The organism is Nocardia sp. NPDC058114 (genome assembly GCF_042884695.1).
GTDB lineage: Bacteria > Actinomycetota > Actinomycetes > Mycobacteriales > Mycobacteriaceae > Nocardia.
On the sequence record NZ_JBHVTK010000002.1, the window covers coordinates 455,620 to 567,236 of the forward strand.

Consider the following 111,617-nt stretch of genomic DNA (forward strand, 5'->3'; position numbering starts at 1 on the left):
CCGGATTGATGGCCGTGCACAAACCCGCCGTGCACACCGTGACCAGCGACCACCCGATCATCAGCCCCATCCCGAACCCTTTGGGCGCGGGCCGTTTGCGCCGGATCAACAGCCAGCCACCCCCGAATGCCGCTGCCGCGCTGACCACCGCGGTCAGCCCGAACAGCGCTTTGGTCGCGGCGTCGTCATCGAGGGAGGCGACGACCATGAACACGAAGAATCCCGCCATCGCGTTCGCCACGATGAACGCCATCGCCCCCGCCAACGCCATCGCCGCGACCTGACCGCCCTGGCCAGGCGGTTTCCCGCCTTGCTGCGGCGGTGGGGGCGGCATGTTCGGTGGTGGGCCAGGAGGAAAGTTCATGCCACGACCTTTCGTCGAAGTACACCGTCGTAGTTCCCGCGCCGGTAGCCGATGCTCCAGCGCACCGCGACCAGGACCAGCCCTGGCACCAGGAACCATTGCGGGCGCGTCAGATCCAGCCATACCGTGTCGTTGGCGCGGGTGAACTCGACCAGGAACCGGAAGATCGCATACGCCCCGACGTAGAGGGTGAACAGCTCACCCGGCGTGCTGATCCGGTCTCGCAACCACCACAGTGCGCCGAAAACGGCCAACTGGAACACGATTTCGTAGAGAAAGCTCGGATGCATCGCGACACCGGCCACGCATCCCGGGCACTGCGGCACCGTCGCGGGTGCGTGGATCGCCCATGGCAGGTTCGTCGGCCGTCCCGGTGCCTCGGTGAGCAAGCAGCCGACGCGCCCCACCGCCATGCCCAGCGCCACCGCGGGTGCGAACAGGTCACCGGTCCGTTCCCGATATCCGATGATCTTTTTCGCGATCAACACGCCCACATACGCGCCGAACAATCCGCCGAGCACGCTGCGCGCACCGAACATCCAGCTCTCGTACGGATCGAGGGTCTCGAACAGACTCGACAACCGCATCCCGATCGCCCCACCGACCAGTGCCCCGGTGACCGCGACCAGGGACTCTTCGCGCAGCGCGTCGCGGCGCCTGCACTCGGCCACGAACACCACCGCGGCCACGGCGACACCGAGCGCGACGAAGAACCCGTGCGTCGGGATCCCCCACATCAGCTGCGCCACCATGGCGAAAGGTTAGCGGGCCCACGGGCGGGCACGCGTGAGTGAAACTACTCCCGAATTCGGGTACTACCCTGTTCGTTGGTGAACGCCGGTGCAGGAGTGAGTGTTTCGTTTAGAATGATGCACGGTGAGATCCTCACCCCGGTGCCGATCCTCGGGTACCAGCGTCAATCATCGCGATAGTTCCACCATCTCGGAATTCCATCGGATACGCAGCCATACAGGGGGTCAATCATGTCTACAGCTGTCGATTTCGCGGCCAGGCTCATCGAACCGCGGGCGATCGTCGCGGCGGGCCATTCGGCGGTTCTCGCCTACATCTCACCGAGCAGGCCGGGTGCGAACTTCGGTGCCAAACCGATCACCGCCGACTACGCTCGCGCGCTCACCGCCGCCGGGCTCGACATCGTCTCCATCTGGCAGTACGGCAAACCCGGCGACGCGACCCCCTCGGACTGGACTACCGGTTTCGAGGGCGGTCGCCGGATGGCCGAACAGGCGTCGGCCACCCACCTGAGCGTGGGCGCGCCTGAACACGCACCGATCTTCTTCGCCGTCGACGAGGACATCTCGCTGTCGCAGTGGAACAGCACGGCCGTGGAGTTCTTCCGGGGCGTGAACTCGGTACTGGGGACCGCCTGGACCGGGATCTACGGGCATTCGCGAGTGTGTGCGTGGGCGATCGAGGACGGGGTGGTCGGCGCACGCGGGGAATTCAGCTGGGCATGGCAGACGCGGGCCTGGTCGGGTACCGAACGGGAACCACGCGCGGTGCTCTACCAGCGGGTGATCGACACCCCGAGCAACCCCGGACCGATCATCGACGGCACCCGCGTCGACGTCAACGACATCCTCGCCCCCGACTTCGGGCAGTGGGCGCTCGACCGTTCGGTATCGGTACCTAAGTTCACCGAGATCGACCGGCTCGGACCCTCGCACTCCCCGCGCGAGGGCGCCCGCATCACCAATTTCCTGCTGCACACCCAAGAGGGCAACGGCACCGCCGAATCCCTTGCCGCCTACCTCAACAACCCCGCCAACGGGGTGTCCTACCACTACACACTGCGCGACGCGGTGGTGGTGCGCGTGGTGCCCGAGGAGCTCGCGTCCTGGTCGGTGCTCTCGGCGAACCCGTTCACGGTGAATCTGTGCTTCGCGGGCAGCCGGATCGCGTGGTCGCGGCAACAGTGGCTGGCCATCGACGGCGACCTGCGGATCGCGGCGTTCCTCGCTGTCCGCAGCGCGCACCGGCACGGGTACTCGACCGAGGTGATCGAGCCGGATTACCACGTCGGCGACGGGATCTCCGACCATCAGTACGTCACGAGGGCACTGGGCATCGGCTCGCATACCGATGTGGGCCCGAACTTCCCGTGGGATGTGTTCGCCGCCCACGTCGCCTCGTTCGCCGACGGGACCGGACCGAACGCGATCGATGTCCGTGCCGCCGCGTCCCCGTGGTTGGGCGCGCGGCGCACCGACGGCGAACTCAGCACACCGGACGGGGTGGGACGTTTCGCCGAATTCGAGCACGGCTACGTGTACTGGCATCCGAGCACCGATGCCCACGCCGTCCCCACCGCGGTCATGGACAAGTACGCGGAGTTGGAGTGGGAGACAGGCCCCTTGGGCTATCCGACGGCCGAGCACACCGAACTGCCCGATCCGCGCGGGTCCGGCCCCGGGCTGGCGCAAGCGTTTCAGGGCGGCATGGTCTACCGGCGCGCCGGCCAACCCGCGTACTGGGTGCACGGTGCGATCGGTGCGCGGTGGGCGGCGGCCGGGTACGAGAACGGCGAGCTCGGCTGGCCGGCCTCCGACGAGACCGCCCACGACGACGGGGTCTACCAGGCGTTCGAGTTCGGCCGGATCTACTGGGTGCCCGAACAGATCGTCGCGCTGCGAAATTCCGGCGAACCCGACACTCCGCTGCCCCGGCCCGCGTGAGAGGTCAGGCCAGCAGGATCGCGAGGGTGGTGGCACCGGCGCCCAGTAGCAGTGCCACCACCACCAGGATCGCGATCAGTCGCGTCCGTGAGGTCGGTCCGGTGTAGGTTTCGTCGGCGTTCAGCATGTCGTCGATGTCGATGGCGGCGAACTCACGCGTCGATTCGAGAGGGCCGGGCTGCTCGGTCATGTGCGTGACGCTAGTCCAGGTCACTGCTCGCCGCCCCCGATACCCCCGCTCATGTTTGCGGTTGCGGGGTGCGGGTGGTGGCGAGGAGTTCGTCGAGCTGCGCTTCGGCGCGTTCGGCACGGGCCAGCGTTTGTTTGCGGGCGTCGTCGAGCGCGGCCCACCGTTCGGCGGCTTCGGTGCGCACCTGCTCGAGTGCGGCTGCCGCCTCGTCGCGGCGTTGCTGGGTTTCGGCGGTGGTGGTACGGCGCAGCTCGGCGAGTTCGGTACGGGTGCGGTCGAGTTCACCGCGCGCGGTGTCGAGTTCGGTGCGGGCCCGGCGCCACTCCTCGCGCGCTTCGGCGGCGGCCTCCACGCGTTCGGCGGTGGCTTGTTCGGCGCGTTCGGTGGCACGGTCGGCGTCGGCGGCCCGCTGGATCGCCAGGTCCCGTTCGGCGTTCGCGGCGGCGATCCGGGCCTCGGCGTCGCGGCGCTGGTGCGCGATCTCGGTGTCGGCGCGCTGTTGGGCACGAGCCACGGTGTCGTCGGCTTCTTGTCGCGCCACGTCGATGTCGTCGGCTGCTTGCTGGTGTGCCGCACGCACTTGCGCCTCGGCGTCGCTGCGCGCGGCGAACACATCTTCGGAGGCTTGTCGGGTGAGCGCGTCGACCGAGGCCACGACTTCGTCCCTGGCCGCGAGCGCTTCCCCCACCGCCTGTTCGGCGTGTTCCGCGGCCGCCACCGCCTCTTCGGCCACCGATTCCGCCAGTGCGCGTGCCTCTTCGGCCTCGCGCCGCGCTTGTTCGGCCGCCACAGTCGCCATCTCCGCCTCGGCGATCCGGCGAGCCGCGTCGGCTTGGACCGCCTGGACCTGCGCCTCGGCCACCGACGGATCCCCGATTGTCTGCAGCTCGGCGACCGCTGCGTTCAGCGTGGTCCCCAGCTGCTCGGCCAGTCCCCGAAACTGCCCGAGCAGCTCGTCGGCCCGCAGACGCGCCACCGTCACCGGCCCCTGAGCCGTCACAGTGACGGTAGGGGCCGCACTCTCGGACTCCTGTTGCTGCCGTTGCCTTTCCCGCCACGCCCGCCACCGCGTGTGGTCGGGGTGATCGCAGTACTCGGAGGGACGACCCGGCCCACCGGCGCGGGTAATGGGACGGGCACAGCCCGGATAGTTGCATACGCTCGACACGGGTGAATCGTAGCGTTGGTTTCGTCGATACGTTACGTATTACACGAAACGAAATCCGTGTCGCCCCTTCGCGAGTCAGATCCGGCCATGCCCAGTCTGACCTCCGATAAGTGAACATTATCGGTGGTCAGGATCTGAGATCGTTTCGAATGACCTTGAATGATTTACGTTTCCGTTTGGTCGCAGACAACGAAACGTAATAGCTACGGAACTCATGAAAAACTGTGCTCGCCTGTACGGGCGTACCAATGACCGATTCACTGTGAGCTCACGGCCGATTCAGCGGCTGCACGAAACCCACGCCCGGAAAATCAGATGCTCACCCTTGCCAATCGACATAGCGTCACCCGATGGTCCGCCGCTCAAGGCAGCACACGGTTTCGAAGCTCAGGACGCCCCTGGGCGGGAGACGACCGCGCCTGTTGCCGGTGGTGGGTTCGCTCGGGATCGCCACCTCGGCGTGCTCATCGCACTGGCAGCGGTCTCCCCCGTGACTGCCACCTTCTTTTCGATGTGCGCTGGCCGTGTCCGCACTGTGGCGGCTCGCGCAGGGAACGTCGTCGGGACGGTCCACTGTCTCGGCGGCCGGTCATGGTCGCGGCGATGGCCGGGGTCCTGTTCGCCGCTGACGGGCTGAGCAGCACAGTGAATGCCGCCGTCCTCATGCTGGTCCCGGTCGGCGCGCTGGACTCGGCGGCGCTCTTCCTCGATGAGAACCCCACGCAGCTTCGACTATTCGGATGCGTCGTGATGCTTGCCGCCGCCTACACCGCGGCGACTCGGGGCGACCACCGTCGATCGCTTGGTTGATCGGAGCCGGTGTCCGGCAGCGGGCTGCTCACCTCCGATCTCGCGTTGCCGGAACGGAGCACTCAGGCCGTCGCCCGCGCTGTACTCACCGTGCCGATCTCACGGACGAACGCGGGTGGCGCCTTGCCTCGTGTCGATGGCCGAGGAGGTGTGGAGGTGCTGCAGATCCGAGCGGCTGATCGTCACGGCCGCGATGACGACGCCGACCGTGACGCCGATCAGGGTGTCCACGATCCGGCTGACGCCGATCTCGGGCGAGAGGTGCACCCCGAGGCCGACCATCAGCAACGCCATCGGCGTGACCGCCAGTGAGGTGAGCGCGTAGCTGCGGGCGGCCATCACTTCGGCGCTCACCTGGAACACCACAATCACCACGGCCGTCGCCCAATACCCCAGGCCCGCCGCGATCAGCAGCGCCCCGATGACCGCGCCGCCGACATTGCCGAGCAGTCGCTGGATTCCACGCTGCACGGTCATCGCGTACGAGACACCCTGCATCGCGGCCATCGCACCCATCGACGCCCACAGCGGATGGGTGAGCCCGGCGGCCGCCGCGAACCACCCCGCGCAGGCCGAGGCGAGCGCGATGCGCGCCGCGTTGCCGAGGACCGCGCGTGAGCGCAGTCCGGACAGGCCCGTCGCCAAAAACCCCTCGGGACGCGGCAGCGCGGACGCCCCGACTTCGGCGCCACGGTCGAAAATGATGCTGCGCCGCTTGATCTTGCGCAGTTCTGCCTCGTGCCCGACCACGTCGAGCAGTCGCGTTCGGTCCCCCGCTGTCCAGTCGTCGACCGCGGCCTCCGCCTCGTCGAGCAAGGTGATCAGGTCACGGTGGTGTCTGGCATCCCCGCCCCGAACACCGCTGAGCGCCACCTTCTCCCGCGCGTGCGCGATCGCGACGCGGGCCGGTTCGACGGACCCACCGCGATCGAGCGCGGCGACAGTCGAGAGCGCCCGGGCGACGGCCAGCCGGGCGGGCCCCAGGGGCAGCACCAGCAGTGGCGCCGTCTGCGCGAGCAGTCCCACCGCGGCGCCGATCGCCGCGGCCGAGCACACGCGGACGACATCGCCGGGGGCACTCACGTATCCGATCGCCGCGGTGGCCGCGAAGACGAGGATCACCGGGCCGGGACCGGTGATCCGGAATGCCGATACCGACATCGCCGCAACCGCGGCACCGACCGCCATCAACGCGACCTCGGCCCACATCGGCACGTGCGCGAGGGCGAGCAGCCCACCTCCTGCGACGAAAGCGACGACCAGGACACCGACGAGCGTCACCTTGGCAGCGACCCGAACCATCGGCTCGTGCCGCGCGAAAGCGGAGGCCAGTGCACCGAGTACCGCGAAGCCGACGTACTGCCGCAAATCGAACAGACCACAGCCGACGAAGACCAGCGCTGCGGCAACGCCGACGCGCAACGAGGCCGCCACGGTCGCGTCGGCAGGCCGCACTTCGAGCGCGCGCCGCCAGGTGGATGCGGAGACCGAGTGCGCCAACGCGCCACGGGAGTGCCGCAGCCGGGTGGCGGTGGGCGGGTTGTGTAGGTCGGAAGTCGCGGCAGGCACGCTGCCATCCTAAATGTATTTTACTAGTAAAGTATATCTGAAATAGTGTGAGACCGATCGCTAGGATGAGTACATGGCCGACACCTCCCCCGACTTCGTCGACGGCGTTCGAGCCGAATGGGCCGAGACCTATCCCGAGGTGGACACCTCCACGATCGAGGTGATCGGGCGGATCAACCGGATCAGTTCGCTGGCGCTGCACCAGCTCGACCGGGCACTCGCGCCGAGGGGCGTCAACCGCGGCGAATTCGACATCCTGTGCGCCCTGGCCCGCGCCGGCCGCCCACTGCGCGCCAGCGAGGTGACCGCGAGGACCGTGACCAGCGGCGCTTCGACCACCAAGCACGCCGACCGGCTGACCAAGATCGGACTGGTCGAACGGCTGCCGTTCGAGCGCGACGGCCGGGTGGTGCTGCTGCAGCTGACCGCGGCCGGGCGCGATCTCGTCGACACCGAACTGCCCAGCCGCGTAGCACGCGACCATCGGCTGCTGGAAGGACTCGATGAGCAGGAGCGGCAGACGCTCGCGACCCTGCTCCGCCGGGTATCGCGCAACACCGACGCGGCCGCCTGGCCGGCCCCCGGATCATGAGCCTTCCCGGCGGCCTTGGCCGTCACAGCTGCGCACCGCGTCGGAGGGTGATCACACCGGGACTGCTCGGACCTCAGCCGCTCAGCGCGGCACGCATGGCCTCGGCGGTGGTGGCGGGGTCGTAGTCCTCGGCGACCCCGCCGACCAGGATGATGTCGCCCTGGATGTGCCGCGAGCGCAACGGCGCGATCTCCTGGTACGCCGGTGAGTCCCACCAGGCGCGTGCCTGGTCGATCCCCGGGAAGCCGATCATCACGATGCCCCCGCTCCAGCTGCCTTCCTTCACTTCGTGTGGTGTCACGTGCACGAGAAAGCGGCCTCCGTACGGCTCGAAGGTGGCGGGAATGCGCTCGATGTAGTCGGCGATGTCCGCGTGCAGCGGGGCGTCCTGCAATCTGGCGATGGCGTAGGCGGTCATGATTCTCCTCGGCTCCGTTGCGGCTCGATGCTCGAAATCGCGTTGTCGTCACCAAGTTAGGTGGCCGACAGCGATCCGGAATCTGTCGTCTATAGGTACTGAGGAGACAGCCGCCACGGCTCTACTGCGGCGCCTGGAAGCCGCCGATCTTCTGTTCGAGCAGTTCGGCAAGCCGCAGTGGGGTGCGGTCCTCGAACTGCGGGCCGATCAGCTGCACCCCGACCGGTAGGCCCTCGGGTGAGCGTCCCGCCGGGATGGCGGTGGCGGGCAAGCCGGGCATCGTGGCAACACCGGCCCAGACAAGCTGGTCGAGATACGGGTAATCCACACCGTCGATATCGAGCCGGCGGCCCAGCAGGTCGGGGTCGTGATCGTGGGCGAACGCGGGCGTGGGCGTGATCGGGCACACGACGGCATCGAATTCGGTGAACAGTCGCCGCCAGCCGGCGCGGTGGAGTTCGCGACTGTTGTTCGCTTCGAGCCAGTCGCGGTGGCTGAACACCAGCGCGCGTTGGCGCACCGCGACGAGACTGCGATCGTCGACGCTCAGCTGTGCGACTCGGGTCCGTAGTTGCTCGTAGGCGTCGACGGGAAAATGTGCGCCCGCGCCGGCGAACAGCAACTGCATGTAGACCGTCGCGGCTTCGGCGAGATCCGGCAGCAGGGAACTGTGTCGTGCCACGCGGGCGCCACTGTCGACCAGCGCGTCGGCCACCCGGTTCACACCTGCGCGCACCGCGGATCCGGTCGGGATGAGCGGATGCTCGTCGAGGATCAGGACACGGAAGTCGGCGAGTCGCTCATGGCGCGAAGGCGGTAGTGCCAGGTCGTATGCCACACCGTTCGTCAGCGGGTCCGGTCCCGCCATGACGTCGAGGAGCAGGGTGAGGTCGCGAGCCGTACGCGCCATCGGACCGACGACCGCGAGGTCGAGATCGGTCGGCAATGCCGTCGCGGGCGGTGCGACCATGCCGCGGCTCGCGGCCAGCCCGAGTGTCGGCTTGTGTGCGTAGACGCCGCAGAAATGCGCGGGGGTGCGCAGAGAACCGCCGATGTCGGACCCGATGGACAGCGCACCGAATCCGGACGCCAATGCCGCCGCGGACCCGCCGGAGGATCCACCGGGGGTGCGAGCGTGATCCCACGGGTTGTTGGTGGTGCCGTAGATCTCGTTGAAGCTCTGCACGTCCTGCAGTCCCAGCGGCACATTGGTCTTGCCGAGCACCACCGCGCCCGCAGCGGCGAGCCGCGACACCTGCACCGCGTCCGCGGGCGGAGAGTAGTTCGCGAATTGCGGCATGCCCCAGGTCGTGGGAAGCCCGGCGATGTTGTAGGACTCTTTGACCGTCACCGGAATTCCGAGCAGTGCGCTGTCGGCACCGCGGGCGCGTGCCTGGTCGGCACGGTGTGCGGCCTGCCTCGCACGGTCGAAATCACGCACACAGATCGCATTGATCGCCGTGTCGTCACGCTCGATACGGCCGATTGCCTCCTCGGTCAATTCTACCGATGACACCGCACCCGCCCGCAGCGCGGAGACGAGTTGTTCGGCCGATTGAAAGCTCCACTCCATGAATCCGACCGTACCGAGCTGCCGTGGGCTCTCGCTCTCGCTGCGCGCGCCCCTGTCCGCCAGATATGGCCAACGGTTCACCCGCACTGAGGAATTCGCGTCCAGGTTGTGCCGTCGACAGAGAATCATCCCAGTTCACAGCGCCGACGCCACGGGGCACAGGCGCATGTCGGCCACGAAATACCGCTGCGCACAACGCGAGGGATGTCTCACTGCGCATCTCGACGATCGAGGTTTTCGACAGTGGGAGTCCTGGGTAGTTCGTTCAAGGCAGGCGCCCCGCCCTCAACGGATGGACCGCGCTGCCGCGGTGCCGACGGCCGTCCGCCGACTGATCGGCACCGGAATCTCGCCGAATCAACTGCCAGGAGAAAAATGCGTTCTGTCACAGCCGGTGCCGTCGCGGTAGCCGTCGCCGCCACCATCGCCTGCCTCGCCGGGCCGGCCAATGCCGTCGACAACCCCGCGGAGCCCAACGAGATCATCACCATCGACCTCAATCTGCTCGGGTGCTCCATCGGTGCCGGGCTCGGTGGCGAACTCGCCGCCGCGTTCACCGGAGCTACGACGGGCTCGGCCACCGGATCGAGCAGCAGCGTCGACACCGGCTTCGCCTCCCGCCTGCGTGCGGCCGGCTGCTTGCCGTCCTGGAAGTAGCCAGACGAACACCGACGCCGAGTCACCGGGACGCTGTCCTGCTGGTGACTCGGCGTCGGTCTCGTACAGGGTCCGCTGGCGGCCGACTCCCGCTTCGGGTACGACTGGAGGCGAGCAGAGGGGGAAGCTGTGCGGGAGTCGAAAAGCGCGACATCAGCGATCGGTCACGGGGCAGGTGGGCGAAGAGTGCGTTCCACCGAGGAATGGCTCGCCTACTTCCAGCAGAATGCGCTCCAGCAGCGTGAGATTCCGTGGCAATCGAACGGGGTCGGGGCATCTCCCGCCGAGATGGCACCCCTTCGCCGGTCGCTGCAGGCCTGGCAGCTCGGCGAAACATCGGATGGACAGCATCTGGCGGCGTCCGCTGACCGATTTGCCACTGCCACCGACGATCCCGCGTATCGCGAGGTCATCGACCTGTTCATCCGTGAGGAGCAACGCCACGGCGCGCTGCTGGGCCGGATCTTGGACGATGCGGGCATCCCACGGCGACACGCTGATTGGGGCGACACACTCTTTCGCAGACTTCGGTACAGCATCACCGACATCGAGGTCTGGACCACCCCCGTGGTCATGGTCGAAGTTCTGGCGATGGTCTATTACAACGCGATCCGTCGGGCTACCGGTTCACCGGTCCTGCGTGCGGTTTGCGCCCAGATCCTCGCCGACGAGGTGCCCCATGTGCGGTTGCAATGTGAGCGACTCGCGGTGCTGCTGCACAACCGCTCCCGCACCCGCTACCGCTGCACCATGCTCGTCCACCGTGTCCTGTTCCTCGCAGTGATGCTCCTGGTGTGGGTCGGTCACCATCGCGCGCTGCGCGCCGGCGGGTACACATGGACGCACTACCGCCGGGCCGCCTACACCACGATGAACCGAGCATGGCGACGCATGGATCCGCAACGCTACGTCTGGACCTGATTCAGCCCAGCAGCTTTTCGATGAGGTCGGTCGCGCGCATCGTCCCGCCTTCGGCGTGTGCGTCGGCGCGCAGCCGAGCGCAGCGGCGAGCGACGTCCGGATCTGTGACCATGTCGTGCAGAGCCTGGCGGAGGTTCGCGGCGGTGGCGTCCGTGGTGTCGATGCGGCGCGCAACCCCCAGTTCCACGAGCCGGTCCGCGTTCATGAACTGCTCGGCGCCCTGGGGCACGGCGATCATCGGGACACCCGCCAGCAGTCCCTCGCCGCAGCCGCCCATGCCGGCGTGGGTGACGAAGGCGTCCGCGCGTTCCAGGATCGCCCGCTGGGGAACCCAGGAGTGCACTTCGACATTGGCGGCGATGTCGCCGAGCTCGCTCGGGTCGGTGTGTTTGCCGATCTGCAGAACGACGTGCCAGCCGGGGAGCTCGCCGAAGGCTTGGAGGCACTGGCGGTAGAACTCGGGTCGGCGGGTGTATGCCGAGCCCAGGGAGATCAGCAGGACCTTCTCGGCGTGGGCGGGGCGGTCCCAGCCCGCTGACGGGCGTGTGTCGAAGCAGGGGCCGACGAAAGTCACTGTGCCGGAATCGACTCGGTCGGCGTGCGGTTGCATCGCTCGGGGAATCAGCGCCAGCGCCTGGTCGGGAACGCCGGAGAAGTCGTCGACATCGGTGGTCGCGGCACCGCAGTCGGCGAGCCAGCGTGCGAATATCGCCTGGTAGTCGTCGGCGCCCGGCAGCTGCCGCAACGGTGCCGCGACTTCGTGTTCGTAGCCCTTCCACGCCACGAAAGTGGGCGAGAGCTGGATCATGCGGCGGTGTTGGGTTTCGGCGAGGGCGCGGCCGGCGTAGGCGCCGATGTCGTAGAGATAGAGGTCCGCGGGGTCGTGGTCGTAGGCCGCGCGTAGCTGAGGCAGCGCGAGCTGGGCATTGTCGAGGAACAGGTTCATGACCGCGACAGGGTCTTCGGGCCAGGTGTTGTCGGCCACCGGCAGCATCGAGGTGCACGCGATCAGCTCGGCGCCGGCTTCGGTGATCAGGTCCGCGACGGCCGGGTCGTTGGCGTAGGTGACGCGGTGGCCACGAGCCACCAGCTCACGGATCACTTCCAGGCTCGGCAGGACATGGCTGACGATGGGGATGCCGATCATCGCGATATGGGCTGGACGAGAAGGCATTTCGCTCACTTCGAGGATTCGGCGGCGGCTTCGAGGTCGTCGATGCTGCCGGACATGATCGTCGGCACGTGTGCGGTGATGTGCTCGGCGGGCCAGTCCCACCACGCGACTGCCAGCAGGCGGGCGATGTCGCGGTCGCCGAAGCGGGTGCGGATGAGGCGGGCGGGATTTCCGCCGACGATGCCGTAGTCGGGGACGTCGCCGGTGACGACGGACCCGGTACTGATGATGGCGCCGTGGCCGATCCGCACGCCGGGCATCACCGTCGCGCCGTTGCCGAACCAGACGTCGTTGCCCACGACGGTGTCGCCTCTCCCCGGCAGGCCGGTGAGCAGGTCGAAGTGGTCCGACCAGGAACCGCCCATGGTGGGAAACGGGAAGGTCGACGGGCCGTCCATGCGGTGGTTGGCCCCGTTCATGATGAACCGCGTTCCGGTGCCCAGGGCGCAGAACTTCCCGATGATCAGTTTCTCCGGGCCGTAGTGGTAGAGGACGTTGCGGGTTTCGAAGGTGGTCGGGTCGTCGGGATCGTCGTAGTAGGAGTACTCGCCGACTTCGATGAGCGGTGAGGTGATCAGCGGCTTCAACAGCACAACTCGGGGCTGCTCGGGCATAGGGTGCAGCACGGTCGGGTCGGCGGGAACAGGCGAGTGATCGTGCTGCACAGCGGAACTCCTTCGGCGCGTGGGCTATCCGGTGGAGGCCGAACACCTACGGCTTCCTAATACGACAACTGTCGCACTAAGCTACGACGGTAGTACTGTCCCGTCAAGCGATCGGATTGCCGACAATGAGATCCGCATCGGATGCTTCCGAACCCCCTTCCCCGGCACGCTCGCGTCCCGGTGGCCGAACCGCCCGCATCCGAACCCAAGTGCTCGACGCCGTCATCGCCGAGCTGGCCGAACACGGCTACGACGCGCTCAGCATGGACGCGGTCGCGGCCCGCGCGAACGTCCACCGCGCCACGGTGTATCGCCGCTGGCACGACGTCGGCGGCCTGCTCGCCGACCTCTTCGACGCGGCGGGCGGCCGGCAATGGCACCCCCGCGACACCGGCTCCCTACGCGGTGACCTCGCCGCACTCAACCACGAGATCCAGGATTCGTTCACCGAGGAGCCCTCGCTCGCGATGGCGCTGATCGCCGCCTCGTTCCGATCCGAGGAAGCCGCCCGAGCACTGCGTCGCCTCTGGGATGACCGCTACACCCAGTCCGAGATCATCGTCGAGCGCGCGATCGGTCGCGGCGAGCTGCCCTCCGAGGTCGACGCACGAGCCCTCCTGATCGCCGCGACCGCACCGATCTACCACCACCTGGTCCTGTTACGCACCCCACCCGGTCCTCATCTGCCCGACCTCGCGGCGACCAGCGCCGCCCTCGCAGCAGACGCGGGCGCATTCACCCGATGACCCCTCCCACCGATCGGGGACGCGGTCACTGCGAGGACGGCGAGGTGGCGCGCGAACGGCTACGGGCGCACCAGCTTCGAGCCACCGGTCTATACGAGGGTTCCGTGGCCGACGGTGACGTTGCCGTACAGGTTGCGCGCGAAGACCTGGACGGCCTCTCCGTTCCCCGTCGACTGATCGACGGGTTCCATCCGGTTCTGCACACTGCCGTGCAGGGCGTTGACCTCCAGCCGCGCCGCGCTACCCGGCCGGATGCCGACCTCGAGATCGCCCATCGATGTCTCCAGTCGCAGCACCCCTCGCGCGGCCTCGTCGACGCGGATGTTGCCCTTGGCGGTCTTCGCGCTGACCGAACCGCTCGGGCGTTCGACCACGATGTCACCGGCGGACACTTCGAGATCGCACCGGTCGAATTCGCCGACGCTCACCAGTCGACCCATCGCGAGGGTCGCGTCGAGAGCGGAGCCGATCGGCACCTCGACGGTCACCGAGACCGACGGGTTGCCACCGAACGGGGTGAAGGACTTCCATTTCTTCGGAGCCTCGACCGTGAGCGTGCCGTCGGCGAACTCGACCCGAAGCTGTTCGGCGGCGCGGACATCAGCCTTGCTGGCGGTATCGACCGGGCGGACCTCGACCACGGTGTCGGCGCGATCGGAGGCAACCACGGTGACGTCACCACAGGGCACATCGACGGCGACGGCGACCGGCTGCGGCGTCTGGAAAGTAGGCATCTGCACTCCTAGGCTACGAAGGTTGTACGTAGATGTATACGTACATTGCGTGCTCTCACTATAAGTAGATGTATACGTATAGCGCAAGCGCGAGTTTTCGCCTGTGCACAGATGATCAGGGAGCGAGCCTCGCGACATAGGGCGCGTAGACCGTCATCCAGTGTGGACGCAGGCGGTAGTAGACCACCTCGTTGTCCCAGTCGAAGGCGTCGCCGCCGTAGAAGTCCTGGAAGTACGCCAGCAGCTCCGGCCAGCCCGCGCCGGGCTCGCCGCCCAGCGGGTTGAGGATCTCGACCGTGCCGTGGGTGAACACGCCCAAGTTCTCACCGCGCAAGTGCGCGACGCTGGCAGCGGGCCTGGCCGCGAGGTGGCGCGCCTTCGCGGCAGTGCGCGCCGTGCCGAAGTGCCACTGTCCGTGCAGGAAATGTCCGTCTACCGCGCTGATCCGAGGTTCACCCTTCGCCGTCACGGTGGACAGCGCGAGGGTGCACATGCCGGTGAGGGTCTGGGTGAGTTCCGCTGCGGTCAGCGTGTTCTCGGCGTCGATGATCGATCGCAAGTGTGATGTGGCGCTGGTGAGCGAGGCGTCGAGAAGCGCCTGAAGCGCTGCGAGATCTTCTGGAGTTTCACGCAAGGCGGTCCCTTATCTGTGGATGGTGCGGCAACGGACGATTCCCATCCTCGACCACAACCTTGACATCTTGTGTCAGGTTTCCGCCCGATCTTCGCCGCCCGACAGGCAGATCGAGGTTGCCCGGCGAGGGCGTGCATCAACGTCTTCGCGTCGGGGAGTCGGTCGAGGTCCAGCTCCTAGCAGCGGCGGCGAGACGGCCGTTGGACGACCATTGACAGTGAATTTACTATTTTGTAAATTACTCATACGTCAATAAGAGGAGTCGGCTTGCTGTCCGTGTTCTGGGACCACATCAACAACCCTTTGATCTACGCAGTTCCGTTCTTTCTCGTCTTCATCGCCATCGAAGCGCTGAGTCTGCGCCACGCGAACCCCGAGGACACACCGCGGGCCTACTCGCCCATCGACTCGCGCACCAGCATCACGATGGGTTTCGGTGCGATGGGCGCGATGGCACTGTTCAAGCTCGCGACGCTGTTCGTGTTCGTGATCCTCTACGCCGAGCTGGCGCCGTGGAAGTTGCCCACCGGCTCCTGGTGGTACTGGCCGCTGTTGCTGGTGGTCGTCGATATCGCCTGGTACTGCAATCACCGGTTCTCTCACCGTGTCCGCATCGGCTGGGCCGCACATCAGGCACATCACTCGAGTGAGTACTTCAACCTCGGCACCGCCCTGCGACAGAAGTGGAACCCCTGGTCGGAGGCGATCTTCTGGGCGCCGCTACCCCTGCTGGGCTTCGCACCGTGGACGATCTATGTGGCCTTCGCCTTCAACCTGATATACCAGTTCTTCACCCACACCGAGACGATCGACAAGATGTGGCGCCCGCTCGAATTCGTGTTCAACACCCCGTCCCACCATCGCGTCCATCACGGCAGCGACCCCGAATACCTGGACCGCAACTACGGCGGCATCCTGATCATCTGGGACCGCATGTTCGGCACCTTCCAGGCGGAACTGCACACTCCCACCTACGGTCTCACCACCCCGGTCGGCACCTACAACGTGCTGCGCCTGCAGTACCACGAGTACGCCAACATCGTCCGCGACGTTCGCCGTGCGAGCCGGTGGCGTGACCGGCTCGGCTACGTCTTCGCGCCGCCCGGGTGGCAGCCGGCTACGCGGAAACCCGTGGTGGGTGTCGCGAAGAAGCAGGCGGCATGAATTCCGTCGACGCCGCGGCCCTCGTTCTCCGGCTCACCCTCGGCACCGTCGTCCTCGCTCACGGCATCAATCACGCCTGGGGTGACGGCAAGCTGACCGGCACGGCGGGTCGGTTGATCATCTGGTCGGCATCGCGATGGACGGCACAGCGCCGCTGATGATCTCGGTCGTGCTCGGCGTCGTCTCTGCGACGCTGCTGCTCGGTGTGTTCTGGCGGCCCACACCGCGCGACAGCCGCTGAGCGAGGTCAGCCCTCCTTGATGCTGTTCAGGAAGAACTCTCGGATATCGGCGGCGAGCAGGTCGGGAACCTCCATCGCGGCGAAGTGACCGCCTCGGTCGAATTCCGACCAGTGCCTGATGTCGTAGAGCCGCTCGGCCAGCGGGCGCACCGACTGGGTGATGTCATGGGCGAAGACGGCGACGCCCAGAGGCACCGGGCACGGCGCGCTCCCCCTCGCCGATTCGCGGTGTAGCCGTGCCGAGGATGCCGCGGTGGCGGTGAGCCAGTACAGGGAGATGTCGGTGAGCATCCGGTCGTCGCTGATCGGTGAGCGTGGATCTGTCCATTGCGCGAAACGTTCGGCGATCCAGGCGAGTTGGCCGACGGGCGAGTCGGTGAGCGCGTAGCCGATGGTCTGCGGGGTGGCGGCCTGGAGCGCCTGGTAGGGCGGTCGATTCGCCATCAGCTGTTTGATCTTGCCAAGTCGCGCTTCGTCGGCGTCGGAGAGTTCGACATCCGGGTTCGGCCGCGTCGGCAGGTAGTTCACATGGACGCCGACAACGGTGTCCGGCGCCACCGCTGCGAGCGACTGGGAGATACCCGAGCCGAAGTCGCCACCCTGCGCGCCGTAACGCTCGTAGCCGAGCCGCCGCATCAACTCGGCCCACGCGCGCGCCACCCGGGCGATGTCCCAGCCGCGCTCGTGGGTCGGCCCGGAGAAGCCGTAGCCCGGAATGGACGGGATCACCAGGTGGAAGTCGCGCGACAGTGGTTCGATCACGTCGAGGAATTCCAGGAACGAGCCGGGCCAGCCGTGGGTAAGGATCAGGGCGAGCGCGTCCGGCTTCGGCGAGCGGACATGGACGAAATGGATGTTCTGGCCGTCGATTTCGGTGGTGAAGTGCGCGAGTTCGTTGAGTCTCGCCTCGTGCGCTCGCCAGTCGTAGCCGGTGCGCCAGTATTCGGCGAGTTCCTTCAGCCGCGCCAGCGGGAAGCCGTAGTCCCAGCCGGCATCGGCGAGCTCGTTGGGCCAGCGAGTGCGGGCGAGGCGGTCGTTGAGGTCGTCGATATCAGCCTGGGGGATGTCGACGCGGAACGGCTCGATCATGGTCTCAACTCCTTCGTCTACCCAACGTTCGGGTGACTAATGTTTGTGTGACCAACGATATCGCGATCGTTGGTCACACAAACGATTTGTTAGAGTTGTCACATGGAACACCCACCCGAGCCGACCCCAGCCAGGTGGAAAACCCTGCCCACCTGGCTACTCACCCAAACAGCGAACCACGCCCACCGCCTGGTCAGCGATGGTTTCGCGGCCGCCGACGCCCGCGGCTACCACTACCGGATCCTGGCCACCCTCGACGAATTCGGTCCAGCCAGCCAAGCCACCCTCGGTCGCCGCAGCGGCATCCACGTCAGCGACATGGTCGCCACCATCAACGAACTCGCCGAACTCGACCTCGTCGACCGCACCCCCGACCCCACCGACCGCCGTCGCAACGTCATCACGCTCACCACCCCGGGCAAACGCCAACTCCGCCGCCTGGAAAAACAACTCGCCCACAGCCAAGAAGAACTCCTCGACCCGCTCTCCCCCGGCGAGCGAGACCAACTGACCGAGCTGCTCTCGAAGCTGCTGGACCACCACGATCAACAAACCGGGAACTCGGACCAGCCGCCGCACTGAATGACCACGGCACACCAATGATGGACACACGCGCAGTGTCGGTCGAGCAACAGCACTGGTTGCGCCTCGTTCGGTGCGGACAGCCGAGCAGGCCGCGCTGAGCGATTACCTGGCTTGCAGGAACTGCCCGGCGTGCACCCTGGTGCCGAATCCTTCAGCGAAAACACCGTATTCGTAGAGCACGTGCCCGGCCACGATCGTGGCCGCGACGGCGCGGTCGTTGCGGTTGACCATGCGGTCGACCCCATCGAGGCCGGGCATGGGCGATTCGGCGTAGGCGGCACTGGAACCGTCGAAGCCGGCAGGGTCGATGATCGCGATATCGGCGCGCGACCCGAGGGCCAGGTGTCCGGCGTCGAGCCCGTACCAATCGGCCAACTCACCGGTGAGGCGATGCACCGCGGCCTCGAGGGGCATGAATTTGCGGGTGTGTACCCGCTCGAGCATCCGGACCCCGAAGTTGTAGAAGGCCATATTGCGCAGGTGGGCACCGGAATCAGCGAACCCGACCTGCACTTGGGCCGATTGCTGGAGTCGATCGAGCACATCGTCGCGGTCATTGGCGATGGTGGTGCGCCAGCGCAAGTCCGTACCGTAGGCCACCGCCAGATCCAGCAGCGCGTCGACCGGGGAGACGCCCCGCTCGACCGCGACCGAACCGAACGACTTTCCCACCACCGAGGCGTCCGGGCAGGCCACGATCTCGGCGTCGTGCAGGTCGCGATGCCATACCTTGAAGCCGCTCGCCGTCATCTCCTCACGGAAGCGCTCTCGGAAGGTTTCATCGTCCAGCAGTTCGCCGCGGGCGATGTCCTCACGAATGTTCAACGCCGCCGCACCGGAACCGAATTCCTCGAATACGACCACGTCGATACCGTCGGCATAGACCTCGAACGGGACCGGTAGGTGCTGCCAGCGGAACCCGTCACCGCCGAGTGTGTTGACGATCTTCGCCGCGGCGATCGCCATGCGTACCACGGTGCGGTCGGCCTTGACGTCGGCGGCACTGATGATGGTGGTCTTGAGCGGCTTGCGCTTTCGGCCCATGCTCTGGGCGAAGTAGCGCGCCATCTCCGAGCGTTTGGCGAGATTGGGTGTGCTCTGATGGATCCGGCCACGCGCGCGCAGCAGCGCGTTGAGCGCACCGAATTCGCGCCAACTGGCATAGGTCGAGGGCAGCAACCGTGCCGGCCAGCGGGTCCCCTCCAGCTTGGAGAACGAGCTGCGGATCGTGGAAAGACCGACGAATCCGGCATCGAGGGCGGCGGTCAGCATGGCTTTCATCCGCGCCAGCTCGGCGTCGGTGGGGACGACACCCGGCGAGGTCGCGCGATCCAATCCCATGACCGCGGCACGGATGTCGGAGTGCCCGAGAAATCCGGCGATATTGCAACCGAGCGGTAGTGCGTTGATGGCATCGACGTAGGACTGGGGATCGGTCCAGGTCTTGTGCTCCTTGACCGCGGAATGCACTGCGTCCCAGGGCAATGCCTCGACGCGGGCGAACAGGTCGGCGCAGTCGTCGGCGTCGGCGTAGACAGTCGAGAGCGAGCAATTGCCGAGCACGACCGAGGTGACTCCGTGCCGCACGCTCTCACCCAGGCCCGGCGATCCCAGGACCTCGGCGTCGTAGTGGGTGTGTACATCGAGCATGCCGGGGATCACCCATTTGCCGGTGGCGTCGATCTCGCGCTCGGCAGTCGCCGACTCGATGGTCCCGAGCGCGACGACCTTGCCTTCACGCACGCCGATATCAGTGCGAACGGGTGCCGACCCCGCACCGTCGAACACGGTGCCGTTGCGGATGACGAGCGAATAGTGCGACATCAGAACCCCTCGATACTGGCGAGTATTGAAATTTCGATACTGGCGAGTATCGTCAGCATGGTGACCACAGTCAACCCCCGAATCCGCACTCCTCGCGCCGAAGTACGGGAAAGAGTCCTGGCCGCGGCCCTGTCCGAGTTCGCAGGCAAAGGGTTCGTCGGCACCACGATCGACGCGATCGCCGACGTCGCCGGATTCACCAAGGGCGCCGTCTACTCCAACTTCGGTTCCAAAGACGACTTGTTCTTCGCGCTGCTCGATCAGCAGATCAGTCGACGGATCGAGGCGGTCACCGCGCTGGCCGACGCCGCAGCCACTCGCCCCACGATCACAGCGATCGGCGATCTGCTGATGCAGGGCATGCTCGACAACCGAGACTGGCAGCTGCTGTTCACCGAATACTGGCTGCGCGCGCTCCGAGACGAGTCCGTCCGCGAGAGATTCGTACAGCACCGTCGTATCGTCCGCGCCGCGATCGCGGCGGCGGTCGAGCGCTTGGATCTCGGAACCGAGATCGACCCCGCCACGACCGCGGTCCTGGTGCTGGCACTCAACAGCGGGCTCTCGATAGAGGAATTCACCGAACCCGGTGTCGTGCCCGCAGACCTGTTCGGCACCGTCCTGCAAGCCGTCACAGCACAGCGATGACACGAGCCCGCCGACTACCTCAACACCTGGCAGACCAGCATCTCGTTGGCGCCCGCCTGAAATTCGTAGTCGACCTTCGCGATTCGGCTGCTGATACCTGATTCGGCCAGATCGGCGAGCAACTTCTCGAGCTGCGGGTAGCGCTCCGACGAACCGATGGGAGTCAGGGGAAACAGCCGGATCTCGGTGGTGGCGACGCGTGCGAGTTCCATGATGGATTGGTGATGGAAGGTGTAGTCGAGGTCGTCGGCGTAGCTGAAGAGCAGATGGGAGCTCAGGGCCAGGTCGAAGGTGTTGTCGGTGAACGGGAGTGTGGGCAGGCGGCCTGGGATGTAGTGGTGGGGGGAGGTGCGGGTGTGGGTGGCGAAGTGTTGCGCCGACTCGCGGCGGGCGCGGTGGTGTTCGTCGGGGTCGGCGAAGAAGGTCCAGCGGTAGGCGTCGGCGTGCTCGCGGACGTATCTGTTGCCGCAGTCGGCTTCGGCGACCGCGGTGGCGGCCACTCGGTCGAGACCATCGTCGAAATAGGCTACGTCGCAGGCGGTGACATCACCGCCGCGTCGACTGACCTCGGCGGCGAAGCCGGCCGCCCCACCCGGGCAGTCCAGAATTCGGCGCCCGAGACCGTCGTCGGTGAGCGCGAACATCGCCCGGTACTCGTGCAGGGAGCGCGAGCTGACGAGGATCTCGCCGAACCCTCCGATCCCCGTAGACGCGTCGTTGTCGATCATGGTCGTCCTTCCGTTCCAGGGCCGCCTGTGGGGCCGGAACAGATGTCGTCACGACAGATCTGGCCACCCTCGGGGCGGCCGCGCACAACTCGGTCAGCCGCTAGGTCAGCGGCCACCACTGTTGCGCGAACATCATCACCCGGTGATTGAACCACGTGGAAGTTCGCTCGAGTAGGAGATTTTCACCGCTGTAGCGGATCATGTGGCGGTGAATCAAGATCGATTGAGGGTCAGGGCGACGGAATTCGCCGGCACGCTCGAGGTTCGGATGCTGGTGTGGCGTCCGGTCGTGATGATCTGCGGTCTGACATGAATCCGACCGAGCTCGCAGCGGATCTGGATGAGCGACAGTTCGCCCGGTACGAATGTCCCTGCTGCGAAGAGCCGATCGAGCGCACCTGGAACATGGTCACCCGCGACGGAATCGCCTACGCGGCGTACTTCGCCAACAGCTACCACCACACCGACCAGGCCCATGACACCTGGATCGACGTCATCCTCGGAACCTGGGATACCGAATCCGCAGACGATCATGTGACTTTCGGTTGTCGCGTCGGCCCGGTCCAGAGCAACCCGTACCCGGCGGCGACCCTGGTCCAGGCTTGCTTGGACGGATCCGCCGACGACGTCCACGGCGCGGTGCTCTCGCGCGCGGACGGCTTGGTCCACCCCCGCCTCCCGGAGTTCTGGGACGTCGTCGACTTCGTCTTGGCCAACGACCCGACCGTCACCGCACACCTGTACCAGTAGACAAGGGGTCATCCGGTGTGGATGACCCCTTGCGCTCAGTCGAGTGGACTGTGCCCCAGCAGAACTCGGCCGCTGAAGCGAGTCTGCTTCGCGCGAGGCAGTGGGTGGAATTGGCAGCCGTGGATGTCACGGTAGAGGCGTTCGAGGTCGCAGGCGCGGGAATAGCCTGCGCCGCCGGTGGTTTCGATCGCCAGGCGGACGGTGGTGATGAGCGCGTCGGCCGCGACGGTCTTGCGGCTGAGGGTGCGCGCGGCGTAGGCATCGGTGTTGGGGAAGCTCAGGTTCTCCGAGGCGGTGAACATGGCGGTGACGAGGTCCTCGGCGGTGGTGTAGGCGTTGAGCATCTCACCTGCCGACTGGACCGTGTGGGCGTCGGAACGGCCTTCCAGCAGACGCGCGGTGAGCTCGACAGCAGCGTCCGCGACACCGAGATAGGCGGCCAGCACCAGCGGAAGCGCCGCACCGATCACCACATTCAGCACCGGCGGCCACGGACCCGCCGGGCGAGTCATCGAGATCGCGGCATCGGGCACGAACACCTCGTCGAGCACGACCGTGTGCGACCCACTCGCCCGCAAACCGAACGAATCCCAGGTCTTGTCGATGCTCACGCCCGCGGCGGCCAACGGGATCGCGAAATGCAGCACCTCACCGTCGCAGCGGACACTGGTGACGAGCACATCGCCCACCTCACACCCACTCGCGGGCGCCTTACGCGCACTCACCCGATACCCACCCTCGACGCGCACCGCCTGCCCGTTGGAATCGACCCAATCCGAGGCGCCGGTACTGACCAGAATCGCACCGCCGGCCACCTTCGCGAACACCGCCGAAGCGTCCACCCCATGGTTGTGCCGCCACACCTGCGCGGCCACCAGGTGTGAGTGCATCGCGAACGCGACCGCCGTCGACGGATCGTGCCTGCCGAGTTCGCGCAGGATCTCCCCCATCTCCCGATGAGAGGCACCCCCACCGCCGAACTCGACCGGCACGAGCGCCGCGGAGAGTCCGCTCGCTCGCAATCGATCGAACGCGGCGACAGAGATTTCGCCGGTGCGGTCCCGCTCAGGGACCTCGAGACGCAAGGTTTCACCGATCTCGCGGGCCACCGATACCCGGTCGGTGCTGGACGTGGTGTCAGAAATTGTGGAAGTCATGTTTCGAAGTTAGAAAGCGCCGCGATAACCAGATAGTCCAGAAAGTGGACTCTCCCGGTCCAGAAAGTGGACCCCGTCGGTGCGACGGAGGAGCAATTGCCGACCGCTGAGGTGCCCATGACAATCACGACCGCAGGCTATGGCCAGTACTGTCCGATCTCGCGTGCTCTCGACGTGCTCGGCGAACGCTGGTCGTTGCTCATCCTGCGCGACCTGTTCCTCGGCACCACCCGCTTCAACGACCTCGCCCGCGGCCTGCCGGGTCTGTCGCGCAGCCTGCTCGCCAAACGCCTGCGCCAGTTCGAACGGGCCGGACTCATCGAGAAACTCGGCACCGAACACCTGCTCACCGAAGCAGGCAGCCAGCTCGAGCCCATTCTGTTCGGCCTCGGCGAATGGGGCGCACGCTGGACCTTCGGCGCGCCACAGGAGGAAGAACTCGACGCCGCCCTGCTCGTGTGGTGGATGCACACACGCGTCGACACCTCCATACTGCCGGGCCGACGGCAGGTGCTGCACGTCCGGTTCACCGACGACGTTCGTCGCTTCTGGATCGTGGTCGAAGGCGCGGTGCCCTCGGTGTGTGAGACCGATCCGGGCTATCCCGTCGACGTCACGATCAGCGCGGATGTCGCTGGGCTCTACGAAGTGTGGTTGGGGCGCATGCCGCTCACCCACGCGCAACGCATCGGGCGGATCACCTTCACCGGCCCGCCCGCGCTGACCCGCCGCATGCCCGCGGTGTTGCGGTTGAGTCCGGTGGCCGGATATGTCGCGGCAACTGCGCGCCCCGATCCGCAAGCACGCGCCTCATGAGCCGAAAGGTCTTGCCGTTCAGGTGGATCCGGCTCGCCCGGCGATGCTCATCGCCCAGTGGTACAGCTCTACCGGATCTCCCAGCGTCGCCTGCGATTCAGGCCGCACGAGGACGCCGTTCGCCGCTGACAGCAAGTCGTACAGGCCCAGATAGACCCACTCCCACAGCATGCTGTCGAAGTTGTAGGACATCATCGCCCGTTCGACGCGCCCACGGATCTCGGCGATCTCCTTCGACTCCAGTCCCACCCCGTGCAACCGTGCTTCGGTCGCCCGCTGGTCCTCGGCATCGAACCAGGTGTCGAGGAACGGCTCGAGCAGATCAGCCCAGATATCGAGACGTCGATGGATCGCGATCGCGTTGCGTCGGCAGAAATCGTCCAGCCCGCGACGATGCTCAGCGTGCACGAACAGCGTCTCACCGGTGATGGTGCGCAGATATGGGCGTATCGCGCCCGGATCGGCTTCGCCGATCGCGAATACCGCGATCACGCCGTCGGGATACACCGACGCGCCCGCGAAAGGGTAGTCGACGAACCGGATTTCCGTGTCGGCGATGACCACCTGCATCGGTCCATGATGTCGGCCGGCGCGGGCTCCGACCGGGTGTCATGAACTATATGGAACAAAACGTGGCGGTAATCACTACTTGCCACGTCATGTTGGCAGCCGCCGTAATCAAAACGTTAGGATTCGACCATGGTGCGTACCGGAGCAGTAACCTCAGAGCCGTACGAACCGAATGTACCTCTGCCCCAACAGCATCCGGCCCGTCTCGAACTGGTCAGCGAAGCTCCCGAGACTGCCTCGGCGCCTGACCGGGAGGTCGACGACCACTTCCCGCGCCTGGGCGATACCAGCTTCCTCACCGGCGCTGCCCGCCACCGCCTCGCGGCCTACATCCACACCCAGCTCGCCGAACTCGAAGAGATGCAGTGACCGCACGCCGATGACATAAGCTGCGACACCGGCAACCATCGGCGGCAGAGGCGATTCACGCGGAGGAGTGGCGAGCTTGAGCGACGCATCGGTGGTGCTTCCCGAGCAGGTCCGCACCGAACTGCGCCGAGGAGTGCGCAGCGTCCTCGTCGACACCGCAGCCCTGCGCCTGGTCCGCGAACGCTTCGACGACACCCAGGCAGGCGCACTGCGCCGCTACCTCGAAGCGTCCCAATCGGCGAACACTCTGCGCGCCTACCGGACCGACTGGATCGCCTGGGCAGGCTGGTGCGCGGCCGAACACCGACAGGCCCTGCCCGCCGACCCACTCGACGTAGCCGTCTACCTGGCCGCCTCCGCCGACGCCCGACGAGAAAACGGCACGTGGGCGTTCAGCCCGGCCACCCTGGATCGCAAGTCCGCCGCCATCGCCGCAGTCCACGCCGCCAACGGACTCCCCTCACCGACCCGCTCCGACGTCGTGCGACTCACCCTGCGCGGCATCCGCCGCACCCGTCGCACCCCGCCGACCCGGAAACGACCGGTCCTGCTGCACACCCTCGACCAACTTCTCGCCGAACTCCCCGCACCCGCCTGGCCCACTGAGCCCGCGCGCCGCCGAGACGGTCTGGCGTTGCTGGTCGGCTTCGCCGGCGCACTGCGGCGCAGCGAACTCGCGGGCCTGCGCATCAGCGACGTACACGTACGCACCGACCACACCACCGGCGAACCGCTGCTCGTCGTGCACCTGCCGACAACCAAGACCGACCCGACCGGCGTCGCCGAACAGCGCATCGCCCTACCCCGCGGCAAACACCCACGCACCTGCCCGATCTGCGCGTTCGCCGACTGGGTCCGCCTGCTGGAAGTCCACGCCGACACCGGCGACGAGGGCACACGATCCTGGACGGCGAACAACCTCGCCGCCGACCCCGCGATCCACCGCTGCCACGGCTTCACCGGAACCCGGCTCAGCACCGACACCGACCGCGCGCTGTTCCCCACCATCAACCGGCACGGCTCGATCGGTGCCACCGCGCTGTCCGGCCGGGCCGTGGCCGAACTGGTCAAGCGCTACGCGGCTCGCGCGGGCCTCGACCCCGACCTGTTCTCCGGGCATTCCCTGCGCGCGGGCTTCGCCACCCAGGCCGCCCTCGGCGGCGCCAGCGACCGCGAGATCATGCGCCAAGGCCGCTGGGCCAACCCCCGCACCGTCCACGGCTACATCCGCACCGCGAATCCGCTCGAAGACAACGCCGTCACCAAACTCGGCCTCTGAACCAGCCCGTGCGGCGACAATCGGCCGTCAGTGCCGCAAACGCGATCGAAGCTCGCGAGCCACCGACAATGCCCTCTGATCAGACGATCCGGTCGAGTCGGAAGATGCGGAACTCGCGACCTCCCGAGCGCTGGAACTCCATCTCGTAGCCCGGCCAGAATTCCACGGCCTGGTCCCACACCCGCTTACGCTCGACACCGGCGATCTCGGTGACCGACACCGGGAACGCGGAGCTGCCGTCGAAGCGCGCCGATGCCGTGCGGGCCGCGCGCAGGTTCGCCGACCAGGCCGGATGCTCCGGCTTGCCCCAGTTCGAGCCCACCAGATAGAAGCCGTCGCCGTCGGGCACACACAGCAGCGAGGTGGTGCGCGGCTGTCCCGACTTGCGCCCGACCACCGTGATCTCGATCGACGGGAGCCCGGCCAGATCGAGCACACCCCACCGACCGCCGCTGAGCCTGCGCAACAGCCGCTCGGTCGGCAGAACAACGCCGGCGCCACGCATCACCCAGGGCTGCGACGCGAACACGCGCGCAAAGCCCGGCAAGGGATTCCAAACCATCCCCGAATCCTGGCTCGAGCGAACCCGGTTCGCCCACTCACGACGGTGTGCTGAGAGCCAACTCACTCGGTGCGCTGGACGGCCGATCACCGCAGGCGGACCATAGGGGCATGGACGAGGCCCGAAACGAAGCCCGGCGCACCGCGGCGCAGGCCGAAATCGGCAAACACGGGCGGCTCGTTCGCGGCCCTCGCGACGGCAAGCTGCTCAGCGCGGGCATGCTGCCGTTCTTCCGCCTCCGCACACCGCGTGGGTACGGGATTCTGACCACCACGGGGCGCAAGTCCGGTCTTGCTCGCCCGAAGTGCGTCCGGATCCTGCGCGACGGCGATCGCGCGTACCTGGTCCAGTTGATGCCGCCGCACGTGACGGTTGAGCAGCCCGGCGCGGTCAATTCCTGGCTGCTCAACGTCCGCGCCGATCCGCACGTCACCGTGAAGCTGCCCGACGGCACCCACAGCGGAATTGCCAGGGAGATCACCGACCCGGCCGAACTCGCCACCGCGCGCGCTCTGCTGTGCGACACCGTCGTGCTGGTCGACTTCGGCGAATGCACGCTTCACCTGCGCGGTATGCCCTCACGGGCAAAGATCCGGCGGCTGCACGAGTACTGGTTCGACACCGGTCGTGCGGTAGCCGTAGACCTCGCGGTCTAACGGAAGCCCCTACCCTGTCTGTGCTGGTGAGTTCACCTCTTCTTTCGAACATGTCGTGAATTGAGCGATGTTTGGGGTCATGATGAGGTTACACATATGTAGATGCGCATATCTACGTAACCACATGTAATTATTGTGACAAGTTCCAGCCTCGCCGCTCCGCCTTAATTCCCCGCACCGTTCCCCTCGATGTCGCACACTGATCTCACTCCCCTCCCCTAGCCCGCCAGGAGTGCCATGCCCTCCCCCAGTGGTCGACGCATCCTCGCTACGTTCGCTGTGGCCGCTTCGGCCCTGCTCACAACCAGCCCCTCCCCCGCTCTCGCCCGACCACCCGCACCGGCCCACCTGGCGCCTCTCGGACCCGAATTCTTGTGGGGCGTGGCAGCTTCCGGCTTTCAGGCCGAAGGTGATGCGCCGGACAGCAATTGGCGCCGCTATGTCGAATCGGGGAGCACGGCCGACCCCTACCTGAACTCGGTGGACTTCCGCGCTCGATACCGCTCCGACATCGCCCTTGCCGCGAAACTCGGTGTGCGGGTGTACCGCATCGGCATCGAGTGGGCCCGGGTTCAACCGCAACCCGGAATCTGGGACGACGCGGCGCTCGCGTTCTACGACGATGTCATCGCGGCCATCACCGAGGCCGGAATGCGGCCGATGCTGACCCTCGACCACTGGGTGTACCCGGGCTGGGCAGCCGACCGCGGCGGCTGGCGCGATCCGGAGATCGTGGCGAACTGGCTGTCCAACGCCCGCCGCGTCGTCGACCGGTACGCCGGCACCGACCCGTTGTGGGTGACGTTCAACGAGCCCACGTTCTATCTGGTCAACGATCTGCGACACGGCGGCATCGGCGCGGCCGACGTACTGACGATGGGTGAACGAATCACCCAGGCCCACAACAGCATCTACGACTACATCCACGCCGTACACCCCGGCGCTCAGGTGACCGGCAACGTCGCCTACATCCCCAGCGTCGACGACGCGGTCAGCGGACCCCTGCTCGACCGGATCTCCGCCCGCCTGGACTACATCGGCATCGACTATTACTACGGCTTCTCCCCCGCACAGCTGCAAGTCCCCGATCCCGACCGCCTCTGGACGATTCCGCTGCAACCCGAAGGCATCTACTACGCGCTCGACCACTACGCGCGAAAGTTCCCCGGCCGCCCGCTCTACATCGTCGAAAACGGCATCCCCACCGAGAACGGCCGCCCGCGCGCCGACGGCTACACCCGCGCGGATTCGCTCCGCGACACCGTCTACTGGTTGCAGCGCGCCGTCGCCGACGGCATCCCGGTGATGGGCTACAACTACTGGAGCCTGACCGACAACTACGAATGGGGCTCCTACACACCACGTTTCGGCCTTTACACCGTCGACGTGCTCACCGACCCGACGCTGACCCGCACACCGACCGACGCGGTCGCGGCCTACCGGGCGATCACCACGACGGGTGGCGTCGGCCCCGACTACCGGCCGACCCGCCCCGTCGCTGCGTGCTCGCTCGTCGACGGACTCGCCAGTTGCACCGATCCGGTGTCGGTCCCCCGGTAGGGGTTTGAAGCGTCAACGTTTGCTCTACACTCGGGCGGGTGTCGAGCACAGCGTCACGCCCCTCCAGCGCCGTGAGCGGCAGGCAAGCCCGATGGCAGCCGCACAACGACAGCCGCCGGGAGCGGATCGTGCTGGCCGCGGTCGAGCTGATCGAACAGGCGCCCGCCGGCGTCGAGGTGCCGATCATCCAGATCGCCGAGCACGCGGGGCTCGCGAAATCGGTGGTCTACCGGCAGTTCGCCGGTCGCGACGAGCTGGATCGCCGGATCAGGAGCGAGATCGCCGACCGTTTCGTCGCCGACATCGAGGACGCGCTCGACATCGCCGAGGGCTCCATCCACGAAATCCTGGTGCGCACGATCGGCGGCGTCGTCACCTGGATCCAGGATCACCCCCGATTACACGAGTTCCTGCGGACCGGGCCGTCGGAGGCCGATCCCGATATCGACGCGATGAGCGCGCTGATCGCCACCATCGCGGGGTCGACCCGGGCTCTGGTCACCGGCCTGGCCGGGGTGGTCGGCGTGACCGACGAAGCCTCGGCCGACACGATGACCTTCGCCATCGTGTCGATGACCGAGGCCACCGTCACCCGCTGGGCCAACGACCCCGAGCCCGCGCTCACCAGGGATCAGCTCATCGAGGAAGTCGCCTCCTACGCCTGGCACGTGGTCGACGGCGTCGCCCGCCGCCACGGCCTGAACCTCGATCCCGATCAGCAACTCACCGAGATCATCACCCAACTTGTCGCCGGCAACTGAATCGCCGCCGCAATCCGCTCAGGCGACGCGCCGCGCGCTGCGTTCGGGCTCGCTGCGGTAGCGCGATGCGGGACCGTCGATACCGAACTTGCGCCACAGCCACTTGGCGGTCGGGTTCATCAAACCGAGGTCATTGGCCAGTTTGCGCATATCGCCGAAGTAGCCCGACAGGATCTGCTGGGAATTCTCCGACTTCCAGAACGCCTGCTCGATGACCTCGCGCGGAATGTCGAACTCGCGCTCGAACGACCGCGGCGGCGCCATGATCTCGTTGGCCAGCCAGCGCATCGCGATCGGGAAGGCCACCGAGCAGACGCCGCGATTGAACTTGCCCATCCGCCCGATGTGCGCGGTGAGGAAGTCACCGGCGAAGGAGATGTGACGCGCTTCCTCGGCGATATGGATCTCCATGGTGCGCAACACCATCGGCGGCATCGTCGCGCCCGCGCGGATGACGGCCTTCTGGTAGTGATCGATCGGTTCCTCGCCGCCGAGGATGCCGATGAACAGGATCGTGTGGGCGTAGCCGCCCGCCACACCGATCAGCGGCGACAACGCGCGAAACATCGGCCGCATGCCGGGCACGTCGACGTCGATGCGGTTGACCAGCTCCTGGAACATCTGGATGTGGTTGCACTCTTCGGTCATCTCGTGCAAGCAGTACCGGAACTCGGGCGACCCGTTCGGCAGCTTCATGATGTATTGCATCATGCCGCGGATCAGGATGCTCTCGAAGGCGGCGCCGACCTTGATCGAATTGGCTGTGCGCCATTTGCCGATCTCGATGCGCCGGTCCAGCGGTTGATCGCGGTACCACTGCGTAGCGCCGAGCGGGTCGATCTCCGGCGAGAGGACCCACCGCACGTCGTTCGGGTCAAGGGCGAGCTCGGGTGAATCCCAGTCGATATCGAGGTAGGGATCGAAATGACGGTCGACAGAACCCTGTGACAGGGTTGCCAGCGCCTCTCGGTACTCCTCGGTGATGGGTCCGCCACGGCTCGATTCGGTCAGCGTCATCGGTGCCTCCTCGGTTCGCGTCCGGCGCGCACGGCACTGTTATCGCCGTCACACCGTTCCCCGAGAATAACTGAGACCGTCAGTCCCACACAACCCTGGGGCGATAACGTTTTCTCCCCGCCTACTCGACGAGCAGCACCACCAATTGACGAGCCAGCTCGACATCACCGGGACCACCGAGCCAGATCAGTGGGCGACGTTGATCGAGATGGTCCAGCGCTTCGGGCAGGGATACGAAGACGCGATCGGCGCGCACGACGCAGACCTGGGGCACGGACTCCGAGACAGCGGGTCCACCATCGACATCGAGTGCCAGCGAACCGGTCGAGGCGTCGCCTGCCACCGCATCGCGAACCACCGCGTCACCGGACTCGACCGAATCCGAACCGCTGTGCACGACCTGATGACCCGGCGCGCCGGCCCAGTGATCCAGCCACGCCGGGCCCGGCTCGACCGCGGCGAGCACCGTCTGCACGCTCATGCCGTAGAGGACGTCGGCGACCGCGGCGGGCAGGCCCGCTACATCGACGGTGCGCACCAGCGATCCGTACTCGCGCAATCGGTCGACGAACCGCTCGAGCACCTCGGCCCGCTCGGTCGGATCCACGATCGCGTGCCTGCCCGCGGATCGACGCATGGGTACCCGGCGCTCGTCCTCGGGCAGGTCGAGCAGCCCGTCACGGACTCGGCGCAAGATCTCCTCGCGAGAATTCACTCGGGCACTCTCCTTCGTTGGCGACGCCGATGTCGCCGTTCACACATTCCCTCTCCCCACATACCGCGGGAACTCTTCAATTCGCTACCGTACCGACCGGTCCACACGATCCGGGCGCGGCACGACGAAGCCCAGCAGAAGCAGAAGCTGGTCGATGTTCAGGTCGAAGATCTCCGCCCGATCAGCGAAGGTGTCGCGCCCGTACATGTCGAACACGTCGAAGTTCACGGCACCGAAGAGCGTGGTCCACGCGGTGAGGGCGGACGCGATCACCCGATCGGGGGCGGCGAGGCCGAACTGCTCGCGGATCGTCGCGAAATCGGCAGCCGTCCGCGGAGAGATCGCGGGCTCGAGCACGGGGCCGTTGAGCTGACCCAGTCGGTAGGCACCGTCGACGATGCCCAGCAGAATCGCGATCACGCGCACGCCCGGCGCTTCCGTGTCGGCCGCCGGTGCGGCATAGCCGGGGACGGGGGTACCGAAGAGCAGGCCGTACCAGGCGGGTTCGGCCAACGCCCACTCCCGTACCGCTCGCGCGACGACCCGGAATCGGGTCGCGGGGTCGTCGGGTGCGTCGAGCAGGGCCGCGTCCACCGCGTCGCCGAGTGCGTTGTAGCCGTCGACCACCAGCATGGTCAGCAGTTCTTCGCGGCTGCGGACATACCGGTACACCGCCGACGACACCACGCCCAGATCGCGGGCAACCGCGCGCAACGACAACGCCGCCGCACCCTGCGTGGCCAGATGCTCGCGGCCGATGCGTTTGATGTCGGCGATCGTCTGCGCGCGGGCCAGTGCGCGCGGACCCGGCTGGTCGGAGCTCATCGTCCGATCATCGCCCACTCACGGCGCGGGCCGGATCCCGGCGTCCGGCCGTGTCGTCCTCGGCGGCGGCGCGTTCGATCTCGGCGGCCAAGGTCGCGCCGCCGACCGCCCAGGCCGTCGCCAGCAATCGGTCGCGGAAGCGGCTCAGGTCCACGCCCACCCCTTCACCGCCGTACCCGGTGCCCGAGGCGTCGCGCACCGTGCCGACCACCTCGTCGGCGAGATCGGCGATGCGCGACTGGATCAGCGTCCGCAAGACCCCGCTGAGCGTGACGTCGATACCCACGTCGTAGAGGACCAGTGCGGCCTTGAGCATCGTGCGGTCCGCGACGAACCATCGGTGGCCGCGTCGTTCCAGGTACCCCGCCGCGGCGAGTTCGGTGAGCACATCGGTGCCACGCTCCCCCAGCATCGCGGCGAGTTCGGCATCGTCGAGGTAGGACGAGCGTTCGATCGACTGTCCCGCGCGCGGATCGAACAGCGTGCGCCAGTCGCCTGCCTGCGGTTCGGTGTCGAATACCTCACGGATGGCGTCCAGCCGCAGCCCGCGTGCCTGCATGGCGACGATGTCGCGCAGCCGGTCCAAGTGCTCGTCGGTGTAGACGACTTCCTTGCCCGCTCGGCCGGGTTTCGGCAGCACGCCGAGCGAGTGGTAGTAGCGGATGGTGCGCGACGCCACGCCGCTGACGTCGGCGAGTTCCGCTCGGGTGTATCGGGCCACCCGACCAGCATAGGTGGGCTCGGAGCCAACGTTGACAGCTCTGGCTGTCGCCATTAGCGTTACCCGCGTCACTGTCGACACCGATCGAGGAGCTCCCCCATGCCCGAGCGCACCACCGATTTCGACGTTCTGATCGTCGGGTCCGGCTTCGGTGGCAGTGTCACCGCACTGCGGCTGGTGGAGAAGGGCTACAAGGTCGGCGTCATCGAAGCCGGTCGCCGCTTCGCCGATGACGAACTGCCCAAGACCAGCTGGGACCTGCGCAAATTCGTGTGGGCGCCCAAGCTCGGCTGTTACGGCATCCAGCGCATCCACCCGCTGCGCGACGTCCTGATCCTGGGCGGCGCCGGCGTCGGCGGTGGCTCGCTGAACTACGCCAACACCCTGTACGTGCCGCCGGAGCCGTTCTTCCAGGACCCGCAGTGGCGCGAGATCACCGACTGGCGCAGCGAGCTCACTCCTTATTACGAGCAAGCGAAGAAGATGCTCGGTGTGGTGACAAATCCCCACATGACTCCCGCCGACGAGATCTTCAAGGCCGTCGCCGAGGACATGGGTGTGGGCGAGACGTTCGTGCAGACACCCGTCGGGGTGTTCTTCGGTACGCCCGGCAAGACCGAGGCCGACCCCTACTTCGGTGGTGTCGGCCCCGAGCGCACCGGCTGCGTGGAATGCGGCGACTGCATGGTCGGCTGTAAGTTCGGCGCCAAGAACACCCTGGTGAAGAACTACCTCTATCTCGCGGAACAGGCCGGCGCACAGGTCATTCCGATGACCACGGTGTCGTCGCTGCGACCGCTGCCCGACGGCACCTGGGATGTGGCCACCGAGCGCACCGGCGCCTGGGTGCGCAAGGCGCCCAAGACCGTGACCGCCAAGCATGTCGTGCTCGCGGCGGGCACGCTCGGCACGCAGAAGTTGCTGCACGCGATGCGCGACGAAGGTGCGCTGCCGAACCTCTCGGACAAGCTCGGCCTGCTCACCCGCACGAACTCCGAGTCGATCGTCGGTGCCGCGACCAAGACGCTCGGGCCCGACCAGGACTTCACCAAGGGCGTCGCGATCACCTCGTCGATCCACCCCACCCCCGACACCCACGTCGAGCCGGTGCGCTACGGCAAGGGCTCGAACTCGATGGGCATGCTGCAAACGCTCATGGTCGACGGCGGCGGGCGGGTGCCGCGATGGCTGCGGTTCCTGGGCCTCGTGCTGTCCAACCCCCTGATCTTCCTGCGCTTCATGAGTGTGAAGAACTGGAGCGAGCGCACGATCATCTCCCTCGTCATGCAGCACCTGGACAACTCGATCACCACCTACACCAAGCGCGGACTGTTCGGTGGCCGCAAACTGACCTCCAAACAGGGCCACGGACAACCGAACCCGACCTGGATCCCGGCGGGCAACGATGTGACCCGCCGGGTCGCGGAGAAGATCGGCGGCGTCGCCGGTGGTACCTGGGGTGATGTGTTCAATGTGCCGATGACCGCGCACTTCCTCGGCGGCGCGGCGATCGGCGCCGACCGTGAGCACGGCGTGATCGACGCCTACCACCGCGTGTACGGCTACCCGACGCTCAGCGTCGTCGACGGAGCCGCCGTGTCGGCCAACCTCGGCGTGAACCCGTCGCTCACCATCACCGCGCAGGCCGAGCGCGCGGCCGCCTACTGGCCGAACAAGGGCGAACTCGACACCCGCCCCGAACAGGACGCCGGCTACACCAAGATCGCCCCGGTCCGCCCCAACCAGCCGGTCGTGCCCGCGGGCGCACCCGCCGCCCTGGTCCTGCCGATCGTCGAGATCCGCAGCTCGGAGAAGACCGCGGGCTGATTCGAACGAACCCGGCCCCGGCTTCGCGGTTACCCACCCCGCGAAGCCGGGGCCGTCTCGAATCGGCTTCGCAGACTTGTTCAGAGTGCGTTGATCCGGGCCAGTGCTTCGAAAGCCAGATCGGCGGCCTGCCACAACGCCGTGATCTCGGTGCGGATGGCGGGCGCGAGAGCGGGGTCTTGCAGGGCGAGGCCGTTGGTGAAGATCACCGTGTTCGCGCCGAGGTCCGCCGCGATGAGCATCTGTTCGGTGGCGACGCCCGCGCCGAACAGCTGGTCCAATCCCTCACCGACGAAATAGAACCGCCACAGCGGGCCGAGGTCGGCGCCGTAGGCCGCTTTGGTGCGGTCGATGATCACGTCGCCGACCGAGGCGATGCCGGCCACGATCTTGAAGTAGTCCGGCGCGTTCTCCGGCCTGCTGCCCACGGCTGCCACCGAGTAGGTCAGGTCGACGGTGAGGTGTGCGTTGTAGCCGGCCATGGCGGTGCGGGCGCGCGACGCCCCGCAGTCGCGGGCGAGTGCGAAATAGTGTGCCCAGTGTGGTTCCGCGATGCCACCGGTGAATTCGGCATGCAGATTGTCGAGAAATCGGCGCAGCAGTTCCGAGCTGATCGCGTGCGCGTACTCGCGGTTCGCGAACGCGGCCGGGTCGCGCTGCATCGGCATCACCGCGGCGTATTCGACGCCGTCGAGCCCGATCGCGAACAGCCCGCGGAGGTCGCGATGCTCGACGAGGATCTCGGTGATCCGATGATGGCGGGCCACCGCGTCCTCGAGCCGACCCAGGCTGTCGGCGCCGGAGATCGCCGACGTGTCCGACAACCGCGCGATCTCGTCGATGTCGTTTTGGGACAGGGTGGACCCACAGGCCGTGTCCCCGGCCGCGCCCGCGGCCGGGTTTGCGGGCAGAATCAGTGCCGCGACGGCGACACAGGCGGCTATTGCACTCGATACGCGCACGCCGCCGATTCCACCATCTCTCGGCGCGATTCGCGCATCGACGCGCGCGTCGTCGCACCCGATGGGCGTGTCGGCCCACCGTGCCGCGAGGGGCCCCTAGCCTGGACCGATGCCGGAGACGATTGCGATTTCAGGGGCCAGTGGACAAATCGGCGGCCGCGTTGCCCGTCTGCTCGCCCCCTCGGGCGCTCGCCTGCGACTGCTGGGACGCCACGTCGAGCACATCGCGCCGATCGACGGCGCCACCACGGCCACCATCGACTTCGGCGATCCGACCACCGTGGCGGCCGCGCTCGACGGCGTGCAGACCTTCTTCTTCGTCTCGGCTACCGAGAGCGCCGACCGCGCGGCTCAGCAGACGGCGGTGGTGAACGCCGCGAAAGACGTGGGCGTGCAACGGATCGTGTATCTGTCGTTCGTCGGGGCCGCGCCCGATGCCACGTTCACGTTCGGCCGTGACCACTGGTACACCGAACAGGCAATCCGCGCCTCCGGCCTCGCGTTCACCTTCCTGCGCGACAACCAGTACCAGGACATCATCCCGCATTTCGCCGACGGGGACGGGGTGATCGAAGGTCCGGCCGGAGACGGCGAAGTCGCTGCGGTCACCCGCGCCGATGTGGCGGATTGCGCTGTGGCGGTGCTCGGTTCGGACGCGCACGACGGCACGACCTTCGACCTCACCGGCCCGCGAGCTTTCAGCCTGACCACCGCCACCGCCGACATGACCGAAGTCCTCGGCCGACCGTTCCGCTACGTCGAGCAGACCGTCGACGAGGCTTACGCCTCCCGCGCGAAGTACAACGCGCCGCGATGGGAGGTCGACGGCTGGGTCAGCACCTACACCGCGATCGCCCAGGGCGACCTCGCGCAGGTCACCGACGCGGTCCCGCACCTGACGGGCCACCCGGCCATCGACTTCCGCGATTTCCTCGCGACAGTGCCGAAGTACTCCTGAACTCTGGTGAGTCGCGCCGACCGGCTTACCCCGTGGTCTCCTCAGCAGCGGGCTCTGTTGCCGGCAACAGCGAGTACGCCAGGCAGACGAGCGCGAAGAACACGTAACCGAGTGCCACGCCGGGCGCGGCGGCCCATTCGACCGCGTGTGCGTGAATCAATCCGATCCAGCTCAATCCGGCGCCGATGACCGCCGCCACTCCCGCCGCACGGAAACGTTTGTCGAGGATGAACGTGACGATTGCGCCGAGCACGAGACCGGCCAGTACCGCACCGGACCCGAACACCTTCAGCCCGTCATAGACCACGCCCGCTTGACCGAGCGCGTCCGAGCCGACCTTCGCCGCCGACGTCCCCGCCGCGGACAGCGCGTTGTCGATCTGGGTGACGGCCCACTCCGCGAGGTTGGGCAGCAGCGCGGCCACGACCGCCACCGCGTGGATCCGCGGCACCGCCTGGAATGCTTGCGCGCCGATCAGCAGACCGATGTAGAGCAGGATCGGGACGATCGCCGGGATGGGCAGCAGGGTCGCGAGGATGCCGAAAAGCCCCAGCAGGCACATGATGCCGATGGTCAGGCCGCTGGCGAGGGAATAGCCGGTGCGCCCGCCCGCGTCCTTCCATCCCGGGTGACCGATGTAGACGGCGGGCGGGAAGGGTGAGCCGAAGCCCGCGCCGATCACCGCGCCGAAACCGTCGGCCAGCAGCACGCTGCGCAGGTTGTAGTTGTCGCCCGCGGCGGCGGCGCTTTCCACGTTGCTCATGGCTTCGGTGAAGTTGTAGATGCCCAGCGGGATGGCGGTGGCCAGCAGCGGAGCGAGGTTGCCGAGTCCGTCGAAGAGCAGGCCCAAGCGCAGGTCGGGCAGCCCGAGGGCGATGTCGTGCGCGGCCTGGGCGACATCGGGTGCCGACATGTACCCGCCGATCCAGCCGATCGCCGTGCCGGCCAGCAGCGCGACCAGTCCGACCGGGATATTGCCCGGCAGCTTGATGTCGGTGAAGAAGCCGATCAGGATGATGGCCAGCACCGGCAGTCCGATCCAGGCCACCTCCCACATCTGCGCGGCGGGGCGCATGGCGATGAAGGTGATCGAGATGCCGGCCAGGGTGCCGAGCATCGCGGCACGCGGAGTGACCTTGCGGATGTAGGGGCCGACGAAGGCGCCGATCATCACGATCACGCCGATCATGAACGCCCAGGCCAGACCGGCCGCCCACGCCTGCAAGGGATCTCCGGTGGCCAGGTAGATCGGCAGCATCACCACGAACACGACGATGAACATGTGCGGAACACTCGGCCCGTACGGCAGTGCGGTGACGTCGGCGCGTCCTTCGCGGCGGGCCAGGCGCCGCGCCAGCACCATGTAGTACAGGTTGCCCAGCACGAGCGCGACGCCGAGGGCGGGCAGCACCGTCCCGAGGACATCGGTGCTGGGAATCTTCACCACCGCGATGGTGAGTGTGGTCAGGGTGAGGACGTTGACCAAAATGTTGAACGCCAGCCCGAAGAAGGCGTTCGTGTCTCCCCTGGTCCACCACGGAAGTGCCGGTGGCGCAGGTTGTTCCGGTGTGACTGTTGTTTTCGAGGTGTCGACGGACATGGTGGATCCTGTTCGCTAGGCCGTGACGGGGGCGGTGGTGCCGAGTGCGGCGATGACATCCGCGGAGCCGGCGACCCAGCCGAAGATCGCGCCCTGAGCCGCGATCATCGCCAGTCCGACGCGCTGGAATTCCGGGAAATAGGAGCCGACGCAGTCCGCGACCACGAGGCATTCGTAGCCGCGGTCGTTGGCCTCGCGGACGGTGGTGTGGACGCAGACCTCGGTGGTTACCCCGGCGACGAGCAGGGTGGTGATCGAATGCTGTTGCAGCACAGCGGCCAGTTCGGTCGCGTAGAACGCGCCCTTGCCCGGCTTGTCGATGACGGTCTCGCCGTCGAGCGGCGCCAGTTCGTCGATGATGTCGTGGCCGTACTCACCGCGGATCAGGATGCGCCCGAATCGCCCCGGATCACCGATGCGCTGCGAGGGGTTGCCGCGCCGAAGTTTCGACGGTGGGCAATCGGACAGGTCCGGCAGGTGGCCCTCGCGGGTGTGGATCACCGTGATCCCCGCGGCCCTGGCCGAGGCGAGCACACCGGAGAGGGGTTCGATGACGGTGCGCAACAGCGTCACGTCGTTGCCGAGGCTTTCGCCGAAGCCACCGGGGAGCAGGAAGTCTCGCTGCATGTCGATGATGACGAGCGCGGTCGTGGTGGGATCGAAGGTGAACGGGCTCGGGGTGGCGGGGATTTCGGTCATCGTCGCTCCTGGAGGGATACCGGGCCGAGGTGGTGGGGCAGTGCCGTGGTGCGCGGTTCGTCCAGCAGCCGTGCGGCGGCGGCGAGAACGAGGTCGTCGGCGAGTGCCGGGCCGAACACCATGAGCGAGACCGGTCTGCCGTCGCGGGTGGTGCCGGCCGGAACCGCGATCGCGGTCAGGTCGAGGAGATTGCCGAAATGGGTGTAGTGGCCGAGCACGGTGTTGGTCGCGATGGGGTCGGCCAGCACCTCGGGGACAGTGAAGGTGGTGCCGATGGTCGGCACCACCACCGCGTCGACCTCGTCCCATATCCGGGCGACCTCGGCGCGCAGTTCCTGCAACCGCTGCTGTGCGCGAAACACGTCCACGGCGCTGAATCGGCGTCCGCTGTCGAGGATTTCCCGGATCACGGGCAGGATCGAGTCGGGCCGATCGGTCAGGAACTCCTCGAATTCGACCAGACGTTCCGCGACCCACGGACCCTGGTAGAGCAGCGCGCCTGCGGCGAAGAACGGTGCGAGTGTCGTGTCGACGCAGCTGAACCCCATACCCGGCAACCTGTCTCGCGCACCGAGGTGTGCCGCGCGCATGGCGTCGTCGCCGAAGAACTCGAGCTCCTGCGGTGCCGGTAGACCGAGCCGGATCGGGCCACCGGGGAATCGCCCTCCCCTGGCGCGGGTCCACGGATCGTCGTGATCGACCGCCATGATCACCTCGGCGACCAGGTCCAGGTCCTCGACAGTGGTCGCCATGAGGGTGAGGCAGTCCAGCGACTTACACGCGGGCACCAGCCCGACGGTGCTGATCAGGCCGCGCGACGGCTTCCAGCCGACGATGCCGTTGAGTGCGGCGGGCACGCGGCCCGAACCCGCCGTATCGGTGGCCACACAGAACGGCACCTGGCCGAGGGCGACCGCGAGCGCCGATCCAGAACTCGAACCGCCGGAGATCAGATCGCCGCCGAAGACGCTGCGCGGCACCGGGTACGGGGTTCGGGTGCCGTTGAGGCCGGTGGCGAACTGGTCGAGATTGGTTTTGCCGACGAACAGCGCGCCCGCGTCGAGCAGGCGCTGCACGGCGGGTGCGGTGCGGGTGGCGAGGTAGGCGTAGTCGGGGCAGGCCAGCGTTGTCGGATAGCCGGCGACGTCGATACTGTCCTTCACCCCGAAGGGAACGCCGTACAGCGGCAGCGTGCGTGCGCCGGGTATGCGTTCGACAGCCGCTGCGGCAGCGAGCAATTCGTCACGGGGTACCGGGGTGATCCAGGTGCCGTCGTCGCCGCGCGCGGTGATCGCGTCGGCCACTCGCGCCGCGGTTCTGGTCGGGGAGCCGTTGCCGCCCTGGTGCTGGGCGAGGATTTCCGTGACCGTAGAGCCTGTCATGTTGTCGATTGTCGACAGAAAGTGTGACGACGGGAGACTCGGTCTGTATCGGATGTGTTAGCAGATACCGAGTTTCAGGTATGTTTGCTCGCCGTGCCTGCGGAGCGCGGTCTCGGCCCGCAGCGGGTCGTTGGTCTCCAGCGCGGCGAGCAGTTCCTCATGTCGGCGCACACCTTCGCGCCGGGCGCCCACCTCGGTTTCCTCACGGAGATTGCGTGCCATCGCGAGCTGTAGCTTCACCAGGATCTGCTCGTACACGAGGTCCAGTTGCCGATTGCCCGCCAGCGCGACGATTTCGGCGTGGAAGCGGCGGTGTGCGTCGTCGCGGGCGACCCAGTCCTTGCGCCGGTCCGCCGCGGTCAGTTCCGCGAGCGCCGCACGCACCCGCCCCAGCCGCAGGTCCGCACTCGGCAGGGCGACGGTCACCGCGTGCTGTTCCAGCGCCCGCCGCACCTCGAACAACTCGACGATGTCGCGCGCCGACCACACCACGACCCGATACCCACGCCGCGGCAGATGCTCGACGAGGCCCTGCTCCGCCAGGCGCCGCAGCGCCTCCCGCACCGGCGCCCGACTGATCCCGAGCCGCGCGCACAGGGCTTCCTCGCCTACCCGCTCCCCCGGCGCCAACGCGCCGCTGAGAACCTGCGCGCGCACGTGCTCAGCGGTCATCTCCACCAGACTCGCCGGGAGATCGGTCGAATTCGATGCGGCTGCCGTCATGAGTCGAGTCTACGAACAGCGACCGGGGTGGTGCCGACGCCGCTAGACCAGGCGCAGGCTGTCGATCATCTTCTTGGCCTGTTCGGCGGTGAGTTCGCCGGTGGTGCCGCGGTCGACGAGGATGGTCAGGACGAGAGTTGTATTCGCGGCGTTGCGAAAGCCGAAGGTGTAGACGGAGTAGGCATTCGCGGTGCAGCCCGGGATCTGCGGGGTCCACGGGCCCGAGGTCTCGACGAATTGGCCGCTGATTCCGCTCTGGGTCTTCAACGACGTCGGCGCGCTGATCTTTCCGCCGGTCGGGTCCGAATATCCCCCTGCCGCGGCTATCTTCGCGACACTCTTCGCCGCGGCCGCCACATCGGTCTCGGTGGTCGAGGTCACCGCGGCCATGGCGCGATACACCGAGCCGGGGCAATAGTTGGCGCCCTCGGTCGCCTGACCGCGACCGTCGATCGCGCCCGTCGCATTGGAGAACGACATGGTGTCGCTCTCGGAGTGGAGGGTCCAGGCCGACGGCACGTCGTAGGCGACGCGATAGGAGGCGATGAGCACACCCTTCGAGCCCGGCGCGAGCGGTGCGGTACTGGTGCCCGACAGTGGTCCTGATTTCGTCGTGGTGGTGGACGTGCTCGCCGAGGTGGTGGACTCGTCCGAGGAGCTGGCAGCGAACCCGACGGCGACGGCGACCCCGATCACCAGCACGACGACCACCGCGATCGCCGCGATGATCGCGCCCGAACCGCCATTGCGCCGCGGTGGAGGCGAATACTGCTGTGGCGCATAGCCGTACGGTTGCTGGCCGTACGGCGGCTGCTGGGCGAACTGACCCGGTCCGAACTGGGACCCGTACGGCTGCTGACCGATTCCGGGCTGAGACGCATAAGACTGTCCGCCACCGGACTGCGCCGCATACGGGTTGTGACCCGCCCCGGGTTGCTGCCCATACGCCTGCTGTCCGCTCCCCGGCTGGGCCGCATACGGATCGTGGCCCGCCCCGGGTTGCTGCCCGTAGGCCTGCTGCCCGGTCCACGGTTGTCCGACCACTGTCGGCGGCGCGAACGGGTGCTGCCCGCTCCCCGGCTGTCCCACTCCGGGCTGCTGCCACTGCTGCCCGGTCCCGTGTTGCTGCCCGTACGGCTGCTCGCCCGTCCCCGGTGGTGCGAATTGCTGTCCGAACACGGTGGGGGGCGCTATCGGATGCTGTCCGCTTCCAAGGTGATTCGCTCCCGGCTGCGGGGTGGCGGTGGGTTGCGGGCCGTCTTGCGGTCGGGGAGTCGACTGCTCGGCCGGGTTGCCGGGCGAGCGCAGGATGGTGGGGTCGGCGGGGGGTTGTGCGGCCGGGTCAGGGGTGGGGGCTGACATTCCGGGCGCCTCCCACCACCGATCACTGTCGTTTGCCACGGCCCGTCCTTCCTCGCCATCTGCCTCCACGACCATCGAGCGGGTCGCGTCCGGTCAGATCCCCACTCAGAGTAGTGGCGAACCACCGTCGCCGAGAACTCGAAATCGTGCGTTCACGGCCGTTCGGGGTTACTCGGGTGTCACTGGACACCGACCGCGGGATCAGTCCGTCAGCCCGCCGGAGGTGATTCGGTCGGCGGCGCTCACCGTTGCCGCGCCGAGCTCACTCAAGGCGAGGGCGGACAACCGACTGTCGGGGCAGCTCACGACCGCGGCGACGACCGCACCGGCGCGGTCGCGGATCGGGGCGGACAGCGTGACGACGGCGTTCTCGGGGCCGAGTTCGTCGGGCAGGTAATCGATGGTGATCAGTTCGGTGATGACGGAACCGAGCTGGGCGCGCAGTGCGGCCGTGATCGGTGAATCACGCAGGCCCGCCAGCACTTCCAGCATCGGTGTCGAATCGTCGACCAGCCGTTCGACCGAGTAGCCGCGGGTGCGGATCTCGGCGAGCACGCGCGCGAGGCGGTCGCGGTGGTCCGGGTCGGCAGTGGCCAGCCAGGCCTGCTGGACGGGTTCGGGCGCCCAGGCGATGAATTCGCGGCAGACGGGAGGCGCGAGCGGCAGGCGCCTGCCCGGACGGATCCAACCGGCCGAGGGATGCCCGACGACCTCGGTGACCACGATACTGTCTCCGGCGCGCTCGGCGAGGAACACCGGTACACCCACCTTCTCGGACAGGTCTCGCAGGTGCGGCACTGCGGTGCGACGCAGCGGAAACGCCGCTTCGGCACGCCGGGCGACGGTCAGCAGCCGCAGCCCGATGCCGTAGCAGCCGTCGTCGTCGCGCACGGTCCAGCCATCGGCGGTGAGCTGGGTGAGTACGGCGTGCGCGGTGGCGCGCGAGAGCCCCGCTTCGCGCACTATCCGAGCCAGCGACAAACGGTCGGTGGCATGTCGTGACAGCAGCTCGAGCACCTTCACCACGCGCTGCGTCGGCGGCGACGCGGCGCCAGGAATCTCGGCATCACCCATCGAATCCGGGGTCACCTCTTGACCGGCGCGCTCGGCCCGGCTTATCGTCGGTGTCACAATACCGAACAATAGCGTCGAATATTCGACATCGCAACCCGTCGGGGAAAGTTCCCCGGCGAACCGCGCGAACGAAGTGGGTGAACAGTGCAGGCGGGGTACGAGTTATCGCATCTGGCGGCCTTGGAGGCCGAGTCGGTGCACATCTTCCGGGAGGTCGCGGCCACACTCGCGCGACCGGCCCTGCTCTTTTCCGGCGGCAAGGATTCCGCCGTGCTGCTGCACCTGGCGCGACGCGCGTTCTGGCCCGCGCCGCTGCCGTTTCCGCTGCTGCACGTGGACACCGGCCACAACTTCGACGAGGTGATCGAGTTCCGCGATCGCACCGCCGAGCGCACCGGGGCACGCCTCGAGATCGCCCGGGTCCAGGACGACATCGACACGGGTCGCGCGGTGGAACGCCCCGGCGGCACCCGCAACCCGCTGCAGACCACCACGTTGCTGCGCGCGATCGGTGAGCACCGATTCGACGCGGCATTCGGCGGCGCACGCCGTGACGAGGAGAAGGCGCGCGCCAAGGAGCGAGTGTTCAGCTTCCGCAACAGCTTCGGCGAATGGGACCCGCGAGCACAGCGGCCCGAGGTGTGGAACCTCTACAACGGCCGCCATCAGCCCGGCGAGCACATCCGGGTGTTCCCGCTGTCGAACTGGACCGAGCTCGACATCTGGGAGTACATCGACCGCGAGGCCGTCGAGCTGCCGTCGCTGTACTACGCGCACCGGCGTCAGGTCATCGAACGCGACGGCATGCTGTTGTCGGCCGGCCGATTCATCACACCGAAGGCCGGTGAGCGCACGTTCGAGGCGACCGTCCGATTCCGCACGGTCGGCGACGCCACCTGTACCGGTTGCGTCGAGAGCAGCGCCGACACCGCGGCGAAGGTGATCGCCGAGACCGCCGCCACCCGACTCACCGAACGCGGCGCCACCCGTGCCGACGACCGGATCTCCGAGACCGGCATGGAAGACCGCAAGCGAGAGGGCTATTTCTGATGCGCCGCAACCTGTTACGACTGGCGACCGCGGGCAGCGTCGACGACGGCAAGTCCACCCTCATCGGCCGGCTGCTCTACGACTCCAAGTCCCTGTTCGACGATCAACTCGCCGCCATCGAACGAGTCAGCACCGAACGCGGCAGCGCGGCGGCCGATCTCGCGCTGGTCACCGATGGCCTGCGCGCCGAACGCGAGCAGGGCATCACCATCGACGTCGCCTATCGCTACGTGACGACACCACGCCGCAAGTTCGTCATCGCCGATACCCCCGGGCACGTGCAGTACACCCGCAACATGGTGACCGGCGCCTCCACCGCGGACCTCGCGCTGATCCTGGTCGACGCCCGCACCGGCGTTTCCGAACAGACCCGCAGACACGCGTTCCTCGCGACGCTGCTCGGCGTGCCACACCTGGTGGTGTGCGTGAACAAGATGGACCTGGTCGACTGGTCGCAGGAGCGTTTCGAGGAGATCCGCACCGAGTTCGCCGCGTTCGCCGCCAAGTTGACGGTGGGCGATCTGAGCTTCGTGCCGGTGTCGGCGCTGCTCGGCGACAACGTGGTCGACGGCTCGGAGCACATGGACTGGTATCCGGGACCGCCGTTGCTGCGCCACCTCGAGGACGTGCACATCGCCTCGGACCGCAACCTCATCGATGCCCGGCTGCCGATCCAGTACGTCATCCGGGCGCAGGAAGGACTCGACCACCGCAGTTACGCGGGCACCATCGCGGGCGGCATCTTCAAGCCCGGCGACGAAGTGGTGGTGCTGCCCGGCGGGCGGTCCTCCCACGTCAAGGAGATCTGGGGCCCGGGTGGCACGAAGGTCGACGAGGCGTTCACCGGCATGGCGGTCTCGCTGACGCTGGACGACGACATCGATGTCGGGCGCGGGGACCTGCTCGCCCGGCCGGGTAACCGTCCACACATCGGCACCGACCTGGACGCGATGGTGTGCTGGTTCTCCGAGAGTGCTCAGTTGCGCGAGGGTGCCCAGTACTTGGTGCGCACCGCGGCGCAGACCTCGTCCGCCGAAGTCACGGCTATCGACTACCGACTCGATGTGAACACGCTGCACCGGGTCGAGGACGTCACCACGTTGTCGCTCAACGACATCGCGCGCATCCGGTTGCGCAGCCGTCGTCCGCTGCTGTTGGACCCGTATCGGGAGAATCGGCGCACGGGCAGCTTCATCCTGATCGATCCGGTGACCGATCAAACGGTCGCCGCGGGAATGGTGACCGGCCGCGAATCCGGGGCCGATTCCGCGAACGTCGGCACCGAACGCTCGGCCCCGGCCGTGGTCTGGCATCGGTCGGCAGTCAGTCGCGCCGAGCGCGGCCATGCGGGCGCGACGGTGTGGTTGACCGGCCTGTCCGGGTCGGGGAAGTCCACCCTGGCGGTCGAGCTCGAGCGACTGTTGGTCGCGGCAGGCCGGCCCGCCTACCTGCTCGACGGTGACAATCTGCGGCACGGTCTCAACGCCGGCCTCGGCTTCTCCCCCGCCGACCGGGACGAGAACGTCCGCCGGGTCGCCGAAGTCGCCGCGCTGTTCGCCGATTCGGGTGCAGTGGCGATCGTGTCGGTGATCAGCCCGTTCGCCGCACAGCGCACCGCCGCACGGACCGTCCACTCCGACCGCGAACTGCCGTTCCACGAAGTCTTCGTCGACACCCCGCTCGCGGAATGCGAGCGCCGCGACTCCAAGGGCCTCTACGCGAAGGCCCGTGCGGGCGAACTGCCCGGCTTCACCGGAATCGGCTCCCCCTACGAACGACCCGACCATGCTGACCTGGTCATCACTCCCGAGCTCGGCTCACCTGCCGAGATCGCCGCCCACATCCTCCGAGAGCTAGGAATCACAGACCGTTGACCCACTCCAGTACCGCCACCGAATCCGGTAGCAGCGCGCCACCGGAACCACTCACCGCGCCGTTCCTCGCCGCGGTGGCCCAGGCCGAAACACTCATCGCCGGGGCGGAATTCGTCCGCAGCGATCAGGACCTCGCCGAGGGCTACGACTATCTCGCCGCCAGCGTCGCTGCCTGCCTGCGCCTTTCGGGCGCCCACGGCACTTCGCATCCCTATTTCGTGTCCTCGACCGGCCCGTACGCCAAGATGGGCCTGGACAACCCGGACACCCTCTACTACCACGCGACCATCGAACCGACCGCCGAGTACCTCGTGAGCGGGGTGCGCGGCAGCACCGTCGATCTGAGTTTCCAGGTACTCAAAGGCGACTACACCGCGACCGACGTCCCCGGTGGCGCCGACGCCTTCGACGACCGGCGCATTCCGATCGCCGCCGACGGCAGCTTCTCGCTGCGCTTCGGACCGCCGAAGGCCGACGCCGGGCCGGACTACTTCCCACTCGGGGAAGGCGCGTCCATGCTGGCCGTGCGCGAGGTCTACAGCGACTGGACCGAGCGCAAGGGCTCGATCCGGATCGAGCGGGTCGACACCATCGGCACCGCACCGGTCGAACCGGATCTGGCCCGTCTGCGCAAACGGTACGGCGCGGCGGCGAAGATGCTGCTCACCCGCGTGCACACCTGGTTCAACTTCCCGAAGTGGTTCTACCTCGATCTGCCGGTGAACACCCTCACCGCGCCCCGGCTGACGCCCGGTGGACTGAGCACCCAGTACTCCTCGGTGGGGCATTTCGATCTCGCCGACGATCAGGCGCTGGTGATCACCGTCCCGAAATCCGATGCGCCGTATCAGGGATTCCAGCTGGGCAGTCTCTGGTACATCTCCCTGGACTACGTCAACCACCAGACCAGCCTCAATCACACTCAGGCCCAGGTGGATTCGGACGGTCTGATCCGGATGGTGGTGAGCAAGCAGGATCCGGGCATCGCGAATTGGATCGAGACCACCGGCCGCACGCGCGGAATCCTGCAGTTCCGGTGGCAGCGCACCGATCGGCCGATGACCGAGGCCGACGGGCCGACGGTCGAGGTCGTACCGATCGACGCAGTCGCACAACACCTTCCGTATTTCGAACACAACCGGATCGATGCCGCCGGCTGGCGCGACCGGATCTCGGCCCGGCAGCGGGCTTTCGCCGAAAGGATGCTGGGATGAGCGGGGCACTGTTGGACGGCAAGGTCGTCGTCGTTTCCGGGGTGGGACCGGGTCTGGGCCGGTCGATCTGTCTGGAGGCGGCCGCGGCGGGGGCGACGGTCGTGCTCGCGGCGCGCACCGAATCCCGACTGCTCGAGGTAGCCGCCGAAATCGAGGCCGCGGGGGGCGCCACGCTGAGCGTGCCCACCGACATCACCGACGATGCGGCGGTCCAGAATCTCGTGGCGCGCACGGTCGACACCTTCGGCCGGGTCGACGCGCTCGTGAACAACGCGTTCTCGGTGCCGTCGATGAAGCCCCTCGACCGCACCGATTTCGACCACATCCGGTCGAGCCTGGATATGACGGTGCTCGGCGGCTTGCGGATGACGCAGGCGTTCGCGCCCGCGCTCGCCGAGGCCAAAGGCGCTGTGGTGATGATCAATTCGATGGTGGTGCGCCACTCGGAGCCGCGCTACGGCAGCTACAAACTCACCAAGGCCGCGCTGCTGGCCATGTCGCAGACCCTGGCCACCGAACTCGGCGACAAGGGCGTGCGGGTCAACAGCGTACTGCCCGGCTACATCTGGACCGATCAGCTGAAGTGGTATTTCGGTCAGGTCGCCGAGAAGTACGGCATCACCGTCGAGCAGGTCTACGAGCAGACCGCGTCGAAATCCGATCTGAAGCGGTTGCCCGAACCCGACGAGATCGCCCGTGCCGTGGTGTTTCTCGCCTCCGACTGGTCGTCGGCGATCACCGGTCAGACCCTCGACGTCAACTGCGGCGAATACCACAACTAGGAGCTTGTAGAAGATGACTGTGCGCACCGATGTCGGCACCGTGGCCGACCTGCACGCCTCAGCCACCAAACTCACCGGTCTCACCGATTTCGGGGCCGACGACTACACCGAGGCGTTGCAGGTTCTGCTCGACTCGTATCGCGACGAGGCCGGGCTCACCGAACTCGGCTCCAAGATGTCGCGCTTCTTCCTGCGCGGCACGCTGGTCGCCCGCGCGCTGAGCGAAGCGGCGTGGGCGGCGAATCCCGGCTATGTCGACACCCCGGTCACGCGGCCGATTTTCGTCACGGGTCTCCCTCGCACCGGCACCACCGCGCTGCACCGGCTGCTGGCCGCCGATCCGGCCAACCAGGGGCTGGAGATGTGGCTGACCGACTTCCCGCAGCCGCGACCACCGCGCGAGACCTGGGGCGACAATCCCGCCTACCAGCAGATCGACGCGGGCTTGCGACAGCATCAGGTGCAGAACCCCGAGTTCATGGGCCTGCACTACATGAGCGCCTCCGACGTGGAGGAATGCTGGCAGCTACTGCGCCAGTCGGGCATGTCGCATTCCTACGAATGCCTCGCCTACGTGCCGGGCTACTCGCAATGGCTGTCCGGCCAGGACTGGACGCCCGCCTACGCCCGCCACCGCCGCAACCTGCAGCTGATCGGCATGAACGACACCCGCCGCTGGGTCCTCAAGAATCCCAGCCATCTCTTCTGCCTCGATGCCCTCCTGGCGACCTACCCCGACGCCATCGTCATCCAGACCCACCGCGACCCCGCCACCATCATCCCCTCGGTCTGCAGCCTCAACGAACACGCCACCCGAGGCTGGTCAACCACCTTCACCGGCGAAACCATCGGCCGCACCCAGCTCGACCTGTGGTCGCGCGGCCTCCACGAATTCACCGCCGCCCGCACCCGACACCCCGAAGCCACCTTCATCGACATCGACTTCGACGATCTCCGCACCGACCCCCTTGGCGTCGTCGACCGTGTGTACGCCCGTACCGGTGCCGCCCTCACGCCCGAAGCTCGAACCGCCATCACCGCCCTCGACAACGAAAGCCGCACCGGCGCCCGCAAACCCACCCACCACTATTCCCTCGCCGACTACGGCCTCACCGAGAACATGGTCGCCGAAAGTTTCGGTAGCTGATCTCGAACGGTCAGGCTACCGACGCTCGCCGGGCATCCCCGACCGGATGCCGGCGAGCGCTGCGATGTCGTGCTTGTCAGTGAGGCCGGCATCGACCCCGACCGGCCGCCACCTCGTGCGGCTTCATTCGTCGACGTCGACTCCGTACCGCCTGGCCAGTTCGGCAAGATCGGTCTCGTAGCCCTGGCCGACCGCGCGCAGCCGCCAATCTTCACCGCGCAGATACAGCTCGGCGAGCAGCAGGGTGCGCTCCACCGTTGCGGCATCGAGCGTGGAACGTATCGCGGTGCTCGATTCCGTGCCTGCGGCGAACTCCAACTCGATGGCGCCGACGTCGCCGAAGGTGAGACCCGCACCGTCGAGCGAAGCCGCGAGGACGATGCGAGTGCAGTGCTCGGGCAGGTCATCGAGGACCAGGGTGATCGACTGCTCGTTCGGCCCGTCCTCGGAAAGCTTGGCGCCCTGCGATTCTGGCTGGTTGTAGAACAGGAAGTCGTCGGAGTCGTCGACTCGCTCATCGCTGCCGAGCAGGAACGCGACGAGATCCACGGTCGACGCACTGAGCTGGCTCCACGTTGCCCGCAGAGTCCACGTATTGCCGCCCTCGGCGATCGGCACGTCGATCACCTGACCTCGCGACAACACCGTCGGCTCCGCGGGCCGGATTTCGGCACGACCAGGTGCGGTCGATGCCGCAGGGATCGCCGCGGGCGCGATCGCACCCTGCTCGAGCAGGTCTGGTCCGTGGACCGCCAGTGCGAGTTCGTCGGCCTTTCGCGCGCGCCGGTCGGATTCCCCACCTGCGAGAAGGAGCAGATCTGTCACCGTCGCGGAGAGATTGACCGCGGCCGAACCACCGAGCTCGACGATCCGCGAGCGCGCCGCCGCAGCCTCGCCGTGGGCTCCGCCCAGCACCAATATCCGCCGACCGGCCAGCGGACCCGATATCGCCCGTGCAGGTGCCGTCGACCGACGTGGCGCCGCAACCGCAGGTACCGCCGCCCCTTTCCGGTGCCCCGGTTCTACCGACTCGAGCAGCGCGGCGAACCGAGCCTCATCGATCACCGGCGTTCCGAACTCGAACGCCCTGCGCGCCTTGCCCGTTTCCGCATGGGCATTGTTGGTGACCAGCACACTGGTTCGGTTGCTCACCGTGCTCGTGACGTCGAGCCCCGCAGCCTCGGCACGGGCGACGAGCTCTTCCCGTTCGATCCGGGTCTCGCCGGTCAGCGCTACCTTCATCCCCTGGCGCAGGGGGCCGGCCACCGCCAGCTTCCCGGGATAGGCGAAGTCGCACGGCTGCTTCGGGCCGCGACGTTCGACCGGCCACCTGGACTGCGTCGGCCTGGCCGAATCAGGTGCGCAGTCGAGCAGAGGGGGTGCGATGCCGAGATGGGCCGCGTCGGCGACCAACGCGCGAAGAACATTCGCGAGAACACGGGTGTCGTCGAGCGCATCGTGCGCCTTCTGCTGCGGCACACCGTAATACGTCGCCAGCGTGCCCAACCTGTAGTCGGGTGTCGGCAGCGCGATGCGGCGGGCCAGTGCCAACGTGCACAATCGGCGCTGCACCGGCAGAGCTCCGCCTGCCCGGGCGAACTCCTGCAGCAGGAACCCGTAGTCGAACAGCGCGTTGTGCGCCACCATCACCCGGCCGTCCAGCATGGCCGTCAGTTGGTCGCACACCTGACCGAACTCGGGCGAGCCCTGCAGCACCTCGGCAGTGAGCCCGTGGATGTGCACGGGACCCGGATCACAACCCGGATCGATCAGGCTGTGGAACTCTCGCGTCACCCGGCCGGTGCCGTCCAGCGTCACCGCCGCGACGGACAGCACCCGGTGCTGGTGCGGCCGTAGCCCGGAGGTCTCGACATCCACCACGGTGAACGCACCGAACCCGGCTGTTTGCTGCTGCTCATCGACCTGCGTCATCCCCTGCATGAGCATCGCATCGTTCGCCGAGCCCGGAACGTTGCACTCGAACGATCAGTGACGCGCGAGTTGCGGTGCGAGACTTCGGCACCGAGTCGGGGCACCCGATCCGGGCCGTTGGCGCCGACGAATCACTCGCCGCCCATCGCGATTCGGTAGAGGGTGGCGAGGGCGTCGTCGATGGGGTGTGGCTTCGGCTTTCCGTCGGGGCCGATCTCGTTCCACCGCACGAGGTTTGTCGCGACCGACATCTGGCGGGTGCCGTCGGCGCTGGTCAGAGACAGCGCTTGGGCACCGAAGACACTGCCGTCGTGGCCCCAGAATGTCTGTCCGCCGGGAGTTCGCACCCGGTGCAGGCCGAGACCGTACTCGATCCGCGTACCGTCGAGTGCGATGACGGGCACCGTACGCTGCATCTGCGCCAACGACTCGCGGCTGACGATGTGCCCACCGAGCAGCATGCGGTAGAACCGATTCAGGTCCGCCATGGTCGAGACGAGTCCGGCGCCGGGCATCGCCCACGACATGTTGTAGACGCTGTAGTCGCGCGGCGGATCGATCATTCCGAACAGCCGCTCGTACATTCGCGGGTGCGCAACCGTCAGGGTCGGCCCGTCCGGAAACGCGGTGTGCTCGAGCCCGGCGCGTCCGATCACCTTCTCGGCGACATAGGTCTCGAACGCAGTTCCGGTCACCTGCTCCAGCAGTTCGCCCAGCAGGAAGTAGTTGGTGTTGGAGTACACGCCGGGGGTCGCTCCGGGCGCCCGGGTGGCGGGCGGCGCGCTGACGCCCATTCCGATCAGCTCGACCGGGTCGAACTGGGTGAACTGATGCTTGTCCAAGCTCTCCGATGACAGCTGCGTCCCGCCGAAAAAGGCTGCGAGGGAAGGAAAGGAGTACGGCAGGTGCTCGGCCAGACCGCTGGTGTTGTTGAGCAGCATCCGCACCGTGATCTGCGCGCCACGCTCACCAGGGACCAAGTGCGGCAGGTAGTCACCGATCGGTGTGTCGAGCCCGATCCGCCCCTGCTCGACCTGCTGCATGATCGCGGCCGCGATGAACGTCTTGGTGATGCTGCCTACTCGGTGGACCATGTCGGGACCGATGGCTTCGCCGGAGGTGACGTCGGCGACCCCCGCCGTGCCACTCCACACCCGGTCGCCGTCACGTACCTCCATGTACACACCGGTCATTCCCGCGTCGCGGACCGCATCCAGCGCGGATTGCAGCGCAGCCGGATCGAGTCCGGAACCTGTTTGCGCAGTGTCTGTTTCGCCGGCCGCCGGCCGCATCGCGCATGCGCTGACGGTCAGGACGGCGACGCCTACCAGCATTGCCAGTGGGATCTTCACGATTTCTGTCCTCTCGTGGTCGGCCGCTGTCGTTCGAAGCGGCGCACCGATACCGTGGCAGGTGTGACCGATAGGGCGCTTTCGAAATCGTGTGGTCCGGCACGGTAGCCGGTGGTCTGGATCCGGCCGGGTCATGCCGGGTATCTCGGGCCCCGACCTCGGCGTCGACAGCAGGCGCCGCCCGCCTGATAGGCAAGGCGGCGCCGAGGTTCAATCGCCGGTCTGCGCCGAATCCAGGGCCGCGAGTAAGGCCACGCCCCGGGGTGAGATCCGATAGCCGGTGCCCAGGCTGATGGTCAGGCCGAGGTTCTTCAGCTTGCGTACGTTGAGTTTGAAGCGGTGCGGGTCACGCCCGAGTTCCTCGGCCAGGTCAGGGGCCCGGGTCGCGGGGCGGCGCTGGATGATTCGGAGCGTGTCGTGGGTCCACGGGCCCTCGGGATCGGTCCGGTCCATGCGGGCGAGGCGGGCGCCCAAGGCCGCGGCATCGTCGATCCGGTCGTCGGCGGCCAGCGCGTCGCGCGGGTCTTCGTCAGTGAGACAGCGGATCCGGAGCAGATAGATCGGGTCCTGCGGGCCGCCGCGGAGATCGGCGATCACCTCGGCGGGTGCGTCGTATCCGGCGGCGCGCGCGTCCTCGATGCTGATCTGATCGGCGGTGACCGTCGACAGCTGGTCGACGGCGATGCGCCCCGCGCCGGTGCGGTAGACCTTGCCCTCGGTGGCCTGCCTGTGACGCCATCGGCGAAACAGCACCGTCACCGCCCCGCTGCGGATCCCGGCCCAGCGCTGCTTCTCGATCAGCATGCGACGGCCCGCTGCCGCGCAGCCCGGTCGGGGTGGATCGTGGTCGGTTCGTCCTCGATCATTCCGTCAGGCTATCGTGCGCAGCGCTGACGGAGTCACCCCCGCGGATGCCGTCGGTATGCCATTCACCGTCCGGGTAGGTGATGTAGAGCGGGCCCAGATTGCACGGGTTGAGGCAGCCGGTCGGCGTGATCAGGGCGCCGGGGTGGTCGCGGCGCAGAGTCCGGTGCAGCTCGCCCGCGCCGTACACGGTGCAGCGGGGGCCTCGGCAGACCAGGATGTGCGAGGTGTGGTCGGGGATTTCGGACCAGGCCGGGCTGCGGAATGCCCGCGGGCTCGCCGTCACCGGTGCGCCGTCCTCGGACATCCTGGCACGCACTACATCGGCGAATCCGGCGGCGGTGTCGATGCCGTCGGTGATTCGCACGTCGAGTTCGCTCCCGCGCGTTTCCTTCCAGTTCGCCACCGCTCGCGCGATCCAGGTCTCGAGGTAGCGGTCGCGTGGCACGGCGAGCGGGATCAAGGTGACCGGCGATCGGTCGCGGGCGGCGGTATCCAGGGCAGTGTGGATGGTCGGCTCCTCCTGGTCGAGTAGCGCGTAACCGACACCGCAGGCCTCGGCCAGAGCTCGGACGGACGGCAGGTCGACGCCCGACGGAGTCGGCCGGGCGATGAGGACATACCGGCGCGTCATGCGGTGCGCACCGTTCGCGGGGCCGGAATCACCAGCGGTGTGCCCGTCATCGGGTCCTCGATCACCGTGCAGTCGATGCCGAAGACTTCCGACACCAGCTCGGGGCGCACGACCTCGGCGGGTGAACCCTGAGCGACCACCCGGCCGTCCTGCACGGCGACGAGATGGTCGGCGTAGCGGGCGGCGAGGTTGAGGTCGTGCAGGACGACGATGATCGTGCGCGGCAACAGATTTCGCAGGACGTCGAGCACGTCGAGTTGGTGCGCCAGGTCGAGAAAGGTCGTCGGTTCGTCGAGCAGCATGACCTCGGGGTCCTGCGCCAGCGCGAGCGCGATCCACACCCGTTGCTTCTGACCGCCCGAGAGTTGATCCACCGATCGGTCGATCAATGCGAGAGTGTCGGTGGCCACCAGTGCTTTGCGCACGGCCTCGTCGTCCTGCGCCGACCACTGACGAAACCAGCGTTGGTGCGGATGACGGCCACGGCCGACGAGTTCGCCCACGGTGATGCTGTCGGGGGCGACGGGCTGCTGCGGCAACATGCCGAGCCGCCGGGCGACCGTGCGCGCGGGCTGCGGTGCGATATCGGCGCCGTCGAGCAGAACCGCGCCCGCCGTGGGCGCGATCAGCCGGGCCAGTCCCCGCAGCAGGGTCGATTTGCCGCAGCCGTTGCGGCCGACGATGACAGTGATCGCACCGGTCGGGAAGTCGACGGTGGCGTCGGTGACGATCGCGGTGTCGCCGTAGCCGAGGGCGAGTCCCTCGGTGGTCAGGTGTGCGGTCATCCAGCATGTCCGATCCGGGTTGCACGGGCGAGGAGGTAGACGAGAACGGGAGCGCCGAGGATGGCGGTCACCACCCCGACAGGCAGTTCCGCCGGGAACAGCCGCCGGGCGGCCAGGTCGGCGGCGACCACCAGCAGTGCCCCGGTGGCAGCCGCGGGCGCCAGGCCCGCACCGCGTTCGGCCAGCAGCCGTCGCGCGATCTGCGGCGCCACCAGGGCGACAAAACTGATCGGCCCGGCCGCGGCCGTCGCCAGGGTCGCGGCGGCGGCTGCGACGACGATGAGCGTGATGCGGTGTGGGCCGCGCCGCCCGGCCAGCGAATTCGCCAGTTCGTCGCCCATTTCCAGCAGCGGCAACGAGCGAGCGAGAACGATCAGCGGCGGCACGACCACCACCAGCGCCGCCGCGGCGAACCCGACGTGGGTCCACTCGCGGTTGGCCAAGCTGCCGGTGAGCCACCTGGCGGCCGTGTGCGCCTGGTAGTTGTCGGCGATGGTCAAGATGAACGCGATAGCCGAGGACAGCATCGCTGTGACGCCGATACCGACGAGCACGAGTCGATAGCCGTCGAGTCCGTCCTTGGTGGCCACGGCCACGATCAGCGCCATGGCCACCCCGGCACCGATCATCGCGCCGCCGACCAGCCCCAGCCCGGCGCCACCGAGCAACACACTCACCACCAACGCGCCGAGCGAGGCGCCCGCGTTGATCCCGATGATCTCGGGACTCACCAGCGGGTTGGTCGCGATTCGTTGCAGGATCGCCCCCGAGATCGCGAAGGCCGCGCCGACACACAGCCCGGTGAGCACGCGCGGCAACCGATCGGCCACCACCACGTCGTACTCGATGAGCGTGCCACCGCCACCGAGGACCCGCACCACGTCAGCGACCGTGAGCGGGTAGTAGCCGATCGTGAGTGACCACGCCGCCACCGCCAGCGCGGCCACCGTCACCAGCACGGTGACGATCGTGGACCGTGTCCCGACGCGAAAGACGATGCGCCGGTCCGGTGTTCGCAGCAGCAGCGTCCCGCTGGGCAGTACGCCGCGCTCGGTGCCCGTCACAGTGTGGCCACCTTTCGATTGCGCACGAGATAGAGAAAGAACGGCGAGCCCGCGAAGGCGGTGATGATGCCGACCTGGATTTCCTGTGGCCGCGCCAGCATCCGTCCGAGGATGTCGGCCACCAACAGCAGCGTCGGGCCCAGCAGCGCGCACCACAGCAGGATCCACCGGTAGTCGTGTCCGGCGAAGAATCGGGCGATGTGCGGGATCACCAGACCGATGAAGGCGATCGGTCCGGCGATGGCCACCGCCGAGCCCGCGAGCAGCACCACGCTCAACGCGCCGGTCGCGCGCGTCGCGACCAGCCGCGTGCCGAGCGTGCGCGCCATGTCGTCACCGATGGCGACAGCGTTCAGCGGCCGGGCCACCACTACCGCCAGCAACAGCCCGACAGCGATGAACGGTGCTGTCTGCCACACGGATTCGATGTCGGCGCGAGCCAGCGAGCCGACCACCCAGAAACGGAAATTGTCGAACAGGGTGCGGTCCAGCAGGGTGATCGCCGTGGTGATCGACCCACACAACGCGGTGCAAGCAGCGCCCGCGAGCGCCAGTTTCACCGGTGTCGCGCCACCGAACCCCAACGATCCCAGCGTGTAGACGAACGCCGCGGCGACCGCCGCACCGAGGAAGCCGAACCAGATGAATCCGCCCGTCGCGGTGAGGCCGAACGCGCCCATCGCGATCACGATCGCCAGGGACGCACCGGCGTTGACGCCGAGCAGGCCGGGCCCGGCCAGCGGGTTGCGAGTGAGCCCCTGCATCACTGCGCCCGCCAGCGCCAACGCGACACCGGCGAGGAGTCCCGCGACAGTTCTGGGCAGCCTGATGTAGCGCACGACCCGGTCGGTGTCGGTCCCCTGGAAATCGGTGAACGCGACCACGGCCTGGTCGAGGGTGAGCGGGTGCGAGCCGATCAGGATGGACGCGACGCAGACAGCCACCAGCGCGGCGCCGGCCACGATCGGACCGGCGCCGCGAGCGGTGCGCGTCACCGCCGGAACAGCTCGGGATGGATCAGGGTGGCGACCAGTTCGGTCGAGTGTGCGATCCGCACCCCTGCCGCCCGGTCGGCGAACAGGAACGGGTGCACAGTCGCGTTCCGCACGGCCGCCAGATTCGCGAACGCCGGGTTTCCGACGATCTTGTCGACCTGGGGCTGACCGTCGGCGCGCGTGTAGGTCGCCTTGCAGCACAGGCTGGTCAAGATGATGTCGGGGTCACGGGCGATGAGCTCTTCCGCGCCGACGGGCACGTTGCGCTTCGCGGTGAGATCAGCGAAGGCATTCACACCACCGGCGGCCTCGATGATCTGGGTGATGAAATCGATGCCGCCTGCCACGGTGTAGGAGCCGTCGTCTTTGGGGGTGACGACCGCGACCCGCGGCTTCCCGGCGTTGCCGACCTTGGCGCGGACCGCGTCGATGCGTGAACTCAGCTGCGTGACAACTTCTTCGGCGCGCTCGGAGGTGCCCCAGAGGGCACCGAGGTCGCGCAGGTCGGCGTACACGTTGTCGAAGCGCACGGTATCGGGGTCGATCGCCTCATCGGCGAGCCCGTCGGCACTCGGGCACAGCGGACTCAGCACCCAGGTGCGCACACCCAACTCGTGCAGGCTCGCTCTGGTGCCGACGCTGTTCTGCGCCGAGGACGCGAACACCCCGTTGAAACCCGACATGACGAAGTCGGGTCGCTGGGCGAGCAACTCGTCGCGACTCGGCAGCTTCTCGACATACGGTGCGCGCGCCTGCGCACCGGCATATTCCGCGAGCACGGCGGAGTCCAGGAACGCTGTCCCCACCAGCCGATCGGTGACACCGAGCGCGTGCGCGATCTCGATCGACGGCTGATACGCCGCGTAGATCCGCTGCGGTGGGCCATCGACGGCGACGTCGATCCCACAGTTCACGCGGGTGACAGCAGCTGCGCCGTCCGCGTCGGAGAGGGGTTGCACACCGCATCCGGTGACAACGATCGTGCAGGCGAGCAACGCGCCGGAACGTAGGCGCGCGAAAACAGAGCGGGTCAAGAGACGGCCTTCCAGGTCCTCGTGGAATGGGGTACTGCGTAGCCGTGGCCGGTCTCCTGGCTGACGGGATAGTGCGCGGTGAATCCACCTTCCCAGGGCAGGGCCCCAGTGGCTCCGGATGACAGATGTCGTCCGGATCGATTCACAACTCCCGATCACAGTGGCGAGGGCCGCACCGGTTCTACACCGGTTTCCCGAACACCACGGCTGGTGAACTGTAGCAACGTTGACTGCATCGAGGGGGCGGCGCCGGGGCGGGGTGCTCGCGCGCGGTCGCCGGATCCGATACACAGCTGACTCCCAGCCGGGTCCCACCGGGCTCGACGGTTGCGCCGCGAAGATTCAGCTATCGGCCGAGCACTTCGGCCGGCCGACCGTCTCGGCGGTGAGATCGAAGATCAGGAGGAACGCTCATGAGAATGAAGTCGACAGTGGCCAAGACCGCGGTGGCGGGCACTCTCGCCCTCGGGGTGCTGGGTGCCACGGCGGGCGTGGCGAGCGCGGATCCGGGTGGGCACGACCAGCAGCGGCCCGGGCAGGGTCAGGAGCACCGGCCGCAGCAACAGCCGGAGCATCACAACGACGCGCCGCAGCACGGCTTCTGGTTCTTCGGCACCTGGGTCCCCCTGCCCTGAGCCTCACCGCGGACCCGGTGCTCCCCGGGTCCGCGGTGCTCGTCTGTGCGAGTTGCGCTGCAGGACTTCGCTGTCCAGCTCGCGAACCCCATCCGTGCCGACACCGGTGACGAATGGACTGCAGGCGGGTCGGCACCGTATTTCCGGTACCATTCACTCCCCTGAAGCCGACCCGCCTGCTTGTCACCGGCGCCCATCCGGCCTTCGAGCCCTCGAAGAATCAGCCGTCGCGGTTCCGGTCGGCGCACCGATACTCTGGCAAGGGTGACCGACGGTGCGCCTGTGAAATCGTGTGGTCCGACCCGCTCACCGATGGCCTGGATCAGGCCGGGTTATGCCGGGTACATCGGACCCGAACTCGGTGTCGACCTACATTCCACCTCTGTCGCGGTGCTCAGCGTCGGGCTCGACGGGCCGTTCGCCCTCGAGACCGCCACCCACGGCGAAATACTCACTCGCAGCGCGTACAGCCCTGCCCGGGCGGTGCACCGGGTGAATACGCTCGGTAAATGGATCCTGCTCCTGTGGTCGCCCGCTTCGGCCATCGCAGGCCAGATGACGACCACCGAGGGGCCGTACGGATTCGCCCACCTTCGCGAGCGCGAACTGGTCGAACAATGCCGGCTACCTGATGCGGACCCCGGCCGAATCCTGGCGATCGCAGTCGGCGGTCCCCCGGCCGACATCGATCCGCGCATCGAACGCGTGGCGGCCGCGATCCGTCAGCATCCGGATCACGCGTTTCGGGCCGAACCGATCGCCGCGACCCTCGGTCTGTCGACATCGCACTTTCTCCGGTTGTTCGTCCAGCAGTACGGGACCACGTTCCGCCGCTATCAACAGTGGGCCCGCGTCATCCACGCGATGAGAGCTGTCGCCGCCGGCCACGACCTGACCCGATCCGCGACGGACGCGGGATTCGCCACACCCTCGCATTTCAGCGAGACCTTTCATCGCATGTTCGGGATGTCCGCCACAGCAGCCCTGCGCTCGGGGCTCCGATTCGACCTCGAAACCACGTCAGCACCTTGATGGTTACCCCGGTCAGCAATCCAGATCACCGCGGGTAACCACGCTCAGGACCGGTCGGACAGGGCGGTGGCGGCTGGGTTGGTGGCATCGCGGATCACGCGCAAGCCGGTGATCAAGCCGTCGAGTTGAGTGGGGGTCAGCTGACCGGTGAGCCATTGCTCGAGGGCAGCGAGATAGTCCGGAAGGACCTCTTCGAGGCGGCGGATGCCCGCGTCGGTCAAGGCCGCGTAGGCGCTGCGCCGATCAGCCGGGTCGAGTTGGCGTTCGACCAGATTCGCGGTGGCCAGCCGGTCGACCAGACGGGTGACCCCACTGGTCGAGAGCTCGGTTTGCGTGGCCAGGTCCGACATCCGCAGGCGGCAGCCCGGGGAGCGACTCAGTCGCAGGAGGGCATTGAGGTCGAGACCCGACAGGCCGTGCGCTTTCCAGGTCGGCTCGAGTTTGGCGATGAGGCCGTTGTGCGCCTCGAAGAGCAGGCCGGAGATGGTGAAGCGGGGGTCGTCGAACAGCTCGCGCACGGTCATAACGCCAGCGTAGCCGATATTTGCCATGCGGATAGTTGACATGAGGAATACCTACGAGTAAACCTATGCGTAAGCATTATTCCGCACAGCAAATATCGGAGAGATCATGCAGAACAGCACGTGGGTAGCCGGCTTCCGGACCGGTGTCATCGACCCGAACGAGCAGATCAAGCTCGCCGAATCACGGGAGTTCAGCGACGAGACCGTGCGCCACGTCCTGCACATGGCAGGCGGCGGCGACGCGGTGCGCGTGCGATTGACCAACCGCTACGGCACCGCCCCGCTGCGGATCGGTGCCACCCGGCTCGCCCAGCGCAAGACCGGTTCGGCGATCGGCACGGATCGCGAGGTCACGTTCGATGGCGCGACGGACGTCACCATCGATGCGGGCGCCGACCTCGTGAGCGATCCGATCGATCTGGCGGTCGCCGCAGGCGAAGACCTGCTGCTCAGCCTGTATATCCCGGCGTCGACCGGCCTGGCCACCTTCTCCCACCAACCCGGTGAGATCGCCTACATCGTCACCGGCGACCACACTGCGGACGTGGAACTCACCGGTGCCCACGAGGTTCCGTTGCGCTTCTTCGTCACCGGGATCGACGTGCTCGTCACCGATCCGACGGCGGTCGCCGTCGCGTTCGGCGATTCCTGGTTCGAAGGCGTCGGCACCACGCTGAGCGCCAATCACCGCTCCGTCGACGTTCTCAACGCCCGCCTCACCACGGGATGGGTCGTCAACAACGGCATCGCGGGCAATCGTCTCACCGCCGAGGAGATCGGCGAATCCGGTGTACGCCGTTTCGACTCCGACGCGTTGCAGGTCCCCGGTGTCACCGACATCCTCATCAATTTCGGTATCAACGACCTCATCCTCGGCGCGATGGGCGGCCAGCCTTCCGCGACCACCGAGGAATTGATCGCCGGTTTCACCGACCTGGCCGCGCGCGCCCACGCCGCCGGACTGCGCATCCACGCCGCCACCATCGGCCCCTACGCAGGCTGCGTCTACCCCGGCATGCCGCTGCTGGAAACCCAGCCGACTCGCCACGCCGTCAACGAATGGCTGCGCTCCACCGACGTTTTCGATTCGATCTTCGACGTCGATCGCGCCGTGGCCGACCCGCACCGTCGCGACTACATCCGCCCCGAGTTCGACAGTGGCGACGGCATGCACCTCAACGACGCGGGCGCTGCGGCAATGGCAGCCACCGTCGATCTCACCGCCCTCTTCCGCTGACATATCGATCGAGATCAGCACGCTCGCACCGTGTCCGCTTCGGTGCGAGCGTGCTGTTCGGCAAGAGCGCTCAGTGCTCGCGGTCGGTCAACCGCAGGGTCACCTCGATGGGTGGGACCCAGGGCTCGGGTAGTTCGTCCAGATCAGCCAGGGTGGTGTGCACGAAGGCCGCGATCCGATGGCGGGCCGCCGAACTCAGCCGTTCGATCCGGTCCGAGGTCAGCGGACTGTCCGCGAACTCGACCACGGGAAGATCGCCGCGGTCCCCCGCGATCGTCTCCGACCTGTCCTCCGTGCGTCGCACCATCGCGTCCCCCACCCTTCCGAACGGTCTCGGCGGTCGCTCGGGCACAAGCAACCAGCGCCGCCGACATTCATCAGCAAACATCTGGATTACAACATGACCAAGCGTCCACAACAAGCGTTCTTCTCGGCGAATGTTGCGTAGATCGTGACGCCGCACGCCGATCGACACCATGGTCTCAGCGCGTGACGCCGGCAAGCTATGTTCGGGCGAATCGGGCGTACCAAGCGAGCAGTGCGGGGTCGTCGACGGCGCTGGGATCCACGACGGTCGTGGGATCGGCGCCCTGGAGAAGCTTCTTGATGGGGACTTCCAGCTTCTTGCCGGTGCGGGTTCGGGGGATGCCGGGGGCGATGATGATGTCGTCCGGGACGTGGCGCGGGGAAGTCCGGGTGCGGATGATCGCGCGGATCCCGGCAGTCAGGTCGTCGGTCAGGGTGATGCCGTCGGCGAGCACGACGAACAGGGGCATCCAGTAGCCGCCGTCGGGTTGCTCCGCGCCGATGACCAGGGAGTCGGCGATTTCCGGGAGCTGTTCCACCGCTTGGTAGATGTCGGCGCTGCCCATGCGGATCCCGTGGCGGTTGAGAGTGGAGTCGGACCGGCCGTGCACGATCACGCTGCCGTGTTCGGTACGGGTGATCCAGTCGCCGTGGCGCCATACACCGGGAAAGGTGTCGAAATAGGCTGCGCGATACCGAGTTCCGTCCGGATCCTTCCAGAATCCGACGGGCATGGAGGGCATGGGCTCGGTGATGACGAGTTCGCCGACTTCGCCGTGCACCGGGTTGCCCTGTTCGTCCCAGGCTTCCAGGGCCACCCCCAGGTAGGGGGCGGACAGCTCGCCGGGCCGGACCGGGACGGTTCGCGCCCCGCCCGCGAAGGCCGAGACCACGTCGGTGCCGCCGCTGATCGACGCGACCGGAATGTGCGCACCGACGTTGTCGCACAACCAGATCGACGACGACGGAGGCAGCGCCGACCCGGTGACACCGATCAGGCGCAAGGCCGTCAGGTCGTGTTCACGCCGCGGCACCACACCTGCCTTCGCGCAGGTCAGCACATAGCCGGGACTGGTGCCGAGAACTGTCGCGCGTACTCGAGCGGCGATGTCCCACAGCGCATCCGGGGCCGGATAGCCAGGGCTACCCGCGTAGCAGACGATGGTCGCGCCGACCAGCAGGCCGGCGACCTGGAAGTTCCACATCATCCAGCTCGGGCTGGTGTACCAGAGAAAGGTGTCGTCGGCACCGATGTCCGACTGCAGCGCCATCGCCTTCAGGTGCTCGAGGAGCACCCCGCCGTGACCGTGGACGATGCCCTTGGGCAGACCTGTCGTGCCCGAGGAGTAGAGCACCCAGAGCGGATGGTCGAAACCCACCTCTGCCGTCGAGAGCGTGGATCGATCGCCGCCGGCGGTGACATCCGCCCAGTTCAGCGTCCCGGACAGCCGCTCCTGCGACACCACGATCGTCGCCACCACCGTGGGCAGACCGGCACGCAGTTCGGTGATCTCGTCGGATCGCCGGTGCTGCTTGCCTGCGTAGCGGTAACCCGTACACGTCACCAGCACCACCGGCTCGAGCTGCCCGAGCCGGTCCAGCGCCGCCTTCGCCGAGTAGTCCTGCCCGCACGCACTCCACACAGCGCCGATGCTCGCGGTCGCCAGGAAGGCGATCACCGCCTCGGGGATGTTGGGCAGGTAACCGGCGACCCGGTCCCCTGCCCGAACACCCAAGCCGCGCAGCGTCTGCGCGAACGCCGCCACTTGGTCGAGCAGATCGTCCCACGACAACTCGCTGACCGACCCGTCCTCCGCCACCGACACGATCGCGCGACGATCGGGGCGGGCCTGCCGGATCACCTGGTCGACATAGTTCAGCCGAACCTCGGGAAACCATCGCGCCCCTGGCATTTCCGAAGAGGCCAGCACCGGACCGGGGCGGTCGCCGAGTTCGAAGTAGTCCCATACCGAACCCCAGAATCCGTCCAGATCGTCGACCGACCACTGCCACAACGCGTGGTAGTCGGGCACCGCGACGGTGTGCCGCTCGGCCACGAATCGCGCGAAGTCGGTGATCCGAGCTCGGGCGATGTCGTTGTCGTCCGGCACCCACTGCGGTGCCGCTGCCACTGCGGTCATCGGGCGCTCCACCCGCCGTCCATGACATAGGACGAGCCGGTGACCATGCCCGCGGTGTCGGAGGCGAGCCAACCGACCAGCGCCGCGACCTCGTGCGGCTCGATCAGCCGTTTGATCGCGCTCTCGGTGAGCAGCACCTTCTCGAGCACCTCCTGCGCCGGGATCCCGTGCGCGGCGGCCTGCTCGGCGATCTGCTTGTCCACCAGCGGGGTTCGCACATATCCGGGGCTCACACAGTTGCTGGTGACCCCGTGCGGGCCGCCTTCGAGCGCGGTCACTTTCGACAGCCCCTCCAGCCCGTGTTTGGCCGTCACATACGCGACCTTGAACTGGGAGGCGCGGATCCCGTGCACCGAGGAGATGTTCACGATCCGGCCGAAACCCCGCGCGTACATGTGCGGGAGGGCAGCGCGGATGAGCAGGAACGGCGCTTCGACCATCAGTGTCTGCATGGCGCGGAACCGGTGGGGCGCAAAATCCTCGATGGGGCTCACGCTTTGCACGCCCGCGTTGTTCACGAGAATGTCGGTCTCGAGCCGCAACTCGGCCAGCGCCTCGACCTCGAGCAAATCGACGTTCCACGCGTGCCCGCCGATTTCGTGCGCCACCGCCTTCGCGGCGACTCCGTCGATGTCGGCGACGGTGACCTCGGCGCCGCGCGCGGCCAGCTCCCGCGCGCACGCGGTGCCGATACCGCTCGCCCCACCGGTGACCAGAGCTCTGCGTCCGGTGAGATCGGTCATGCGGCAACACCTTTCGTGGCGGAAGCGTCGGCGAGGTCGACAGATTCGAGGTCGATGCCTCGCGTCTCCTTCGCGCACACCACCGCGATCACGGTGACCGCCGCCGCGAACGCCAGGTACCAGGCGATCGGGACCGACGAACCGAACTCGTCGAGCAGCTTGACCGCGATGATCGGCGCCAGCGAACCCGCCACGATCGAGGTGACCTGGTAGCCCAGCGACACACCGGAGTAGCGCATCCGGGTCGGGAACATCTCGGCCATGATCGCCGGCTGACCGGCGTACATGAATCCGTGGAACACCAGCCCGATGATGATGGCGGACAGGATGATCACGCTGTTGCCGCTGTCCATCATCGGGAAGGCGAAGAAGCCCCAGGTGGCCGCGGCGACCGCGCCGGCCAGGTAGACCGGGCGGCGCCCGACACGGTCACCGAGGCGACCAGCCACCGGAATCACCACCATGTGCACGGCGTGGGCGATGAGCAGCCACCACAGAATCGTCGTGGTGTCGGCGTGCACGTGAACCTTGAGATAGGTGATCGAGAACGTGACGACCAGGTAGTACATGATGTTCTCGCCGAAGCGCAGACCCATCGCGGTGAACACACCGCGCGGGTACTTGCGCAGCACCTCGAACGGGCTGAACGAGGCGGCCTTGGCCTGGTCCATCGACTGCTGCGCGGCCACGAAGATCGGGGCGTCGGTCACCTTGGTGCGCACGTAGTAGCCGACCAGCACGACCACCGCCGACAGCCAGAACGCCACGCGCCAGCCCCAGCTCAAAAACGCCGCGTCCGACAGGGTCGAGGTCAGCACCAGCAGCACGATCGTGGCGAGCAGATTGCCCGCGGGCACGCCGGCCTGCGGCCAGCTCGACCAGAAGCCGCGACTGCGACTCGGGCTGTGTTCGGCCACCAGCAGCACCGCGCCGCCCCATTCGCCGCCGATCGCGAAGCCCTGGACGAAGCGCAGGATCACCAGCATCGCCGGTGCCCAATAGCCGATCTGGGCGAAGGTCGGCAGACAGCCCATCAGGAAGGTCGCCGCACCGACGAGCACCAAACTCACCTGCAACAACTGCTTGCGGCCGTATCGGTCGCCGAAGTAGCCGAAGACGATGCCGCCGAGCGGGCGCGCCGCGAAACCGACGGCGTAGGTGACGAAGGCGGCCAGGATCGCGTCGAGGTCGCTGGTGTCCTTGGAGAAGAACACCTTGCTGAACACCAGGGTCGCGGCGGTGCCGTAGAGGAAGAATTCGTACCATTCGACGACGGTGCCCGCCATCGAGGCGGCCACGACCCGCCGCAGTCCGCTGGGGGCTTCGTCCGGGTCGTCGCCGGTCGGTCGTATCGCGTTCCGCACGCTCATCGCACTACTCCTTCGATGTTCCAGGCCACATCACGCCGTCGATGTGATGTGGCCCACAAGCCGTGAGGAGAGTATTCGTGCAGATCCATCTCGGTGACAATGGCCAGTTTCGCAGCAGCAATCTGCGAAACTGCACAGGTGAGTCATTCTTCGTCGACCTCGGGACGCAGGCCGAGCGCTGATGATTTGCTCGTGCTCCTCGCGGTCGGCCGGTCGGGGCGCTACATCACCGCTGCTGAAGAGCTCGGCATCAACCACACGACGATCTCGCGTCGCATCGCCGCCCTCGAACATGCCATGGGCGGACGGGTGCTGACTCGGGTCACCGGCGGCTGGGAGCTCACCGACCTGGGCCGGGAGGCACTGACAGCGGCCGAAGCCGTCGAGGCCGCCGTCCGATCCCTCGGCTCGAGCGCGGGCGAACGCACACTCGAAGGCGTGGTGCGGATTTCGGCCACCGACGGTTTCAGCGCCTACCTCGCGCCACCGTCCGCGGTGCGCGTGCAGCGCAGACATCCGGGCGTCACCGTCGACATCATCGCCGCGACCCGGCGAGCATCCACCCAGCGAACCGGCCTCGATATCGAAGTGGTGGTCGGTACACCGCAGGTCCACCGCGCCGAAGCGATCGAACTCGGCGACTACTGCCTTCGCCTCTACGCCTCCCGCGACTACCTCGCCGAACACGGCGTCCCGACCACCGTCGCCGAACTCACCCGCCACCCGCTGGTCTACTTCATCGAATCCATCCTCCAGGTCGACGACCTCGACCTGGCCCTCGCTTTCGCCCCCACCCTGCGCCGATCCGTCTCCTCGACCAATGTCTTCGTCCACGTGGAAGCCACCAGGGCCGCCGCGGGGATCGGGCTACTCCCCTGCTTCATGGCCGACCGCCACGCCGACCTCGTCCGGGTCCTGCCCGACGAGGTCCGCGTCCAGCTCACCTACTGGCTCGTCGCCCGGCGCGAAACCCTGCGGCGCCCCGAAGTCGCGGCGGTCGTCGAGGCACTGCGGGCTACGGTCCACGAACGCTGCGCGGAGCTACTCGGCGACCACGACGCCGAGTAGACCCGTTGCTTCCGCAGGGGATCTCAGGCGGCTGCTTCTGGTGCGGGCTCCGGTGAAGGCAACGCGAAGCAGAGCGCCGCACTCACCACCAGCGCCGCGATGATCGTCAGGGCGCACGCCGTCAGGGCGCTGCGGTAGCCGTCACTGGCGGCGACCCCGAAGAAGATCGCGCTCAGGGACGCGACACCCACTGCGCCACCGAACTGCTGGCCGGTGGTCCAGATCCCCGACGCCGACCCCGCGTATCGCGTCGGCACCGTCGACAGGAACAAGGTCGTCAACGGCGGCTGGACCAGGTTGATGCCGACACCGACGACGAACAGCCCCGGCGCGAGCAGCCATGGATTCACATCGGTGGTCGCGGTCAGTGCCGCGCCCAGCACCGCCAAGGTGCCGACGGCGCCGAAAAGGGTACCGGCGACGACGGCGTAGCGGCCGAACTGCATGGTGAGCCGTCCCACCAGCGGGGCGACCGCCAGTCCGCCGACGGAGAACGCGACGGTGACGACGCCTGCGCGCAGCGCGGTGTAGCCCTGACCCTCTTGGAGCCAGAGAACGAACACGAGCAGGAATCCACTGAAGGCGGCGAAGGCGACCAGCTGGACAACGAGGGCGACACTGCTGATGCGCGCGCGGAGCAGCTCCAGTGGCAAGAGCGCGCCGGCCCGGCCGACGGCATCGCGATTCTCGACGATGGCGACGAGCGCCACCGCGGCGATGCCCGCGGCCAGCAACAGCCAGATCCACGGCGCCCAGTCATAGGTGCGGCCTTCCAACAGCGGGAACACGATGGCGACCAATCCGACGGTCAGGCCGACCGCGGCGAGCCATCGTGGCCGCAGCGCACCTTCGGCACGGTTCTCCGGGACCAGCCAGGCGCCGAGGCCGAGCAGGATGACGGCCGCCGGGACGCTGACCCAGAAGATCGCGCGCCAACCGAGACCGGCGACGTCCGCGGTGACCAGGACGCCACCGAGCAGCAGCCCGCCGGCCTGCGCGAGTCCCGCGACCACACCGAATATGCCTAGGACAGTGGCGCGTTCGGGACCGCGGAACAGGACGAACAAGCTGGACAGAACTTGCGGCGCCAGGATCGCCGCGGCCGCGCCTTGGGCAGCGCGACTGGCGATCAGTTCGGTGGGGCTGTTCGCGAGTGCCGACCAAGCTCCGGAGAGAGCGAACAGCGCCAAACCGACGAGGAAGACCCGTTTGCGACCCCACAGGTCGCCCAGTCGGGCCGCGGTGATCAGCGCTGCCGCGAAAGCGAGCAGATAGGCCGTCGCGATCCAGCCGACCTGGGACGGAGTTCCCCCGAGGTCGGCCTGGATCGCCGGGAGGCCGACGTTGACGATGGTGACGTTGAGCAGGTCCAGGGTGAATCCCAGGACGAGCACGACCATCGCGGCCCAGCGCCGCGGGTACAGCGCTTCGGTCGCGTCGTCTCGGGTGGAAGTCGATGTGCTCATCAGGTGTAGCTCCCTGCGTGGCTAGGTGTCCGGTGTGTGGTCGTCGATGGCTCCGGCACAGACGCCGTCAATGCTGTGTTCGGCGCCACGTGGTCCGACCCGTCGCCGACCAAACCGTGCCGGCGCAGGATCGCGTGCACTGTCGACACGGCCGGGACACGGGCCGATCCGGCTCGCAGCAGGTGCGTCCGGATTCTGCGTGCGCCCCACTGCGGGCGGTCCAGCCGGACCCGCACCACGACGGCCTCGATGTCGGCAGACGTGCGGGCGGGGAAACTCTTCGGGCGGCGCGACCGCGGCGCCAACCCCGCCACGCCGTGTTCCCGGTAGCGCGCGAGATAGCTGTAGTAGCTCTTGCGCGAAATGTTGTATCGCCGGCACACCTCGGTCACCGTCAACCCGTTTCGGTCGGGTGCCTGCAGGATCTCCAGCCACGGCTCGGCCTCGAGACCGATCACCGCGCCGCGTTCGTTCGGCGGGCGGGTTCCGCCTCGGCGAACATGCTGGCGGGCAAGCGGATCGAGCCTGTCTCCGGGGGTTTGCATCATAGATATCTCCCGACGTGGAACAGAGCAATTGAACTTGCTGGTTCACTTTAATGTCCTCGCATACACCTCGCAACTCGGTATATAAGAATGAACCCGTCAGGCAACTCAGTCCGCAATTGCGCTATGGTTCATGGATGGCTGTAGCAACACCGCCGACCGGACAGTCGGCCTCGCGTGGACGGATCGACAAGCGGCAGGCGATCCTGGACGCGGCGTTCGTCGTCTTCGCTCGCCGCGGGTACGCGCAGGCGGGCGTGCAGGAGATCGCCGAGGTCGCCGGTGTCGCCAAACCGACCATCTACAACCACCTCAACGACAAGGAAACGCTGTTCCGGCACACGCTGGCCGCCGTGAGCGATGCGGTGCTGGCCGAGAATCTGGCGGTGGTCGAACGCTTGCGCAATCCTGGTGAGGATCTGCGCGCCACCCTGGAAGACGTGGCATACCGACTGATCCGGTCCTGCTGTACCGAGCAGTCCCGCTCGCTGCGCTGGCTCACCTACGGTCAGGTCGCGCAGTTTCCCGACCTGATGGACGTCGTGGTGAGCCGGACCTCTGATCAGCTCGGCGACGCGCTCGCGGATCGGCTGGCACGCTTGTCGCTGTCGGGCCACCTGCGCGCGAGCGATCCGGCGATCGCCGCCGAACAGTTCCTCGTGCTGATCACCGGCCCGATGGAGGGCCGCACCCGACTGGGCACCCGCAAGGTCTCCACCGCCGAGATGCACGCGGTCGCCACCGCTGCCGTCGACACCTTCCTGCGCGCCTATGGGACACCGGAGAACTCGTGAGCCACCAACCTTTTCGATTCGGCCTCGTCACCGTTTCCCCCGCCGACCCGAAGGCATGGACCTCGACCGCGCGATGGGCCGAGGACACCGGGATCTCGGCGTTGCTGCTGCCCGACCTGCCCGCACCGGTGCCCGCGCCACTGACCGCGCTCGCCTACGCCGCCGCGGCGACGACCACGCTCGGGGTCGGAACGTGGGTGCTGGCCAACGACTTCCGCAACCCGTTCGTTCTCGCCCGCGAAGCCGCCACCCTGGACCTGGTGTCGGGCGGCCGCTTCCAGCTCGGGCTCGGCGCCGGCCAAACCGCCATCGGCTACGGCGAACTCGGGATCGCGGCCGAGTCCGACCGGATTCGATTCGAGCGCCTCGCCGAGTCGGTGGGCATCGTCAACGCACTGTTTCGCGGTGAGCGGGTCGAGGCGACCGGCGCCCACTACGCGAACACCGGAACGACCCTGGTTCCCCCACCGCCGCGGAAGGTGCCGCTGCTGCTCGCCGCGGGCGGGCGCCGGGCGATCGAACTCGCCGCGGCCGAAGCCGACACCGTCGCGTTCAGCACCTTCTCCCGCGACCAGCTCACCCGTCAGGTCGAGTGGCTCGAGAGTGCGGCGGGCCCACGGCTTTCCGACATCGAACGGGCACTGCGCTTCAGCACCCCGACGAGCACCATCGGTCCGCCGATCCCCGATGATGCCCCGAACCTGCTCACCGGATCGGCCGCGCAGGCGGCCGACCAGCTGCGCCGTCTTCGCGACGAGTTCGGAATCTCCTACATCGTTCTCGACGACGACGCGGCGCGCGAGCTGGCGCCCGTGGTGAGCCTGCTGTCAGGTACCTGAGCTCCCGTCGACGAGGTCGGTGCCGGGGATGGCGGCCAGCAGCTGACGGGTGTATTCGTGGGCCGGATCGTCGAAAAGCTGCTCGGTGGTGCCGATCTCGACGATGCGGCCCTGTCGCATGACAGCGACCCGATGGGCGATCTGGCGCACCACCGCCAGGTCGTGCGAGATGAACAGGTAGGCCACGCCGGTGTCGGCTTGCAGCTCGGCGAACAGGTCGAGGATCTGCGCCTGCACCGAGACGTCCAGCGCCGAGACCGGTTCGTCGCAGACCACCAGCTCCGGCGACAGGGCCAGCGCCCTGGCGATCGCGACCCGCTGACGCTGTCCGCCGGACAGTTCCGCGGGCCTGCGTCCCAGCGTCGACGCGGGAAGCGCGACCCGGTCGAGCAGTTCGCGCGCCCGCGCCGCCCGCGAGGCGCGGTCACCGACGCCGAAGACCCGCAGCGGCTCGCTGATCACATCCTGGATCGAGAACCGCGGATCCAGCGACTCGTACGGATTCTGATAGATCACCTGGGCGCGACGCCGCAGCTCCCGCAATCGCGCGCCTTTGCTCGCCGTCACATCGTCGCCGTCGAACACGACGCGCCCCGACGTCGGTGGGGCAAGGCGCAGAATCATTCTGGCCGTGGTGGACTTGCCCGACCCCGACTCCCCCACCAGGGCCAGGGTCTCCCCGCGGTGCAGCGAGAAGCTCACACCGTCGACGGCACGGACGATCTTCGCGCGGATCTTCGCGCGTGGCAGCGGGAACTCCTTCACCAAGTTCTCGACCGCGAGCAACGGTTCGGCGCCCGGCCGACATGGCCGGGCCCGGACACCGGCACGTCCGGGCACGCTACGCAACAGCTGCTGGGTGTACGGGTCGCGCGGGTTGTCGAGTATCTCGCGGGTCGGCCCGCTCTCCACGATCCGGCCCCGCGACATCACCGCGATCCGCTGGGCCCGGTCGGCGGCGACTCCGAGGTCATGGGTCACCAGCAGCACTGCGGTGCCGAGGGTTTCGGTCAGGCTCGTGATGTGGTCGAGGATGCGTCGCTGCACGGTGACATCCAGCGCGCTGGTCGGCTCGTCGGCGATGATCAGCGCCGGGTTCGCGGCGATCGCGATCGCGATGAGCGCCCGCTGACGCATGCCACCGGAGAGTTCGTGCGGATACTGCTGGGCACGGGTCTTCGCGTCGGGCATCCCGGCCCGCTCGAGCAGGTCCACCACTGCCTCCGGCGCTGAACGCCGGGTCGCCAAGCCGTGGATGAGCAGGACCTCGGCGACCTGTGTGCCGATGCGCTGCACCGGATTCAGCGAGACACCCGGGTCCTGCGGGATCAAGCCGATCTGTGCCCCACGAATCGCGCGCAGCTCCCTGTCTCCCGCTCTGGCCAGGTCCCTGCTGCCGAACTGGATCCGTCCCGCGTCGATGTGCCCCGCGGCCGGTAGCAGGCCGGTGATGGCATGCGCGGTCGAACTCTTGCCCGAGCCGGATTCTCCGACCAGCGCGACGATCTCGCCCGGCGCGATGTCCAGATCGACCGCCCCTACCGCGCGCACCCGCCCGGTACTGGTGCGGTAGGAGATCGACAGGCCACGCACTTCCAGCAGATTCCCGGTCATCGTCGATTCGCCCACTCTCCATCGAGTGCCCGCGCGATCCGGTTGGTCGCGAGCACGACGAACGCCACCATGAGGCCCGACATCGTCGAGATCCACCACGCGTTGGCGAGATAGTTCCGGCCGCTCGAGATGAGCGAGCCCCACTCCGGCGCCGGTGGCACCGCGCCGTAACCGAGAAAGCTCAGCGACGACACCGCCAGCACGGCGGTTCCGAGATCCAAGGTGGCCAGCACGACCACCGGGCCGATGGCGTTCGGCAGGACGTGCCGGCCGAGCACCGTGTACCAGCGCGCCCCCGACGACCACGCGGCCTCGACGAACACCGCCTGCCGTAATCGCAGCACCTCCGCGCGCATCACCCGGGCGAAGCCGGCCACGCTGGCCACGCCCACCGCGATCGCCACCTTCACGGTGCCGTAGCCGAGCGCGGTCACCAGCGCCAACGACAGGAACAGCGACGGAATCGACAGCAGCACATCGGCGAAGCGCATCAGCACGTCGTCGACCCAGCGGCCGACGAACCCGGCGATCAGGCCCATCGCGCCCCCGACGACGAACGCGACAGCCACCGCGATGACCGTCGCCTGCAACGACAGCGCGGTGCCGTGCACGACGCGGGTGAACATGTCGCGGCCGAGTTCGTCGGTGCCGAACCAGTGCTGTCCGCTGGGCGGCGCGAAGATCTCCGACGGGACGCCGAGCAGCGGATCGCGGGCGGTGAACAGCGTCGGCCACACCGCGGCCAGCACCACCAGCACGAGCGTCACCACCGAGAGCACCAGACCCGGCCGGTACAGCAAAAACCGTGGCAGTCTGCGCCAGTCGAAACCCGTTCGGTACTCGTCGTCGAACTCGTCGACGACGGTTCGGAGGACGGCCGCCTCGGTCAGCACGGTGTCGGTCACGCGTAACTCCTCGGGCGCGCGACCACGATCCGTGGGTCGAGCACCGGGTAGATCAAGTCGACGATGAGGTTCACCACGACGAAGACGAACGCGCCGAACACCACAACGCCCTGCACGAGCGGAATGTCCTGCACGCTCACCGCGCCCGCCATGACCCGCCCGAGTCCGTTGCGCGAGAACACCGTCTCGATCACCACCGCGCTGGCCACCAGCTGTCCGACGAGCAGTCCGACGATGGTGAGCGCGGGCAGCGACGCGCTACGCAGCGCGTGCCGCAGATGGACCCGGATTCGGCTGGCGCCCTTGGCCCGAGCGGTTTGCACGAACGGCGCGTCCAGGGTGGTCAGCAGGCTCTTCGCCAGTACCTGCGCGATCAGCGCGCCGGTCGGGATGGCCAGCGTCACCGCGGGCAACACCAACCCGGCCAGCCCGGCGTTGCCGAACGCGGGAAACAGCCGGATCCGAAACGACAGCAGCTGCACCAGCATCAGGCCCGCCCAGAAGGACGGAATCGAGATCGCCAGCGGCGGCAGCGACAGCAAAACCTGCCGCAGCCAGCGCCGCGAGGTGTAGGTGGCCGCCACGGCGAGCCCGCCGCCGAACAGCACGGCGAGCGCCAGCGCCGCCGCCGTGAGCTGCAGCGTCGGCGGTAGCGCCGCGGCGATCGTGCCGGTCACCGACCGGCCCGTGGCCACCGAATCACCGAAGTCGCCGACCAGCGCCCGGCCCAGATAGTCGAGGTACTGCACCACGATGGGCTTGTCGAAGCCGTACTGTGCCCGCAGTGCGGCGAGCTCGGCCGGGTCCACCGGCGAGGAGTTCAGTCCGCCGCCCGCCATCGCCGACACCGGGTCGCCGGGCAGGAATTCGAGCACGAAGAACGACACCGTGTACGCCGCCCACAGCACCCCGACCGCCTGGGCGAGACGGCGTAACACGTACCGTCCCATGCCGGTTCAGCTCCGCCAGGTGTCGTGCAGCCGGGTCCGGCTCGACGACTCGAAGGTCAGGCCGTGCACGGTCGGCGCCGCCGCGAGCACGGTCTCGAGTTCCACCACCGGGATCACATACGCATTGCGCACGACCAGCTGCTGGGCCTGCTCCACGAGGGGCGCGCGCTTGGCCGGATCGGCCTCGGCCGCCTGAGCGGTGAGCAGCCCGTCGAGCTCGCTCGGTGGCAGCCGGTAGGCGTTGACCTGCTGGGTCGAGTACAGCGTGCGCAGGCAATCGGGATCGGCCCGGCTCAGGTCGCCGCCCCACAGTCCGTCGAAGTCACCGGAACCGAGCAGCGCCGGGAACTGGGTGACCTGCAGCTCCTGCAGCTGCAACTCCACCCCGACCACCTTGAGCTGCTGCTGCACCAGTTCCAGCGCCGCGCGGGTGTTCTGGGAGTTGTTGAACCACACCACGGTCAAGCTCAGTCGGGTGTTGTCCTTGCGCCGGATACCGTCACCGCCCACCTGCCAGCCGGCCGCGTCGAGCAGTGATTTCGACCGGGCGACATCCAGGGCCAGATCCGCCGACAGATCGGTGTAGCCGGGAGTCGTGTGCGAGAGGATGCCCGTAGCGGGCACGGTCCCGCTGGCGAAGACCGCCTCCACGATCTGACGCCGGTCGACCGCGGACTGGATCGCCTTGCGCACCTGCGCATCCCGCAGGATCGGCCGGGAGTTGTTGAGGCCGAGGTTGAACACCGCGCCCGGGTGCGATCGCGTCAGCAGGGAGATGCCCGACGCCTTCAAGCCCGCTTCGTCGGCGCGGCCGAGACCGGTGGCGACATCGAGCTGGCCGGACTGCACACTGCCGGCGCGGACCCCCGATTCGGGGATGACAGTGAACTCGATGGAGTCGAGGTAGGCCTCGCCCTGCTTGGTCCACAACGGCGAGCCCCACCCGTAGCCGACCCGCTTGCTGATCGTGATCGACTGGTTGGGAACGTATTTCGACAGCACGAAGGGGCCGGAACCGAGCACGCCGTCGCTGCAGCGTTGCTGGGGCGTCTTCGCGGCATCGGCCGTCGAGATCAGGCCGAGCGCGGCGGTCGAGGTCGCCTGCAGGAACTGCGCGTTGGGCTGTTCGAAGGTGATCTTGGCGGTGTGCTCGTCGACGACCTCGGTGCCGACGTAGCCGGTGATATAGCCCTTGGACAGGATGGCGAGCGCTCCCAGCTTCGGGATCGCGTCGAAGTTCGCCTTCACCACCTGCGCGTTCAGCGGGGTGCCGTCGCTGAAGGTGACGTCGGGCCGCAGCCGGAAGGTGAACGACCTGGCGTCAGGGCTCACCTCCCAGCTCTGCGCCAGCCACGGCACCGGCTTGCCGGTGGTGGGATCCTGGTCGGTCAGCGAATCGACCGTCTCACGCAGCGAATACAGGGTGTCGCTGCTGCCCACCTGCTGCGGATCGACACAGCCCGCGTCGGAGGCGACCGAGAACTTCAGCGTGCCGCCGGATCTCGGTGGACCGGCATCGCCGCCTTGCTCACCACCGGCGCCACAGGCACCGGTGAACAGGGTGACCACCGCCGCCGATGCCACGGCACAGCGAATCGACTTCGAACGCACAACACTGCTCACGCAAGAATTCCTCTGTCTACTGCCCGGATTCACGTGGGACTCACGGCGGGCGACACGACGAAACATTTCACACCTTGAAATACCCGGTCAACAATTCGGATCACCTCGCTCGGAATACATCGTGGCACCGAATAGTGCGGTACGCCATCGGGCGGTATCGGGCACCGTGCTAGCTTCGCATCGTGTCGATTACCGAACGGCGCGCCGCGCGATGGGTTGTCGCCCGGCAGAGAAAGGACCGACGTGACCGCTGTACATGACAATCTGCTCGCCACGATCGAAGCGGAGCGGGCGATCTTCCGAACGTTCTACAAATTCTTCCGGATCGCCGACACACAGGAGAGCGAACGGTTCAGCGAGTGCTTCACCCCCGACGCGCTGATCGAGTACCGGATCATGCCCGGCCCGCCGGTGCTGTTCCACGGTCGTGACGAGTTCACCGATCACATGAGCCGGGTGCCCAAGTCGCAACGCTCCCTGGTCGCCCATGTCATCGGGCAGGCCACCATCGAGTGGAACGGCGACAAACCCCTGCTCACAGCCTATGCGACCGTGTGGCACTGGTTCTCCAGCACCGCCGCCACCGATGTGGGCCGACCGGCTGACTGGGTGGTCATCGGGCTGGTTCAGGACGAGTTCGAGCAGTACGAGGGTGAATGGCTCATCTCGCACCGGGATGTGCGGCATGTCGCGGGCCGGGTCGCCGCGGGCCACGGCCCGGGCTGAATTTCACGGTTGCCCACCGCCGGAGATCGGGCCGGACTCGGCGACGAGTCCGGCCCGATCTCGCGTACACAGGACTTCGCCCGCAATGGTTCGACGAATTGTTCGGAGACATCGGTGACAATATGTTCCGGCGACTTGGGAAACAATTCAGTCTGTCGATTTCCGACGCCATGATCGAAATGTCACCGATGTCCCCACAACACTTGCGCGACCGTCCAGGCGATATTCGAACCCTGCGGGCGTGACAGTCGAAACCTACGGTCGAACCGCAGGGTTTCCGACGCGATCTTGTGACCTCTGAATATCGCGTGCAATGGTGATTCCAGCCCGGCCGGAGAAACACGGTGGCCGCGGTTTTCCCGGAGTCCGCTCCGGTACGTGTACGGAACGAGAGGTGTCACAGCGATGTCAGAAGTCCTGGACCTGGTCGAACAGGTCGAGCAGCTCACCGAACGACTCGAGACGCTCGAGGCCGTCCGCGCGCTCAACACCTTGCGCCACGACCTACCCCGCTACATCAACGAGGGCAGATGGGACCAGGTCGGCGAACTGTTCAGTGCCGACGCCTATCTCGACTACCGCCATCTGGGCCAGGCCGACGGTCGAGCCGCCATCCAGGCGTACTTCGCCGGGCTGCCGCAGCTCATCGAGGACAACAGCCCGGCGGGTCAGGTGCTGGTCAAGCAGTTCCTGCACGGCCACGACGTGGAGATCCTCGGCGATCGTGCCACCGGAGTGTCGTTCTTCGAGGAGAAGGTCGTCTTCGACACCGAAAGCTCGTTCGTGGCAGGCAAGTTCACCGACGAGTACGTCCGTGAGGGCGGCCGGTGGCGGTTCGCGCGAATCGCCCTCGACCTGTACTGGGTCATCCCGTACTCGCGCGGCTGGCAGCAGTAGCCGACGTTCGACAACAGAGAGGCTCCTCATGCTCCAGAAGAACACGACCAAGCGCATCGGGTACTGGCTGCTGCACCTGCACCAGCAGTTCGACGTCGCTACCGGCGCGCTGCTGCACGAGCAGAAGCTCACCCGCCGGGACTGGCAGATCCTGCACGCCCTGCAGATCGGTCTGGGCAGCGTCGCCGAACTCGACGCGGCGTTCGAGCCGTTCCTGGTCTCCGACGGCGCCCAGACCTACCAACCGATCGTCGACGACTTCGTCGGCCGCGGCTGGGTCGAGATCTCCGGCGCGACGCTGCGACTCACCGCCGCGGGCGAGACGGCGCACGAGCGCGCCGAAGCTCTGGTGAACGCCCATGCCGACGAATCGCTGCGTGGCATAACCGAGGAGGAATTCCTCGCCGCGAACGCGGTCCTGGCCAAGATCGCCGACAACATCGCCACCGAATGAGCTCGCGAGGAGCGTCATGACTTCCCTGTACGACCGACCGTTCCGTTTCGGTCTCTGCCTGTTCACCCCGTCCACCAGGGCCGAATGGATCGCCAAGGTACGCAAGGCCGAGGAGCTGGGCTACGACGTCATCTCGGTGTCGGACCACCTCGGCATGCCCGCCCCGATCCCGACCCTGCTGCTGGCCGCCGAGGCGACCGAGCGGATCCGCATCGGCACGCTGGTGTTCAACACCGCCTTCTACCATCCGACGGTGCTGGCCCGCGACCTCGCCACGGTCGACCGGTACTCCGGCGGCCGGGTGGAACTCGGGCTGGGCGCCGGCTACGACCGCGCGCAGTTCGACGCGGCTGGAATCCCGTTTCCCACTGCGGGCGAACGGGTTTCCCAGCTGGAGCGCACGGTCGCGGAGTTCCGCAAACCCAAGTCCGAGCTCGACCAGTACGCCCGGTTCGAACAGCCCGGCGGCCCGCCGATCCTGATCGCCGGTCGTGGAGCACGGGTCCTGCGACTGGCGGCCGCCCACGCCGACATCATCGCCTTCACCGGCACCACCGAGGTCCGCGACGGCGACGGGCTGAAGCTGGGCGGCATCACCGAGGTCACCGACCGGATCGACTACGTGCGCGGGCTGCTCGGCGACCGGATCGACCAGGTGGAGTTCAACATTCCCATCCATAAGGTGCTGCCCAAGGGCGCGACCGACGGCGTGACCGATGTCTGGCAGAACCGGCTCGACCTCACGCCCGACGAGCTCGCCGAGCTGCCGTCGCTGCTGTTCGGCACCCCCGAGGAGAACGCCGACACCCTGCGTGAACGGCGCAAGACCCTCGGCTTGACCTACTACACCGTGCTCGAACCCGAGATGGAGGCATTCGCCCCGATCATCCAGGCGCTCCGATAACGGGGCAGCACCACGTCTTTCGCACGCGGAGGAGACCGATATGACCGAACGAACCACGGTGGACACCGGTACCGGGTACAGCCGCAAGGCTCCGTCCTACGACGCACGCCTGACCGAGGTGGGCCCCGGCACACCGATGGGCGAGGCGCTGCGGCGGTACTGGCATCCGATCGCCACCTCAGCCACCCTCACCGCCGAAGCACCCCATCGCACCCGCGTCCTCGGCGAGGATCTGGTCGTCTTCCGGGACGGAAGCGGCCGCGCGGGGGTGGTTTTCGAGCGTTGCGCGCATCGCGGGGCCAGTCTGTTCTTCGGCCGGATCGAGGACGACGGGCTGCGCTGTGGCTATCACGGGTGGAAATACGATGTGCAGGGGCGATGCCTGGAGCAGGCCTGTGAACCCGATCGTGGCAAGCGCCGCGATGCCGTGCGTCAGCCGTGGTATCCGGTCGAGGAACGCTACGGGCTGGTGTTCGTCTACATGGGCCCGCCCGACCGCAAGCCCGTGCTGCCGCGTTACGACGTGCTCGAGGACCTCGCCGAGGGTGAGCAATACTTCGCCGAGTGGCCGTTCCCCGGACTGTCGGTGACCGGCGCCGAGCAGGATTTCCACTGGCTGCTGATCTACGAGAACACGATCGACCCGGTGCATATCAACTGGCTGCACTCCCAGCACAGCGGCTACCAGTTCCTCGGCACCGGCACCACCGGCTTCCCCGAGGACTTCTTCGACCCGTACACCTTGCCGGGCCGCGTCAGCTACGACCGCACCGATTTCGGGGCGAAGTACGGTGTCCGGTTCCTGGACAAGGAGCGCGACGGGGTGCGGACCGAGCGGGTCTGGGGCGCCGAGTTGCACCTGCCCAATGCCACGGTGCTGCCGGACTGGGTCGAACTGACCCCGGATACCAAGGCCGACATGGTGATCTGGGCGGTCCCGATCGACGACACCCGCCATCGCGCATTCTTCTCCATCCGCGCGAGCGATCCCGCTCGCGTGCAACGGTTCCTGTTCGGCATCACCCAGGACGGCAAGAACTCCTGGGAGCTGACCGATCAGGAACGTCAGCGCTTCCCCGGCGACGGCGAGGTGATGACCTCGCAGGGTCCGGTCGCGCTGCATTCGGAGGAGACCTTGGCGACGACGGACCGGGGCGTGGTGCTGCTGCGCCGGTTGCTGCGGACGATGATCGACGACGTGGAGGCGGGCCGTGATCCGCAGGGGGTGAGTCTGATCGAGGAGCCGGTGCGGCACACCCAGGCTGGTCTGTTCACCCTCGCCACGGCCGCCGCGGACGAGACCGTGGCAGCGGTGCCTGCGGCCGGTGTCTGACCGGGATACCCCGTGACCTGGATCGATGCGGTGGTCCATGCCCGCACCCTGGCGACTCCCGAGATCGCGGTGTTCGAACTCACCCCGGTCGACGGCACCGAGTTCCCCTCCTACACAGCGGGATCCCACGTCGACGTGCACCTGGGTTCCGGCCTGGTCCGCCAGTATTCACTGTGCGGACCGCCCGAGCCGGGCCGATACCGCCTGGCGGTGTTGAACGTCGCGAACTCGCGGGGCGGGTCGCGGGCGATGCACGCGCTCACAGTAGGCGAACCGGTGCGGATCTCGGTCCCGCGCAACCACTTTCCGCTCGCCGACACGAACAGCCATGTACTGATCGCGGGCGGCATCGGAATCACACCGCTGCTGGCCATGCTGACGCACCTCGAGCAGACCGAGGCCGACTACGTTCTGCACTACAGCGCCCGAACCCGCTCTCGCGCAGCCTTTCTCGACGAGCTGTCCGCGAATCCCCGCGTCCGGTTCCATTTCGACGACGAAGACCCGAGCCTACTGCTCGACATCACCCGCGATCTGGGCGATCCGAGACCGGACACCGCGGTCTACGTCTGCGGGCCGGACGGCTTCATGGACTACGTCGTAGGCAAAGCCGAAGCCCTCGGCTGGCCGCGCACAGCACTGCACACCGAACGATTCGGCACCGACCTCACCGCGCCGACCGAGTCGCAAGAGGCCGGATTCACCGTCCGCCTGGCCTCCACCGGCGCCGAATACCTCGTCGGCGACGACCACAGCGTGCTGGATGTCCTCCTGGACAACGGTGTCGACGCGCCCTTCTCGTGCCAGCAGGGCATCTGCGGGGAATGCGTCGTGCGGGTACTGGCCGGCGAACCCGACCATCGCGACGACGTCCTCACCGACGCCGAACGCGCCGACGGCATGTTCACCACGTGCTCGTCACGATCCCACTCCCCCGTCCTCGAGGTGGACCTTTGAGAACAGTCCGCCGAAGGCGCGGGGCTCGAAAATGAGTGGCGTCAACCGGTTGGCGAGGGCAAGGTCGCCGGTGTGGTGAGCAGCGATGTGTGGGATGCCGCGCAGGCCGAACGATACGACCGCGATTCGGCCTTCATGTACACGCCCGAAGTACTCGATCCGACGGTGCGGTTCCTGGCGGACGCGGCAGACGGTGGTGCCGCGCTGGAATTCGCCATCGGCACCGGCCGCGTCGCGATTCCGCTGATCGAGCAGGGCGTCGAGGTGAGTGGAATAGAGCTCTCCGCGCACATGGTCGACCAGCTGCACCGCAAGCGCCCCGAGGTGCCGGTGATCATCGGCGACATGGCATCGAGCCGGGTGCCGGGCGAATTCTCCCTGGTGTACCTGGTGTGGAACAGCCTCGGGAATCTGCGAACCCAAGCCGAGCAGGTCGAGTGCTTCCGCAATGCCGCACGGCATCTCGCACCCGGCGGCAGATTCGTTGTCGAGCTGTGGGTTCCCGGCATCCGCCGGTTTCCGCCCGGCCAAGCGGCGGTGCCGTTCCATGTGGGCAGCCACCACACCGGGTTCGACACCTACGACCTGAGCACTCAGCAGGGCACATCGCATCACTACCGACACCGACCGGATGGCACGGTGACATACGGCGCCAGCCACTTTCGCTACGTCTGGCCCGCGGAGTGCGATCTGATGGCCCAGTTGGCCGGGTTGTCGCTGGAGCGACGGAGCGCGGATTGGCTCGGTACTCCGTTCGCCGACGACAGCGAGAACCATGTGTCGGTCTGGCGTAAGCCGCCGGACCGGACACAGGACCACGACGAGTCGACGGTGAGGTAGCCGACCGCCGACTCAGTGCCGCCCTGGTGCTTCGAGCCTGGAGCGGGCGATACCCGCCGCGCTTTCCCCCACGGCGAGCCACAGCGAGGCGATGTCCTCGACGAGGCTGCTCCGGTCGATGGGCGCGGTCCCTTCCGCCCAGGACAGGATCGCCTGGGCGGTTCCGCCGATGACGAAGGCCGGAGCACTCGCGGCGAGCGAGTCGTTTTCCAGTTCGACACCGTGCACGCTGCGGGCGTGGCCGATGAGAATCGCGGTGAGGCCCTTCATCGCCTCTGCTCGCCGAGCATGGGCAGTCGGACTGTCGGCCACGCCGCCGAGTAGGACCAGCGCCTTCCGCGGGTCGGTTCCCAACGCGGCGACCACCGCATCGACCGCGGCGCGCGCCTGGTCTGCGAGGGGCAGCTCGATCGAGTCCACGTAGGCGGCGACAGCGGCCTGACCCACTTCCACCGCTACCTCATCGATCACCTCGCTCGCCAGCGTGTCGAGATCGACGAAGCTTTCGTAGAAGTACCGCTTGTTGAGTTGCGCCTCGACGCAGAGCCCCGCGACGGTCGCGGACCGCCACCGATTCTCGGCCATCGCAGTCAGGGCCGCGTCGATCAACTGGGAGCGCCGCCGCCGGACGCGATCCGGTGCGGACTCTCCCCCGTAGCTGCGTTTACCGGCTGAGGACACGCGCAGCATTCTCCCACCTCCGCCACAGCCGGTTCACCGTTGACATCCGTCGAGCAATTCTGGCACAGTTTCGTACCAGTTAATTCAGGTACCACTACGTACCAGATTGGAAGTCGAGTGATGACCGCAGACCTGAAGGGCGTCGAGATGCCCGAGGAACACCTGCCGAACGCCACTGTGATGCTCGATGAGCTCCGCGCGCTGGCCGAGCACAGCCCGACTCGGGCGCGGACGGAGACGTGGTCCTACCTCCGTGCGCTGGGAAGCCGAGACGACCACGACGCGCTGTCACAGCTCTTCGGCGCGGGCGTCGAGCCCCGCGATCTGGACGGCAAGCTCGAAGGCCAGATCGTCGGGAAGCTGTTCGGCATTCCCGAAGCCGCACTCGCCAACCAGCTCATGAAGGTCGACCCGACGTGGCGGGGTAAATCCTTCGATCTGGCGGCGGGCACGGGATCGAATCGCCTGTCCCCGATCGCGCTGCTGGCGATGCCCCTGGTCACCTTCGGCTACCTCGGACTCCGCATGGTCGGCGGCGAGGCCGAAGGGTTCCACTTCCACCACTCCGTCGACCGGGGTCTCATCGAGCCGCGAGTCACAGTGCGCGCCTTGGACTATGGCGTGCCACACCACAAGAACCCCGGCGTTCGCACCTTCCCGATCCGCAAGACGCGCGACGAGATCGTGGAACTGACGCCCGGCGTATACCTCGGCCGCGCACTGTTGTTCACTGGGGCCGAGGAGATCCGTCTCATCGCCTATTTCGCCCTGCGGCACCCCGTGGGCAGCCCGCTGTGATCGGGCTCGACGGCGCCAACGTCTGTGTGACCGGTGGCGCCCGCGGCATCGGCCGCGCCACTGTCGCGGAACTGACCCGTCGCGGAGCGACGGTCTGGATCGGTGATCGCGACCTCGCCGCCGCACAGGAAACCGCCGAAACACTCGGTGCTCACGCGCACTACCTCGACGTCACCGACGAAGCCAGCTTCCAGGAATTCCTTCGCGCAGCGTCGGAGCGAGCGCCCATCGATATGTTGGTCAACAACGCCGGAATCCAGCTCATGGGCCGTTTCGTCGATCACGACCTCGCCGCGTTACAGCGTGAGCTGGCGATCAACCTGGGAGCGGTGCTGACCGGAACGCACCTCGTCCTACCCGACATGATCCGACGCGGACGAGGACACATCGTGAACGTGTCCTCGATGGCGGGCAAGGTCACCACCCCGGGTATCGCGACCTACTGCGCGTCGAAATTCGGCGTGGTCGCCCTCTCCCGGGCCGTCCGAGCAGAACTCGCCGGAACCGGCGTCACCCTGACAACCGTCATGCCTGCCGCCACCCGAACAGACCTGACCGCCGGGGTGTTGCTTCGCCTTCAACCCACCCTCACACCCGAAACCGTCGCCGCTGCCATCGTCGACAGCGCGGAACACGGCCGAGGCGAGGTGACCGTTCCCCGATACCTCGCCCCGATCGGCCTGCTCGAGGAAATCATCCCCGCGCAGATCATGTGGCACCTCAAACGATTCGTCGGTGGTGCCGATTACGGCGCTTTCGACCCGGTCGGACGACAGGCGTACCTAGAGCGGACCCGATCATCCTGAGAGCGCGCCACCGCTTGCGTCAACCCATGAACCAGTGACGTCTGGTGGGTCAGCGGCTAGCGCTGCTCTTCGGGTGTGGAGATCGCCGTCGAGCTGACGTCGGGGGCGATGCGGCGGGAGAATCCGGTCAGCACCTGCCCCGGTCCCAGTTCGACCAGTTCGTCGTAGCCGTCGCTCGCGGCCCGTTGGACGGTCTCCACCCAGCGGACCGGGGCCAGCAGTTGGCCGCGCAGCAGGGCGCGGATCTCAGTCGGGTCGGTGACGTAGTCGGCCGTCACCGCGCTGAGCACCGGAACGACCGGCGGGCTGAGAGTGTAGCGGTCGAGTTCGGCGCCGAATTCGGCGGCGATGTCGGCCATCAGGGGCGAATGGAAGGCTCCGGCGACCTTGAGCCGCACCACTTTCGCCGCGCCGGCGGACCGGGCCAGGTCCTCGAGGTCGGCTACGGCGGTGGCGGCGCCGGAGACCACGGTCTGGGTCGGTTGGTTGTAGTTGGCCACGCCGACGACGCCCGAGGTGACGCGGGCGCACAGCGCGTCGACCTGCTCGGCGGGTAGGCCGATGACGGCGCTCATCGCGCCGTCGTAGCGGCGCGAGACCTCGGCCATGAGCTCGCCGCGGCGGCGGACCAGGTGCAGGACGGTGTCCTCGTCGAACACTCCGGCGACGGCCAGGGCGGTGAACTCCCCCAGGCTGTGACCGGCGACCGCGGCGGGCGGCAGTCCCCGCTGTGTACGGACCGCGCTGAGGGCAAGGCTGGTGGCGACGATCGCGGGCTGGGCCACGTCGGTGGCGCGCAACTGCTCGGCGGTGCCGTCGACGCACAGCTGGGTCAGCGGGATGCCGAGAATGTCGTCGGCGCGGCGGAAGACCTCCTCCGCCACCGGGTAGTCGGTGATCCACGCGGCCATGCCGGGCCGCTGGGAGCCCTGCCCGGGGAACAGTGCCAGGGTCCTGGGGCCCGTCGCCAGCTGGTCGGGCTGTTCTCGGATGAAGACGTCGGCGGTCATGAGTGAGTGGTACCTCCTCGAAATGGGTGTGGCTGTCATGGAACGGCGTTCGCGGGTGCCGGTGTCGCGGATGCGCGCAGTTCGCTACTCGCGGCGAGGACCGCGAGCAGCCCGGCGACCGCGATCACCGCCGCCGCGGGACGGTAGGCATCGAAGGCCACCGCCACTGCGACGGTGATTGGCAGCACGAATGCCGCGCCGAACTGCACACCGGTTTGATACAGCGGCACCGCGATCGGGCGGAGTTCGGCGGGCACGGTGGCGGTCGACTGCATGTTCAGCGCGGCAAACGACAGGACGAACCCGGCTTCGATCAGCAGCAGTACCGGCAGCGCGTCGGTCACGTAGTCGTGGATCTCGGGTCGGGCGAACAGCAGCAGGTGCCCGGCCAGCGTCGCCACCGCGCCGGCGAGGATCAGCCGCGCGGTGCCGTACCGCTCCACGAACCGTCCCGCGAACGGAACCGACAGTGCCAGTGGCAGACTCGCGGGCAGCAGAGCGACCGCGATCTGCCACGGCGCCCATCCGAGCGACTGGTGCAGTTGCACCGCGATCACCACCAGCAGTGCGAGGTAGCCGCCGTTGAGGGCTCCTGCTCCGAGGGCGGACCGCAGTAGGGAACCATTGCGCAACAACGATTTCGACAGCCGCGGCGGGGCGGCCACCGGTGGGTCGGGGATCACCCGCCACGCGGCGACGAGCAGGGCGAGCGCGATCGGTGCGGGGAACACGAACAGCAGGTGCCAGTTCAGCGCGGTGAGCCAACCCGACAGCACGAGGCCGGTGGTGAATCCGGCCGCGCCGAAGACCGCGTACACCGAGATCGCGCGGCGCTGCTGGGCACCGGCCGGGAACTCCGCGGCGATCACCGCCAGCCCGGCGGGTGCGGTCAGCGCGGCGGCGGCGCCCTTCACCACGCGGGTCGCGACGAGCAGGGCCAGGTCGTCGGTGAGCCCACCGATCACCGAGGCGACAGCGAACAGCGCCATGGCGACGAGATAGACCTGCCTGCGCCCGAACCGGGCGGCCAGCGCGGGCCCGGCGAGCAGCAGCGCGGCGAACCCCGCCGCGAAACCGCTGAGCAGCCATTGGGTTTGCCCGATCGACCGGTTCAGTTCGGTGGTGAGCACGCCGAGTGCGGGCACCAGGATGGAGCCTTCGATGGCGTCGAGGATCATGTTGCCCGACAGCACCAGCAGCAGGATCCAGCGGCGCCGATCCCAGGTCGGCGCCGCTGGTCTCACGTCAGCCATGACCGTTGCGCGCCGAGATCGGGCCGCCGGTGCTCACCTGGAACTGCTTGTCCAGCAACGGTGGCAGCTGTTCACTCACCAGCTCGATGTGGCGGGTGACCAGGTCGTCGGGCATGCCAGCGATGCTGGCCCAGAAGATCAGGTGCCGCACCGGCAGACCGGCAACCCGTTCGTGGATCCGCACGGCGGCCTGTTCGGGGGTGAGGATCTCGAGCAGACCGAAGGATCCGTCCTCGGGGCGTTGGCGCAGCTGATCGAGTTCGAGGGCTGGCGGCACCGGTGCGTCGGTGCCCTCCACCGACAGCTGCCGGTAGGAGTTCATCTGGTGCGCGAGGTGCGGTGCGACCCGGGCCCACGCGGCCTCGGGGTCGTCGGCCAGCAGGATCGGCAGCAGATCCGAGACCCGCGCGGACTCGGGATCGTGTCCGCCCTCGATGAGTCCCTCGCGGTACAGCGGGAACAGCTGGTGCGAGATGTGCAGGAATCCGATGCCGAGGCGCCCGGCGAGGCGGGCGCCGCGCGGACCGTAGAACCCGCCCCACAGCGGCACGGGATCCTGGATCGGCCCCGGCGTGATCCCGCCGGTTGCCCACAACCGCTGGATCTCGGCGATGTTGTCGCCGGTGCGAGCGAACCGGCGGCTGAAATCGGTGTCGAAGAGCTGGTATTCGGGCAGGCGATAGCCGGCGCCGAGACCGAGTTCGAGACGGCCGCCGCTGATCAGATCGACCAGTGCCGCCTCCTCGGCCAACTGGGCCGGCTTGCGCAGGGCGGGCAGCACCACGGCGGTGCCGATGCGCACCCGCTTGGTTCTGGCGGCCGCCGCGGCGGCGAAGGTGAGCGGCTGCGGGAGATAGCCGTCCTCGAACAGGTGGTGCTCGGTGAACCAGACTCCGCCCGCGCCGCGCAGGTCGGCCTCCTCACAGAACTCGAGGGTGCGGGCGTAGTGATCGGCCCACGGGCGCTGCCACTGTGCGGGGTTGCGCAGGTCGAAGAGCAGTCCGACGTCCATGGTGGCTCCGTTCGTCAGCGGGTGGATCCGGTCCACGCGCGGGGGTCGGTGAAGGCGGGTCGGCGTTCCAGACGCCGCCAGCGAGCGACGGGCCTGGTCGGGGTCGGCGCCGCGGCGGCGGCCCGTCGCCGGGCGAGCAGCAGCACGAGCAGCGCGCCGAGTTCGTCCGGGTCGGCGCTGCCCTTCTCGACGCGAAGGAAGGGCACCGGGTCCTCGGCGCTCATTGCGGCGGATTCCCGTGCTTGCGGCGGGGCAGATCGGTGTCCTTGCCCGCCAGCATGGCGAAGGCGCGGATCAGCACGCCACGGGTGTCGCGCGGATCGATCACGTCGTCGATGAGTCCGCGCTCGGCGGCGTAGTAGGGATGCACGAGTTCCTCGCGGTACTCGGCGATCTTGCGGTCCCTGGTGGCCGCGGGATCCTCCGACGCGGCGATCTCGCGCCGGAACACCACGTCGGCCGCGGCCTCGGCGCCCATGACGGCGATCTCGTTGGTCGGCCAGGCCAGCGCGAGATCGGTGCCGATCGACAGCGAGTCCATCACGATATAGGCACCGCCGTAGGACTTGCGCAGTACCAACGAGATTCGCGGCACCGTCGCGTTGCAGTAGGCGTAGAGCAGTTTCGCGCCGCGCCGGATGATGCCCGCGTGTTCCTGTCCGACGCCGGGCAGGAACCCCGGCACGTCGACCAGGGTCAGCAACGGAATGTTGAAGGCGTCGCAGAACTGGACGAACCGCGCGCCCTTCTCACTCGCATCGATGTCGAGCACCCCGGCCAGGCTCATCGGTTGGCTGGCCACCACCCCGACCACATGGCCGTCGAGCCGGGCCAGCGCGCACACCAGGTTGGTCGCCCAGGTGGCCTGTACTTCGAAATAGTCGCCGTCGTCGACGATTTCGGCCAGCACCTCGCGAATGTCGTAGGGGCGGTTGCCGTCCAGCGGCACCAGGTCGGTCAGTGCCGTGGTCTGCCGGTCGGCGGGGTCGGCGGTGAACGCCACCGGCGGGAGCTCCCGATTGTTGGCGGGCAGCATCGACAGCAGCGCGCGAACATCGGACAGGCACGACGGCTCGTCGTCGTAGACGAAATGGGCAACCCCCGAGACCGAGGCGTGGATGTCGGCGCCGCCGAGTTCGTCGTGGGTCACCACCTCGCCGGTCACGGTGCGCACCACATCGGGGCCGGTGATGAACATCTGCGCGATATCGCGCACCACGAAGACGAAGTCGGTGAGCGCGGGCGAGTACGCCGCCCCGCCGGCGCACGGCCCGAGCATGACACTGATCTGCGGGATCACTCCCGAGGCTCTGGTGTTGCGGCGGAAGATCCCGCCGTAGCCCGCCAGTGCCGTCACGCCCTCCTGGATGCGGGCGCCCGCACCGTCGTTGAGCGAGACCAGCGGAGCGCCCGCCGTGACGGCCATGTCCATGATCTTGTGGATCTTCTGGGCGTGTGCCTCGCCGAGTGCGCCGCCGAAGATCCGGAAGTCGCTGGCGTAGACGAAGACCGTGCGCGTGTCGACGGTTCCCCACCCGGTGATCACGCCGTCGGTGTGGGGTCTGCGCGCCTCCAGTCCGAAGCCGGTGGCCCGGTGTCTGCGCAGCGGCTCCACTTCGACGAACGAACCGGGGTCGAGGAGCAGGTCGATGCGTTCGCGGGCGGTGAGTTTGCCCTTGGCGTGCTGGCGTTGCGTGGCCGCCGGGTCGGGGCCCAGACGTGCGGCGCGCTTGAGCGCGTCGAGTTCGTCGAGCCGTTGGGTGTACCCGGTGGGTTCTTGCACTGTCGTCATCGGATCTCCTGATGTGGTCGGCGGCGGCCGTGCTGTCAGCCGAGTAGCGTCCCGCCGGTGGCGTCGATGAACGCGCCGGTGATCCAGCGGGCTTCGTCGGTGGCGAGGAAGGTGACGACATCGGCGACGTCGACCGCCTCGCCGACGCGCTTGAACGCCGAGAACTGCGCCATCTGCTCGACTGCCTCCGGGATGTCGAACACGGCGCTGCCGTTGTTGGTGATGCCGGGCGCGACGCTGTTGACGGTGATCCCGCGCGGTGCCAGGTGTCGGGCGAAGTGCAGCGTGATCTGTTCCACCGCGCCCTTGGTCATCGAGTAGGCCACCTGGTCGGGGCTGGCGAATCGGGTGAGTCCGGAGGAGATGTTGATGATGCGCCCGCCTTCGGGCAGCAGGCCGAGAGCGCGCTGCACGATGAAAAACGGTGCGCGGACATTGACCGCGAACAGCCGGTCGAAGTCCTCGGGTGTCACGTCCTCGGGGGCGACCCCGGCCGGGGTGGTGACACCGGCGTTGTTGACCAGGATGTCGAGCGTGGTCTGCCCCGTTCGTTCCTTGAGTCCCTGTTCGAGACCGAGGAACAACTCGTGCACGCCGCCTGTCGTGCCGAGCTCGGCCCGCACGGGAAACGCACGGCCGCCGTCGTTCTCGATGACCTCGACGGTCTCGCGGGCCGCGGCCTCGTTGTCCGCGTAGTGCACGGCCACGAGCGCGCCCTTGGCGGCGAGCTGGCGGGCGGTCGCGCGGCCGATGCCGCGGCTGGATCCGGTGACCAGGGCGGTCTTGTTCGTCAGGCTCATCGATGTCTCCTTGGAATCGGGTGGTGCGGGCGCCGGGTCGCCGGGACCGGGCAGGCCGCTGATCATGCGGGCGAGATGGGATCGGACATCGCCGAGCCGCAGGAGCTCGGCGAACAGCTGCCTGGCGGGTTCGACCTCCGGTCCGCCCAACAGCAGCAAGGTCTGGGCGCGGATATTGGTCAGGGTGCGGGCGCCGACGGCGTGGCGGGTGCGGTGATAGCCGTCGAGTTCGGCCTCGCCTGCGGTGCCGGTGATCGCGGCGATCAACCGGCCCGACAGGTCGGCCGCGTCCTGCAGGCCGAGATTGAGGGCTTGGCCGCCCACCGGCATCTGCCGATGGGCCGCGTCACCGGCGAGCAGGACCCGGCCGCGCCGGTACCGGGTGACCTGCTGGCTGGTGTCGTCGAACGCGTTGCGCCACAACGGTGTTCCGTGTCCGATCGACTCGCCGGTCACCCGTTCCCAGGCGCCGGCGATCTCGGCGAACTCCGGTTCCCCGCCCCCGGCGCGGGGTGCGGCGCCGTAGACGTGCACCATCACCCTGGTGCTGCCGTCGGGCCAGCGCGAGGACACCGCCAGCCCGTGCGGGAGCCGTTCGAATCGACGGGCCGGGATATCTATTCCGGCCACGTCGGCTCGCAGCATCTCCCGCCCGGCCTCGAGACCCGCCAGTTCAAAGCCGGCCAGCTCGCGCACGGTGCCGCGTTCCCCATCGCAGCCGACGAGGTAGGCGCCCCGGTGGGTATGCCGTTCACCGTCCGGGGTGACGGTGTCGATCAGCACAGCGCCCGCCTGTGCGGTCAGGGTGGTGACTCGGTGCCCACGCCGGAGCACCGTGCCCGCCTCGAGTGCTCGTTCCCCCAGCACCGCTTCCAGCCGGACCTGCGGGCACTTCCACTGGCCCGAGAACCGGTGGGCCGGATCGGCTTCGGTCAGATCCAGGCGCAGTCCGCCGAAGTGCCCCGGTCCGCCGTCGGGCAGCGGCCCGAGCCGATCGAGCACGCCCCGCTCGGCGAGCACGTCCATGGTGCGGGCGTGCAGGGTGGAGGCCCGCGATTCGGTGGTGGGGGTGATCCGCTGTTCCACCACCGTAACGCGGACGCCCGCGCCGGCCAGATCGCCCGCGAGCAGCAACCCGACCGGCCCCGCGCCGACGATCAGGACGTCGGTGTCATCGACGGGCTTCGGCATAGTTCTTGGCGTGGTTCAGCGTGGCCCGGCTGTTGCCCCCGAGCGCCTCGCGCAGGAAGGTCCGCGCCTCGGGCACCCCGGCGTCGGGGCCGAGGATCTCGGTGATCCGCGACGCCTCGACGATCACCGTGTGCTGCGAGGACGCGGTGGTCGTGCCGTCGGGGTTGGTCCGGAACTCCCAGTAGCCGGTGTGCAGGGCCATCAGAGCGGGCAGGGTGGTCTGCTTGTAGGCGATCCGGTGCTGCGGGAAGCAGACCCGGACCGACTCGGTGGTGTGACTCGATCCGTCCTTGGTCAGGGTGTCCATGCGCAGCACCTGCACACCGGGGGTGTTCTCGGTGAGCTGCACCGAGGCCACGTGCGGGAGGCGCTCGGTCCACAGGTTCGCCTCGTTGACGAAGTCGTAGACATCGCTTGCCGCACCGGCGATCTCGACCGAGTCGACGAACGACAGGGTCAGATCGGCGGTGCGCACCACCGACTCCACCGCGGCCTTGAGACCGGGCAGTTCCGCACGGCTGTTGTCGTCGACCGCCTTCTCGATCCACGCCAGCCCGTCCGGATCGTCGTCGATGGCTCGGTAGGAGTGCAGCAGCCGCAGCTCGGTCCCGCCGTCCTCGCGCGGTTCGATGATCCAGGTGCCGCTCATCTGGGCCACCGGGGGCGCGGACACCTCCTGCCAGAAGGTGATCCGCAGTTGCTCGGGATCGAGCACGCGGCGCGAGATCCAGGTCTTGGGTTCACCGTTGGCGGTGGCCCAGATCTGGATGCGTTCCTCGTTGCCCTCGTGTTCGAGGCGGGTCACATACACCGAGGGTGGGAACAGCCGGGGCCAGTTCTCCACCTCGGCCAGAAGGCGGTACACCTCGGTCGGCGGGGCCGCCACGGTGATCGTGTGCTCGACCTCGCGGGTGGTCTGCGTCGTCATGGAAGTCTCCTGGTGCTCGTCGGCCGGAATCAGAAGTTGCCGAGTCCGCCGCAGACGTTGAGCGCCTGCGCGGTGATGGAGGCGGCCAGATCGGACGCCAGGTAGCCGACCAGGCCGGCCACCTCTTCGGGGGTGGAGTAGCGGCCGAGCGGGATCTTGGCCTGGAACTTGGTGAGGATCGCGTCCTCGGTGGTGTCGTAGGCCGCGGCGTAGCCGGACCGAACCCGTTGTGCCATCGGCGTTTCCACGTAGCCGGGGCACACGGCGTTGACCGTGATCCCGGTCGGGGCCAGCTCGTTGCCGAGCGCCTTGGTGAACCCGACGACGCCGTGCTTGGACGCCGAGTACGGTGCCCCGAGCACCACGCCCTGCTTGCCCGCCGTCGAGGCGATGTTGATGATGCGGCCGCGCTGCTTTTCTCGCATGCCGCCGGTGGTGAGCACCTCGCGGCTGGCCAGGAACACGCTGTTGAGGTTGGTCGCGATCACGTCGGACCACAGTTCCTCGGTGAGGTCGGCGGTGACGCCGCCGCCGGAGCGGCCCGCGTTGTTGACCAACACGTCCACCGGGCCGTACCGGTCGACCGCCGCCCGTACGAACGCCGAGATATCCTCGGCCGCACGGACATCGGCGGTCGTGCCGTCCACGTCGAAGCCCTCGCCCCGCAATTGCGCGACGGTGTCGGCGACGGCTTCCTTGTTGCGTGCGCACAGGAACACCCGGTGTCCCTGCCCCGCCAGTTGACGGACCGAGGCGAGGCCGATGCCGCTGGTGGCGCCGGTGACCAGAGCCACCTTGTCGTCGTTGGTCATATCTGTTCTCCTGTCGGGCAATCGGTGTCACGCTCAGCTGGGCTGGGGCGCTTCGAGCAGCTGTTCGTTGACCAGGTCGACCAGCGCGCGCGGCGTGGTCACGGCGACGACGGCGTCGTCGTCGAGGGTGACGCCGAATTCGCGTTTGATCCGGCCGGTGGTCTCGAGCAGCGCCAGCGACTCGTAGCCGAGGTCTTCGAACTCGATATCGGCGAATTCGCCGTCGAGGCCGGGGCTGTCGCCGCTGCCTTCTCGTAGGATGCGGCGCAGATCGTCGAGTGTGAACGATGTCGACACGGGCTTTCCTTTCCTCAGGGGCGAAGGTGTTCGGGGCCGCGAACGACCATGGCGGAGTTGAACCCACCCGCACCGCGGGCGAGCACGAGCGCGGTCCGCACGGGTGCGGGCCTGACCTCGGTGACCAGGTCGAGCTGGTAGTCCGCGGCGAGATCGATGCCGATGGTCGGCGGGATCACCCCGTCGCGGATGGACAGGAAGGCGGCGGCCAGATCCAGCGGTGCCGCGCCCGAATAGAGCCGTCCGGTCATGGTTTTCGGTGCTGTCACCGGCACGCCACGCGCGCCGAACACCGCGACCAGGGCGTCGACCTCGATCCGGTCGAGTTCGGCGATGCCTGCGGCATCGGCGAAGACGACGTCGATCTCGGCGGGAGTCACCCCCGCGTCGCCGAGGGCGAGTTCGATCGCCCTGCGCAACCCCGGCTCGCCCGGACCGTCGGGACGCGGGTCGACGGTGGCCGCGTGCCCGGCGATCTCGCCGTAGATCTGGGGCGCATCGCGTTGTCTGGCGTGCTCGGCGTCCTCGAGGACCAGCAGCGCGCCACCCTCACCCGGGACGTAGCCGTCCGCCTGCGCGTCGAACGGCAGGTAGGCGCGGTCCGGGTCGGTGACGGTGCTCAGTCCGCCGCCCGCCAGCTGTGCCACCCACCCCCACGGGCAGATCGAAGCGTCGATCGCGCCGGTCACCACCAGCGTGGTGCCGCGCCGAATCTGCCTGCGCGCCTGGGCCACCGCGTCCAGCCCACCGGCCTGGTCGCTGACCACCACGCTGCTCGGCCCGCGCAGCCCGTTGCGGATGGAGATCTGTCCGCTGTTGACCGCGTAGAACCAGGCGAAGGACTGATAGGCGCTCACGTACTCGCCGCCCTTGCTCCACAGTGCGCGCAGTTCGTTCTGCCCGAACTCGAAGCCACCCGAACTGCTGGCGGTGATCACGCCCGCGGCGTAATCGGGCAGTTCGTCGGGTCGCACGCCGGCGTCGGCGAAGGCCCAGTCCGCGCTCACCAGAGCCAGCCGCGTCATCCGGTCGGTCTGTGGCAACAGCCTGCCCGGCAGGTGCTCCTCGGCCTCGAATCCGGTGATCTCCCCGGCCAATTGCGCGGGGTAGGACGCGGGGTCGAACCGGGTGACCCGGCGGATCCCGGTGCGCCCGGCCAGCGTGGTGCGCCAGTACTCTTCCAGCCCGAGACCGGTCGGCGCGGCGACGCCGAGCCCGGTCACCACCGCGGCGCTCATCGTCGGCTCCGGAAAGGATCGGCGAGCACGACCGCGCTCTGGAACCCACCGAACCCGCTGCCCACCGACAGCACCACGTCGACCTTGTGGTCGCGCGCGGTCAACGGCACGTAGTCCAGATCGCATTCGGGGTCGGGATTGTGCAGGTTCGCGGTGGGCGGCACCACGTTGTTGACCAATGCCAGCACCGACGCCGCGATCTCGATCGACCCGATCGCGCCGAGCGAATGCCCGACCATCGACTTGATCGAGCTCATCGGCGTGCGGTAGGCGTGATCGCCGAGAACGCGCTTGACCGCGGCGGTCTCGTGCCGGTCGTTCTGTTTGGTGCCGGAACCGTGCGCGTTGATGTAGTCGATCTCGGTGCCGTCGATCCGCGCCTGGCCGAGTGCGGTGCGGATCGCCTCGGCCATCTCCTTGCCGTCCGGGCGTAGACCGGTCATGTGGAAGGCATTGGAACGGGTGGCGTGTCCGGCCAGCTCGGCGTAGATCGTCGCGCCGCGTTTGCGCGCGCTCTCCAGTTCCTCGAGCACGAACACCGCCGCGCCCTCGCCGAGGACGAAGCCGTTGCGGCTGGCGTCGAAGGGCCGCGAGGCGTGCGCGGGATCGTCGTTGCGCGGGGTGGTGGCCTTGATCGCGTCGAAGCAGGCCACCGTGATCGGGCTGATCGGGGCATCGGTAGCGCCCGCGATCATCACGTCCGCGCCGCCTTCGCGCAGCACGTCCGCGGCGTAGCCGACCGCGTCCAGACCGGAAGTGCACCCGGTGGACACCACGGTCGACGGTCCCTGCGCGCCGACCGCCCAAGCTACTTCGGTCGCGAACGAACTCGGGACGAAGTAGTTGTAGAGGTGCGGCACCGCGTAGTTGTGATCGACCAGTTCCAGCCGCCCACCATCACTGACGGTGCGGTACTCCTCATCGAGGCCCATCGTGGCGCCCACCGCGCTGCCGATGGTGACACCGGTCCGGAACGGGTCGATATCGTCGAACTCGAGCCCGCTGTCGGCGACCGCCTCGCGGGCACTGACCACCGCCAGCTGTGCCGCCCGGTCCATCCGCCGGATCTCCTGCGGGGTCAGGCCGTGTAATTCGGGGTCGAAGTCGATCTCGGCGGCCACCTGGGACCGGAACGGCGCCGGATCGAACAGCGAGATCCGTCCGGTCGCGGTGCGGCCGTTGGAGATCAGGTCCCAGAAGCTCTTCGTTCCCACCCCGCCGGGGGCGGACACACCGACGCCGGTGATCACCACGCGACGTTCGGGCGCGCTCATCGTGCGTTCCAGTCGTAGAAGCGGTGCGCCATCGCGTCCGCCGGCGAGCGCCAGGTCTTCGGGTCGTAGGCCTCGATGAACGGCTTGAGATCCTGACTGATCCGCACGAAGCGGTCGTCGGTCTTGGCGTCCTCGATCCGTTCGCCGCCGTTGTCCTCGTCGAAGTCCTGCAGGTGGAAGTACAGGCCGCGGTAGTGGAAGAGCTGGCGGCGGCGCGTGCCCATCCGGTGTGGCAGCTCGGTGGTGTCGAATTCCCGGAACAGTCCGGCGACATCGCCCGCGGACGCGAGGTCCATGCGGGCCACGATCAGTGTGCTGAACATTGACTTCCCCTTCTCTCGGATGTTCATCGGGCCGGCCCGAACCAGCGGTCCAGGACGGTCGGCAGGTCGTTGTGCGTACCGGGGGCGACCCAGGCCACATGGCCGTCGGGTCGCACCAGCAGCGCGGTGGTGCGCGCGTCGGCATCGATGGGTTCGGTGGCGGTCGCGGTGACCACGTCGATGCGGTCGGTCCACGGCTGGGCCCGGTGGCGCAGCGCCGGGTTGTCGGTGAGGTCGAGCAGAACGCCCCGGCCCGGCCGCAGCAGGGCGGCGGTGTCGGTGGCGTGCGCGCCGCGCACGAGCCTGCGCCGTGGCAGCCGCGCACCCAGCAGCGGGTGGGACCCGCCGCCCACGTCGTAGCGGATGTCGAGTCCGGTGACCCGGGCCGCGAGGTGCCGTTCCACCTCCGGATAGGCGACGAGTTCGCGCAGCACCTCACGCAGTGGCCCGACCTCCTCGCCGCCGAGGATGAACAGGCTCTGCGCCTTGGTGTTGGCCAGCAGCCGCTGCCCGACCGGGTGACGTTCCCCGTGGTAGGTGTCGAGCAGGGTGGCCGGTGCCCTGCCGCGGCTCACCGCGGCGAGCTTCCAGCCGAGGTTCACCGCGTCCTGGATGCCGGTGTTCATGCCCTGCCCGCCCGCGGGCAGATGGACGTGCGCCGCGTCGCCCGCGAGCAGCACCCGCCCCCGCCGGTACTCGGTGACCAGACGCGCGGCGTCACCGAAGGCGCTCACCCAGACCGGTTCCGCGTGCGAGATGTCGACATCGGTCAGCCGCTTCCACACGTCGGCGACCTCGGCGAAATCCGGTGGGCCGGTGCGACGCCGGGGTGCGGCGCCGCGTTCGCCGACGATGATCCGGTAGGCGCCGCCGGGCAGCGGGGCGCTCATCACCATGCCGCCGGATACCTGCTGGCCGATCATCCGCGGCGCGATCTCCACCCCGCGGACATCGGCGAGCAGCAGTTCGGTGGTGGCCGGGGTGCCGGGGAAGTCGAACCCGGCGGCCTTGCGCACCACACTGCGGCCACCGTCGGCGCCGACGAGATAGCCGGCGCGCAACGGCGCGTGCTCCGCGAAGTGCACGGTGACGCCGTCGGCGTCGCTGTCGAGCCCGACGACTTCGTGTCCGCGCCGGATGTCGGCGCCCAGCTCACGCGCCCAACCCTCCAACACCGCTTCGGTCGTCGACTGGGGCACCACGCGTGGCGCTTCCAGCGGTGCGCCGAGGACCGTTAGGTCGAGGGGAATCCCGCCGAAATGCCCCGCCGAGCCGGTCTCCACGGCGCCGAAGCGGCCGAGCAGTCCGCGCTGGTCGAGCACTTCGGTGGTGCGCAGGGTCAACCCGATGCCACGCGATTCCCCGGTGCGGGCGGGCAGCCGGTCGACGACGATCACGTCGACGCCCGCCAGCCGCAGTTCCCCGGCCAGTGTCAGCCCGGTCGGTCCCGCGCCTGCCACGATGACGGCAGCGTCCATGGTTACCTCCTGAATTCCGTTCATGCCGCATGACTTCCGGAGTCGTCGAGGCGGCACACAGTGGTGCCGGAGCTCACCGTCGTGCCGACGGTGGCGGTCAGTTCGCGCACGATGCCCGCCCGGTGCGCGGTGAGCGGCTGTTCCATCTTCATGGCCTCGAGAACGGCGACGAGGTCGCCGGAATCGACCCATTGCCCTTCCGTCACAGCGATTTTCACGACGGTGCCCTGCATCGGCGCGACCAGCGCGTCGGAGGCGGAAGCGCCGCGTCCACCGCGTGCGGTGCGAACGCTGCGGCGTGGCGCCGCAATGCCGATGCGGTCGGGGGCGGGCAGCGAGACCTCGACCCGGCGGCCGCTGATCTCCACGACCACCGTCTCCCGCTGGGGTTCGACTGTCGTCTCCCCCGCGACGTCCTGCGCGGCGATGCGATTGTCGAAGTCGGTCTCGATCCAGCGGGTGTGCACCGTGAACGGCGCGCCGGTGAAGGCGGGGTCGTCGAGCACCGCGCGGTGGAAGGGCAGCGTCGTCGCGACGCCGTCCACGGTGAGCTCGGCGAGCACCCGGCGCGACCGCGCCAGCGCTTGATCGCGGTCGGCGCCGGTGACGATCACCTTGGCCAGCAACGAGTCCCAGGCCGGGCCGATCACCGATCCCTGCTCCACGCCGGTGTCGATCCGCACTCCCGGACCCGAGGGCGCGGCGAACTTCGTCACCGTGCCCGGCGCGGGCAGGAATCCCCGCCCCGGGTCCTCGGCGTTGATGCGGAACTCCAGCGCGTGCCCGCGCGCGGGCGGGTCGTCGTAGCCGAGGGGCTCACCGCGGGCGATCCGGAACATCTCCCGGACCAGGTCGATCCCGGTCACTTCCTCGCTCACGGGATGTTCGACCTGCAGCCGGGTGTTCACCTCCAGGAACGACAGCGTCCCGTCTCGCCCGATCAGGAATTCGCAGGTGCCCGCGCCCACGTACCCCGCCTGGGACAGGATCGCCTTCGACGCCCGGTACAGCTCGTCGCGTTGGGCGTCGGTGAGAAACGGTGCGGGCGCCTCCTCCACCAGCTTCTGGTGGCGGCGCTGCAACGAGCAGTCCCTCGTCGACACCACCACCACATGCCCGAAGACATCGGCGAGGCACTGGGTTTCCACGTGACGCGGCTGCTCGAGGTAGCGCTCCACGAAGCACTCCCCGCGCCCGAAGGCGGCGGTGGCCTCGCGCACGGCCGCGTCGAACAGCTCGGCGATCTCCGCGCGCTCACGCACCACCCGCAACCCGCGACCTCCGCCACCGTGGGCGGCTTTGATCGCGATCGGCAGTCCGTGCCGGTCGGCGAAGTCGACCGCCTCGGCCGCGCCGGCGATCGGGTCCCGTGTGCCCGGCACGAGTGGCGCGCCGACCGTCTCGGCGATGCGCCGCGCCGACACCTTGTCACCGAGCGCACGGATCGCCGCGGGCGGCGGGCCGATCCAGGTGAGACCGGCGTCGAGCACCGCTTGCGCGAAATCGGCGTCCTCGGAAAGGAATCCGTAGCCGGGGTGAACCGCGTCCGCACCGGCGGCGGCTGCCGCGCGCAGCAGTTTCGCGGCGTCGAGGTAGCTCGTCGCCGGCGTGTCCCCGCCCAGCGCGTACGCCTCGTCGGCCAGCCGCACATGGGGTGCGTCCCGATCGGGTTCGGCGTAGACCGCGACCGCGGCCAATCCTTCGTCGCGGCACGCACGCACGACGCGGACCGCGATCTCGCCCCGATTGGCGATGAGTACCTTGCGCATGGTCGCTGCTCCCTGTCGCTTCGTCACGGTCACAGGTAGACGGTGTTGGGCGGCAGGCCGACCAGCGAACGGCCGTACAGCTCGATGTTCACGCTGGGCGTGATCATCGCGTGCAGCGAGGTCGCGTGGATATCACGCTGCAACCGCGCGATCGGCACGTCGCGCTGGATCGAGGAACCGCCACTGGCCTGGGCCAGGATCTCCACCGCCTGCTTGGCCTGGTGGGCCACCCAGCCGATCTGCACCCGCGACCAGACCCGTTCCTGTTCGGTCCACGCCTCGTTCGCCGCGGCCTTCGCATCGATCACGTCGGCGTAGGTCCGCGCCCGCGCCTCGGCGTCCTCGATCAGCAAGGCCGCCTCGCCGACCTGCAAATGGGTGACCGGGGCGTCGAGCTGGCTGGCGTAATCGGTGTAGGTGATGGGCCGACCGGGCAGCCGTTCGACGAACGCCGCCAGCGCCGCCCGCGCCGCACCGACCAGCTGACCGGTCTGGATCGCGGTGACCGGCACCAGCACCGGCGCCGCGTACTGCGGCTTGAGCACGTTCACCGCCGACTTGGACCGATTCTGGTAGAAGTCCTCGCCGGTGATCACCCGGTGCTCGGGCACGAACACGTTCTCGGCGATTGTCGAGACGCTGCCGGAGCCTTCCAGCCCGGAGGTGTACCAGTCGTCGACGATGCGCAGATCAGCCGTGGGCACCAGGGCGAAGATCGGCACCGGCTCGGCGCCGGGCTCGGTCGGCAGCGCCACGGTGACCTTCCAGTGTGCGTGCAGCACACCGCTGTTGAAGCGCCACGTGCCGTTCAGTACCCACCCGCCGTCGACTTTCGTCGCGGTACCGGTGGGCGCGGTGGTGCCCGAAATCCGTACGTTCGGTGTCGCGAAGACCTCGTCGAGCGCGGCGTCGGGCCACAGCGCCGACATCCAGGTGAGCGAGGCGTAGATCGACAGGCAGAACGCCACCGAGGTGTTGCCACGGGCGACCTCGGCGAGCACGTCCACGAAATCCCGGGTGTTGGATTCGTAGCCGCCGTACTGCGCGGGAACCTGCATGTTCAGCAGCGAGGATTCCTCGATCGCGTCGATGACATCGTCGGGCAGGCGGCGGTTCTCGTCGATCCAGCGAGCCCGCGAACGCAATAGCGGCGCCAGCTTCGTGGCACGCTCGACGAGTTCCTCACGGGACGGGTTGGTAGACATGGTCGATTCCTCTCGCCGAATATCGTGAATACCGAAGCGGTATCGAAGAAGTTCGAGAATTATTCGGCGACAACGCTGCTCACCGATCACCGAAAATCTCGCACAGAATTCGGCGACGATTCAAGAGCTGCGGAACGACTCTACGGTCGACCCGTAGGTTCTCCCCGGGGAAACCACAGGATCATCACCAGGGCAACGCCTTCGGAACCGATGGCACACGCACAAAAGACGGCAGTCGTGTGGAACACGACTGCCGTCCGAGTAATTCGACTACCGGAAACTACCTCACGCGCACTCCCGCGCATTCATTACCCCGGCCAGTTGACGCCGACCCGCGATACCGAGTTTCCGGTACACATTGGACAGGTGGAACTCGACGGTGCGCACCGTCAGGAACAACTGCTCGGCGATTTCCTTGTTGCTGAGCCCCCGCACCGCGAGGCCGGCGATCTTGCGCTCCTGTCTGGTCAAGCCGGTCTCGCGATGCTGCGTGTCCAAGGCGCCGAGGACCGAGCCCGCGCGCTGCAGTACAGGGCCGCTACCGGCGGCGGCCGCGAGCTCGGTGGCCGCCGTGACAGCCCACCGCGACCGCTCCACATCACCCTCGACCGCGTGCAACTGCCCCAGATCACACAGTGCGCCCATCAGCTCGTAGCGTGCTTCAGCGAGTTCGAGCAGCTCTACGGCACGTTCGAGCGCGCCCACCGACCGACTGTCGCGCCGCGCCATGCCGACCGCGTGCAGGGCCCGTCCCACCGCCCCCGGTGAACCCCAGCGCCGGGCTGCGGCCAGCTCGTCGTCGGCCAGTGCCGACGCGAGATCGCAGCGGCCGAGCGCGGCCGCCACCAGCGCGGCGCGGGAACGCCACGGGACGATCGCCGGATTGGCCACATTCAGTGCGGTCAACACCTTTCCGCAGGCCAGGTAGTCCGCCAGGCTGCGCTCGAGGTCGCCTTCGGCGCGATGCAGCGCACCTCGGGCGGCGAGCACGTGCGCGTGGTCGGGCATCGCGTCCACCGCGCTCATCCGGTCCTCGAACAGACACCGGGCACTGCTCAGATCGCCGACCTGAACCAGCGCCTCGACGAGCCAGGCCAGCGCCATGCCGCGCAGCGCGGGTGACACACCGCGGCGCAGCAGCGGTTCCATCGCCGCGATCGCCGCGGCGGGGCGACCGGACTGCGCGTCGATCCTGGCGCGAATGAGCGTCAGCGCTTCGAAGAGGCGGAACGAGATCTCGCCGCGTCCGTCGGACAGCAGCCGGGTGCAGTACGCCGCGGCCTCGGCACATCGGTCCGCGTAGACCAGGGCCAGCAGAGCCAGCCACAGACATCCCGGGTCGGGCTCGTCGGATTCGGCGTCGAGCACGACTTCCGACCGCCGGACGATGGTCTCCCGGTCCAGAACTCCGCAGTGCACGAAAAGCATGTTCTGCACGCCGCCGCACAGGGTGTCGGCATCGCCGAAACGGAGGCGGGCCTCGGCGCGACCGACGCCGGACAGATAGTCGACCTTGTCGGTGAGCCGGGAGTCTCGGCGTTCACACCACGTCGATTCCGCGTGACCACATCGCACCGGCTCGACGCACCCCGAGTTTCGGGGTGTTTTGATCGACAACACCTTCTGACGTTCCGACATAACATTCATTACGCTCGGGGCCGACAGGCCTTCCGAACGGGACACAGGATGATCGGTCATGAAGTCTCCCTGGTGCAGCGAGCCGAGCTTCCACGACCATGCCGTCGAAGGCCGCGAAAATCCCCCCGGTTGTCAAAGTACCAGCGACACAGCGCAATTCGGAGTGATGTTCAACATATGAATACGATGATCTTATCTCTTGCAGATCACATCGTGAATTATCGACTCACACACGCTATTACCCGAACAAGATCGAGCATTGCCATGACACCGAATGTGATGGTAATCGTACGCGCAATGGGATGGATGCCACCGAGAGGCCTTGGCGCAGACCTCGAACCGGGGCACGCCCACGGCCCGGCGCGACTGGAGCCGGGCGAGTAGCCTCCTCGTCTCGTCGAACAGTCCCGATGTTCAACGGTAACGGGATAGTTCATCCATGTCATCTCGAAAGACCAGGCAACTGTATCCACGAGTTCAACTCGATGGCCCGAGAGGACACGGGTTTCACTCACGCAGATCGGTGGTCTGGTGCGAGCCCGGCGGTGCTCGCTAGATTCGGAATCCAGTGCCCACCAGTGCAATCGGAGGTCCACATGGGGCAGACCGTCCATGACACGGTGTCCGTCTCCTGGCTCCGTGACCATCGGGGCGAGCCCGACCTGCTGGTCGTGGACGCGAGCACCGACTTCACGGTGCTCGACGACGCGACATTCACCCTCGAGTCGGGGCGCGCCGCGTACGCGGCAGCCCATGTCCCGGGCGCGGTGTTCGCCGATCTACTCACCGACTTCGCCGATCCGGCGTCTGATCAACCGTGCACCGCACCGGAATCGGAGCGCTTCGCCGCGGCCGCCGGCGCGATCGGCATCGGCGACGGGGTACGGGTCGTCGTCTACGACCAGCACGACGGAATCTGGGCCACTCGCTTCTGGTGGCACTTGCGTTTGGAGGGTTTCGACGACGTCGCGGTCCTCGACGGCGGCCTTCCCGCATGGCGGGCGGCGGGCGCCGAGGTTTCGGACTCCCCGGTGACACCCACACCGGCCACCTTCACCGCCCGCCGCCGCCCTGGCCTCATCCGATCCACCAACGAGGTCGAGGCGGCGACAGCCGATGACAAGTTCCTGCTCGTGGGCGTCCTGGACGCCGCGACCTATCGTGGCGAAACAGACGTTTTCGCCCGACCCGGCCACATCCCTGGAAGCATCAACCTGCCGATCGACCAGATCCGCGACCCGGAGACCGGCGCACTACGCCCCCTCGAGGAACTGCGGGCCTTGTTCGCTGCCGCGGGTCTGCTCGATCCAGCGATCACACCCGTGACCTACTGCGGCGGAGGCGTCGCGGCAACCGGTGTCGCCCACGCGTTGGCACTGGTCGGGCGCGACGACGTCGCTGTCTACGACGGATCCCTGACCGCATGGACCGCCGACCCCGCGCTACCTCTGGTCGTCGGCGAGCAGCCTGGTTGACCCAACAGCTCCGGTCGGCACCCCGTGTGCCGGAACATGGAGGCATGGACAACGGGGCACAGAATTCGACGGGAAAGCTGGTCATGGTGCGCCATGGCGAGTCGCACGGCAATGTCGGCAAGCGGCTCGAAACTCGTGTTCCCGGCCCATCTCTCACCGAACGCGGCACCGCGCAGGCCGCACGATTCGGAGCTGCCGTCGCCGGTTCGCCGCGGCTGTTCTGCTCGGCCGCGCTGCGGGCCCGCCAGACCGCCGAGCAGATCGAGTCGGTCGTCGGAGGTCCGGTGATTGTGCTGGACGGTGTGTACGAGGTGCAGGCCGGCAACTTCGAGGGAGTCGACACCGACGTCGCGCACCAGGCATTCCACCAGACCTATCAACGGTGGCACAGTGGGGAACTCGACCTGGCGGTTCCCGGCGGCGAAGCGGGCAACGACGTGCTCGACCGGTTCCTGCCGGTGCTCGAGGACCTGCGCACTCGGTACCTGACGCCGGGTGCGGGCACTGATGTGGTGCTGGTCAGTCACGGTATGGCGATGCGGCTGGCGGCCGGCGCGATCGGCGGTGTGCCCAGGGCGTTCGCCGCGAGCACACGCCTCGACTTCACCCAGACGATCGAGCTGACGCCGCGCTACGGTCCGGCAGCGCAGTTCCTCGGCTGGGGATGTACGCGGTGGGGACACCACGTCCCACCGTTCGGCGACATCGCTACGTAGCTCAGACGCTGTCCCCCAGCAGGTTCAGCACCCGGAAGTCGGCGAGATACTTGCCGATGAGAGCGCGATCGAGATGCGGGACGGCCAGGCCGACGGCGCGCAGTGCTTCCTGAAACTGCTTGGTGGGCAGTGCTGTTCGCGGCTCGGCAGGTTGCCGATAGGCCGGCAGCAGCGGGAGCACCGAGCGACGGCGGAGCGGTTCGGGCAAACGGGTCAGTGCCGCTTCGAACCGGCCGAGCCACTCCGGGTAGCTGTCGATCCGCCGCACGGGCAGACCTGCCTCGATCAGCCAGTCCACCAGCCGGTCCAGCGAAACGCCGTCGTCGTGGGGATTGGCGACATGGAAGACCCGGTGATCCGGTCGGGGATCACCCCCGAGCGCCGTGATCGCCGCCGCGGTGAAGTCGACCGGAAGCCCGTCGTAGTGATCGTGGGCAGGCCCGCCGCGGACGAACGACCGCGGCGCGACCCCGGTAGCGCCCAGGCTCACCAGCAGCCGGGTGAAGGCATCCGCGACATTGAGCTGACCGGTGTAGCGGCGGTGTGCCAGGGCCATGTTCGAGCGGAACACCGTCACCGGGAGTCCGCAGCGGTCATGGGCTGTGCGCAGCAGTATCTCCCCCGCCCACTTTCCTGCCTCGTAGCCGTTGGCGTAGCTGTCGTCGATGCGGCGACCGGGTGCGGCGACCCGGATGTCAGCGTCCTCGTCGAGCGCCGAGGAGTCGGCGACCGCGATCGTGGACAGGAAGTCGACCGACTTGACGCGGGTGGTCGACGCCAGCCGGATGATCTCGGCGGTCCCCACCACATTCGCGTCGAACAGATGCCGGTACGGGAGAACATGATTGACGTGCGCTGCTGCGTGCACGACATGGTCGACCCGCGCAGCCAGCCGCTCCCACTCCGAACGGCCCACGCCGAGAGCGGGTTGCGCGATATCGCCGACAACGATCTCGAGATGCCGGGCCGCCAGCGCCCGGAACTCCGCACGCAGATCGACGTCGCTGTCGAAGACGTCGTCGAGCCTGCATCGCGCCGCCGCCGGGTCCGCACCACGCACCAGGCAGATCAGCGTGCCACCGATATCGGCCAGCCGGCGCAGCCATTCCAGACACAGGAAGCGCCCGATATAGCCGGTCGCACCGGTCAGCAGGACGGTGCCGGCGACCTCGGCGACCGAAGGTAGCGCGTGCGCCCTCGCGACCGTCGCGGGGTCGAGGAACGCCTCCAGCGTCAAGTCCTCGGCACGCACCTGGACAGTGTCGTCCCCGTGGACGGCAGCGAAGCTCGGGCGCGCGAACTCCGGCTGTCGTTGTCGCCGAATGTATTCCGCGATCGCGGCGAAGTCCGTGCCCGGACCGGTGAGCAGCCCGGCGGGCAACTCCACGTCGAGCAGTTCGCTCAGCAGGCTCGAATACGTCACGACAGCCAGCGAATCACCGCCCAGATCGGTAAAACTCGCGCCGACGGGCAGATCCTTCTCGGCACCGCCGACGACCGCCCTGGCAGCCCGCACGACGACATCGAGCAACGGAAGCTCGGCCGCGCGCGCCCGCAGTTCACGCAGTTCGGCCGCCCGGTCGTCGGCGTGATCACGATAGATCCCCTCCAACCTCGCCTCGTAGCGCTCCCGCACCTTCGGGCGAAGCAGCTTACCCAGGCCGGACAGCAGACCGTTGTCGGCGGTGAAAGGTGCTGTTTCGACCAGGAAGTCGCGCGGGATCTCGTGGGCGGCCAGCCCCGTCTCCGACGCAACCTCGCGCAGGGCCGCCGTGAGCGCCGAGTCCAGTGACCCTGCGGCCAGTGCTTCGTCGGTCGGCACGATCACCGCGAGCAGGTAGGCGCGCTCGCTGGAGCCGTAGACGAAGATTTGCCGGATCAGCGGGCTGGTCCCATAGACGGCCTCCAGCCGGGCTACCGTCACGAACTCGCCGTTGGACAGCTTGAGCACGTTGTTGCGCCGGTCGAGATAGACGAGGTGGTCGGGTGCGATCTCGGTCATGACATCGCCGGTGCGGTAGTAGCCCTCGGCGTCGAAGATCGCCGCGGACAGCTCGGGCCGGCGGTAGTAACCCGGGATCGCGGTGGATGCGCGCACCAGCAGTTCACCGCGCGGATGTGGCCGGTCGGTGGTGAAGTAGCCCAGCTCGGGCACGTCGAGCAGCTTGTAGTCGGTCACCGGCGGACGCTGGATGCGATGGTCGAGCAGGATGTCGAGTGCTTCGGTGGCGCCGTATCCGTCGTGCAGTGCGAAGCCGAGCAGTGCCTCGGCGAACAGTTTCGCGTCGGCGGCCATCGGGGCGCTACCGAAGATGGCGTACACCGCGCGCCCGCCGAGCACCTCGCGGCGCAGGGTGTCGAGGGCGGCCTCGCGCGCGAGGTCCGGGTCCGCGCCCGCTGCTCGGCGCCGGTCCACGTCGTCCCGGAACCGGTGCAGCAGCAGCTCACAGACCCTCGGCGCGAAAGCGATCTCCGTGGGCCGCACCAGCGCGAGGTCGTCGAGCAGAGTCGAACGATCGGGACGCCCCGTGAAATAGGTGGTGCCGCCACGACCGAACGTGCCGTAGAGCGAAAGCCGGGCCGCCACATGGCTCATCGGCATATACGCCAGGGTGAGGGCGGGCACCGGACTGGCGTTGAGCCACATCCTGGTGACCAGCCGCTGGGTGTAGATCGCGCCTTTGGGCGTTCCGGTGCTGCCCGAGGTGTAGATGAGCAGGCTCATCGAGTCGGCGTGATCGGCGAACAACGGGGCCGGCGGCTCGGCACGGCCGTCGCTGACGATCTCGTCGAGCGTGCGCACGGCGACAAGGGGCAGTCGGCGTCGAGCGTCGGCGAGAATGCGGGCGTGCTCGTCGTCTCCGAGGTTCACATCGAAGATGATCAGAGCCCGTGGAAACCGCTGTGCCGGAATACTTCCCACTGCCCGGTCGAGGAACTCCACTCCTACCGCGAGGACGCGCGGCGCGGTCTCGGTCAGGATCGTTGTCAGTTCGCCACCGGATGCGTTGGCCTGCAGCGGAACTGCCACCGCGCCCAGATGCACGCACGCGAGATCGAGCGTCGCGTAGTCGCCACCGGTGACCCCGAGGATCGCCACGAAGTCACCGGGTCGCAACCCGAAGCCCCACCAGGACGCCGCGACCGCACCGACGCGATCCCACAGCTCACGATAGGTGACGGTGTGGAACTCCGGCCGCAATCGTGTTGTTCGACAGCCTGTCTCACTGTCGACAACGAGTTCGGTGACCCGCTGCCCGACGGCGGGCCGATCACCGTAGCCGGTCATCACCGTCTCGGCGAGATGAGCCAACGGCAGTGCGGGTTGTCGAAGCTTCGCCGAGAGTTCTGGGTCGCGCAGCGCGGCCCTGGCCTGCGCGTCGCCCTCGCACAGGATCTCGATCCGGCGTTCCAGCGGAATGCCCGCACTGCCCATGGTCTCAGCCCCTGCCCACGAACGGCATCGTCGTCGGGAAGACGCCGAGAAATTGGATATTCGTGTCCAGCGGCATCGAGGCCATCAGCACCAGCGCCTCGGTGAACCGCTCGGCCGGGATGGTCTGTTCGACCGCCAGTGTGCCGTCGGCCTGCCGCGCCGCGGGTTGCCCACTGCCGTCGGGCGGCGTCACATTGCCGACATCTATTTGCCCGCAGGCGATTCCGTGCGCACGCCCATCCAGTGACAGCGCCCGGGTCAAGCCGAGCAGCGCGTGTTTGGCCGTCGTGTAGGCGATGGCATTGGGTCTGGGCGCGTGCGCGGACGGCGCGCCCATATTGATGATCCGGCCACCACCGGGCGACTGGGCACGCATCACGCGGAAGGCCTGCTGCGCGCACAGGAACGCCCCGGTGACGAGAGTGTCGAGTGCGCGATTCCAGTCCTCGACTCGGATGTCCTCGATGGGACAGCGCGGTACCGCCGCCCCGGCGTTGTTGAATAGCAGATCCAGGCGGCCGAAATACCGCTGCACTGCGGTGAACAGGTCGGCGACCGCGGTGGGATCGGTGATGTCGGCGGGTGCCACCAGGACTCGGCTCGCGGGGACGTTCGCGAGGTCGGCGGTCTCCTTCAGCAGCGTTTCGCGACGGCCGGTCAGCGCCACCGACCAGCCCTGCTCGAGCAGCGCGAGGGCCGCCGCGCGGCCCAGCCCACTACCCCCACCGGTGACCAGGGCGATGCGATCTTCGGTGCTCATCGGTTCTCCTTGTCCACCCACAGCCGCAGCACGCGGCGCGCTTTCGGTCCCGGTTGGTCGATGTAGGGCGATCGACCGTGCAGTGCCCGGCTGTTGCGGATGATCAGCAGATCGCCCGCGGCCAGCATCAGATCGAAGCCGACGCCGGGGCGGTGCAGCACCTCGTCGAGTACGTCGAGCGCGGCGAGCCGGGGTGCGTCGGCGGGGTCGTCCGCATTCAGCGAGGCACGCACGGTTCGGGTCTGGTAGTAGCAGCCGATGGTGCCGTCGGGCTGGGTGAACAGGATGGGCGACACCACGATCTGCGGTCCGGCACGGCCGGTGCGGTCGTAGGTCCAGTCACCACGCAGCAGCGAAAGGGTCTCACGGTCTTCGGCTTCCAGGATGTCGTTGACCCGGCGGGCGCCGGCGAGCCGAGTGAACCCCTGTCCGTCCGCCGCCGGTTGCAGACACACCAGGACCAGCAGATCGCAGGTGTCGCAATGGAATCCGAGTGCCGTGGCGCCGTCTCCCTCGCGATCTCGCAGGACCTGGCGCAGGTCGCCCGCGCCGTTCTGCGGAACGACCACGCCGATCCCGTCGAGCACGAACAGCAGCGTGCGGGTGATGTCGTCTTCCGAGGCGGCGGGATCGACGAAGTCGGCGACGTGGGCGAACCCCACTCGTTCGATAGCGCCGTCGACGAAGGCGTGCACGGCGGTCCGCACCTTGCCCGCGTCGTCGTCGGTCGCGGCGAGGGTGTCGCGGTCGTCGCCGGGCAGTCGCAGCGACCACACCGCGGGGTCGCGAGCGATCTCGGCTGCGTCCCAGCTGATCTCAACGGATTTCGACATGGTTGGTCCCGTTCCTTTCTGCGCCGTCACCGGTCGCGAGGCCGACGGCCTTCGACCACAGCGCGACCGCGGTGTCGATCTGGTCGGCCGTCACCACCAGCGCCGGGATCATCCGGACGACATTTCCGTAGGGTCCACAGGTCAGCAGCAACAGCCCCAGCGCCGCGGCGGCCTGCTGCGCGCGTTTGGCGGTGTCGGGATCCGGTGTGCCCTCGGGCGTGCAGAACTCGATGCCGATCATCAGGCCGAGCCCACGGACGTCCGCGATACCGGGGACGGCCAGCGCGTCGGCGCGAATCGCGGCGAGCAGTCGTTCACCCTGGACCGCGGCGTTCTCGACCAGCTGCTCGTCCCGGATCACCGCCAGGGTCGCCAGGGCGGCCGCGCAGGCCACGGCATTGCCGCCATAGGTTCCGCCCTGCGAGGACGGCCAGGCCCGGCGCATCAGCTCGGTGGACGCGGCGATGGCCGAGAGCGGGAACCCGCTCGCCAAACCCTTGGCGGTGACCAGGATGTCGGCGCGCGCATCCGGTTCGTGCTGATGCGCCCAGAATTTCCCGGTGCGACCGAACCCGGTCTGCACCTCGTCGAGGATCAGCAGCATGCCGTGGCGATCGGCCCGTTCACGCAGTCCGGCGAGGAATCCCGGCGGTGCGGGCACATAACCCCCCTCGCCGAGCACGGGTTCGACGAGCAACGCGGCGGTCTCGGCGGGCGCGGTCACGGTGGCCAGAACATGATCGAGACCGTGCAGCGCGTGGTCGACGGCGGCCTCCTCGCTCAGGCCGAGCCGGAACGCCGCCGGGAACGGTGCCACCGCCACACCGGGCATCAGCGGCCCGATACCGGCCCGATATCGGGTCGAGGCGGTGGTCAGGGCGGCCGCCCCCATCGTGCGGCCGTGGAAGGACCCGTCGAACACGACGACGTTGGGTCTGCCCGTGGCGTGCCGGGCCAGGCGTACCGCGGCCTCGATCGCCTCACTGCCGGAGTTGCTGTAGAACAGCGAATCCAGACCGGGCGGCAGCACCGAGCCGAGCTGCGCGGTCAGTTCGAGCAGCGGCTCGTGCAGGACCGTCGTGTACTGGCCGTGGATCAAGCGAGCGACCTGCTGTTGCGCGGCCTCCACGACGCGGGGATGGCAGTGGCCGGTGCTGGTCACCCCGACACCGGCGGTGAAATCGAGATACTGCTCGCCTGCCGCGTCGAACAGATACATTCCCGCACCGCGGCATGCGGTGACGGGAGTGGCCTGGGCGAGAACCGGGGAAAGCTCGGACATTCGACCTCCTATCGATGGGATGTGGGTCAGGCGGTGCGGTCGGCGGTCGCGACGGCCGGGAAGTACCCGGCCTCGGCCCCCCACGCCAGCGCGGTCGACCACCATCGCGGGGTCGGCGCGGCGAAATGGATGCCGAGCCGGTTGAGCGCGGCGACAGTCCAGGAACTATCGATCCGCACATTTCGGTCCGCGTCGTGGTGCGACCACGCCATGGCCTGCCGCACCGCGGCCGAATGCGACCGCTCGACCCGGGCGAGTGCGGCCGTGAACGCGGTGTCGTCGGTGAGCACGACCGGGTAGCCGGCCGCGGCGCTCCAGGCCACGAGCTCGTCGTGGGCCACCAGATGCGGGGTTTCGACGTGATAGACCCCGGGCGCGCAGGCGGGTCGGCCTGCCAGTGTGGCGATCGCCGCGGCGACGGTGTCGACATAGGAGAACCCGAAACTCACCGCGGGCCGACGTGGCGCGGCACCGGCGAGCAGGTAGCCGCAGATCATCTGGTAGACGCGGTTGTCCCCGATATTGCGTTGGAACGCCCCGGTCCGGCTGTCGGCCGCGATGTGCCCGCTGCGATGGATATAGCACTGCCGACCCTGGGCCGCCCACCGTCGCACGGTCAGTTCGGCCCCGAATTTGGCCCGTTCG

109 protein-coding genes, 1 pseudogene and 1 riboswitch (2 of these 111 only partly in view) are annotated in these 111,617 nt (G+C 67.9%); of the genes and pseudogenes, 41 read left to right on the forward strand and 69 right to left on the reverse strand.

What is annotated here, in order from left to right; translation table 11 throughout:
- On the reverse strand, positions 1–364 hold the 5' portion of the coding sequence (locus tag ACFVVI_RS10635; RefSeq protein WP_378991691.1) for a hypothetical protein. The gene continues 35 nt to the left of window position 1, outside the view; 364 of the gene's 399 nt are visible here — the first part of the coding sequence; its start codon is at positions 362–364; the stop codon falls past the left edge of the window.
- Positions 361–1,116: a prolipoprotein diacylglyceryl transferase gene (locus ACFVVI_RS10640; RefSeq protein WP_387445049.1), complete on the reverse strand. Its 756-nt coding sequence runs from the start codon at positions 1,114–1,116 to the stop codon at positions 361–363. Before ACFVVI_RS10640 ends, ACFVVI_RS10635 begins: the two co-directional genes overlap by 4 nt.
- Positions 1,117–1,347: 231 nt before the next feature.
- On the opposite strand from ACFVVI_RS10640, the gene ACFVVI_RS10645 reads away from it, so the two are divergent.
- Entirely contained in the window at positions 1,348–3,060 is a 1,713-nt protein-coding gene (locus tag ACFVVI_RS10645; RefSeq protein WP_387445051.1) for a glycoside hydrolase domain-containing protein, read from the forward strand.
- 4 nt (positions 3,061–3,064) lie between these two features.
- Here the strand turns inward: ACFVVI_RS10645 and ACFVVI_RS10650 are convergent, their stop codons facing one another.
- On the reverse strand, positions 3,065–3,250 hold the full coding sequence (locus tag ACFVVI_RS10650) for a hypothetical protein (RefSeq protein WP_378991687.1): 186 nt from the start codon (positions 3,248–3,250) through the stop codon (positions 3,065–3,067).
- Positions 3,251–3,299: 49 nt separating this feature from the next.
- Positions 3,300–4,250: a hypothetical protein gene (locus ACFVVI_RS10655; RefSeq protein ID WP_387445053.1), complete on the reverse strand. Its 951-nt coding sequence runs from the start codon at positions 4,248–4,250 to the stop codon at positions 3,300–3,302.
- Between the two features lie 771 nt (positions 4,251–5,021).
- Here ACFVVI_RS10655 and ACFVVI_RS10660 point away from each other — a divergent pair.
- The gene (locus ACFVVI_RS10660; protein WP_387445054.1) at positions 5,022–5,228 is read left to right on the forward strand and encodes a hypothetical protein; all 207 of its coding nucleotides are present in this window, start codon (positions 5,022–5,024) and stop codon (positions 5,226–5,228) included.
- Positions 5,229–5,327: 99 nt separating this feature from the next.
- Here the strand turns inward: ACFVVI_RS10660 and ACFVVI_RS10665 are convergent, their stop codons facing one another.
- Positions 5,328–6,797 (reverse strand): FUSC family protein, encoded by a 1,470-nt coding sequence (locus ACFVVI_RS10665; protein WP_387445056.1) that lies wholly within the window; start codon positions 6,795–6,797, stop codon positions 5,328–5,330.
- Between the two features lie 65 nt (positions 6,798–6,862).
- Here ACFVVI_RS10665 and ACFVVI_RS10670 point away from each other — a divergent pair.
- A pseudogene (locus ACFVVI_RS10670) lies at positions 6,863–7,389 on the forward strand (MarR family winged helix-turn-helix transcriptional regulator).
- 73 nt (positions 7,390–7,462) lie between these two features.
- Here ACFVVI_RS10670 and ACFVVI_RS10675 read toward each other — a convergent pair.
- A complete protein-coding gene (locus ACFVVI_RS10675) occupies positions 7,463–7,807 on the reverse strand; it encodes a DUF1330 domain-containing protein (protein WP_387445057.1) in 345 nt (114 codons plus the stop codon).
- Between the two features lie 121 nt (positions 7,808–7,928).
- Complete coding sequence (locus ACFVVI_RS10680) at positions 7,929–9,380, reverse strand: amidase (RefSeq protein ID WP_387445059.1); 1,452 nt, start codon at positions 9,378–9,380, stop codon at positions 7,929–7,931.
- Positions 9,381–9,755: 375 nt separating this feature from the next.
- Between ACFVVI_RS10680 and ACFVVI_RS10685 the strand changes: the two genes are divergently transcribed.
- Positions 9,756–10,037, forward strand: a complete 282-nt coding sequence (locus tag ACFVVI_RS10685) for a hypothetical protein (protein ID WP_378991678.1) — start codon at positions 9,756–9,758, stop codon at positions 10,035–10,037.
- 186 nt (positions 10,038–10,223) lie between these two features.
- A complete protein-coding gene (locus ACFVVI_RS10690) occupies positions 10,224–10,958 on the forward strand; it encodes a ferritin-like domain-containing protein (protein ID WP_387445060.1) in 735 nt (244 codons plus the stop codon).
- A gap of 1 nt (position 10,959) precedes the next feature.
- On the opposite strand, the gene ACFVVI_RS10695 is transcribed toward ACFVVI_RS10690, so the two are convergent.
- Positions 10,960–12,132, reverse strand: coding sequence for a macrolide family glycosyltransferase (locus ACFVVI_RS10695; protein ID WP_387445061.1), 1,173 nt, complete (start codon positions 12,130–12,132; stop codon positions 10,960–10,962).
- 5 nt (positions 12,133–12,137) lie between these two features.
- On the reverse strand, positions 12,138–12,746 hold the full coding sequence (locus ACFVVI_RS10700) for a CatB-related O-acetyltransferase (protein WP_387445383.1): 609 nt from the start codon (positions 12,744–12,746) through the stop codon (positions 12,138–12,140).
- Positions 12,747–13,006: 260 nt separating this feature from the next.
- On the opposite strand from ACFVVI_RS10700, the gene ACFVVI_RS10705 reads away from it, so the two are divergent.
- A complete protein-coding gene (locus ACFVVI_RS10705; protein WP_387445062.1) occupies positions 13,007–13,543 on the forward strand; it encodes a TetR/AcrR family transcriptional regulator in 537 nt (178 codons plus the stop codon).
- A gap of 89 nt (positions 13,544–13,632) precedes the next feature.
- Here ACFVVI_RS10705 and ACFVVI_RS10710 read toward each other — a convergent pair whose 3' ends face one another.
- Both ACFVVI_RS10710 and ACFVVI_RS10715 read right to left on the reverse strand, forming a co-directional pair.
- Entirely contained in the window at positions 13,633–14,277 is a 645-nt protein-coding gene (locus ACFVVI_RS10710) for a hypothetical protein (protein WP_378991672.1), read from the reverse strand.
- 115 nt (positions 14,278–14,392) lie between these two features.
- The gene (locus ACFVVI_RS10715; RefSeq protein ID WP_387445063.1) at positions 14,393–14,911 is read right to left on the reverse strand and encodes a pyridoxamine 5'-phosphate oxidase family protein; all 519 of its coding nucleotides are present in this window, start codon (positions 14,909–14,911) and stop codon (positions 14,393–14,395) included.
- Positions 14,912–15,178: 267 nt separating this feature from the next.
- On the opposite strand from ACFVVI_RS10715, the gene ACFVVI_RS10720 reads away from it, so the two are divergent.
- Together ACFVVI_RS10720 and ACFVVI_RS10725 are read left to right on the forward strand one after the other, a co-directional pair.
- Positions 15,179–16,075: a sterol desaturase family protein gene (locus tag ACFVVI_RS10720; RefSeq protein WP_387445065.1), complete on the forward strand. Its 897-nt coding sequence runs from the start codon at positions 15,179–15,181 to the stop codon at positions 16,073–16,075.
- Positions 16,072–16,233 (forward strand): hypothetical protein, encoded by a 162-nt coding sequence (locus ACFVVI_RS10725; protein WP_387445067.1) that lies wholly within the window; start codon positions 16,072–16,074, stop codon positions 16,231–16,233. Before ACFVVI_RS10720 ends, ACFVVI_RS10725 begins: the two co-directional genes overlap by 4 nt.
- 89 nt (positions 16,234–16,322) lie before the next feature.
- Here ACFVVI_RS10725 and ACFVVI_RS10730 read toward each other — a convergent pair whose 3' ends face one another.
- Positions 16,323–17,405 carry an epoxide hydrolase family protein gene (locus tag ACFVVI_RS10730; protein ID WP_387445068.1) on the reverse strand — a complete coding sequence of 361 codons (1,083 nt, stop codon included), beginning with the start codon at positions 17,403–17,405 and terminating at the stop codon, positions 16,323–16,325.
- Positions 17,406–17,507: 102 nt separating this feature from the next.
- Here ACFVVI_RS10730 and ACFVVI_RS10735 point away from each other — a divergent pair, with 102 nt between their 5' ends.
- Entirely contained in the window at positions 17,508–17,987 is a 480-nt protein-coding gene (locus tag ACFVVI_RS10735; protein WP_387445070.1) for a MarR family winged helix-turn-helix transcriptional regulator, read from the forward strand.
- A gap of 105 nt (positions 17,988–18,092) precedes the next feature.
- Here the strand turns inward: ACFVVI_RS10735 and ACFVVI_RS10740 are convergent, their stop codons facing one another.
- Positions 18,093–19,814: an amidohydrolase family protein gene (locus tag ACFVVI_RS10740; RefSeq protein WP_387445071.1), complete on the reverse strand. Its 1,722-nt coding sequence runs from the start codon at positions 19,812–19,814 to the stop codon at positions 18,093–18,095.
- A 60-nt stretch (positions 19,815–19,874) separates the two neighbouring features.
- Here ACFVVI_RS10740 and ACFVVI_RS10745 point away from each other — a divergent pair, with 60 nt between their 5' ends.
- On the forward strand, positions 19,875–20,462 hold the full coding sequence (locus tag ACFVVI_RS10745; RefSeq protein WP_378991665.1) for a TetR/AcrR family transcriptional regulator: 588 nt from the start codon (positions 19,875–19,877) through the stop codon (positions 20,460–20,462).
- 14 nt (positions 20,463–20,476) lie between these two features.
- Here ACFVVI_RS10745 and ACFVVI_RS10750 read toward each other — a convergent pair whose 3' ends face one another.
- The gene (locus ACFVVI_RS10750; RefSeq protein ID WP_387445072.1) at positions 20,477–21,190 is read right to left on the reverse strand and encodes a hypothetical protein; all 714 of its coding nucleotides are present in this window, start codon (positions 21,188–21,190) and stop codon (positions 20,477–20,479) included.
- Positions 21,191–21,499: 309 nt separating this feature from the next.
- Here ACFVVI_RS10750 and ACFVVI_RS10755 point away from each other — a divergent pair, with 309 nt between their 5' ends.
- Positions 21,500–21,940 (forward strand): hypothetical protein, encoded by a 441-nt coding sequence (locus ACFVVI_RS10755; RefSeq protein WP_387445073.1) that lies wholly within the window; start codon positions 21,500–21,502, stop codon positions 21,938–21,940.
- A 35-nt stretch (positions 21,941–21,975) separates the two neighbouring features.
- On the opposite strand, the gene ACFVVI_RS10760 is transcribed toward ACFVVI_RS10755, so the two are convergent.
- Complete coding sequence (locus ACFVVI_RS10760) at positions 21,976–23,097, reverse strand: acyl-CoA dehydrogenase family protein (RefSeq protein WP_378991662.1); 1,122 nt, start codon at positions 23,095–23,097, stop codon at positions 21,976–21,978.
- 117 nt (positions 23,098–23,214) lie between these two features.
- Here ACFVVI_RS10760 and ACFVVI_RS10765 point away from each other — a divergent pair, with 117 nt between their 5' ends.
- A complete protein-coding gene (locus tag ACFVVI_RS10765) occupies positions 23,215–23,913 on the forward strand; it encodes a winged helix-turn-helix transcriptional regulator (protein WP_378991660.1) in 699 nt (232 codons plus the stop codon).
- 18 nt (positions 23,914–23,931) lie between these two features.
- Here the strand turns inward: ACFVVI_RS10765 and ACFVVI_RS10770 are convergent, their stop codons facing one another.
- Positions 23,932–24,483, reverse strand: coding sequence for a hypothetical protein (locus ACFVVI_RS10770; RefSeq protein ID WP_387445074.1), 552 nt, complete (start codon positions 24,481–24,483; stop codon positions 23,932–23,934).
- Between the two features lie 129 nt (positions 24,484–24,612).
- On the opposite strand from ACFVVI_RS10770, the gene ACFVVI_RS10775 reads away from it, so the two are divergent.
- Together ACFVVI_RS10775 and ACFVVI_RS10780 are read left to right on the forward strand one after the other, a co-directional pair.
- Complete coding sequence (locus ACFVVI_RS10775; RefSeq protein WP_378991658.1) at positions 24,613–24,852, forward strand: hypothetical protein; 240 nt, start codon at positions 24,613–24,615, stop codon at positions 24,850–24,852.
- 76 nt (positions 24,853–24,928) lie between these two features.
- Positions 24,929–26,131, forward strand: coding sequence for a site-specific integrase (locus ACFVVI_RS10780; RefSeq protein ID WP_387445075.1), 1,203 nt, complete (start codon positions 24,929–24,931; stop codon positions 26,129–26,131).
- Positions 26,132–26,210: 79 nt separating this feature from the next.
- Here ACFVVI_RS10780 and ACFVVI_RS10785 read toward each other — a convergent pair whose 3' ends face one another.
- Positions 26,211–26,693, reverse strand: coding sequence for a nitroreductase family deazaflavin-dependent oxidoreductase (locus ACFVVI_RS10785; RefSeq protein ID WP_378991654.1), 483 nt, complete (start codon positions 26,691–26,693; stop codon positions 26,211–26,213).
- A 110-nt stretch (positions 26,694–26,803) separates the two neighbouring features.
- On the opposite strand from ACFVVI_RS10785, the gene ACFVVI_RS10790 reads away from it, so the two are divergent.
- From ACFVVI_RS10790 to ACFVVI_RS10800, 3 genes are all read left to right on the forward strand, one after another.
- A complete protein-coding gene (locus ACFVVI_RS10790; RefSeq protein WP_387445076.1) occupies positions 26,804–27,349 on the forward strand; it encodes a nitroreductase/quinone reductase family protein in 546 nt (181 codons plus the stop codon).
- A 237-nt stretch (positions 27,350–27,586) separates the two neighbouring features.
- On the forward strand, positions 27,587–28,909 hold the full coding sequence (locus ACFVVI_RS10795; protein ID WP_387445077.1) for a family 1 glycosylhydrolase: 1,323 nt from the start codon (positions 27,587–27,589) through the stop codon (positions 28,907–28,909).
- A gap of 38 nt (positions 28,910–28,947) precedes the next feature.
- Complete coding sequence (locus ACFVVI_RS10800; protein ID WP_378652493.1) at positions 28,948–29,670, forward strand: TetR/AcrR family transcriptional regulator; 723 nt, start codon at positions 28,948–28,950, stop codon at positions 29,668–29,670.
- 18 nt (positions 29,671–29,688) lie between these two features.
- On the opposite strand, the gene ACFVVI_RS10805 is transcribed toward ACFVVI_RS10800, so the two are convergent.
- From ACFVVI_RS10805 to ACFVVI_RS10820, 4 genes are all read right to left on the reverse strand, one after another.
- The gene (locus tag ACFVVI_RS10805; RefSeq protein WP_387445078.1) at positions 29,689–30,687 is read right to left on the reverse strand and encodes a diiron oxygenase; all 999 of its coding nucleotides are present in this window, start codon (positions 30,685–30,687) and stop codon (positions 29,689–29,691) included.
- A 121-nt stretch (positions 30,688–30,808) separates the two neighbouring features.
- Positions 30,809–31,402: a hypothetical protein gene (locus ACFVVI_RS10810; RefSeq protein ID WP_378991646.1), complete on the reverse strand. Its 594-nt coding sequence runs from the start codon at positions 31,400–31,402 to the stop codon at positions 30,809–30,811.
- An 84-nt stretch (positions 31,403–31,486) separates the two neighbouring features.
- Entirely contained in the window at positions 31,487–32,227 is a 741-nt protein-coding gene (locus tag ACFVVI_RS10815) for a TetR/AcrR family transcriptional regulator (protein WP_387445079.1), read from the reverse strand.
- A gap of 7 nt (positions 32,228–32,234) precedes the next feature.
- Positions 32,235–32,948 (reverse strand): MerR family transcriptional regulator, encoded by a 714-nt coding sequence (locus ACFVVI_RS10820; RefSeq protein ID WP_378991643.1) that lies wholly within the window; start codon positions 32,946–32,948, stop codon positions 32,235–32,237.
- A 99-nt stretch (positions 32,949–33,047) separates the two neighbouring features.
- Here ACFVVI_RS10820 and ACFVVI_RS10825 point away from each other — a divergent pair, with 99 nt between their 5' ends.
- A complete protein-coding gene (locus ACFVVI_RS10825) occupies positions 33,048–34,775 on the forward strand; it encodes a GMC oxidoreductase (protein WP_387445080.1) in 1,728 nt (575 codons plus the stop codon).
- An 80-nt stretch (positions 34,776–34,855) separates the two neighbouring features.
- Here the strand turns inward: ACFVVI_RS10825 and ACFVVI_RS10830 are convergent, their stop codons facing one another.
- Positions 34,856–35,737, reverse strand: coding sequence for a DUF5995 family protein (locus ACFVVI_RS10830; RefSeq protein ID WP_387445081.1), 882 nt, complete (start codon positions 35,735–35,737; stop codon positions 34,856–34,858).
- A 109-nt stretch (positions 35,738–35,846) separates the two neighbouring features.
- Between ACFVVI_RS10830 and ACFVVI_RS10835 the strand changes: the two genes are divergently transcribed.
- A complete protein-coding gene (locus ACFVVI_RS10835; RefSeq protein WP_387445082.1) occupies positions 35,847–36,695 on the forward strand; it encodes an SDR family oxidoreductase in 849 nt (282 codons plus the stop codon).
- A gap of 25 nt (positions 36,696–36,720) precedes the next feature.
- Here ACFVVI_RS10835 and ACFVVI_RS10840 read toward each other — a convergent pair whose 3' ends face one another.
- The 6 genes from ACFVVI_RS10840 to ACFVVI_RS10865 form a co-directional block, all read right to left on the reverse strand.
- On the reverse strand, positions 36,721–38,295 hold the full coding sequence (locus ACFVVI_RS10840) for a regulator (RefSeq protein ID WP_387445083.1): 1,575 nt from the start codon (positions 38,293–38,295) through the stop codon (positions 36,721–36,723).
- Between the two features lie 15 nt (positions 38,296–38,310).
- Positions 38,311–38,994 carry a cysteine hydrolase family protein gene (locus ACFVVI_RS10845; RefSeq protein ID WP_387445084.1) on the reverse strand — a complete coding sequence of 228 codons (684 nt, stop codon included), beginning with the start codon at positions 38,992–38,994 and terminating at the stop codon, positions 38,311–38,313.
- Positions 38,991–40,376, reverse strand: a complete 1,386-nt coding sequence (locus tag ACFVVI_RS10850; RefSeq protein ID WP_387445085.1) for an allophanate hydrolase — start codon at positions 40,374–40,376, stop codon at positions 38,991–38,993. Before ACFVVI_RS10850 ends, ACFVVI_RS10845 begins: the two co-directional genes overlap by 4 nt.
- 57 nt (positions 40,377–40,433) lie before the next feature.
- Complete coding sequence (locus tag ACFVVI_RS10855) at positions 40,434–41,099, reverse strand: GntR family transcriptional regulator (RefSeq protein ID WP_387445086.1); 666 nt, start codon at positions 41,097–41,099, stop codon at positions 40,434–40,436.
- A gap of 42 nt (positions 41,100–41,141) precedes the next feature.
- Positions 41,142–42,500 (reverse strand): hypothetical protein, encoded by a 1,359-nt coding sequence (locus ACFVVI_RS10860; RefSeq protein WP_387445087.1) that lies wholly within the window; start codon positions 42,498–42,500, stop codon positions 41,142–41,144.
- 162 nt (positions 42,501–42,662) lie between these two features.
- The gene (locus ACFVVI_RS10865; protein ID WP_387445088.1) at positions 42,663–43,592 is read right to left on the reverse strand and encodes an IclR family transcriptional regulator; all 930 of its coding nucleotides are present in this window, start codon (positions 43,590–43,592) and stop codon (positions 42,663–42,665) included.
- An 87-nt stretch (positions 43,593–43,679) separates the two neighbouring features.
- Here ACFVVI_RS10865 and cysD point away from each other — a divergent pair, with 87 nt between their 5' ends.
- From cysD to ACFVVI_RS10890, 5 genes are read left to right on the forward strand one after another with little or no spacing between them, the layout of a single operon-like run.
- Positions 43,680–44,585 carry a sulfate adenylyltransferase subunit CysD gene (gene cysD / locus ACFVVI_RS10870; protein ID WP_378629403.1) on the forward strand — a complete coding sequence of 302 codons (906 nt, stop codon included), beginning with the start codon at positions 43,680–43,682 and terminating at the stop codon, positions 44,583–44,585.
- On the forward strand, positions 44,585–46,459 hold the full coding sequence (gene cysC, locus ACFVVI_RS10875; protein WP_387445089.1) for an adenylyl-sulfate kinase: 1,875 nt from the start codon (positions 44,585–44,587) through the stop codon (positions 46,457–46,459). Before cysD ends, cysC begins: the two co-directional genes overlap by 1 nt.
- Positions 46,456–47,673: a hypothetical protein gene (locus ACFVVI_RS10880; RefSeq protein ID WP_378994972.1), complete on the forward strand. Its 1,218-nt coding sequence runs from the start codon at positions 46,456–46,458 to the stop codon at positions 47,671–47,673. The genes cysC and ACFVVI_RS10880 overlap by 4 nt, the downstream gene beginning before the upstream one ends.
- Positions 47,670–48,455, forward strand: a complete 786-nt coding sequence (locus ACFVVI_RS10885; protein WP_387445090.1) for an SDR family oxidoreductase — start codon at positions 47,670–47,672, stop codon at positions 48,453–48,455. The genes ACFVVI_RS10880 and ACFVVI_RS10885 overlap by 4 nt, the downstream gene beginning before the upstream one ends.
- A gap of 13 nt (positions 48,456–48,468) precedes the next feature.
- Positions 48,469–49,602, forward strand: coding sequence for a sulfotransferase family protein (locus ACFVVI_RS10890; protein ID WP_378994968.1), 1,134 nt, complete (start codon positions 48,469–48,471; stop codon positions 49,600–49,602).
- A 123-nt stretch (positions 49,603–49,725) separates the two neighbouring features.
- Here ACFVVI_RS10890 and ACFVVI_RS10895 read toward each other — a convergent pair whose 3' ends face one another.
- The 8 genes from ACFVVI_RS10895 to ACFVVI_RS10930 all read right to left on the reverse strand — a co-directional run bounded on the left by ACFVVI_RS10895 (position 49,726) and on the right by ACFVVI_RS10930 (position 58,262).
- Complete coding sequence (locus ACFVVI_RS10895; protein ID WP_387445091.1) at positions 49,726–51,534, reverse strand: exonuclease domain-containing protein; 1,809 nt, start codon at positions 51,532–51,534, stop codon at positions 49,726–49,728.
- A 131-nt stretch (positions 51,535–51,665) separates the two neighbouring features.
- A complete protein-coding gene (locus tag ACFVVI_RS10900; RefSeq protein WP_387445092.1) occupies positions 51,666–52,886 on the reverse strand; it encodes a serine hydrolase domain-containing protein in 1,221 nt (406 codons plus the stop codon).
- Positions 52,887–53,096: 210 nt separating this feature from the next.
- The gene (locus tag ACFVVI_RS10905; protein WP_387445093.1) at positions 53,097–53,690 is read right to left on the reverse strand and encodes a hypothetical protein; all 594 of its coding nucleotides are present in this window, start codon (positions 53,688–53,690) and stop codon (positions 53,097–53,099) included.
- Between the two features lie 58 nt (positions 53,691–53,748).
- Entirely contained in the window at positions 53,749–54,384 is a 636-nt protein-coding gene (locus tag ACFVVI_RS10910) for a (2Fe-2S) ferredoxin domain-containing protein (RefSeq protein ID WP_379315418.1), read from the reverse strand.
- Complete coding sequence (locus ACFVVI_RS10915; RefSeq protein ID WP_387445094.1) at positions 54,381–55,169, reverse strand: ABC transporter ATP-binding protein; 789 nt, start codon at positions 55,167–55,169, stop codon at positions 54,381–54,383. Before ACFVVI_RS10915 ends, ACFVVI_RS10910 begins: the two co-directional genes overlap by 4 nt.
- Positions 55,166–56,233 (reverse strand): FecCD family ABC transporter permease, encoded by a 1,068-nt coding sequence (locus ACFVVI_RS10920; protein ID WP_387445095.1) that lies wholly within the window; start codon positions 56,231–56,233, stop codon positions 55,166–55,168. Before ACFVVI_RS10920 ends, ACFVVI_RS10915 begins: the two co-directional genes overlap by 4 nt.
- A complete protein-coding gene (locus tag ACFVVI_RS10925) occupies positions 56,230–57,228 on the reverse strand; it encodes a FecCD family ABC transporter permease (protein ID WP_378994952.1) in 999 nt (332 codons plus the stop codon). Before ACFVVI_RS10925 ends, ACFVVI_RS10920 begins: the two co-directional genes overlap by 4 nt.
- A complete protein-coding gene (locus ACFVVI_RS10930) occupies positions 57,225–58,262 on the reverse strand; it encodes an ABC transporter substrate-binding protein (protein ID WP_387445097.1) in 1,038 nt (345 codons plus the stop codon). The genes ACFVVI_RS10925 and ACFVVI_RS10930 overlap by 4 nt, the downstream gene beginning before the upstream one ends.
- A gap of 28 nt (positions 58,263–58,290) precedes the next feature.
- Positions 58,291–58,483, reverse strand: a riboswitch (cobalamin riboswitch).
- A 198-nt stretch (positions 58,484–58,681) separates the two neighbouring features.
- On the opposite strand from ACFVVI_RS10930, the gene ACFVVI_RS10935 reads away from it, so the two are divergent.
- Both ACFVVI_RS10935 and ACFVVI_RS10940 read left to right on the forward strand, forming a co-directional pair.
- Entirely contained in the window at positions 58,682–58,897 is a 216-nt protein-coding gene (locus tag ACFVVI_RS10935; RefSeq protein ID WP_379317884.1) for a hypothetical protein, read from the forward strand.
- 264 nt (positions 58,898–59,161) lie between these two features.
- On the forward strand, positions 59,162–59,929 hold the full coding sequence (locus ACFVVI_RS10940) for a helix-turn-helix domain-containing protein (protein WP_387445098.1): 768 nt from the start codon (positions 59,162–59,164) through the stop codon (positions 59,927–59,929).
- A 44-nt stretch (positions 59,930–59,973) separates the two neighbouring features.
- On the opposite strand, the gene ACFVVI_RS10945 is transcribed toward ACFVVI_RS10940, so the two are convergent.
- Positions 59,974–60,453 (reverse strand): MarR family winged helix-turn-helix transcriptional regulator, encoded by a 480-nt coding sequence (locus ACFVVI_RS10945; protein ID WP_387445099.1) that lies wholly within the window; start codon positions 60,451–60,453, stop codon positions 59,974–59,976.
- Between the two features lie 106 nt (positions 60,454–60,559).
- Here ACFVVI_RS10945 and ACFVVI_RS10950 point away from each other — a divergent pair, with 106 nt between their 5' ends.
- Positions 60,560–61,690, forward strand: coding sequence for a GDSL-type esterase/lipase family protein (locus tag ACFVVI_RS10950; RefSeq protein WP_387445100.1), 1,131 nt, complete (start codon positions 60,560–60,562; stop codon positions 61,688–61,690).
- A gap of 70 nt (positions 61,691–61,760) precedes the next feature.
- Here the strand turns inward: ACFVVI_RS10950 and ACFVVI_RS10955 are convergent, their stop codons facing one another.
- The 4 genes from ACFVVI_RS10955 to ACFVVI_RS10970 all read right to left on the reverse strand — a co-directional run bounded on the left by ACFVVI_RS10955 (position 61,761) and on the right by ACFVVI_RS10970 (position 66,250).
- Positions 61,761–61,997: a hypothetical protein gene (locus ACFVVI_RS10955; protein WP_387445101.1), complete on the reverse strand. Its 237-nt coding sequence runs from the start codon at positions 61,995–61,997 to the stop codon at positions 61,761–61,763.
- Between the two features lie 196 nt (positions 61,998–62,193).
- Positions 62,194–64,137 (reverse strand): acetoacetate--CoA ligase, encoded by a 1,944-nt coding sequence (locus ACFVVI_RS10960; RefSeq protein ID WP_387445102.1) that lies wholly within the window; start codon positions 64,135–64,137, stop codon positions 62,194–62,196.
- On the reverse strand, positions 64,134–64,880 hold the full coding sequence (locus ACFVVI_RS10965; protein ID WP_378994936.1) for a 3-hydroxybutyrate dehydrogenase: 747 nt from the start codon (positions 64,878–64,880) through the stop codon (positions 64,134–64,136). The genes ACFVVI_RS10960 and ACFVVI_RS10965 overlap by 4 nt, the downstream gene beginning before the upstream one ends.
- Entirely contained in the window at positions 64,877–66,250 is a 1,374-nt protein-coding gene (locus ACFVVI_RS10970; protein ID WP_379219182.1) for an MFS transporter, read from the reverse strand. The genes ACFVVI_RS10965 and ACFVVI_RS10970 overlap by 4 nt, the downstream gene beginning before the upstream one ends.
- 99 nt (positions 66,251–66,349) lie before the next feature.
- Between ACFVVI_RS10970 and ACFVVI_RS10975 the strand changes: the two genes are divergently transcribed.
- Positions 66,350–67,318, forward strand: coding sequence for a LysR family transcriptional regulator (locus ACFVVI_RS10975; protein WP_387445104.1), 969 nt, complete (start codon positions 66,350–66,352; stop codon positions 67,316–67,318).
- A 23-nt stretch (positions 67,319–67,341) separates the two neighbouring features.
- Here the strand turns inward: ACFVVI_RS10975 and ACFVVI_RS10980 are convergent, their stop codons facing one another.
- The gene (locus ACFVVI_RS10980; RefSeq protein WP_378994930.1) at positions 67,342–68,784 is read right to left on the reverse strand and encodes an MFS transporter; all 1,443 of its coding nucleotides are present in this window, start codon (positions 68,782–68,784) and stop codon (positions 67,342–67,344) included.
- A complete protein-coding gene (locus tag ACFVVI_RS10985; protein ID WP_379316563.1) occupies positions 68,784–69,332 on the reverse strand; it encodes a helix-turn-helix domain-containing protein in 549 nt (182 codons plus the stop codon). Before ACFVVI_RS10985 ends, ACFVVI_RS10980 begins: the two co-directional genes overlap by 1 nt.
- Positions 69,333–69,466: 134 nt before the next feature.
- Between ACFVVI_RS10985 and ACFVVI_RS10990 the strand changes: the two genes are divergently transcribed.
- Positions 69,467–70,123, forward strand: a complete 657-nt coding sequence (locus tag ACFVVI_RS10990; protein ID WP_378994926.1) for a TetR/AcrR family transcriptional regulator — start codon at positions 69,467–69,469, stop codon at positions 70,121–70,123.
- Entirely contained in the window at positions 70,120–70,962 is an 843-nt protein-coding gene (locus tag ACFVVI_RS10995) for an LLM class flavin-dependent oxidoreductase (RefSeq protein WP_387445105.1), read from the forward strand. The genes ACFVVI_RS10990 and ACFVVI_RS10995 overlap by 4 nt, the downstream gene beginning before the upstream one ends.
- On the opposite strand, the gene ACFVVI_RS11000 is transcribed toward ACFVVI_RS10995, so the two are convergent.
- From ACFVVI_RS11000 to ACFVVI_RS11015, 4 genes are all read right to left on the reverse strand, one after another.
- Positions 70,951–72,576 carry a dipeptide ABC transporter ATP-binding protein gene (locus ACFVVI_RS11000; protein ID WP_387445106.1) on the reverse strand — a complete coding sequence of 542 codons (1,626 nt, stop codon included), beginning with the start codon at positions 72,574–72,576 and terminating at the stop codon, positions 70,951–70,953. The genes ACFVVI_RS10995 and ACFVVI_RS11000 overlap by 12 nt on opposite strands.
- On the reverse strand, positions 72,573–73,388 hold the full coding sequence (locus ACFVVI_RS11005; protein WP_327153393.1) for an ABC transporter permease: 816 nt from the start codon (positions 73,386–73,388) through the stop codon (positions 72,573–72,575). Before ACFVVI_RS11005 ends, ACFVVI_RS11000 begins: the two co-directional genes overlap by 4 nt.
- An 89-nt stretch (positions 73,389–73,477) precedes the next feature.
- The gene (locus ACFVVI_RS11010) at positions 73,478–74,431 is read right to left on the reverse strand and encodes an ABC transporter permease (RefSeq protein ID WP_387445107.1); all 954 of its coding nucleotides are present in this window, start codon (positions 74,429–74,431) and stop codon (positions 73,478–73,480) included.
- A 6-nt stretch (positions 74,432–74,437) separates the two neighbouring features.
- Complete coding sequence (locus ACFVVI_RS11015) at positions 74,438–76,054, reverse strand: ABC transporter substrate-binding protein (protein ID WP_387445108.1); 1,617 nt, start codon at positions 76,052–76,054, stop codon at positions 74,438–74,440.
- A gap of 243 nt (positions 76,055–76,297) precedes the next feature.
- Here ACFVVI_RS11015 and ACFVVI_RS11020 point away from each other — a divergent pair, with 243 nt between their 5' ends.
- From ACFVVI_RS11020 to ACFVVI_RS11050, 7 genes are all read left to right on the forward strand, one after another.
- Positions 76,298–76,780: a nuclear transport factor 2 family protein gene (locus ACFVVI_RS11020; RefSeq protein ID WP_301907190.1), complete on the forward strand. Its 483-nt coding sequence runs from the start codon at positions 76,298–76,300 to the stop codon at positions 76,778–76,780.
- Between the two features lie 405 nt (positions 76,781–77,185).
- A complete protein-coding gene (locus ACFVVI_RS11025; protein ID WP_301907189.1) occupies positions 77,186–77,677 on the forward strand; it encodes a nuclear transport factor 2 family protein in 492 nt (163 codons plus the stop codon).
- Between the two features lie 28 nt (positions 77,678–77,705).
- Positions 77,706–78,131: a MarR family winged helix-turn-helix transcriptional regulator gene (locus ACFVVI_RS11030; RefSeq protein ID WP_387445109.1), complete on the forward strand. Its 426-nt coding sequence runs from the start codon at positions 77,706–77,708 to the stop codon at positions 78,129–78,131.
- Between the two features lie 16 nt (positions 78,132–78,147).
- On the forward strand, positions 78,148–79,035 hold the full coding sequence (locus tag ACFVVI_RS11035; RefSeq protein WP_328662537.1) for a TIGR03621 family F420-dependent LLM class oxidoreductase: 888 nt from the start codon (positions 78,148–78,150) through the stop codon (positions 79,033–79,035).
- Between the two features lie 40 nt (positions 79,036–79,075).
- The gene (locus ACFVVI_RS11040) at positions 79,076–80,368 is read left to right on the forward strand and encodes a Rieske 2Fe-2S domain-containing protein (RefSeq protein ID WP_387445110.1); all 1,293 of its coding nucleotides are present in this window, start codon (positions 79,076–79,078) and stop codon (positions 80,366–80,368) included.
- A 12-nt stretch (positions 80,369–80,380) separates the two neighbouring features.
- Positions 80,381–81,325, forward strand: coding sequence for a PDR/VanB family oxidoreductase (locus ACFVVI_RS11045; protein WP_387445111.1), 945 nt, complete (start codon positions 80,381–80,383; stop codon positions 81,323–81,325).
- Between the two features lie 75 nt (positions 81,326–81,400).
- Positions 81,401–82,165, forward strand: coding sequence for a class I SAM-dependent methyltransferase (locus ACFVVI_RS11050; protein ID WP_387445112.1), 765 nt, complete (start codon positions 81,401–81,403; stop codon positions 82,163–82,165).
- 12 nt (positions 82,166–82,177) lie between these two features.
- Here ACFVVI_RS11050 and ACFVVI_RS11055 read toward each other — a convergent pair whose 3' ends face one another.
- A complete protein-coding gene (locus tag ACFVVI_RS11055) occupies positions 82,178–82,855 on the reverse strand; it encodes a TetR/AcrR family transcriptional regulator (RefSeq protein ID WP_387445113.1) in 678 nt (225 codons plus the stop codon).
- 111 nt (positions 82,856–82,966) lie between these two features.
- Between ACFVVI_RS11055 and ACFVVI_RS11060 the strand changes: the two genes are divergently transcribed.
- Together ACFVVI_RS11060 and ACFVVI_RS11065 are read left to right on the forward strand one after the other, a co-directional pair.
- The gene (locus tag ACFVVI_RS11060; RefSeq protein WP_387445114.1) at positions 82,967–83,644 is read left to right on the forward strand and encodes a hypothetical protein; all 678 of its coding nucleotides are present in this window, start codon (positions 82,967–82,969) and stop codon (positions 83,642–83,644) included.
- Complete coding sequence (locus ACFVVI_RS11065) at positions 83,641–84,450, forward strand: SDR family oxidoreductase (RefSeq protein WP_387445115.1); 810 nt, start codon at positions 83,641–83,643, stop codon at positions 84,448–84,450. Before ACFVVI_RS11060 ends, ACFVVI_RS11065 begins: the two co-directional genes overlap by 4 nt.
- A 56-nt stretch (positions 84,451–84,506) precedes the next feature.
- On the opposite strand, the gene fabD is transcribed toward ACFVVI_RS11065, so the two are convergent.
- From fabD to ACFVVI_RS11145, 16 genes are all read right to left on the reverse strand, one after another.
- Positions 84,507–85,460, reverse strand: a complete 954-nt coding sequence (gene fabD / locus ACFVVI_RS11070) for an ACP S-malonyltransferase (protein ID WP_387445116.1) — start codon at positions 85,458–85,460, stop codon at positions 84,507–84,509.
- A 35-nt stretch (positions 85,461–85,495) separates the two neighbouring features.
- The gene (locus tag ACFVVI_RS11075; RefSeq protein WP_387445117.1) at positions 85,496–86,713 is read right to left on the reverse strand and encodes an MFS transporter; all 1,218 of its coding nucleotides are present in this window, start codon (positions 86,711–86,713) and stop codon (positions 85,496–85,498) included.
- Positions 86,706–87,725, reverse strand: a complete 1,020-nt coding sequence (locus ACFVVI_RS11080) for an LLM class flavin-dependent oxidoreductase (protein WP_387445118.1) — start codon at positions 87,723–87,725, stop codon at positions 86,706–86,708. Before ACFVVI_RS11080 ends, ACFVVI_RS11075 begins: the two co-directional genes overlap by 8 nt.
- Before the next feature lie 14 nt (positions 87,726–87,739).
- A complete protein-coding gene (locus tag ACFVVI_RS11085; RefSeq protein WP_328662528.1) occupies positions 87,740–87,949 on the reverse strand; it encodes an acyl-CoA carboxylase epsilon subunit in 210 nt (69 codons plus the stop codon).
- Complete coding sequence (locus ACFVVI_RS11090) at positions 87,946–89,517, reverse strand: acyl-CoA carboxylase subunit beta (RefSeq protein WP_387445119.1); 1,572 nt, start codon at positions 89,515–89,517, stop codon at positions 87,946–87,948. The genes ACFVVI_RS11085 and ACFVVI_RS11090 overlap by 4 nt, the downstream gene beginning before the upstream one ends.
- Positions 89,518–89,552: 35 nt before the next feature.
- Positions 89,553–91,508: an SDR family oxidoreductase gene (locus ACFVVI_RS11095; protein ID WP_387445121.1), complete on the reverse strand. Its 1,956-nt coding sequence runs from the start codon at positions 91,506–91,508 to the stop codon at positions 89,553–89,555.
- A complete protein-coding gene (locus tag ACFVVI_RS11100) occupies positions 91,489–92,436 on the reverse strand; it encodes an aromatase/cyclase (RefSeq protein ID WP_357137908.1) in 948 nt (315 codons plus the stop codon). Before ACFVVI_RS11100 ends, ACFVVI_RS11095 begins: the two co-directional genes overlap by 20 nt.
- Before the next feature lie 29 nt (positions 92,437–92,465).
- The gene (gene fabG, locus ACFVVI_RS11105) at positions 92,466–93,248 is read right to left on the reverse strand and encodes a 3-oxoacyl-ACP reductase FabG (protein WP_056819521.1); all 783 of its coding nucleotides are present in this window, start codon (positions 93,246–93,248) and stop codon (positions 92,466–92,468) included.
- Positions 93,249–93,281: 33 nt separating this feature from the next.
- Positions 93,282–93,545: an acyl carrier protein gene (locus ACFVVI_RS11110; protein ID WP_056819520.1), complete on the reverse strand. Its 264-nt coding sequence runs from the start codon at positions 93,543–93,545 to the stop codon at positions 93,282–93,284.
- 14 nt (positions 93,546–93,559) lie between these two features.
- Positions 93,560–94,783 carry a ketosynthase chain-length factor gene (locus ACFVVI_RS11115; RefSeq protein ID WP_387445122.1) on the reverse strand — a complete coding sequence of 408 codons (1,224 nt, stop codon included), beginning with the start codon at positions 94,781–94,783 and terminating at the stop codon, positions 93,560–93,562.
- Positions 94,780–96,057 carry a beta-ketoacyl-[acyl-carrier-protein] synthase family protein gene (locus ACFVVI_RS11120; protein WP_387445123.1) on the reverse strand — a complete coding sequence of 426 codons (1,278 nt, stop codon included), beginning with the start codon at positions 96,055–96,057 and terminating at the stop codon, positions 94,780–94,782. Before ACFVVI_RS11120 ends, ACFVVI_RS11115 begins: the two co-directional genes overlap by 4 nt.
- Positions 96,054–96,380, reverse strand: coding sequence for a TcmI family type II polyketide cyclase (locus ACFVVI_RS11125; protein WP_067445797.1), 327 nt, complete (start codon positions 96,378–96,380; stop codon positions 96,054–96,056). The genes ACFVVI_RS11120 and ACFVVI_RS11125 overlap by 4 nt, the downstream gene beginning before the upstream one ends.
- Positions 96,381–96,403: 23 nt before the next feature.
- Entirely contained in the window at positions 96,404–97,858 is a 1,455-nt protein-coding gene (locus tag ACFVVI_RS11130) for an FAD-dependent monooxygenase (protein WP_378707780.1), read from the reverse strand.
- 20 nt (positions 97,859–97,878) lie between these two features.
- Complete coding sequence (locus ACFVVI_RS11135) at positions 97,879–99,627, reverse strand: acetyl/propionyl/methylcrotonyl-CoA carboxylase subunit alpha (protein WP_387445125.1); 1,749 nt, start codon at positions 99,625–99,627, stop codon at positions 97,879–97,881.
- A 29-nt stretch (positions 99,628–99,656) separates the two neighbouring features.
- A complete protein-coding gene (locus tag ACFVVI_RS11140; protein ID WP_378994815.1) occupies positions 99,657–100,832 on the reverse strand; it encodes an acyl-CoA dehydrogenase family protein in 1,176 nt (391 codons plus the stop codon).
- 285 nt (positions 100,833–101,117) lie between these two features.
- Complete coding sequence (locus tag ACFVVI_RS11145) at positions 101,118–102,470, reverse strand: LuxR C-terminal-related transcriptional regulator (RefSeq protein ID WP_387445127.1); 1,353 nt, start codon at positions 102,468–102,470, stop codon at positions 101,118–101,120.
- A gap of 596 nt (positions 102,471–103,066) precedes the next feature.
- Between ACFVVI_RS11145 and ACFVVI_RS11150 the strand changes: the two genes are divergently transcribed.
- Together ACFVVI_RS11150 and ACFVVI_RS11155 are read left to right on the forward strand one after the other, a co-directional pair.
- Positions 103,067–103,945 carry a sulfurtransferase gene (locus tag ACFVVI_RS11150; protein WP_387445128.1) on the forward strand — a complete coding sequence of 293 codons (879 nt, stop codon included), beginning with the start codon at positions 103,067–103,069 and terminating at the stop codon, positions 103,943–103,945.
- Between the two features lie 44 nt (positions 103,946–103,989).
- The gene (locus ACFVVI_RS11155; RefSeq protein ID WP_387445130.1) at positions 103,990–104,661 is read left to right on the forward strand and encodes a histidine phosphatase family protein; all 672 of its coding nucleotides are present in this window, start codon (positions 103,990–103,992) and stop codon (positions 104,659–104,661) included.
- Position 104,662: 1 nt separating this feature from the next.
- Here the strand turns inward: ACFVVI_RS11155 and car are convergent, their stop codons facing one another.
- The 5 genes in view from car to ACFVVI_RS11180 are tightly spaced (at most 26 nt apart) and all read right to left on the reverse strand, a layout consistent with a single transcriptional unit that may run on beyond the window.
- Positions 104,663–108,097, reverse strand: a complete 3,435-nt coding sequence (gene car, locus ACFVVI_RS11160) for a carboxylic acid reductase (RefSeq protein WP_387445131.1) — start codon at positions 108,095–108,097, stop codon at positions 104,663–104,665.
- A 4-nt stretch (positions 108,098–108,101) separates the two neighbouring features.
- Positions 108,102–108,857 (reverse strand): SDR family oxidoreductase, encoded by a 756-nt coding sequence (locus tag ACFVVI_RS11165; protein ID WP_387445132.1) that lies wholly within the window; start codon positions 108,855–108,857, stop codon positions 108,102–108,104.
- Positions 108,854–109,690: a TauD/TfdA family dioxygenase gene (locus ACFVVI_RS11170; RefSeq protein WP_387445134.1), complete on the reverse strand. Its 837-nt coding sequence runs from the start codon at positions 109,688–109,690 to the stop codon at positions 108,854–108,856. The genes ACFVVI_RS11165 and ACFVVI_RS11170 overlap by 4 nt, the downstream gene beginning before the upstream one ends.
- Entirely contained in the window at positions 109,674–110,972 is a 1,299-nt protein-coding gene (locus ACFVVI_RS11175; RefSeq protein WP_387445136.1) for an aspartate aminotransferase family protein, read from the reverse strand. The genes ACFVVI_RS11170 and ACFVVI_RS11175 overlap by 17 nt, the downstream gene beginning before the upstream one ends.
- A gap of 26 nt (positions 110,973–110,998) precedes the next feature.
- Positions 110,999–111,617: the final stretch of an AMP-binding protein gene (locus ACFVVI_RS11180; RefSeq protein ID WP_387445137.1), read on the reverse strand. The gene runs 3,524 nt beyond the window's last position; the window shows 619 of its 4,143 coding nt (coding positions 3,525–4,143); its start codon lies beyond the right edge, outside the window; its stop codon occupies positions 110,999–111,001.

What these genes read in the sequence shown, in the direction of transcription:
- ACFVVI_RS10640 (WP_387445049.1), bottom strand. Translation starts at nt 1,116, where the DNA reads ATGGTGGCGCAGCTGATGTGGGGGATCCCGACGCACGGGTTCTTCGTC.
- ACFVVI_RS10645 (WP_387445051.1), top strand. Translation starts at nt 1,348, where the DNA reads ATGTCTACAGCTGTCGATTTCGCGGCCAGGCTCATCGAACCGCGGGCG.
- ACFVVI_RS10650 (WP_378991687.1), bottom strand. Translation starts at nt 3,250, where the DNA reads ATGACCGAGCAGCCCGGCCCTCTCGAATCGACGCGTGAGTTCGCCGCC.
- ACFVVI_RS10660 (WP_387445054.1), top strand. Translation starts at nt 5,022, where the DNA reads ATGGCCGGGGTCCTGTTCGCCGCTGACGGGCTGAGCAGCACAGTGAAT.
- ACFVVI_RS10675 (WP_387445057.1), bottom strand. Translation starts at nt 7,807, where the DNA reads ATGACCGCCTACGCCATCGCCAGATTGCAGGACGCCCCGCTGCACGCG.
- ACFVVI_RS10680 (WP_387445059.1), bottom strand. Translation starts at nt 9,380, where the DNA reads ATGGAGTGGAGCTTTCAATCGGCCGAACAACTCGTCTCCGCGCTGCGG.
- ACFVVI_RS10685 (WP_378991678.1), top strand. Translation starts at nt 9,756, where the DNA reads ATGCGTTCTGTCACAGCCGGTGCCGTCGCGGTAGCCGTCGCCGCCACC.
- ACFVVI_RS10695 (WP_387445061.1), bottom strand. Translation starts at nt 12,132, where the DNA reads ATGCCTTCTCGTCCAGCCCATATCGCGATGATCGGCATCCCCATCGTC.
- ACFVVI_RS10700 (WP_387445383.1), bottom strand. Translation starts at nt 12,746, where the DNA reads ATGCCCGAGCAGCCCCGAGTTGTGCTGTTGAAGCCGCTGATCACCTCA.
- ACFVVI_RS10710 (WP_378991672.1), bottom strand. Translation starts at nt 14,277, where the DNA reads ATGCCTACTTTCCAGACGCCGCAGCCGGTCGCCGTCGCCGTCGATGTG.
- ACFVVI_RS10725 (WP_387445067.1), top strand. Translation starts at nt 16,072, where the DNA reads ATGAATTCCGTCGACGCCGCGGCCCTCGTTCTCCGGCTCACCCTCGGC.
- ACFVVI_RS10730 (WP_387445068.1), bottom strand. Translation starts at nt 17,405, where the DNA reads ATGATCGAGCCGTTCCGCGTCGACATCCCCCAGGCTGATATCGACGAC.
- ACFVVI_RS10735 (WP_387445070.1), top strand. Translation starts at nt 17,508, where the DNA reads ATGGAACACCCACCCGAGCCGACCCCAGCCAGGTGGAAAACCCTGCCC.
- ACFVVI_RS10740 (WP_387445071.1), bottom strand. Translation starts at nt 19,814, where the DNA reads ATGTCGCACTATTCGCTCGTCATCCGCAACGGCACCGTGTTCGACGGT.
- ACFVVI_RS10750 (WP_387445072.1), bottom strand. Translation starts at nt 21,190, where the DNA reads ATGATCGACAACGACGCGTCTACGGGGATCGGAGGGTTCGGCGAGATC.
- ACFVVI_RS10755 (WP_387445073.1), top strand. Translation starts at nt 21,500, where the DNA reads ATGAATCCGACCGAGCTCGCAGCGGATCTGGATGAGCGACAGTTCGCC.
- ACFVVI_RS10760 (WP_378991662.1), bottom strand. Translation starts at nt 23,097, where the DNA reads ATGACTTCCACAATTTCTGACACCACGTCCAGCACCGACCGGGTATCG.
- ACFVVI_RS10765 (WP_378991660.1), top strand. Translation starts at nt 23,215, where the DNA reads ATGACAATCACGACCGCAGGCTATGGCCAGTACTGTCCGATCTCGCGT.
- ACFVVI_RS10770 (WP_387445074.1), bottom strand. Translation starts at nt 24,483, where the DNA reads ATGCAGGTGGTCATCGCCGACACGGAAATCCGGTTCGTCGACTACCCT.
- ACFVVI_RS10775 (WP_378991658.1), top strand. Translation starts at nt 24,613, where the DNA reads ATGGTGCGTACCGGAGCAGTAACCTCAGAGCCGTACGAACCGAATGTA.
- ACFVVI_RS10785 (WP_378991654.1), bottom strand. Translation starts at nt 26,693, where the DNA reads ATGGTTTGGAATCCCTTGCCGGGCTTTGCGCGCGTGTTCGCGTCGCAG.
- ACFVVI_RS10790 (WP_387445076.1), top strand. Translation starts at nt 26,804, where the DNA reads ATGGACGAGGCCCGAAACGAAGCCCGGCGCACCGCGGCGCAGGCCGAA.
- ACFVVI_RS10795 (WP_387445077.1), top strand. Translation starts at nt 27,587, where the DNA reads ATGCCCTCCCCCAGTGGTCGACGCATCCTCGCTACGTTCGCTGTGGCC.
- ACFVVI_RS10805 (WP_387445078.1), bottom strand. Translation starts at nt 30,687, where the DNA reads ATGACGCTGACCGAATCGAGCCGTGGCGGACCCATCACCGAGGAGTAC.
- ACFVVI_RS10815 (WP_387445079.1), bottom strand. Translation starts at nt 32,227, where the DNA reads ATGAGCTCCGACCAGCCGGGTCCGCGCGCACTGGCCCGCGCGCAGACG.
- ACFVVI_RS10825 (WP_387445080.1), top strand. Translation starts at nt 33,048, where the DNA reads ATGCCCGAGCGCACCACCGATTTCGACGTTCTGATCGTCGGGTCCGGC.
- ACFVVI_RS10835 (WP_387445082.1), top strand. Translation starts at nt 35,847, where the DNA reads ATGCCGGAGACGATTGCGATTTCAGGGGCCAGTGGACAAATCGGCGGC.
- ACFVVI_RS10840 (WP_387445083.1), bottom strand. Translation starts at nt 38,295, where the DNA reads ATGTCCGTCGACACCTCGAAAACAACAGTCACACCGGAACAACCTGCG.
- ACFVVI_RS10845 (WP_387445084.1), bottom strand. Translation starts at nt 38,994, where the DNA reads ATGACCGAAATCCCCGCCACCCCGAGCCCGTTCACCTTCGATCCCACC.
- ACFVVI_RS10850 (WP_387445085.1), bottom strand. Translation starts at nt 40,376, where the DNA reads ATGACAGGCTCTACGGTCACGGAAATCCTCGCCCAGCACCAGGGCGGC.
- ACFVVI_RS10855 (WP_387445086.1), bottom strand. Translation starts at nt 41,099, where the DNA reads ATGACGGCAGCCGCATCGAATTCGACCGATCTCCCGGCGAGTCTGGTG.
- cysC (WP_387445089.1), top strand. Translation starts at nt 44,585, where the DNA reads ATGCGCCGCAACCTGTTACGACTGGCGACCGCGGGCAGCGTCGACGAC.
- ACFVVI_RS10885 (WP_387445090.1), top strand. Translation starts at nt 47,670, where the DNA reads ATGAGCGGGGCACTGTTGGACGGCAAGGTCGTCGTCGTTTCCGGGGTG.
- ACFVVI_RS10890 (WP_378994968.1), top strand. Translation starts at nt 48,469, where the DNA reads ATGACTGTGCGCACCGATGTCGGCACCGTGGCCGACCTGCACGCCTCA.
- ACFVVI_RS10895 (WP_387445091.1), bottom strand. Translation starts at nt 51,534, where the DNA reads ATGACGCAGGTCGATGAGCAGCAGCAAACAGCCGGGTTCGGTGCGTTC.
- ACFVVI_RS10905 (WP_387445093.1), bottom strand. Translation starts at nt 53,690, where the DNA reads ATGCTGATCGAGAAGCAGCGCTGGGCCGGGATCCGCAGCGGGGCGGTG.
- ACFVVI_RS10910 (WP_379315418.1), bottom strand. Translation starts at nt 54,384, where the DNA reads ATGACGCGCCGGTATGTCCTCATCGCCCGGCCGACTCCGTCGGGCGTC.
- ACFVVI_RS10915 (WP_387445094.1), bottom strand. Translation starts at nt 55,169, where the DNA reads ATGACCGCACACCTGACCACCGAGGGACTCGCCCTCGGCTACGGCGAC.
- ACFVVI_RS10935 (WP_379317884.1), top strand. Translation starts at nt 58,682, where the DNA reads ATGAAGTCGACAGTGGCCAAGACCGCGGTGGCGGGCACTCTCGCCCTC.
- ACFVVI_RS10945 (WP_387445099.1), bottom strand. Translation starts at nt 60,453, where the DNA reads ATGACCGTGCGCGAGCTGTTCGACGACCCCCGCTTCACCATCTCCGGC.
- ACFVVI_RS10950 (WP_387445100.1), top strand. Translation starts at nt 60,560, where the DNA reads ATGCAGAACAGCACGTGGGTAGCCGGCTTCCGGACCGGTGTCATCGAC.
- ACFVVI_RS10955 (WP_387445101.1), bottom strand. Translation starts at nt 61,997, where the DNA reads ATGGTGCGACGCACGGAGGACAGGTCGGAGACGATCGCGGGGGACCGC.
- ACFVVI_RS10960 (WP_387445102.1), bottom strand. Translation starts at nt 64,137, where the DNA reads ATGACCGCAGTGGCAGCGGCACCGCAGTGGGTGCCGGACGACAACGAC.
- ACFVVI_RS10965 (WP_378994936.1), bottom strand. Translation starts at nt 64,880, where the DNA reads ATGACCGATCTCACCGGACGCAGAGCTCTGGTCACCGGTGGGGCGAGC.
- ACFVVI_RS10970 (WP_379219182.1), bottom strand. Translation starts at nt 66,250, where the DNA reads ATGAGCGTGCGGAACGCGATACGACCGACCGGCGACGACCCGGACGAA.
- ACFVVI_RS10975 (WP_387445104.1), top strand. Translation starts at nt 66,350, where the DNA reads ATGGCCAGTTTCGCAGCAGCAATCTGCGAAACTGCACAGGTGAGTCAT.
- ACFVVI_RS10980 (WP_378994930.1), bottom strand. Translation starts at nt 68,784, where the DNA reads ATGAGCACATCGACTTCCACCCGAGACGACGCGACCGAAGCGCTGTAC.
- ACFVVI_RS10985 (WP_379316563.1), bottom strand. Translation starts at nt 69,332, where the DNA reads ATGATGCAAACCCCCGGAGACAGGCTCGATCCGCTTGCCCGCCAGCAT.
- ACFVVI_RS10990 (WP_378994926.1), top strand. Translation starts at nt 69,467, where the DNA reads ATGGCTGTAGCAACACCGCCGACCGGACAGTCGGCCTCGCGTGGACGG.
- ACFVVI_RS11000 (WP_387445106.1), bottom strand. Translation starts at nt 72,576, where the DNA reads ATGACCGGGAATCTGCTGGAAGTGCGTGGCCTGTCGATCTCCTACCGC.
- ACFVVI_RS11010 (WP_387445107.1), bottom strand. Translation starts at nt 74,431, where the DNA reads ATGGGACGGTACGTGTTACGCCGTCTCGCCCAGGCGGTCGGGGTGCTG.
- ACFVVI_RS11025 (WP_301907189.1), top strand. Translation starts at nt 77,186, where the DNA reads ATGTCAGAAGTCCTGGACCTGGTCGAACAGGTCGAGCAGCTCACCGAA.
- ACFVVI_RS11030 (WP_387445109.1), top strand. Translation starts at nt 77,706, where the DNA reads ATGCTCCAGAAGAACACGACCAAGCGCATCGGGTACTGGCTGCTGCAC.
- ACFVVI_RS11035 (WP_328662537.1), top strand. Translation starts at nt 78,148, where the DNA reads ATGACTTCCCTGTACGACCGACCGTTCCGTTTCGGTCTCTGCCTGTTC.
- ACFVVI_RS11040 (WP_387445110.1), top strand. Translation starts at nt 79,076, where the DNA reads ATGACCGAACGAACCACGGTGGACACCGGTACCGGGTACAGCCGCAAG.
- ACFVVI_RS11055 (WP_387445113.1), bottom strand. Translation starts at nt 82,855, where the DNA reads ATGCTGCGCGTGTCCTCAGCCGGTAAACGCAGCTACGGGGGAGAGTCC.
- ACFVVI_RS11060 (WP_387445114.1), top strand. Translation starts at nt 82,967, where the DNA reads ATGACCGCAGACCTGAAGGGCGTCGAGATGCCCGAGGAACACCTGCCG.
- fabD (WP_387445116.1), bottom strand. Translation starts at nt 85,460, where the DNA reads ATGACCGCCGACGTCTTCATCCGAGAACAGCCCGACCAGCTGGCGACG.
- ACFVVI_RS11075 (WP_387445117.1), bottom strand. Translation starts at nt 86,713, where the DNA reads ATGGCTGACGTGAGACCAGCGGCGCCGACCTGGGATCGGCGCCGCTGG.
- ACFVVI_RS11080 (WP_387445118.1), bottom strand. Translation starts at nt 87,725, where the DNA reads ATGGACGTCGGACTGCTCTTCGACCTGCGCAACCCCGCACAGTGGCAG.
- ACFVVI_RS11085 (WP_328662528.1), bottom strand. Translation starts at nt 87,949, where the DNA reads ATGAGCGCCGAGGACCCGGTGCCCTTCCTTCGCGTCGAGAAGGGCAGC.
- ACFVVI_RS11090 (WP_387445119.1), bottom strand. Translation starts at nt 89,517, where the DNA reads ATGACGACAGTGCAAGAACCCACCGGGTACACCCAACGGCTCGACGAA.
- ACFVVI_RS11095 (WP_387445121.1), bottom strand. Translation starts at nt 91,508, where the DNA reads ATGCCGAAGCCCGTCGATGACACCGACGTCCTGATCGTCGGCGCGGGG.
- ACFVVI_RS11100 (WP_357137908.1), bottom strand. Translation starts at nt 92,436, where the DNA reads ATGACGACGCAGACCACCCGCGAGGTCGAGCACACGATCACCGTGGCG.
- fabG (WP_056819521.1), bottom strand. Translation starts at nt 93,248, where the DNA reads ATGACCAACGACGACAAGGTGGCTCTGGTCACCGGCGCCACCAGCGGC.
- ACFVVI_RS11115 (WP_387445122.1), bottom strand. Translation starts at nt 94,783, where the DNA reads ATGAGCGCCGCGGTGGTGACCGGGCTCGGCGTCGCCGCGCCGACCGGT.
- ACFVVI_RS11120 (WP_387445123.1), bottom strand. Translation starts at nt 96,057, where the DNA reads ATGAGCGCGCCCGAACGTCGCGTGGTGATCACCGGCGTCGGTGTGTCC.
- ACFVVI_RS11125 (WP_067445797.1), bottom strand. Translation starts at nt 96,380, where the DNA reads ATGTTCAGCACACTGATCGTGGCCCGCATGGACCTCGCGTCCGCGGGC.
- ACFVVI_RS11130 (WP_378707780.1), bottom strand. Translation starts at nt 97,858, where the DNA reads ATGGACGCTGCCGTCATCGTGGCAGGCGCGGGACCGACCGGGCTGACA.
- ACFVVI_RS11135 (WP_387445125.1), bottom strand. Translation starts at nt 99,627, where the DNA reads ATGCGCAAGGTACTCATCGCCAATCGGGGCGAGATCGCGGTCCGCGTC.
- ACFVVI_RS11140 (WP_378994815.1), bottom strand. Translation starts at nt 100,832, where the DNA reads ATGTCTACCAACCCGTCCCGTGAGGAACTCGTCGAGCGTGCCACGAAG.
- ACFVVI_RS11145 (WP_387445127.1), bottom strand. Translation starts at nt 102,470, where the DNA reads ATGTCGGAACGTCAGAAGGTGTTGTCGATCAAAACACCCCGAAACTCG.
- ACFVVI_RS11150 (WP_387445128.1), top strand. Translation starts at nt 103,067, where the DNA reads ATGGGGCAGACCGTCCATGACACGGTGTCCGTCTCCTGGCTCCGTGAC.
- ACFVVI_RS11155 (WP_387445130.1), top strand. Translation starts at nt 103,990, where the DNA reads ATGGACAACGGGGCACAGAATTCGACGGGAAAGCTGGTCATGGTGCGC.
- car (WP_387445131.1), bottom strand. Translation starts at nt 108,097, where the DNA reads ATGGGCAGTGCGGGCATTCCGCTGGAACGCCGGATCGAGATCCTGTGC.
- ACFVVI_RS11165 (WP_387445132.1), bottom strand. Translation starts at nt 108,857, where the DNA reads ATGAGCACCGAAGATCGCATCGCCCTGGTCACCGGTGGGGGTAGTGGG.
- ACFVVI_RS11170 (WP_387445134.1), bottom strand. Translation starts at nt 109,690, where the DNA reads ATGTCGAAATCCGTTGAGATCAGCTGGGACGCAGCCGAGATCGCTCGC.
- ACFVVI_RS11175 (WP_387445136.1), bottom strand. Translation starts at nt 110,972, where the DNA reads ATGTCCGAGCTTTCCCCGGTTCTCGCCCAGGCCACTCCCGTCACCGCA.